This is a genomic window from Desulfobacterales bacterium (genome assembly GCA_029211065.1).
In the GTDB taxonomy this organism is placed as follows: domain Bacteria; phylum Desulfobacterota; class Desulfobacteria; order Desulfobacterales; family JARGFK01; genus JARGFK01.
The window spans coordinates 57,672-158,551 of the sequence record JARGFK010000001.1; the positions used below are offsets into that span (position 1 = coordinate 57,672).

The window sequence follows — 100,880 nt, forward strand, 5'->3', positions numbered from 1 at the left end:
ATACGCCAAACGGGTTGTGGGCCGAAAGATGTACGGGGGGCAGAGTACGCATCTGCCCTTGAAGATTAATACCTCGGGGGTTATACCGCCTATTTTTGCTTCGTCCATCATTATGTTTCCGGCCACATTGGCAAGCTTTATCACGATTCCCTGGATGCAGCGGATGGCTGCGGCGATTACACCCGGGAATGTGGTTTATGAGCTGCTGTATGTCGGATTCATTTTCTTTTTCTGTTATTTTTATACCGCCGTTACCTTTAACCCGGTGGATGTTGCCGACAACATGAAAAAACACGGCGGCTATATCCCCGGCATTCGACCGGGAAAACGCACAGCCGATTATATTGACAGGGTTTTGACCCGTATCACCCTCGGCGGCGCCATCTATGTGTCGGCGGTATGCGTGCTTCCCTCAATTTTAATATCAAGGTTTAATGTGCCTTTTTATTTCGGCGGCACCGCATTGCTGATCGTGGTTGGTGTGGCCATTGATACGATCTCACAGATCGAGTCTCACATGCTGACGCGTCATTACGAGGGATTTTTGAAAAAGGGCGGCGCCCGGGTAAAAGGCAGATCATAGCGCGCGAAATACCGGTGCCGGAAGAAACTTCGCCATCGGTAAAATTTTTGGTTGGTGTTATAAAGCGAGAAAGGGTCCCATATGCAAAAAGAAGAACCCATTATCGTTGAGGGCAAGGTTATTGAAACACTGCCCAACGCGATGTTTCGGGTGGAGTTGGAAAATAAACATAAGGTTCTGGCTCATATATCCGGAAAAATGCGGATGCATTTTATAAAAATTTTGCCCGGTGATACGGTAACGGTTGAACTTTCACCATATGATCTGACCCGCGGCAGAATCACCTATCGATCGAAATAGAGAAGAAATTGGTGTTAATCTTGAGAACACCCATAACTGACTGATGGACATATCATCCGCCAGACGGAGAGAATCAAATGAAAGTAAGGGCTTCAGCAAAAAAAATGTGCAGCAAATGCAAAATCGTCCGAAGAAAACGGGTGGTAAGGGTCATTTGCGTAAACAAGCGACATAAACAGAGACAGGGATAAAAGAGGAGGATGTGCCTTGGCCAGAATTGCGGGCGTCGATTTACCGAGAGGTAAGCGGGTAGAGGTTGGGCTGACATATATTTACGGTATCGGCAAGACCACTTCAAAACGGATACTTTCCAAGCTGAATATTGATCCTGGTACCAAAACGGATCAATTGTCGGAAACCGAGATCAACAATATCCGAAAAATAATCGACAGTGAAAACAAAGTGGAAGGTGAGCTTCGCACGGATATTTCGATGAACATAAAGCGATTGATGGATTTGGGCGCCTATCGCGGCTTGCGTCATCGCAAAGCACTCCCCGTGCGGGGACAACGGACCAAAACCAATGCACGGACTCGCAAAGGACCCAGGCGATCCGCGATAAAGAAGAAGAGCGCTGCGAAAAAGGCGTAACACGTTTGATCGGTTACCGCTTTTGGACTGCAGGCTGCTTCTGACAATCCATTCGGCGACAATGTGACGGGTAAAACCCGAAAGAATGTCGTAATGACAGTTTAGATTTAATACTGAAATGGAACGAGAATAAGAGGACAATATTCATGGCGACGAGAACCCGTACCAAGAAAAAAGAAAAGAAAAATATTTCAAATGGTGTGGTCCATATCCAATCCACATTCAACAATACCATCATCACCATCACCGATCCTGTGGGCAATGTGATTGCCTGGTCGAGTTCCGGTGTTCAGGGCTTTAAAGGTTCCAGAAAGAGCACCCCCTTTGCCGCCCAGCTTGCGGCTGATGACGCCGTAAAAAAGGCCATGGAACACGGCATGAAAAATGTGGAAGTGTATGTCAAAGGCCCCGGCGCCGGACGCGAATCGGCTTTAAGATCGCTTCAGGCCGCAGGGTTTAACGTGGTCATGATAAAGGATGTTACACCGATTCCCCATAACGGGTGTCGACCGCCAAAAAGACGAAGAGTTTAGATAGTTATCATATGTGATCGTTTTGCAGCAACAGGGTTTATAAGGAGGAAACTTGGCACGATATACAGGTTCTGTTTGCCGGCTATGCCGCCGCGAAAACTTAAAACTGTTTTTAAAAGGAGACCGTTGTTATTCGGATAAATGCGCATTTGACCGGCGCAGCTATCCGCCGGGTCAGCATGGACAAGGCCGCAGAGGAAAAATTTCGAACTACGGCATACAGCTTCGCGAAAAACAGAAATTAAAACGAATGTACGGTCTTTCCGAAAAGCAGTTTCACCTGTTCTTTGAAAGGGCCGAACGACAAAAGGGTATCACCGGAACCAATCTGCTGGTGTTGCTTGAACGCCGGATGGACAATGTTGTTTACCGGCTCGGCTTTGTGAATTCTCGTGCACAGGGAAGACAGCTTGCGAAGCATAATCATTTTACGGTAAATGGAAAAAAAGTGAACATTCCGTCCTTCCTTATTAAAATCGGTGACGTTGTCGAGGTTAAAGAGAAAAGCAGAAATTTAAATGCGATTGCTGGATCCCTTGAAGCTTCTGTGCGACGGGGTGTGCCACAGTGGTTGGAATTGGAAAAAGAAAACCTAAAGGGAGTGGTCAGGGCCCTGCCTGTTCGTGAAGATCTTACAATGCCGATTCAGGAGCAGCTGGTTGTGGAACTCTATTCCAAGTAAGCGGACGTGTCAGGTTTAGAAATGTGAGCCATGCCGCTCCCTATTTCATTGTTATAAACAGCGTTCTCCACGCAGACACCCTTTTATTTAATAAAATACAATCTGGAGACATAAAATGTCATCGAATGAAATTATGTACATGAACTGGCAGGAAATCATACGACCGGACAAGGTCGATGTAACCAGCAAATCAAATTACGGCAAGTTTGTCTGCGAACCTCTGGAAAGAGGGTTTGGCCTAACCATCGGCAATTCATTAAGACGCATCATATTGTCATCTTTGTATGGTGCGGCTATTGTTTCGTTAAGGCTTGAATCCGTCATGCATGAGTTTAGCGTGATTGAGGGCGTGCTGGAAGATGTGACCGAGGTGATTCTCAACCTCAAGGAAGTGCGGTTAAGGCTTTCCGATGCAAAACCGCGAACCATCCGTATTCAGGCCAAAGGGAAAGGGGTGGTTACCGCCGGTGACATTATCAGCGATGACGGTAAGTGTGAGGTGCTTAATCCCGATCAGTATATTGCAACACTTAATGGCGACGCTGACCTGAAGATGACGATGACCGTTAAAGTCGGCAAGGGATATGCCCTGGCCGAATCCAATAAAGATGAGGATGCCCCGGTCGGCACGATGCCCATTGATGCGGTTTTTTCGCCGATCAAACGGGTGAACTATGTTGTGGGCAACGCCCGGGTGGGTCAGCGAACCGACTATGACAAGTTGACGCTGGAGGTGTGGACGGATGGGAGCATCCGGCCGGAAGACGCTGTGGGCTATGCGGCCAAAATTATGAAAGAACAGATGACGATCTTCATTAATTTCGATGAACAGCTTGAACCCGAACCGGATAAAAAGCCCGACAAAACCCGCAAGCCCAAATTTAATGAAAATCTTTATCGCAATGTGGAAGAGCTTGAGCTATCCGTTCGCAGTGCCAATTGTCTGAAAAACGCGAATATCCTTAAAATTTATCAACTGGTGAACAAAACTGAAGCCGAGATGCTCAAGACCAAAAACTTCGGCCGAAAATCCCTCAACGAAATCAAAGAGGTTTTAAGCGAAATGGGGCTTTCGCTGGGGATGAAGCTTGACGGCTTCAACGCCCCTGAAGAAGAGATCGAGGAAGGAGAGGCAACCATTCAATGAAACATCGAAAAACGGGTGTAAAATTAGGTCGAACCACCAGTCATCGGACCGCCATGTTTCGAAACATGGTGACGTCGCTTTTAAAATACGATCGTATCCAGACCACGGATGTCAAAGCCAAGGAATTGAGGCGCTGGGCGGACAATATCATCACGCTTGCCAAGCGCGGAGATCTGCATGCCCGGCGTCAAGCCCTGGCAATTGTAATGGAAAAAGACGTGGTCAATAAACTTTTTGCCGAGGCAGCCGAACGCTTTGGTTCCAGGGCAGGGGGTTATACGCGTATTGTCAAGCTTGGCAGGCGTCCCGGAGATGCGGCGCCGGTTTCTATAATCGAACTGATTTCAGCAGAGACAACCAAAACCAAAGATAAAAAGCCGAAGAAGAAAAAGGGAGACAAGGCTGCCAAGCCCAAAACCCGAAAATCCAAAGACGTATCGCCTGAAAAGGAAGAAACCGCTTCAGCTGCGCAAGATATGAAGCCCGATGTCGCCACAGCCGAAAAACCAGAGAAAAAAAAGAAAACCAAAGCGGTTTCGGCAAAGGATACGGTCAAGAAGGTAAAAGCTAAAAAAGAAAAAACTTCCAAGGCATCAAAAAAGGCGGATGATTCCCCAAAGAAGGACTGAGCCTTCCGTTCCGTTTTTTAACACGGTTTTTTGTGTAAACTTAATAAAGCCCTGCTGGTTCGGTTCAGCAGGGCTTTTCTGATTATTTCATAAATTAGGCGCACCGGACGAGAACTTCAGACGGGTTTTTAAAAAAAATGCCGGAAACCAAACTATACCGCCTTTCAGATGCTATCGCCCGCTTTGTCACGGACGGCAGCGAGGTTGCCCTGGGCGTTTCCCAGGAGACGTTGATTCCTTTTGCCGCCGGGCATGAGATCATGCGGCAGCAGAAACGCAATTTGACGTTGATCGGTCCGATTTCCGACATCTTATTCGATCAGATGATCGGCGGCGGCTGTGTTCGCAGAATCCGCGCCGCATGGGTGGGAAACGTCATCACCGGATCCGGTTATAATTTCCGGCGGGCGGTGGAATCCGGCGCCATCGAGATGGAAGATCATTCCAATTTAACCCTGCTCACGGCGCTCCAGGCCGGCGCTTTAGGCGTTCCGTTTATGCCCACGCGTACTGCGCTGGGCAGCGATTTATTCAAAACCAATGCATCCATCATGCCGGCAACGTGCCCGTTTAGCGGGGAAAAGCTGGCAGCGGTCAAAGCCATCCATCCGGATGTCGCCATTGTGCATGTTCAGCGGGCGGACCGCTTTGGAAACGCACACATTTGGGGCAATCTGGGAATCACCCGGGAAGCCGCCATGGCCAGCCGGAAGATCATTCTGACGGCTGAGGAGATTGTGGCGCCGGAAAAAATAAACAGCGACCCCAATCGGGTTTTGATCCCCGGCTTTCGGGTCAGCGCAGTGGTCCATGCCCCCTGGGGCGCACACCCCTCGCCGGTGCCGGGCTACTATAACCGCGACCATCAGGCATTCATCGACTATAGCAGCGCCAGCAGGACGCCGCAGCGTTTTAAAACGTGGCGATCCCGCTGGGTGGACCCCATCTGCAGCCATGCGGACTATTTAGATCTGCTGGGGGCTGAACGCTTGGGAGCACTCGGCCTAACACATCATGTCTGGCCGGAACCGGTTGATTATGGATACTGAGAATCTCAATTATACGCCGGCCCAGATCATGGTAACGGCCGCAGCCCGTGAAATCGGCAACGCTGAAGTGGTCTTTGTGGGGATGCGGCTGCCGCTGCTCGGATTTTTGCTTGCCAAGAGCACCCATGCGCCGGATGCCGTGGGGGTGTATGAACTGGGGGTCGTTCGGGAGTCGCTTGCGCCGGAGCCGATCTTAACCATGGGGGACCTGCCCAACTTGTACCGGGCCCAGTGGCTTGCCGATAGCGCCGATGTGATGGGGTTGCTCCAGCAAGGTTTTGTAGACGTCAGTTTCATCGGCGGCGCTCAGATAGATCGATACGGCAATTTAAACACCAGTTATATCGGCGGAACGGAAACCGTCAAAACACGGCTTCCGGGCAGCGGCGGCGCCTGTGATCTGGCAAGCCTGGCAAAACGACATATAATTATGTTACCCCATGAAAAACGTCGTTTTGTTCCCCGGGTGGACTATATAACCTCCCCCGGCTACGGCAACGGCGGCAACTGGCGCAGCCAAATGGGATTGCCCCGGGGGGGGCCGATCCGGGTCATCACCACGCTGGGCATCTTATGTTTTGATCCGGAAACCCGGGAGATGATCCTGACCCATGTACATCCCGGCGTGAGCGTCGAGAAAGTGAAGCTTAACACCGGCTGGCCCCTGAGGGTTGCGTCGGAACTGAATCAGACTTCCGCACCTACAGCCGTCGAGATGGAAAAGCTCAGACAATTTGATCCCGAGGGCTATTGGACGGGCAATACCGGTTAAGGGAATGTCCCGGTGGAACGGCAATTTTCAGTGGCCAGTCGATTCTGGAAGGGACATTCCGGCGTCCGGGTTGGCCGGGGTTTAAAATACTAAAAATATTAACGAAACTATTTTTATTTATTTTTCATGATTGCGGAAACGGCTTGACAGAAACAAAAAAATTTGATCTTAATGGCATAATACGATTTAAGAGTTGTCTGGAAAAAGGTTTGTCCCCTAACATCGAAAGGAGGTACAGATGCTCTTTAGAAAAAGCGTTTTTCTAACAGTAGTTTGTGTGTTATGCCTCGGACATGTTATCGGTCCGGCTCTGGCCGGAGGGCCGTCACTGGACGCCTGGAAACCCAATTTCGATCCGGCCGGCGCCAAGTACAAATTCATCGTTTCAAATGTGTCCCATCCGGTGCTCAGGGGCGTATACACCGGCTTTGCGATCCGCGACGAGTTGTGGAAACGCACCAACGGACAGATGTATTTGGATTACAAGCCCTTTTCCATGCTTGGCGGCGAGGTGGAAGTGCTCAACCAGCTTCAAATGGGTGCCATCCAGGGAATGGGAACCAGCTCGGTGGCCGCTACCAACCTGGGTCCCCGGTTCGGTGTGGTCAACCTGCCGTTTCTGATCGACTCGTTTGACAAACTGGATAAATTTGTCGCCAATAAAGAGCTGTTTGACCATTTTATGATGGCGATGGACCACCAGGGGATTATCGGGCTCGACATTACCGGGTACGGAAACTATGGCTGGGCAACCACCACTCCGGTCAAAACCCTGGCGGACGCCAAGAAGGTCAAGTTCCGCATTGCCGAGGCGGCCGTCAACCAGCTTCTTTATAAGGAGTGGGGATTTAATCCGGTGGTGATGCCGTGGCCGGATGTGCCGGTGGCGCTCAAGCAAGGGGTCATTAACGGTCTGGATCATACCCCGATGGTATGCAATATCACCAAAAAATTTGAAGTCGCCAAGTATTTCACCCAGCTCAATTACGCCCAGGGCCTGTTTATCTGGATTTTCAACAAGGCCTGGTTTAACAGCCTGCCGGCTGACCTGCAGAAGATCTTTGTGGAAACCGTGCATGATGTCTGCGCCAAGATTCGAGAAGAAGTCAAACAGCAGGAAGTCGATGAAATCGCCAAGGCCAAGGCTGCCGGCATTGAGTTCTATCAGCTGTCGGATGCCGCCATGGACCTGCTGAAGCGCAAAGGCGATGTCGTCCATAATAAATATGCTGCTGAAATCAACAAGCTGTATAAAGGCGACAAGTACAAGTCAAAAAATTTTCTCAAAGAAGTCCAGGATTATATCGGCTATAAGCCGTAAGTTATTTTTTTCATAAACAAAGGGGGTTTTCAACAAGCCCCCTTTGTTTATGTCCGATGCCGTTGAGACAATTCATGTTCCGTAACACTCTGAACTTTTTAGACAAGGTCCTGACATTTTTTGAAGAGTGGACCCTGTTTATCGCCGTGATGATCGCCCTGATATCACTGTTTTTTAATGTGGTGCTGCGCTATGGGTTCAACTACTCGCTGGCATGGTCGGAGGAACTGGTCCGGGAAGTCATCATCTTCACCACGTTTATCGGATGCAGCGCCGCCGTTAAAAATCGCTCCATGATCAAAATTGACGCCCTGGTTCAGCTGGCCCCCGGATTAAAGGCTCCCCTCAGCTATTTCAGCAACTTTGTGACGATTATTTTTGCCGGTATGATGATATATTACGGCTGGCTGATGGCGCTGCTGCAGGTCCGAACATATCAGAAGACCATCATCATGCAGATCCCGCTGGTCTATCTCTATGCCATCCTGCCGGTTATGGGTGTGATGATGTTGATTCGGACCGTTCAGGTTATTTACGAGGATTTCACCAAAGCGCGTCTTGCAGACAACCGGAAATAGATCCCGTTGATGCCGCCGGGGTTTTAAAAAGAGATTCGGATTTTGGAAACAAGCCATATCATTATCATGCTGATTTTGCTGGGATGCATGGCGAGCTATATTCCCGTGTTCATGTGCCTGTTTTTTACGGCCGTACTGGGGTTTATCTTATTTACCGATCTGCCGCTGCTGCTGCTGGCTCAGAGTATCTTTCGCAGCATGGACAATTTTGCGCTGGTGGTGGTCCTCTTTTTTATTCTGTGCGGCAATATCATGACGGCCGGATCGATTGTTGAAAAGCTGATCAAAGTGGCCAACGCGCTGGTGAGCTGGCTGCCGGGGGGGCTCGGTATGGCCGGCGTATTGGCGTGCGGCCTGTTCGGCGCCATATCCGGATCCACCGTGGCAACGGTGGTGGCGCTGGGCGGCTTCATGATCCCGGCCCTGATCGAAAACGGTTATCCCCAGAAATACTCCATCGGTCTTATGACCACGTCGCCCAACCTCGGGGTGATTATCCCCCCCAGCATCGGCATGATCCTTTACAGCATGATCAGCAACGTCTCGCTGGAGGGCCTGTTTCTGACGGGATTTTTACCCGGCGTGATGATCATGTTCGGCACCTGTGTGTACACCTATTTTGTTTTCCGTACCAACACGGAACTCGTGCGGAAGCCGGTTCCGAAATTCATGGAAGTCCTGGCTGTTTTCAAGGAGGGCTTCTGGTCCCTGATGCTGCCCGTGATTATTTTCGGCGGGATTTTTTCCGGGGCTTTTACCGCCAACGAGGCTGCGGTGGTTGCCTGTGTGTATGCCTTTATCGTGGAGCTTTTTATTCACAAGTCCATGAAGCTGAGCCAGGTAAAGCAGATTACCGTGAGTTCAGCGGTTACCTCCGCGACGCTTCTCATCATCGTGGCGGGCGCCACCTGTTTCGGCCGGTTGTTGACCCTGGAAAGCATCCCCGGTAAAATTACCGAAGCGGTCTTGGCGACGGTACAGTCTCCGGTCATATTTCTGCTGGCCATTAACATCCTGCTCCTGATTGTGGGGATGTTCATGGACATTATTTCCGCCACTATGATACTGGGGCCGGTGTTTCTGCCGATGCTGGATGCCTTTGGTGTCAACTGGCTGCATTTCGGGTTGATCCTGACGGTAAATCTGGCTATCGGATACTGCACGCCGCCGATGGGGGTCAGTCTTTACATTACCGGCGCCATTGCCAATAAAGACATCATCTATGTCACAAAATCCGTAATTCCCTTTCTGATTATCCAACTGGCGGTTCTTTTCTTTCTTACCTATATGCCGGATATTGTGTTGTGGCTGCCGCGTGTCATGGGATTTGCGGCGAGATAATCAATCACTGCAATGTTTAATAAAGCTTAGAAAACCTGGTTCTCCCCCGCCAAATGGCGGAATTTTCAAAGGGATAGACGAAGAACCCGTAGCGCGCGGGTCAATTTTTTCTGGCTTTACCTCGGTTTTTAGTGTCAAAAAATTCAAACCCCAAAAATAAAAATACAAACAGTTTGGCGGGCTCACCGCCCTAAGCCAAGCTGAAGGGCAAATTTCAAATTCCAACAGGAGAAACGGCAGATGACGACGGCTGTCGGTCAGCTTGATAAGGCGCTGCGTTACCGCTGGCTTATTTTCTGGATACTGGCATTCGGATACGTCCTGGTTTATTTCCACCGGCTTTGTCCGGCAGTGGTGGCGGTGGACATGATGCAGGATCTGAAGGCCGGGGGCGCCCTGACCGGCTTTCTGGGAGCAGCCTATTTCTACCCTTACGCCATCATGCAGCTGCCGGCCGGGCTTCTCTCCGATTCATGGGGTCCGCGCAACACCATCACCCTTTTCTTCGGGGTGGCCTTTATCGGGTCAACGGTCCTGGGACTGGCGCCGACGGTGTTTTGGGCCATTGTCGGCCGCATACTGGTGGGAATTGGGGTAGCCATGCTCTTTGTTCCCACCATGAAAATATTGGCGGAATGGTTTCGCGTGCGCGAATTTGCCACTATGACCGGGATCCTCATCGCCATGGGCGGCATCGGTTCTTTATCGGCCGCAACCCCCCTGGCACTGCTGAGCGCAGCCATCGGCTGGCGAAAGTCTTTTCTGGCGGTGGGCGGCTTGACCTTATTGATGGTGATAATCGTCTGGTTGTTTGTGAGGGACCGACCGGCTGATTTCGGCTGGCTGTCGCCGGCCGCCGAAAAACAACAGACCGCGGCGCTACCCATCGGCCTCATCGAGGGCGTCCGCAGGGTAGTGACAACGCCTTCATTCTGGCCGGTGGCCTGCTGGTTTTTCTTTGACTGCGCCATCTTTTTCTCTTTCGGCGGGCTTTGGGGCGGGCCTTATCTGATGCATGTGTACGGCCTCAGTAAGGGGCAGGCCGGCCACATTCTGTCCATGCTGGCCATCGGCATGATCGTTGGAAGTCCAATCTTAAGCTACCTCTCAAACAATGTCTTTCATGCCAGAAAACCGGTTATTGTATTATCAGGTGTGATTACCCTCATGCTTTCGGCTGTGCTGGCATTTTATACCGACAAAATACCCCCGGCGGGCTTATACGGGTTGTGTCTGGGGATGGGGTGTTTTACCAGCGCCATTGTCGTGGTCGCATTCACCACCACCAAGGAACTATTTCCGGTGCAGATCGCCGGAACAGCCACTGGCCTGGTCAACCTGTTTCCGTTTGCCGGCGGCGCGGTGTTTCAACCGGTTCTGGGCTATGTGCTGGAAAGCCGGGGACGTATTGGCGAAGCCTTTACCCTGGCCGGCTACCAGCAGGCCTTTCTGGTGCTGTTTGTCTGCGGTGTCATCGCATTTCTGTCCACTCTGTTTATGAAAGAAACACTAGCGCACGACTAATTTTTCCTGGAATTAAATTATCATAATTTGGAACGGAAACCACAAACGGAACTTGAAAGGTATTCCACAGCCGATTCAAGGCAGTAATCTCGCATCTGGCCATCCTTGAGATATGTATCCCTTATCAGAACTACAGAGCCAAGATTCATCTATTTCTAATTTTGTAGTCGTCCTGATTTGGCCGGTAGAACAAGTCGTCGCCGATAGTAAAGAGAGGCAGAGAGCTGTGAAAGGGATGGTTCAGGTTGTCTGTCTCTCGATAAGCTGAAAACCGACATCAATAGTCCTCTGGAGGACCGGTTCGCTTTTTAATCTTGACAGCAAGGCTTCGGCCGCCTTATGGCCCATTAGTGCGCGGTCGAATTTGACCGTGGTCAGGGACGGCACGGTATGGGCGGCAAAGGGCTGATCACCGAATCCGACCATGGCGATCTGATCGGGGATTGTCAAACCGCGGGATTGTATCTCTGTCAGAGCTCCCTGGGCCAGGGTGTCTGAGCTGCAAAAAACCGCACCATCGATAAAACCGCCGTCAAGCAGACTGGCTATGCCAACGCGTCCGGCGAGAAAACTGGTCGGCACCGGCACCGTACTGATTGCCACTCCTGTCACCCCTTTCTCTTCAAGTGTTTTCAGAAACGCCTGTTGACGCAACTGGGCGCGATGATCAGTAGCTGAGAGGATGCCTATCCGCCCCTTGTTGCGGGAAAGGAGATAAACGGCGACCGCCCGACCGACGCGCTGATGGGAAAAGCCGACCACCACGTCGAGGGGGGTCGGGGTGATGTCCCAGGTTTCAACGACCGGAATATTTGCCGCCAGCAGAAGCCGTTTGGCCTGAGGCGAGTGGTTGGTTCCGGTCAGGAAAACACCCTCCGGGCGGCTCCGCAGAATAGTTGCGATCAGCGATCCCTCCTGTTCCTCGCTGTAGCCTGATTCGCCGAGGAGCACCTGGTAATTGGCCTCTCTCATCTTTTCACTGAAAAACTTGATGGTTTCCGCATAAACCGAATTGGCGATGGACGGCACAATCGCCGCAATCAGCCGGCTTCGTCGCGAGGCCAGGCCACCGGCCAGCAGGTTGGGGACATAGCCGGTCAGGGCTATCGCTTTCTGGACTTTCGCCAGAGTCTTAGGCGCCACTTTTTCGGGCTGGTTGAGGGCGCGGGACACAGTGATGGGTGAAACTCCGGCCAGTTTGGCCACGTCGCCAAGGGTGACACTGCCTGTGGCGCGCGGACTGCTGTTTTCTGATCGGAAAGCTTGCATGCGGCGAATCTCCTTTTCAACCAGTATAGCCTGATTTTGCTTTTAAGACAATATGATAGCGTTACCAATTAATGCGGCCAACAATAAAGTCGCTCTTTATAATCAAAACTATCCTATACAAAAATATTAAGAAAATAAATATTATAAGATAGTTATAACAATTTCTTATCTGCGCCACTTTTTTTATATCATTTTAATTTTCCTGTTGACAGATATTAATGATAGCGCTAACATAAACAACAATCAAACCCATCTGCCGCACGCTTCGCGTTAGGCCGGAAAAGGAGGCCGCCTTGAACGATTCTCTCTCCGGGACTGGGGGGACACCCGTTGTGACTGATTTTCAGGTCATCCCGGTTGCCGGCCATGACAGTATGCTGCTCAATTTAAGTGGTGCACATTCCCCCTTCTTTATCCGCAACATCTTGATCCTTACTGACAGTCATGGGCATGTCGGGGTCGGCGAGGTGCCGGGGGGTGAAGGGATCCGCAAGACCCTGGAAGATGCTCGGTCCATGGTGGTGGGGCAGTCAATCGGTCGCTATAACAATATCCTCAATCAGGTGCGGCAAACCTATGCCGACCGTGATGCAGCAGGACGCGGTCTGCAGACATTCGACCTGCGGATAATGATCCATGCGGTCACCGCGCTGGAAGCCGCGCTGCTTGATTTGCTCGGACAGTTTCTTGAGGTTCCGGTCGCCGCCCTCCTAGGCGAAGGACAGCAGCGATCTGCGGTCGAAGCCCTCGGCTATCTGTTCTACATCGGCGACCGGCACAAGACCAATCTACCCTATCTGTCCGATCCGGACAACCCTGACGACTGGCTACGCCTGCGCCATGAAGTCGCCATGACCCCGGAAGCGATCGTGCGCCTCGCTGAGGCGGCCCACGCCCGCTATGGCTTCAACGATTTCAAGCTCAAGGGTGGGGTGCTCTCCGGCGAGGAGGAGATCGCCGCAGTCACCGCGCTGGCTAAACGTTTTCCCAAAGCTCGGATTACCATCGATCCCAACGGGGCCTGGTCCTTAGATGAGGCCGTCCGTTTATGCCGCGACCAACATGATGTCCTCGCTTACGCCGAAGATCCCTGCGGCGCGGAAAAATGTTTTTCCGGGCGCGAGGTGATGGCAGAGTTCCGCCGCGCCACCGGCTTGCCCACCGCAACCAATATGATTGCTACTGACTGGCGACAGATGGGGCATGCCATTCAGCTGCACTCAGTGGATATCCCCCTGGCCGACCCGCATTTCTGGACCATGCAGGGCTCGGTCCGGGTGGCACGGATGTGCCACGAATGGGGGCTGACCTGGGGATCTCACTCCAATAACCATTTTGATATTTCCCTAGCGATGTTCACCCATGTGGCTGCTGCGGCACCCGGCAAGATCACTGCCATCGACACCCACTGGATCTGGCAGGACGGACAGCGCCTGACAAAAAATCCCTACAAAATCGTCGATGGTATGCTCAGCATCCCGGAGAAGCCGGGGCTGGGATTAGAAATTGACTTCATCGCCATCGAAAAAGCCAACGAGCTATGTCAGTCGATGGATTTCGACGGACGGGACGATGCTATTGCCATGCAGTACCTAATCCCCGGTTGGACTTTCGACAACAAGCGCCCCTGCTTGGTGCGCTGACAGACAACCAAAAAGGATCGATTATGGACACCAGTTTTATCAAGGGGGTCATCCCTCCGATCGTTACCCCCGTTGACAACCAGGAGCGGGTCAACGAAAGGCCTTTGCGGCAGATCGTCGATCACATCATCGCCGGCGGGGTACACGGCATCCTTTCCCTCGGCAGTAACGGCGAGTTTTACGGGCTGGCCCGTAAAGAGCAAGAGCGGGCTGCAGCCATCACCTTGGATCAGGCCGAAGGACGGGTGCCGGTTTATATCGGTATCGCTGAAATCACCACGCGCGAATGTGTAGGTTGGGCAAAATGGGCCGAACAGCATAAAGCTCAGGCGATTTCGGTGCTCCATCCCATGTTCCTCAGTCCCAGCGACGAGGAGCTTTACCAGCACTTTAAAACGGTGGCCGAAGCCACCTCCTTGCCCGTACTGCTCTATAACAACCCTGACCGGATGCGCTGCGGGATCTCCGCCAACCTGGTAGACCGGTTGGCTGACATCCCCAACATCGTCGGCATTAAGGAGAGTAGCGGCGACATGACACTGACCGCGGAATTTATTCGCCGCACCCGTGACCGCGATTTCAAGGTGATCGCCGGGCGCGACATTCTGATCCTCAGCACTCTGGTTTATGGCGGAGCGGGAACCGTGGCGTCTTCGGCCAACGTCGTGCCGAAGCTGGTGGTGGAGATTTACAACAAGTTTATGGCTGGCGACCTGGCTGGCGCGCTCGAAGCCCAGTATCGCCTGGCACCCATGCGCATGGCTTACAACCTTGGCAGCTTTCCAGTGGTGACCAAGGACTACATGCGACTGCTCGGTTTTGAGGTGGGCGAATCGATCCGCCCGAATACCCGCAGCTCCCCAGAGAACATGGCCAAGTTGAAGAACCTGTTAGATGACCTCGGAGCGGAACGCCTCGCGTGACCCACGCATTTGACAATCAGAAAAGGAGATACAAGGATGAAAATCGGATTTATCGGCCTGGGGATCATGGGTAAGCCGATGAGCAAGAACCTGCTCAAGGCCGGCTATCAGCTAGTGGTTATGGATAAGAATCAGATTCCGGTGGAAGAGGTTGTCGCTGTAGGTGCAGCAGCGGCAAACAGCCCCAGGGCGGTCGCTGAACAGACCGACATCATCATCACCATGCTGCCCAACTCCCCCCACGTCAAGGAGGTGGTGATAGGTGACGGGGGGATTATCGAGGCAGCCCGACCGGGCATGATCGTCATCGACATGAGTTCCATTGCCCCCCTAGTGAGCCGCGAGATCGCAGCGCAATTGGCGGAAAAAGGGGTGGAGCTGCTTGACGCACCGGTCAGCGGGGGCGAACCCAAGGCCATCGACGGCACCCTTTCGGTGATGGTCGGTGGGAAAAAGGCGGTGTTCGACAAGTGCTACGACATCATGAAGGCAATGTCAGGGTCGGTGGTGCTGACGGGCGATGTCGGCGCCGGCAACATCACTAAGTTGGCCAACCAGATCATCGTAGCCCTGAACATTGCCGCCATGTCCGAAGCTCTGGTACTGGCTACTAAGGCCGGTGTCGAACCGGAACTCGTTTACCAGGCTATCCGCGGCGGTTTGGCTGGTAGTATGGTGCTGGATGCCAAGGTGCCGCTGGTCCTCGACCGCAAGTTCGACCCCGGTTTCCGCATTAACCTGCACATCAAGGACCTCGGCAACGTGCTGGAAACGTCCCATGAGATCGGTGTCCCTTTGCCGTTGACCGCTGCCGTTATGGAAATGATGCAGGCGATGAAGGTGGATGGAATGGACCATCTAGACCATGGTGCGTTGGTGCGACACTATGAAAAACTTGCCCAGGTCGAAGTTAAGCGCTTAAGAAAGTCAGATGCCGCCCGGCCGATTGGCGTTATAGTAAGTGAATAATGGTAAAGCGATCTACGCTCGCTGCATTAATGTCAGCAGAATTCCGGGGGGTATTCACCGATTGTGTCACCGATCTGGCATTCGGGGGCACTGATTGCCGTGACCCGTACCTTGGCTGCGGTCATGAGCCTGGGAAACTGGTCAAAAACTGATTATACGACACGTCTCAGACTCTCTGTTCGGAGGGCGGAACGAAAATATGGCCCTGATTTCAGGGAACATCGAAAGTTATCACGGGGCTATCACCAACAACCCGACATCCGCAACAATGCTGATGTCAAAGGTTCACTGACCAAGAAAGGAGGAGATCAATGAAAAGAATTTTGCTGAGTACAGGAGTGGTGTTGCTTGCCCTGGCCCTGCTGTCGGTTACTCCTGGCATGGCCGCTGAAAAATTAATCAAGGGGAACCTGCGGATTGTCATCGGGTCCAAATCGACTGGTGGGGATACCTATCAAAACTCCAGCATCGTCGCGGCCGCGCTGGCCAAGAAACTGGATATCAACGTCAAAGTTGATGCCACTGGGGTGAGTGCCGCTTTTAAGGCTCTCGAACAGGCTGGCGCCAGAGGCAACACTATCATGATCTTCCACGACCAGTCCTACCTAGGCAACCTCTACGGCGTCAAGGGGTACGATGACATCTTCCAGAATTACATCATCGGGCCGACACTCGCCATCAACCCCGGCAATGCTTACCTGGTGCCGAAAAAGTCCCCTTACCAGACCATCAAAGACATCATCGCCGCCTGCGGTAAAGGGACCAAGGTGCGGGTGGCCATCCAGCCCGGTGGCGTCTCGGAGATAGGCTACTCTGCGCTGAAAAATGCCATTAAACTCAAGTATCCGGGGATGGAAGCCAATCTGGTGGCGGTGAACACAGGCTCGCAGTCGGCCAAGGACCAGCTCTTGTTTGACGGCCAGGCCGATCTGATCAACGGGTCGGTGCAGGCCAACGAGCAGTACACCCGGCTGCCAGCCGACGACCAGAAGGCGATGCGTTTTGTCTGGTTGACCGCCCGCCAGCAGACAATTCAGCAGGCCAACCCGCAAGGGATGGGGGGGACCAATCGCGAGCAACTACTGCAGTATGTGGAGCCCAATGCCTATGTGCCCTATGACGAGAAAAGCAATTTCACTTTCGACAAGGAATTTTTCATCCTCTACAACAAGAAACTGGACCCGAAAATTATCAGCTATCTGGACAAGGCTCTGAGCGAAATCTATGCCGAAGGCAAGATCCAGCAGACGCAAAAAAAATCCTTCTTTATCCCGGACTTCCTGCCTTCTGGTGAGGCCCAGGCGTACTTGAAAGAGAAAAATGAGAAGTATAGAAAAATCATCAACGCCATCAAGTAAGGCATCCTCAACCTCCCCCCGATCCCTGGTGCGGGGGGAGCAAGCTTAATTTCAGGACAAGAGGGTTTCACCGGATAAGCCGGGGCATTACCAGCTGATCAAAAGGTTCTTCCATGGATAATGGGTTGTCGTCATTGTTTAAGGTTTCTATCGATTTCAAGGAATCGCATACCTTTTTTCCGACCATTGTGATCTGGGTATTGCTGTTCCTCGTGCTGCTGATTTTCCTGATTTATGGCATCCCCTATGTGCGAGACCTGCGCAGCGGCAAACGCAAGATGGCATTCAGTCTGGCAAATATGGACAAGCTCAGATTCGGTGGGACTCTGGTGCTGACCGTCGCCTATTTTCTGCTGATGGACTATGTAGGCAGGTTTTTCCCGAACATGGGCTTCGGCTTCCTGTTCGTGTCGATCCCTTTCATTTTCCTGCTCTCTCTGCTCTACGTGCACGGGGTTGACCGCCGCAAGCTCCTGGCAATCAGCCTGAACGCCCTGATTGCTCCGAGTGTCGCCTGGTACGTGCTGGCGCAGCTGTTCAATATTTCCCTGCCCTGAAGACGTGGAGATTAGTTTGTTATGGAATATTTTGCGGACCTGTCGGTTACCTATTATCTGCTGATTCCCGTCGGAGTGATGATCGGAATCATCTTCGGGGCCATTCCGGGAATGACCGCGACCATGGCAGTGGCGGTCTGTCTGCCACTGACCTATGCCTTGAATCTCAACCAGGGGCTGGCATTGCTCCTCGGGCTATACGTAGGTGGAATTTCCGGAGGTCTGGTCCCGGCGATTCTCTTGAATATCCCCGGAACCCCATCCTCGATTACCACCACTTTTGATGGCTATCCCATGACGCTTAAGGGGGAGAGTGAAAAGGCACTCAAGATCGGTATCGTCTCTTCGTTGTTCGGAGGGCTTCTCAGTGCAGTGATCCTGTTTTGTTTCGCGCCGGTGCTGGCGGATGTTGCGATTAAGTTCTCTTACATCGAAAAGTTCCTGATCATCTTTCTCGCCCTGACGGTGATCGCATCCCTATCGAAAAACCTTCTGGCGGGGATCTTCAGCGGGGTGCTCGGCGTGCTGTTCAGTCTGATCGGAACTTACGACATCTCCTTGGGAGGGAACGGCGACATCCGGCTGATGTTTCCCTTCTTGGAATATTACCTTGAAGATGGGTTCTCGCTGATGCCGGTGTTGATCGGCCTGTTCGGCTTAGCCACCATCCTCGAAGAAGCGGAGAAGGGGTGCCGGGATGAACCCTTGGGCACAGATCTGTCGCTGTCAAAGCGCTCCAAGTTCTCCATTCACTATTTTAAAGGACAGGTCATCAACCTTTTCCGATCCGGCCTCCTTGGCACATTCATCGGCATGCTACCCGGGGTTGGCGGCAGTGCGGCTTCGGTGCTTTCCTACACTCAAGCCAAGAACTTCTCGAAGAACCCGGAAAAAATGGGTAAGGGGGCCCCGGAGGGGGTGATCGCTTCTGAAGCGGCCAACAATGGCCTGACTGGCGGTGCGCTGATCCCTCTACTCTCTCTGGGAATCCCTGGTGACAGTACCACCGCAGTGCTGATCGGCGCTTTCACCTTGCAGGGAATCCAGGTCGGCCCGCTGTTCATCGGCGAAAATCTGGGGACCTGGCATACCATGATGCTGGCCCTGCTGATAGCCAATCTTATTATGTTCCTTGTCATGTTTTATGCCATCAAGTACATTGTCAAGGTGATCACAGTCCCCAAGTATATTCTCTATCCGATCATCCTGATGATGTGTGTGGTCGGTTCCTACGCTATCAATTACGGCGTAATGTTCGATGTCTGGACCCTGCTGATCTTCGGCATCTTCGGCTACCTGGCGCAGAAAGTCGGCATCGAGATCGCCCCCTTCATTATCGGTTTCATTCTCGGCAAATCGGCGGAGGTCTATTTCGTCAAAAGCCTCGAATCCTTCGGTACCCTGACGATCTTTTTCACCAAGAGCCCGATCGCTATGTTTCTCTGGGTGCTGATCTTTATGTCGGTAGGCTACTCGATTTACACGACCATCAAGAGCTATCGGAAGAACAAACGCACTGGAAGCACCGCTTAAAGAGTGGTCGCTCTTCAGCAGAACTATTCAGACCAAGGAATCGCAGATGGGAATCACCAAGACTGGACATCAGACTATTCAAGTGGACGAGCACGATAACGTCGCTATTGTCGTTATTGCCGGTGGTCTCAAGAGCGGTGAATTGCTTGATAACGGCATCAAACTGATAGACGACGTTCCCCAGGGTCACAAGGTAGCACTTGCCGATCTAGCTGCAGGCGACCCCATCATGCGGTATGGTGAGGTTATTGGATATGCAGCCGATGCAATTGCCCGGGGCAGTTGGATCAGTGAAGTACGGGTTCGCCTGCCGGAGGTGTTACCTCTGGCGGAGATAGCCCGTGGCACTAGACCGGTGCCGGATCTGAAGCCGCTTGAAGGCTATACCTTTGAAGGGTTCCGCAACGCAGACGGCACAGTGGGGACAAAAAACATCATGGGAATTACCACCAGCGTCCAGTGTGTTGCCGCCGTTGCTGATTATGCTGTCCGGCGTATCAAGCAGGATCTACTGCCTCGCTATCCGTACGTCGATGACGTAATCGCCCTCAACCATGCCTATGGCTGCGGCGTGGCAATTGATGCTCCGGCTGCCGTTGTGCCGATTCGGACCCTTCAGAACTTGGTTGTCAATCCCAATTTAGGAGGCGAAGTTCTGGTCTTAGGACTTGGTTGTGAGAAGCTGATGCCGCAGCGATTGCTTCAGGATATAGAGCAGGCGGAAGCCAGCATCATTGAACTCCAGGATGAAGATCTTTATGGGTTTGATGCCATGGTTTCAGCAATCCTTGAGGCAGCGGAAAAGAAGCTGGTTCGTTTGAACCGGAGACGTCGTAAAACCTGCCCGATGTCCGACCTGAGGGTCGGCCTGCAATGTGGCGGTAGTGATGCCTTCTCCGGCATTACCGCCAACCCCGCAGTCGGTTTTGCAGCCGACCTGATGGTGCGCGCCGGGGGAACGGTGGTCTTCTCGGAGGTGACCGAAATACGGGATGCTGTTCACCTGCTGGTACCCCGCGCCAGCAATCAAACCATAGCAAAAGCGCTGCTTCGCGAGATGGCATGGTATGACCGCTACCTGCAAGCCGGTGGGGTCGACCGCAGTGCAAACCCCACGCCCGGCAACAAGGCGGGAGGCCTGGCCAATATCGTGGAAAAGGCGTTGGGTTCGATCGTCAAGTCCGGCACCAGCCCGCTGGTTGACGTGCTTGGCCCCGGAGAGCGCCTGCGCACCAAGGGTCTTGTGTTCGCGGCGACACCGGCCAGCGACTTCGTTTGTGGCACACTGCAGCTATCCGCCGGCATCACATTGCAGGTATTCACCACTGGACGCGGCACACCCTACGGTTTGGCGATGGCCCCTGTGATCAAGGTCTGCACCCGCTCAAACTTAAGCAGGCGCTGGCACGATCTAATCGATCTTGACGCCGGCCGGATCGCAACCGGAGACGCCAGTATAGCCGATGTCGGTTGGGAGTTGTTTCACCTAATTCTTGATGTTGCCAGCGGACGAAAAACAGCCGCCGCGGATCGTCTCGGGCTGCACAATGATTTAGTGCTGTTTAATCCCGCCCCTATAACTTGATCCGCCAGGCCGGCGCCAACTCACGTTAGAAGGAAAACCTATCAAAGGTAGACACTATGAGAAGCCAGTGTGAAGGAGATCACATCGCTCGTATCAAGCTTTCCAAGGTCCTGCTGCCCCTGGACCATGCCTTCAGCGATGCCAAAGTTTTTGTCGGCCGACAACGACCTCTACAGCATGTAAACTTGATGTTTGCAGAAATCGACAGCGCTCAGGGTTATGACGGCTTAGGCTTCAGCTATGCCCTTAGGTGCGGAGGTGCAGGACAGTTTGCGCATGCCTGCGAGATTGCGCCGCTGATAGTTGGTGAAGACCCGAATGATATTTCGAAAATCTGGAGCCAATTGCTTTGGGCTGGGGCGTCGGTTGGCCGCAGCGGCATTGCGGTCCAGGCGATGGCCGCCATCGATATCGCGCTCTGGGACATGAAAGCGAAGCGGGCCCGGCTTCCGCTTGCCAAACTCATCGGGGCATACCGGGATTCCGTGCCGTGTTATAACACATCCGGAGGTTATCTTCAGGCCCCGATTGAGGAAATCCTCGAAAAAGCCGATCGCTCACTTGAACGAGGCATCCAGGGGGTGAAGATTAAGGTCGGCCAGCCGGACATGGCGGCGGATCTCAAACGCGTCGAAGCCCTCCGTAAACACCTGGGGGATGAGGTGCCGATCATGGTCGATGCCAACCAGCAATGGGACCGAATGGCTGCCTTGCGCTTCGGCCGCCAGGTTGAAGCACTAAATTTGGCATGGATCGAAGAGCCTCTTGATGCATATGATGCCGAGGGCCACGCCGCCCTCGCTGCCGCGATAGATACCCCAGTCGCAACTGGAGAGATGCTGTCCAGCGTTGACGAACACCGTGGTCTGATAACCCATGGGTCGGTGGACATCATCCAGCCAGACGCCCCTCGGATCGGGGGCATCACCCCCTTTCTGCGCTTGGCCGACCTGGCAGACCAGGCGGGTTTGGGCATGGCGCCACACTTCGTAATGGAAATCCATATCCATCTGGCCGCCTGCTATCCGAGAGAACCGTGGCTTGAACACTTCGAATGGCTGGAACCGCTCTTCAATGAACGGTTGAAAATCAACAATGGGCAGATAGAAGTTCCCAATCAGCCTGGACTGGGCTTTTCACTAAGCACACAAATGCGACAATGGACGATGGAAGCCATTTCCATTGAATAAGCATTACCGTCAACCCGCTTTTCCGGTCATTTAATTGGCCATGTTCTAACTGAAAATTTCAACACTACCAAATTTCGATGTTTTATTTGCCCCGTAATACAATTTCGGCTATTAGTTTCCGTCTGGGCTTTTTTAATTTTAAAATAGGACTATCATGAGTATGCTGCTCCTTCATGATATGTAATCCCCATCGGGTATTTTTAATGCCTCTTAAAAGTGTAGATGCCTTGCCTTGACTGATACACCTCCCCAGGCTTTTATGTTGCTGATTTGGCTATCAAATCATATAATTGTTTGTATAGCGATTAGGCACTCAAGCCTATCGTTAATCCCAAAAGGAGGTGCAACATGAAAGTATCCCAGGCAACCGATTATTTTTTCGACTATCACAAGGCAGAAGCTTGGCACTTGCAATATTGTATTTTATAGGATACACTCAACTATGTTTGAAATCCGTCAGACTGAAATATTTTCTAAGTGGTTAAGTGGATTGCGAGACCGTGAGGCGCGAGCGCGAATTCAAACTCGGATTGACCGTTTACAGCTTGGCCTGGCTGGCGATGTTAAGCCGGTAGGCGAGGGAGTATCCGAATTGCGGATAGACTATGGACCTGGGTATCGAATATATTTTGTAAAGCGCGGACGGGCGTTGATCATTCTGCTTGCCGGCGGTGACAAGCGTACCCAAGGTGCAGATATCAAGACGGCGCTGAAGCTGGCGCATGATTTATAGGAGGCTATAATGGCAAAAACCAAAACTCGACCTTATGACGCTGCTGAATACCTGGAAACCCCAGAAGATATGGCTGCTTACCTTGAAGCCGCTTTGGAGGATGGCGAGCCGGCTATAGTGGTAAAAGCTTTGGGAGCCATTGCACGCGCTCGTGGTATGTCCCAGATCGCGCGTGAAACGGGGTTAGGGCGCGAAAGCCTTTATAAAGCTCTTTCTTCAGAAGGCAACCCGGAGTTTGCTACGGTACTGAAAGTGGTGCGCGCGTTAGGTCTTAAGCTTCACGCTGAGCCAGAGCATGCATAAGGTTTTTCTCAAAATTTAATAGTATCATCAATAACTTCAGCCTGCATGATTTCATTCGTCAATCATAAAATTTCGGGGGTTCTTCGAATGCAATATAGCTTGCCTCAGTCCATATTAATAAAATGAATTCATAGATGATTCGTCCCCAAAATCGCAATAAAGTTCGGCATAAGAACTGGAGTCTATTTCGAAAAAATTAGACTGTAGAACTTTTGGATGTGGTAGAACAGATCACCGATTCCGTTACGAGCGTGGTTTTCGCTTTTTTTTCTGCACGGAAAAACCGAAGCGGCCCAGGCTGCGGCCCAGCGCAAAATACTGCCCGTGGGCAAATGCCAGCAGGCCGCCTTTTTCTAAATGCAGGCGGCCTCTGCTATCGAGCAGCGACGCCGACACCTGCACGGCAACCACTTCGGCCACAAACATGGTGTGAGAACCCAGCTTTACTGACTGTTGAATGCGGCACTCTATGTTGAGTGGACACTCCTGAATGATCGGACACTGCAACTTCAGGGCCGGCGCGGCTGTCAGGCCGGTTTGGGCGAACTTGTCCACCTTGCGGCCGGAAACCATGCCGCACCAGTCGGTTGCCTTGGCCTGTCTGAGAGAAGGAACATTAACGACAAACTGTTTGGTGGCCTGGATGATTTCATAGGAATAGCGTTCCGGGCGGACGGAAATCGACAGCATGGGCGGCTCACTGCATACATTTCCGACCCAGGCAATCGTGATGATGTTCGGTTTCCACTGGGGGGTTCCGCCGCAGGTTACCAGCACAGCCGGCAGCGGCGAGAGGACGTTTCCGGGTTTCCATGATTTTTTTTCTACAACGGTTTCACGCTTTGCCATGTCATGAGGCCCTTTAATATCGATATGAATTAACCCCACAAACCTTATTGTGGACCTTTTTAGGGCCACCATTAAGATACCCCTTTTAGGGGTGGTCGTTAACTCATGCGTATTCAGGAATTTAGTGTATCCGTATCTTGCGGGTCGGTTGATAGAGGCCGGCTTCATTTGCACCCAGCAAACCCGCCTGCCAGGAACGTTTGTCTACCGGCGAGAGGTTCTTAATCATTTCTTCCGATAACAGCGATACCCTGCCGATACGATCCAGCCGTTGGGCGATCTGCTCAAGGGGCTTATCCTGCGTTATCCACAGGTGTTTGTCAAACGCTTTTAAATTTAAAGGCCGGGTGTAGCCTCGCAGTGTTTTTTCGCATGCCACATTATAAAACTGCTCGAAGTAGGACATGACCAATTCCCTTAAATTGCGATAAATCGGCTCGCGAAAACGCAGTCCCGCAAAATTGGAATTGGCCAGCGCGCCCCAATGGCCGTCCCTTTTGAACAATGCCAGCAGATGATCGTCATCCCGATCATTCGGCAGCATTTCCAGGATCAAAGGGGGATGTCCCAGACGGCTCAGCAGGGCTGCCGCAAACAAGGCGCCGTCAAAGCAATGGCCGGTTCGTTCGCGCAGGACGCGCAGCGGGCAGCGGTAAGTTCCATCGTTGCTGTAGGTGAGTTTGTCAAGGAAACCCTGGATACTGGGCGCAGTATCCAGCCGTGCGATAAAGCGGCGTTCGGAATTTGTTAATGATTGGTTCAGATCTTTAAGCGATACCATGGAGGCTCCAAGTAAGCAGTTGTTAGTAGAAATATGCATCCGTTTCGACCCGTCCGGAGGGATCAAAACGAACGCCTTCCATTTCGAGTAATGTCCGTTTCATGTTAAGGCCGCCCTGGTACCCGCCGAGGGTTCTGTCGGACCGGATGGCCCGGTGACAGGGGATAATGATGGGAAACGGGTTGCCGGCAAGGGCGGCGCCCACCGCCCGGGCGCCCTTAACATTTCCCACACGCCTGGCAATCCTTTGATAGGTGCTGACACTTCCCCGGGGTATGCCGTGCTCCGCGTATAACACCTTCTGTTGAAAAGATGAGCAAAAGTCCAGACGAATCGTATTCAGGGGAAAGTGGATATCGTCTCCGGCCAGAAATGCCGCGACCCGATCGGCAACCGTATCGATTTCAGGGCAGGAAGATGAGCTGCAATCAGGATACCCGGCGGCCACTATCAATCCGGCCGAAGAACCGGGTTTGGAGAGAATAACACGCTGGATCATGGGCCGGCCGTGAAAGCGTGACCAGACAAGTGCCACCGGTCCAAAGGGGGTTTCGCGCAGGCAGAAGGATAATGAGGTTGTCTTGATCTTATTTAAGCGTTTTATATTATGCATCTGCGACCCAATCGGTCGGAGCCCAGTGTTTTATTCTTTGCCGTTGTGCTTTTCAATCTGTCCGGCAGTGGCCCGGGGGTCCGCCAACATGATATCTGGTGGTATCACAATAGTGCGGGTTACGCAAAATAGCTTTGATACTCGGCTGGAATTTTTTCCCGGTTTACCTCAAAGAGTTCGATCAATACGCCATCCGGCGCCGGCACCATGATGTACCGCCACAGGCCCAGGTCGGTAATATTCTTTTTAAGGGGAATTTCCGCAAGCTTCAGCCGATCCACCATACCGGCGAGATCGTCGGTTTGAATACCAAAGTGGTGAATGCTGCCCCTTCCCGGGTTTTTTGGGGGCTGATCGTAGAGATGCAGCCTGCCGCTGCCAATTCGAATGAACACGTTTCTTGAACCGGCCATGACACTGTCGAGGATGATTTCACCACCGAAAAGATTCGTGTAAAATCGGATGCTTATGTCAATATCTGACGCAAAGATGTGGACATGGTGAAGGTGGGTGTTCATTTTTTGGTAATTTTGGGGCGGGGGATGATCGGTTCCGGTATTTTTTCGACAATCCTCCCATCGCTATCGATAAAATAGCTATCCTTCAGAGACATGGCCCAGTTAATGTCATAGTTGTCGACCAGTTTTAATTTGCTTAAGGTCTTGCCGAGTTTTCGATGCGCTCGGTTTAGCCCCCAGCGTATATCTTCCTCAGTGGAATACCCAAGTTCTTTCAGGATTTCTCCGATTCTGCGGTTTTTTTGTGTTTTTTGAAGCATTACGGCAAAGTCGCGCTGTTCGGGTGAAATGCGGCCGAATTCAACCAGGATCTCACCCAGTTTCATTTTTTGCAGGCGGAGCGCTTTTACAAGGTCGTCCCTGGAAACCAAGTCCAGAGACATCAGGATCTCACCGATTTTGGGTTCATGGGTTTTGCGGTAATGAAACAAGCCGAAGACGGCGTTAAAGATTTTAGTCAGCAGGTATGCAATTGTCAGTGAAACTGCTAAAAAGAAAATAAAATTAGCAGCCGGACTGTCGAACACTTCCAGCAGGCCTGTCAGGTCCGTGGATGGATATAGAAATGGCAGCAACAGGTAGGAAAACAGACAGATGGAAAAAATTGCGATAAATATGGAAAGCCTGAACATTGGGTTCATTTTTTTCACCATGCATGTCGGTGTATCAAGTGTACACTCATTGATTATTAAAGGAAAAGTCTTTAATAATCAACCTTCAATAAGTGTGCCAGACCCCTTCCGGGCGATCTATACCGCCTTTAAACCATTATAAGCACAAGAAATCATTTGGCAAATATTCAGCGGAGGTATCATGGAAAAGATTCGCCCGCCCCGCCGAACAGCCGGGATTTGCACATTAATATGTGCACGCTGCACAATAAAGTGTGCACATCCGGTGAAAGGGGGTTGGGTAATAGCGATGGCAGCGGCTATCTGTGAGGGGGTGGTGTCCCGGGGGCGGTTCCATAATTGGGATGTGCCGGTATTCGCAGCTCGACTGACATAAGTTCATCATAGTGAACAAAATTGAAAATATAAGCGCAAATAACGTTGTTTAAATTAAATAATTTAATACAGTATGTTGAATATTACTTATTAAAAATTTAAAAAAAATCTTGACGTATATCGAATTGATATTTATAGTGATTAAAAATTATGTTCTTTATTATGAACATTTCAAAACGGCAAAATTAATCATTGGAGACAGCTGAAAGATGCATTCTAAAACCCTGGTGATCTACCCTGAAAAATGTAACGGCTGTGGGGACTGTGAAGTCGCCTGCTCGAAAAGGCAAACCGGAATTAATAATCGCGACCGGTCATGTATACGGGTTATGAGAGAGTCCGACGACGACACCTTTTTCCTGCCGATGACCTGTCAGCAGTGTGATGATCCGCCCTGTCTGGCGGCATGCCCGAATGATGCGATTTTCCGGGATGAAGTGCTGAACCGCGTTTTGATCAACCATCAGAAGTGTGTCGGCTGCCGGATGTGTGTGTCGGCCTGTCCTTTCGGGGCTATGGGGTTTGACGAGGAGCGGGGCAAATCGTTCAAATGCGACCTGTGCGGCGGAGCACCGGAATGCGTGCGTATATGTACAACCGGGGCAGTGGCATACGATGCACCGCATATGCTCCAGAATCCGCAGATGGTCCAGTCTGCCGCCAAGATAGCCTGTGTGATGAGATCGATGGTCTTCTGAAGGATGACGGCTTCGTAAAAAGTCCCCAAAGCCGTCATTCCCGCGAAAGCGGGAATCCATACCAGCTGAAAATAATGGATTCCGGGTCAAGCCCGGAATGACAGACAAGGTGAATTTTGCCTTTTTACGAGTTCATCAAGGATAGAATAAATGTCATTTTTTAAAGTTAACGAAAAATGCAACGGTTGTCTGGCCTGTGTCCAGAACTGCCCGGCCAGTGCGCTGAATTACATGGACAAGGGGAACAACCGTAAGATTTGCCATAACCTGTCACTTTGCGCCCGCTGCGGCAACTGCTGGCGCATCTGCCCCCAGGCGGCGATCGAATTCAACCAGTTGTTACAGGGCGGCTGGAATGAAGTAGCAGAGATGGCGCTGGTGCATTGTATGGTTTGCGGTGAGCCGGTTTATACCGCCGGCATCGGGAAAACGCTTTCTGAGAAACTGAACAGGGAAGTGGAAGCCTTATGTCCCGAACATAAAAAATCCTTCCCCTTAAGCACCTGGAAACGAATTGCCATAGGGCGGGGCCTTCAGACGGGTAACGGAAAATGATTGTCGGCAGTCAAAAACCATTTCAGGAGATCGTTTTATCCCTTTCGGAATATCAAAAGGTTCTGGTCATGGGATGCGGCACCTGTGTAACCGTCTGCCTGACAGGGGGCGATAAGGAAGCGCGGCGGCTTGCGAGTGCGCTGGCCCAGGAATTCAGCCAAAAGGAGAACCCGCCGGCCTTTGAAGTTAATACCATTGAAAGACAATGTGAGCGGGACTGGATTGTCAATTTCCTTGAGATTCCCGACGGTGTCGATGCGATTTTATCGCTGGCCTGCGGTGCCGGTGTTCAAACCCTGGCAGCTGTTTTTGAGGATTTGCCCGTAATCCCGGCACTGAATACCACCTTTCTGGGGGCGCTGGATCGGCCCGGGGAATGGAATGAAAAATGCCTGGGGTGCGGGGATTGCATCCTGACCCATACCGGCGGCATCTGTCCGGTGGCGCGCTGCGCCAAGCGGCTCTTTAACGGACCGTGCGGCGGAACCCTTAACGGCAAATGCGAAATCAGCGCGGTGATCGGAAGGGAAGTGGACTGTGCCTGGCAACTCATCATCGAACGTCTTGCCAGGCTCGACAAGCTGGACGAGTACCACAAGATCCGGCAGCCCAAGGACTGGACCGCCGAAACCTCAACCGGCCCACGGACGCTGGTTCATACAAGCTGATACAGCGGAACCCATCTTAAAAAACACATCTAATGTCCGATGGCTGCGTTATCTGACGAGTCAGAAGGTATCTACCCATGGACGGAGGCCTCGCCCTCCCCATCTGCTTCCTTGAGATGGGTTTTATTTCAAAGTTAATCTAAACCTCTGCTCGGTGATCTTTCCACCCCACTGGTCCACCGGATGTTCCTCGACCAGTTTAAACCCCTCGGATTCGTAAAGCCCGCGGGCTGCATCCAGCCCCTGAAAGGTCCATAGGAAAATTTTGCGATGCCCGGTTTTTCTACAAAACGCGACGGCTTTTTCAAGCAGTAGTTTTCCGATGCCGATGCCCTGCCGCTCCGGTTCCACAATAAACCAGCGCAGGCGGGCGCCCTCTGTGTCGGCCAGTTGGCCGTCGACGGCAACCGCACCGGCAAATGCTCCGTCAGCGCGTATCGTCCAGAATCCATCCCGCTTTTTGCGGAAGTTAACAAAAAATGCGGAGAGTTCCCGGGCGACCTGGGCTTCAAAGGACATGTTAAAGTTCCAGTTCTTGTAATAATAGACTGCGTGAAGCGCCGTCACTTTGCCGATTACGCCGGGGTAATACCCGGCCCATTCCAGTTTTAAAAACTTGATTCGGCCGGCATCCATAATAAACTCCTCATGGGCATGGTATACCTTGTCATGTTTTTCATGCTAGATTAAGGTGTTACTGGTAATGATAACATGTTTTGTAAACAGATTGTCAATATGCATTCCGTGGACTTCTAAAATAATCTCTGAATCGGCGGTATCTGGGACCCTCCATATAGTTTGTTTCCAGGTATTGCTTTTTTTTTACAAAATGCCTAATTATTGATATGGATATTTAAAAAGGAGGCAAAACATGAAGACAGACCCGGCTGATGTGTTGAAGGAAGCGCTTTTGCTGGAGAAAAGAGGGTATGCGTTCTATAAAATGGTGTCCGTCAATATCCAGGACAAAGCGACCCGGCGTTTTTTTGAACTGATGGCGGATGAAGAGAAAAATCATATTCAGCTGTTGGTCGAAGAGTTGAAAATGTATCAGTCCCGGAAAAAATTTACTCGAAATAATTTTGACGACACGACCAGCAGCCAGATCTCCGACCTGGTCCTGTCAAGTCCTTTGCAGGATCGGATTTCCGCGGCTGAATTTGAAGCCGCCGCCATATCCGCCGCCATGCTGATGGAGGAGCGCGCCATCAAGTTGTATGCGGATAGGGCCAATGCCTCAACCGATACCGATGAAAAAAGACTATACAACTGGCTGGCCGACTGGGAGCGTTCGCATTTGAAATATCTGACCGGAATCGATCAGGCTCTCAAGGAAAAAATCTGGAACGACAATCAATTCTGGCCGTTCTAAGACTGCGTGCCCGGGTGTGTGCCGGTGGTTCTCGAACAAAACGGTCTCACATTTATTTCCGTATACAACCATCTATTGAAAAGGAGACACGACATGTTGCCCATTAAAAAAATATGTTGTCCGACTGATTTCAGCGAGCCATCCCATGAAGCGCTCAAGGTGGCTTGTGAATTGGCCACACATTTTAGGGCCGAACTGATTCTGGTCCATGTCGTAACGCCTATTCCGGTAATCCCGATCCATGATGATCCCACCAGCTTTAATCTGCCGTTATATGAAAAAGAGATGGAACAGTCCGCCGTAAAATCTCTGAAAAAGATGCAGCAGGAAAAAGTTTCGCAAAGTATCCAGTCCCGCACGGTGGTCATCCAGGGTGATCCGGCTACCCAGATTGTCAAACTGGCGGATACTGAAAATATGGACATGATCATCATTGCGACCCATGGCTTTACCGGCTGGCGGAAATTTATGTTCGGCTCCGTGACCGAGAAGGTGATCCGCTATGCAAACTGCCCGGTGCTGTCGATCCGGATGCCGTCGCAGCAGGAATAAACCCTGCAGCTGCAACAACAGGGTGGAATTCACTTTGAAATTCGCATCAAGCAATCGTCCGGAGCGGCCGGTGGATAGGAAGGGAGACGGTTTTTTCATATCCTTTTTGCTTGACGGATCGTCCGAGATTTACTATATTTTTTTCTCTTTGATGCACTTGTCACGACCCCTGCACATCATGCCAGGATGAAATTTTATTAAGATCGGTCAGAGCGGAGGCCTAATGAAATTAAAACAAATTACCATTTCAATTGAGAATTCACCGGGGCGCCTTTACGAAGTAACCAAAGCACTGGGCGATGCCGGTATTAACCTGCGAGCTTTAAACCTGGTGGATACCGGTGCGTTTGGCCAGCTGCGCCTTCTGGTTTCGGACATCACCACCAGTCGACGAATCCTGATGCAGATGCAAATGCCGGCGATGGTCACTGAAGTCATCGCGGCGGAGATCGAAGATAAACCCGGCAGCCTGGCGGCGATGCTGAAATCGCTGCTGGATGCCCATATCAATGTTCTTTATACCTATGCGTTTGTCGGATTTTCAGTCGGAAACGCCGTGATGATATTTCGATTCAGCGACAACGACGCGGCCATCAATGTCTTGCAAAAAAACGGCATCAAACTTCTGGACGCCAAAGCTTTCGGCATTTTAGAAACGAACGGCTGACAAAGCCTCAATGGTTGCCGGCTTGATCAGGCCATAAAAGAATTGAGACCTTAATGGGGCCAAAGTGGATGTTTTGAAAAGGTCTCGAACTACAGCTCTTCGGGTTCAGCGAATCATTTACGTATAGCAAAAAGGGGGTCTTGATGGAAAGTCAGTCGAAATTTCGTCCCCGAAAATTTGCGGTGGTGGGTGCGGGGCCGGTGGGATGTATCGTTGCAGCCTTTCTATCGAAAGGGGGTTATGAAGTTACCCTCTGTGATGTGATACCTGAATTGATAGCGCCGGCAGTGAATCCGGGAATTATTATTGAAGGCGCCGAAAATATCCGCCATCCGGTTGCAAAAACATGCCACACGGTGGACGAACTTGCCGACGACCCGCCGGATGTCATATTTCTGACGGTTAAGGCAAACGCGATTCCGCTGATCGCCTCAGCCATAGAGGGCTTCCATTGCGAGGGCATGTATGTCGTCAGTTGGCAGAATGGGATCGATACGGAGCTTGCCATTGCTGCGACTCTCGGCAAAAAACCGGTCCTGCGCGCCGTTGTCAATTATGGATGCGGACTTCTAAAGCCGGGGCACGTGCACATGCCGTTTCATCACCCCCCCCATCATATTCAGGAACTGGATCCGGATACTTCCGATGCTGCTGTTGCCATTGCCGCGGCGCTCACCCGGAGCGGCCTGCCGACAAACCACACCGATCGGATCGTAACAATGGTCTGGCGCAAGGCGATTCTGAATGCCTGCATGAATCCCGTTTGTGCGGTAACGGGTATGACGATGGCGCAGGCCATGGGCGACCCGATGGTCTTCCAGATTATCGATTCTCTGGTTAAAGAATGTGTCAAGGTGGCCCGGGCCAATGAAATCAGCTTGGGATGGGATTTTTATCCCTACTGCATGGAGTATATGAAAAGCGCGGGCAATCACAAACCCTCCATGCTGGTGGATATCGAAAATAAACGCCGCACCGAGATCGACTTTATCAACGGAAAATTTATTGAGTACGGTGAGCAGGCCGGTGTGACGACACCCTATAACGTGACCCTTCGTTCTCTGGTCAAGGGACTCGAATCAAGACTGTAGATGCCGGTCTCGATGGTTTCTGTTTCAAGGCTGTGATCGCTTGACGGCTGCATCTTTTTGATCCGTATTCTCTCGCATTCGTTGGAAAACGAACCAAATGAAAACACAAGAGGGCAAGCGCCTGTATATCGGCGTTGATGTGGGCGCTTCCAGAACCAAGGCGGTGGTGATGGATGCACACAAAAACCTGCTCGGTCGGGAAGTGCGGCCTTCCGGAACCGATTTCGGCGAAGCTTCCCGTCGCTGCCTGGCTAACGCCCTTCACATGGCCGGCGCCGACGAGAGCCATATTGCCCGAACCGTGTCCACCGGCTACGGTCGTAAAAACGTAGCTTACAGCGACGATACCCGTACCGAAATCGGTTGTCATGCCAAAGGATGTTATTTCTACTTTCCGAAGGCTATCACCATTATCGATATCGGCGGCCAGGACAACAAGATCATCAAACTGGACGAGGCCGGTCGACGTCTCGGTTTCAAGATGAATCGCAAATGTGCGGCCGGAACCGGCGCTTTTCTCGAAGAGATGTCTCCCCGCCTGGACATTCCGCTTGAAGACATGGATCGTCTGGCCAGGCAATCGGAAGACATGGTGAAACTGGGAAGTTTCTGTACGGTATTTTCCGCCACGGAAGTGCTGCAGAACATCCGCCAGGGCAGAAAAGTCGCGGATATCGTTAAAGGGCTCTTTTTCTCGGTGATCAAGCGGGTTTCGGAAATGGATTCATTGAGCGAGAATGTGGTTATGACCGGCGGCGTGGTGGCCCACAATCCCTTTCTGGTCCGGATGATGGAAGAGATCATCGGCCGCAGTATTCTGGTTCCCGACTATCCTCAACTGACGGGTGCGGTGGGGGCCGCTTTGTATGCCATTGAAAACAGCAGTTAAACTGTCAGCGACCATGGAGGAATATTATGTCTGAAGAAAAAAAAGTCATCATCCGGCGGCTTAATGCCGCGAAAGATCTTGGAAAATTCATGGCCGATTACTACTACGAACTGGATGCGGCCTCGAAATCCGGGAAACAGAAGATCGCCTGGTGCACCAGCGTGGGCCCGGCTGAAATTCTAAGGGGGATGGGATATCTGATTTATTTTCCGGAAACGCATTCCGCCATGCTCGGCAGCACCCGCATGGCCACGGACCTGATCCCCAAGGCCAATGCCATGGGGTATTCCCCGGAGATCTGTTCCTATCTTACTGCCGACATCGGAGCGTTTCTCGAAAACGTCACGCCGCTGGCAAATATTTTCAAGGGGATTGAAAGCATCCCTCGACCCGATGTGCTGGTATACAACACCAACCAGTGCCGCGACGTTCAGGACTGGTTCAACTGGTATGCCAAGCGATTTAACGTGCCGGTTGTGGGCATCGAAACCTACCGAAACGTTCCCGAGGTTACCCCGGTGCACATCACATCCATTTCACGGCAGATGGAGAATATCGTCCAGCCGCTGGAAGACGTCGCCGGCCGCAAGCTGGATATGGATGAATTTAAAAACGCGGTGGCCCTGTCGCGCGAATGCTCAAATCTGTGGGATAAGTGCCTGGCGGCCGCGGCCGCCCGCCCGTCCCCGCTGACGTTTTTCGACGGTACGACCCTGATGGGGCCCGCCGTGGTCGGCCGGGGAACCCAAAAGGCCATCGATGTCTACCAGCTGCTCCTCGAAGAACTTAATGAGCGAGTTGCGGCCGGCGAGGGCGCCATCGAAGATGAACGCTATCGGCTTTATTGGGACGGTATGCCCGTATGGGGCCGCTTGAGTATGCATTCCAAGCTGTTCGCCGGCCTGCAGGCCAATGTGATCGCGTCGACCTACTGCAGCAGTTGGATATTTAGTGCGCTCGATGCGGGCAATCCCTTCGAGAGCATGGCCCGTGCTTACACGGAACTTTTTATCGTGCGTTCCGACGCTTACAAGGAGAAATATATCCAGGACAAGCTGGCATTCTTTCAATGCGACGGCATCATCTACCACGATGCCAAAACCTGCCCCAACAACACCAATTGCCGTTACGGCATGGCGCAACGCCTGGAGAAAACAACCGGCATTCCCAGCCTGACCATACACGGGGACCTGAACGACCTGAGGCTTCTCTCCGATGAACAGACCAAAACCAATGTCGAAGCCTTTATCGAACAACTGGAAGAAAATGGAAAGGCGGCCTAACCCGGATATTTTATGAAATATTCGGGCGAACGATATTTTTCGTCACAAGGCAGGCTGTATGTTTGCCTGCGAGCATTCAGTCTCATTAAGGAGGAATCATATGATAGACGCACTGTTCGAACCGAAAGGGGTGGCGGTGATCGGCGCTTCTGCGAAAGAACTTCATATCGGGAACCGGATCATCAAAAACCTGGTCGATTTCGGATATACCGGGGACATCTATCCGATCAATCCCAATGCGGATGAAATCCGGGGCCTGAAGGCCTATAAATCCGTTCTGGATGTTCCGGGGCAGGTCGATGTGGCCCATATGGTCATACCGGCCCGGTTTACCCCCCAGGCCTTTGAAGACTGCGGCAAAAAAGGGGTCCGGCACATCATCATCAACTCCGGCGGTTTTTCGGAAACCGGACCCGAGGGCGAAGCCATCGAAAAGGCCTTCATGGACGTGGCGCGTCAATACGGCATGCGGGTCTTGGGCCCCAACTGCCAGGGCATCATCAACTCGGATCCCAAAATTCGGGCCTACTGCAACTTTACCTTCACGTTTCCGGAGCCCGGTTCCATTTCCATCGTGGCGCTAAGCGGCGGGGTTGCCGAACTGATCCACCAGGGATTTGTCGCCATGGGGGTGGGCACACGGATTTACGCCTCCAACGGAAACGCCTGCGACGTGAGCATCCCGGAGATTATCCGCTATCTGGGCGAAGACGAAAAAACCCGGGTCATCGTGACCTACGTGGAGGGGCTGAGAAATCCGTCCGAGTTCATAGCGGCGGTCACCCACGTGGCGGCCAGAAAACCGGTCCTGGCCATGAAAGCGGGCCGGACGGCCGCGGGCGCCAAGGCGGCGGCATCGCATACCGGCGGGCTTGCCAAAGAAGATCTGGCCACCGATCTGATCTTTAAAAAAGCCGGTGTTTTAAACTTCATGGATGAAGGTGAATTGATCGCCGCGGCCGCGGCCTTTGCGACCCAGCCGATTCCCAAGGGCAATCGGGTGGGCATTATCACCAATACCGGCGGGCCGGCGGTGATTGCCACCGATGTTTTTGTGGGCGCCGGTCTGGAATTGCCGTCACTTTCCGAAAAAACAGAGGCCTTTTTGAAAGAACGCCTGTTTCCGGATGCCTCGATCCGCAATCCAGTGGATGTGCTGGCCACTGCTCCGGCCGAGCATTTCCGGTTCTGCCTGGATGCCATGATGGCGGACGACAATTTCGACGCGGTGTTTGTCAACTTCGTTACGCCCTTTTTCGTGGAAACCGACAGCATCGTCAGAGAGATCGTGACGGTCAGCCAAAAACAGTTGAAACCGATTGTCTGCAACCTGATGACCGATCGGCGTCAGTGGACCGAGACCGTCAGGATTCTTCGCGAAGGCGGCGTTCCCTTTTTTGCGTTTCCCAGCGAGGCGGCCCGCGCCATGGCCGCTTTGGTGCGCTATCAACAGATTCGGCAGCAGGACGCCGGACGGGTCGTGATCTTTGACGATGTGGACAAGCCCCGGGCCGAAGCGATTCTGCAAAAGGCCGCGGCCGCCGGACGAAAGCGTCTGTCGGCGGCAGAGGTCTTTGAAATTCTGGCTGCCTATAAAATTCCGGTGGTCGACTGGGGCGCGGCCGATAGCGTTGAAGCAGCGGTTGCAACTGCGCAGCAAATCGGTTTCCCGGTGGCTGTCAAGGCGGATTCGGCCGCGGTCGTTCACAAGAGCGATATGGGCGCCGTGGCCCTCGACCTGAAAGACCCGGCTGCGGTCCGGGCTGCCGTTGAAAAGATGAAACAGAAAATCGAGGCCGACGATCTGTCCTTTTTCGTTCAGAAATATGTGCCCGGCGGCCTGGAGATCGCCCTGGGCGCCAAAGCCGAAGCGGGTCTCGGCCATCTGATCATGTTCGGCCTGGGCGGCATCTTTGTGGAAGTATTAAAAGACGTGGTGTTCAACCTGATGCCGGTGACCGACGCCGAGGCCGACCGGATGCTGTCCGACATAAAGGGCGCCGCACTGCTTGCCGGGGTCCGGGGCCGCCGGGGTGTCGATCGGGAGGCCGTCAAAGAGCTCATCTGCCGGCTATCGCAACTGGTCGGCGATTTGCCCGTCATTTCGGAAATGGATATCAATCCGGTGTTGGCTTTTGAAGACAGGGCCGTCGTCGTGGATGCCAGAATTTCGCTTGATTGACCCATTTTTTTGAATCGATTCTTTCAGGACTGGTTTAACCGACACTGAATTGAGTGAAAGGAGATCGTCATGGCATTATGGATGAACCTCGGACAGCAGTTGAAAGTCAATGCCAGAAAATTTCCGCAAACCGTTGCGCTGAAAGACAGCCGGCGGCAATTTACCTATCCGGAGCTCAACAGGCGGGTCAATCGCCTGGCCCACGGTCTTGGCGGGCTCGGTCTTGGAAAAGGGGACAAATTGGCGGTGCTGCTGGAAAACAGTATCGAGTTCATTGAGGTCTATCTGGCCGCGGCCAAGACCGGCATCGTGATCGTGCCCATTAATTTCAGGCTGCTGGGGCCGGACGTCGAATTCATTGTCAACAACTCCGATGCCCGCGCCATGATTGTCCACGATGAATTTACAGCGGTTGTCGGCGCCGTCAGGGACCGGCTGGAAAACGTGCGCCCGGAAAACTTTATCGCCGTCGGAAATACCTGTGAAGGCTACCGGAATTATGAAGACATCATGCAGGGGGCATCCGAACATGAGCCGGATGTCCGCGTAGCGCCCAAAGATGCCTGGATTCTGATCTATACCTCGGGCACCACCGGCAAACCCAAGGGGGTGGTCCGTTCCCACGAATCCCACATCGCCTTTTATCTGATCAACGCCGTCGATTTCGGCTTCAACGCGCACGACATCTGTTTGAACGTCATGCCGTTGTGTCATATCAACTCGACTTTTTTTACCTTCACCTTTACCTATGTCGGCGCCACCGTATATGTCCATCCGGCGCGATCATTCAGACCCGAAGAAATTCTTGAGATTATCGAACGCGAAAAGATCAGCTTTATTTCGCTGATTCCGACTCATTACAACACGATTCTCAACGTTTCCGAAGATGCGAAAAAGCGGGATGTCGGTTCCATCCGCAAACTGCTGTGCTCTTCCGCGCCGGTTCGGAAAAACATGAAGCTGGCCATCATGGAGTTCTTTCCCGGCGTTCAACTCTACGAAGGCTATGGCTCCACGGAAGCCGGGATTGTCACGGTGCTAAAACCCGAAGACCAGATGCGCAAGCTGGGCTCCATCGGCTATGAATCTTTGGGAACGGACTTTGTCAAAATCTGCGATGAAAGCGGACGCGAGGTGCCGGTGGGCGAGGTCGGCGAATTGTACTCCCGGGGGCCCATGCTGTTCGATGAATACTACAAGCTGCCGGATAAAACGGCTGCCGCTTTTCATGGCGAGTGGTTTTCAGCCGGCGATATGGCCCGCATGGACGCAGACGGCTTTTATCAGATTGTCGACCGCAAGGACAATATGATCATTACCGGCGGCGAGCATGTTTATCCCAGTGAGGTCGAAGACGTGATCGGCAGCATGCCCGAAGTGTTCGACGTGGCAGTCATCAGTTTGCCGGACGACAAATGGGGCGAGCGGGTGACGGCCGTGGTGATTCCAAAGACGGAAATCGATCAGGCAGCCATTATCGAGGTCTGCCGGGCCAAACTGCCCGGCTTCAAGGTCCCCAAGCAGGTGCTGATCATAGCAGACGACGAAATGCCCCGAACGGCCACCGGCAAGATTCTCCACCGCATTCTCAGGGAGCGCTATGGGGAAGGGGGAAAAGGGCCCTAGATGTTTAATCTGTAGGAAGGACGCCTGCGGTGCAGATTGAGGCGGGGAGAGCGATGCCTGTTGATTGACCATGTATTTGGAGCACCCGATAGGATAGTCTTACTTGACAGGCTTTGCCTTTTATTTTTGTTTGTAAAATACAAATTCCCAAAATGATTATCTTGTAAAAAGTCGAAAATGCGCCTCTTTCGTCATTCCCGCGAAGGCGGGAATCCAGGAATTTCAGACGGTTCTGGATGTCGGATCAAGTCCGGCATGACAATTGGAGTACTTTTTACGAGTTCATCAAATTTTGGTAATTGGAATTTGCCCTTCGACCCGGCTCAGGGCGGTGAGCCAGCCGAACCGTTTGATATTTGGGATTTGATACTTGGAATTTCAATAAGTAAATGAAATAACAACACAGGATAACCAAATTCTGGCCTCTGGGTCAGGATTCTTTTTTATTTGATTATTTATCGGAGAGGAGACCATCATGTTGACAAAAGCGTTCATACCGTACCAAGGCTATTACAGTACCCCCTTTTCCAGATGGCAGGGTACGATGGCCAATGAAAATTCAATCGTGCTGGCGGCGAATACCTCCAGCCGATGGTTTACCCGCAAGAACTGGGACCCCAAGATGTTCGATTATCTCTTTCTGGGAATCACGATACACCAGCTCCATGGATTTTACGGCGGTCCCTGGGCTGCGGCGCTCATGGGCGCACCGGGCATTCCCGGGGTGATATTGAGCCAGGCCTGTACCACATCCACCACCAGTATTTTTCAGGCTGCGACGGGCGTTGAGACCGGGCTTTATCAGAATGCCTACTGCCTGATGACCGATCGCTGTTCCAACGGCCCCCATGCGGTCTGGCCCAACCCCAATGGGCCGGGGGGCGAAGTCATTTCCGAGAACTGGCTGATGGACAACTTCAGTCAGGACCCCTGGGCCAAAAACGCCATGATTCAAACCGCTGAAAACGTTGCAAAGGAGACCGGCATCAAACGGGAGGAATGCGACGCCGTCACCCTCCGGCGCTACGAACAGTACATGGATGCCTTTGCCGACGACAAGGCCTTCAAAAAGCGCTACCTGTTTCCGGCCGAAGTCAGGATTTCCAAAAAAGAAGTCAAGCTGGTGGAGGATGACGAAGGCATTATGCCCACTACCGCCGAAGGCCTGGCCGGGCTCAGGCCCGTCGTACCGGACGGCGTCCATACGTTCGGCTCCCAGACCCATCCGGCCGACGGCAACTGCGGCCTGGCTATAACCACCCGTGAAAAGGCCAAAGAACTGAGCGCCGACCCCAAGATAGAGGTCCAGGTAATATCTTTCGGATACGCCCGCACCAAAAAAGGGTTTATGGCCATGGCAGTGGTGCCGGCAGCGCAGATGGCGCTGGACAAAGCCGGCATCACCGTAAAGGACGTCAAGACCATCAAAACCCACAACCCCTTTGCGGCCAATGACATTTACATGGCACGGCAGATGAACATCGATGTCAACAGCTTCAACAACTACGGCAGCTCGCTGATATTCGGGCATCCCCAGGCGCCCACAGCCGGACGCCTTCTCATTGAAGGGATTGAAGAAACGGCCATGGCCGGCGGCGGCTATCTGCTACTGGGCGGGTGTGCGGCCGGCGATACGGCCGCCGGGCTGGTGTTGAAAGTCGGATAGTAATACGAACAAAATCTCACCAGCAAAAAGCTCGCTGATTGCATGGTTTAATGCAGCAATCAGCGAGCCTTTTTGTTCCTTGGAATAATAGAAGTTTTGATTATGGAATTAGATATCTTAAAAAATTTATTTTATGAGAGTGGTTGATGGAGGCAAGGAAGTGCCTGTTTAAGGAGCGTCAAAATGTGAAGATAACTTGAACCCATCAAACAATTAAACAGTGCAGAATGGATCAGACGTTCTTTATTGATTTTTATAGAATTCTGTCGAGCACTGATAGCCGCTATATGCGTTTTGAGGTTCTCACCGTAAGCCGGGCACTAATGGTCGGAGTCCTCGCTCACCTGCTTGACGATTAGGACTTAAGGATCGTAGCCACAGACCTAACTTTCGGAAAGATTAAACATACATCTGATAGTGTGAAATTTTCAGGACCTCCGGACGTCATTATTTTCAGTGATTTTCTTCCAATCTGGGTGCCGCTGCTTCTGATCATCATGTGTAACACCCGCCATACTCAACCATACTCGCTGTATGCAAAAACTTTCAATAACGAAAAAAACTCAACCAAGCTGGATTCATACTAAAATAGTGACATTTTCAACCATACTGATGGTATTTGCTACAGATTAATTTCCAGCTCAGGATGAATGGGAGGCCAATTTGAAATGTAAATTTAAGATACCACGAAATGAATTGAACGCGCAATAATTATATGTGTTTCAGAGTCATGTACGATAGAGAACTGCCAGAGATAATCTCCAATATTCAAGACAATTCAAAAATGGGTAGAGGGACGGTCTTGTTTTAATGCATTAAGGTTCCAAGAAGGTTAGTAAGGGAATGGCGGATTTTCTATGAGTTGGCCACTACATACCGGTTGATTCAACTATTTCCACCTGAGATATCTTCTGGAGATCGCAGCCGCATCAAAACTACAGATATGAGAGTAGTATCTCAAGGCCAAGAAAAATTGTTATAAGAGAATAGTAGCCGAAATGGAGTATTGTTTTTATATTTTCAAACGACTTTGGTTGTTTTAAATTAAATCGTATGAATGTCAACGGACTATCCCCCACCGACTAAAATCATAAAAATCACCTTTTCCCCGTCTTTGAGGACCCGCTTTGAATATTGGTCGCGGTTTAGAATGCCTTCCTCATTCAGCATCACCTGAATGGTTAAATCCAGTTTGCCGTCATTATCCAGGAGGGCCTTTTGCATCTCCCGGCCGTGGCGCTTTGTAAGAAAAGCGACCAGATCCGCGACGGTTCCGGCGGGAAGATCGATTTCGGTTTTTTTCCCGATGAGTTTTGCCAACGCCGGCAAACCCAGCGATTCGATTTTGATTTTCACAGATTTTACTCCATTGCTAGATGATCTGTTGTTCCTCGAATTTGCGGCTGATGCTTTCCGCCGCTTCCCTGGTGGCCGTTACCAACGCCTTCATTTTATCATCGTCAAGGGTCATTTTAAATCCCACCACCCAGATCGCGGCGCTAAAATGCCGATTTAAACGGATCGGTGCGGCCACGGCCCGGACTCCGGGGATATATTCCTCATAATCAGCGGCATAACCCATCTTTCGAACCTGTTCAATATCGGAAAGATACTGCTGCGGATCGGTGGCGGTATTATCCGTATATCGGGGGATTCCTTTGGATTGAATGATTTGGGACGCCCGGGACGCATTCATTTCGGCCAGGAAAACTTTTCCGGCAGCGCCTGCCATCAGCGGAAGGGCTGTTCCCACCGGGGAAGTGATTTTAAGGTCGTTGCGGGATTCGACGATATCCAGGATGGTGATGTGCTCGCCGTTCAGCACCCCCAGGAAGACAGACTCCTGGGTTATTTCCATCAGGTTTTCCATCACCGGCCGGGCCAGGTCTTTTAAATCGAACTGGGAATAGGCTGCTTTGCCCAGCTCCAGAAGCGTCAGCCCCGAGCGATACCGTTTGGTGGCGGGGTCGCGCATGATGGCGCCAAGTTCTTCCAGGGCGGCGGTGATGCCGTGGACCGTACTTTTACCGATCCCCAGCTCTTTGGACAGGTCACTGATTTTAAGCCCCTGGGCGGATTTGGTGACCAGTCTCAAAATCTCAAACGCTTTTGTTACGGACGGTGCAAGATATTTCGGCGGCATTGTTCACCATAGTGAATATTTTGATTAGTATTACAATTATTTTATTTTTTTGTCAATATTATTTTTTTGAATGGTTATGCTTGTTTTTATATAATTCAAAAGGATTGATACGATCAGTTTTCTCTTGACAGGTCAGCAGAAACTGATATTATTCAAAAAAATATTGTTCATGATAATGAACTATGAAACAGCAGAGTGAACTGAAAGTCATTTCAGAAAGAACGGCAAATGCTGTCGGGCGTTATACCCAATGAGGATTCCAACCGTGAATCACAACGCAGTTCTTGTTATCGGCGGCGGAATTGCAGGGATGCAGGCCTCCATCGACCTGGCCAACATGGGGATTCAGGTGTATTTGGTGGAGAAGACCCCCAGCATCGGCGGTCGCATGGCCCAGTTGGACAAGACCTTTCCCACCAATGACTGCGCCATGTGTATTCTGGCGCCCAAGATGATCGAATGCGCCAATCATGAGAATATCAAACTGCTGACCTACTCGGAACTCGACAGCCTGACCGGCAGGACCGGAAAATACAAGGCCCGTATTATTCGCAAAGCCCGTTTCATTGATGAAGACAAGTGCGTGGGTTGCGGCGACTGTTTAGACGGGTGCCCGATAACGGTCAGCGACAATTTTAACGCAGGGCTGGGCCAACGCAAGGCCATCCACAAATACTTTCCCCAGGCCGTACCGTCTACCTTTACCATCACCCGCCGGGGAACAGCGCCCTGCAAGGCCGCCTGCCCGGCGCATATCAGTGTTCAGGGGTATATCGCACTGGCGGCCCAGGGCAGGTACGATGAAGCGTTGAAGTTGATCAAGGAACAAAATCCGCTCCCGGCTATTTGCGGCAGGGTGTGCCACCACCCCTGTGAATCGGTCTGCACGCGGGGACAGCTGGATGAGCCGGTGGCCATCGATTCCATCAAGCGCTTCGTCGCGGACAGGGAACTTGATGCTGAAAAAAGATACATTCCTGAAATAAAAAACACGAAAAATGAAAAGGTTGCCGTCATCGGTTCGGGCCCGGCCGGGCTTTCCTGCGCCTATTATCTGGCCCGGGAGGGATATGGGGTAACCGTTTTTGAAAAGCTGCCCATTCCCGGCGGAATGCTGTCGGTGGGCATACCGGACTATCGCCTCCCCAGAGATGTTATTGCTGCCGAGATTCAGATTATCCGGGACATGGGCGTCGACATCCGGACCGGGGTGGATGTCGGCAGGGACATCACCATCCAGCAGCTTCGCAAAGAAGGCTATTGCGCCATCTTCCTGGGAATCGGCGCCCAGGAATGCAAGCTCATCGGGATTGAAGGCGAAGACCTGGAGGGGGTGTTCTCCGGCGTTGATTTTTTAAGGGATTTCAATCTGGGCAGATCGATTTCCCTATCCGGCAAACGCATTGCGGTCATCGGCGGCGGGAACGTCGCCATGGATACGGTGAGGACAGCCCTGCGCCTGGGCGCTAAAAAGCCCTTTATCATCTACCGCCGCAGCATCGAAGAGATGCCGGCCAATGCAGAAGAGATCGAGGAATGCAGGGAAGAGGGGATTCAGCTCCTGACGCTGACGAGTCCGACGCGCATCATCGGAGAGGCCGGCAAGGTCATTGCCATCGAGTGCTTGAAAATGAAACTGGCTGAACCGGATGCCAGCGGGCGCAGACGCCCGGTTGCCCGGCAGGGAACGGAATTTATCATTAAAGTGGACGGGGTTATCCCCGCCATCGGCCAGGAATCCGACTGGTCCTGTCTGGGGCCGGAATGCGCCTGCACCCTTTCGGACTGGGGCACGATGAAAGTGGACCCGATCACCTTGCAGACCGATGATCCGGATATTTTTGCAGGCGGCGATGCTGTCACTGGACCGAAAACGGTCATCGAAGCCATTGAAGCCGGCAAACAGGCGGCTGTTTCCATCGATCGGTTTATCCGCAGTGTCGACCTTCGCGAAAATCGCGATGTCCAATGGCCTGCGGCACTGAACATTCCCACCGAGGGATACGATCGCATTCCCCGCAACCGCATGCCGCTGCAGAAGCCGGCCAAGCGGCGCAAAAACTTTTCCGAAGTTCAACTGGGTTTCACGGAAGCCCAAACCCTGGCGGAGGCCAAGCGGTGCATTTCCTGCGGGATTTGTTCGGAATGTTACCGGTGCGCACAGGCCTGCAAGGCGGAAGCCGTCAATTTCAGACAAACGGACAGACCGGTCGATCTGGATGTGGGCGCTGTGATTCTGGCCACCGGGCTTGACCTTTACGATGTCTCTGCTCTGGCCGAATATGGCTGGGGCCAAATAGCCAATGTTATTACGGCCATGCAGTTTGAACGAATGATCTGCGCGTCCGGACCGACCCAGGGGCACCTGAAACGTCCGTCGGACGCAAAGGAGCCGAAAAAACTGGCCTTTATCCAGTGTGTGGCGTCTCGCGATGTCCGCCATCAAAAATATTGCTCGTCTGTCTGCTGCATGCATGCAACCAAGGAGGCTGTTCTGGCCCGGGAACATTACCCGCAGCTGTCTTCAACCATCTTTTATATGGATATGCGGGCGGTGGGAAAGGGGTTTCAGGAGTATATCCAAAGAGCCAAAAGTCAGTACGGAGTGGAATACATCCGTGCCCGACCGGGCCGGGTGACTGAAAACAGCACCAACCACAACCCGGTCATCCATTTCGAGGATACCGTCAACCGGAAACTGGATGCCCGTGAGTTTGACATGGTCATTCTGGCCCAGGCGCTCATACCGAGTGTCGGCAACGCCGGGCTTGCCCAAAAACTGGGCATTGAAATCGACGATTACGGTTTCATCGTCAGCCCGCAGCAATTAAAGAACCCCTTTGGCACCTCCCGTGAAGGGATTTTCGGCTGCGGTTTCTGTCAGTCTCCCATGGACGTGCCCGATTCGGTTGTCCGGGCATCGGCTGCAGCCGCCAAGGCGGCGGAAGTACTGGCAATGGGCGGTGTATCGTTTCAGTCGCCTGATAATATAATTCCAGCGCATAAAACCAGGGCATCAGGAAAAGGCGGGGATTAACTGGATTCGTCTTTGAATTTTGGTTATTGGAATTTGTTTGATATTTAGAATTTGACATTTGGTATTTCAATAAGTGAGGGGGATTCCAATAAAGCAAATCTTCCAGGGGATAACCGAAGCCTGGCCTTCTGGATCAGAATTCATTAACCGGTTGGATTGTTATGTCTCTTAAAATCGGCGTATTTGTCTGCAATTGCGGAACCAATATCGGTGGTACGGTCAATGTGCCCGAGGTGGTAAGGTACGCCGAAACCTTGCCGGATGTCGTTTGCGCCCAGGGAAATCTTTACACCTGCTCGGAGGACGGTCTATCGGCCATTCGTAAAAAGATCGAAGAGCAGGACCTTAACCGGGTGGTGGTGGCCTCCTGCACACCGCGGACCCATGAGCCTCTTTTTAAAAAAAACTGCGAGCTGGCGGGCCTCAACAAATATCTTTTTGAATTTGTCAATCTCAGGGAGCATTGCTCCTGGGTTCACCTGGGTCGGCCGGTTGAAGCTACCGCCAAGGCCAAGGACCTGGTTCGAATGGGTGTGGCCAAGGTCAGCCTGCTCACTGCCCAGCAGGATCAGTCTACAGCGGTAACGCCGGCCACACTGATTATCGGCGGTGGTATTTCAGGGGTTTCAGCGGCATTGACACTAGCGAATCAGGGCTATCGGGTAGAAGTTGTTGAAAAGAAAAAAAGACTGGGGGGGCTTTTACAGGATGTCAACACCCTTTTTCCGGCTGATGAACCCGCTGCCGGCCTGTTAACGCCCCTGATCGATGCGGTCTGTCAGCATGACAACATCCACATTCACCTCCAGGCTGAGGTAAAGGCCGTAAAAGGATTTATCGGAAATTTCACTGCTGTGGTGCGGACCCATAAACAAACTGAAGAAATAAATATCGGCACCATCATTGTCGCTGTGGGTGCGGAAGAATTCAAGCCCAAAGGTTTCCTGGGATATGGCCGCTATGTAAATGTGGTCACCCAGCTTGAATTGGAGAGACGCCTTAATACTAAACATGACGGTTCTAAACAAGTCGTTATGATCAACTGTGTGGGCGCTCGAGACGAGAACCGTCCCTATTGCGGTCGATTCTGCTGCATCACGGCCATGAAGAACGCCAGCTTGATTAAGGCGGCGCATCCCGAAACCCGGGTGACTGTTTTGCAGCGGGACGTGATGGCATACGGAAAGATTTTTGAGGAATATTATCAGAAAGCGCTTTCCCTGGGGGTTCAATTCATCCGTTTCAGTAATGATAAGCCGCCCCGGATCACAGGTACGCAAAAGGCTGCCGACAAGGTAACGGTTTACCATGAACTGATGGGCAAAAAGCTGGTTCTGGAGACCGACCTGGTCGTTCTGACAACACCGCTGATCCCGGCAAAGGATAACCGGCAGCTGTCCCGGATGTTAAAGGTGCCCATCGGCAATGAAGGTTTTTTTATGGAAGCCCATCAAAAGCTCCGGCCGGTGGAGTTCCCGGCCGACGGCATTTTCATTGCGGGCTGTGCCCGGTTCCCTGCTGATATATCCGAATGTGTCGCCCAGGGGTTTGCAGCGGCGGCCAAAGCCGCGGTTCCCATGGCCCGCCGACAGGTGGTCACCGAAGCATTTACGTCTGAGGTCAACCCCCTGCGGTGTTCCGCCTGCGGCCGGTGTGTTGAGATTTGTCCCTTTAACGCGGTCGGCTGGGTTGAAGCCGGAAACGTTGAAGGCGATACGATTCAGATCGCCCGGGTGAATTCGGCCGAGTGCAAGGGCTGCGGATTATGCGTGGCGTCCTGTATCAGCGGCGCCCTTCAATTGAAAGGATTTACGGACGAGCAGCTTCTGGCCATGGTAAATGCCGTCATGGAGGGGCATCGGGAGTAGGGGCAAGTAATTGATGATTGCCGATTGACGATTGGAAAAATCTTTAAATCAACAATCAACAATCATAAATCAACAATCGGAAACCTATATATCTGAACACTTTATTTCAATGATTGAGGGTCGGTATCAGTGAAAGTGAAACACCCGGAACAAAAACCGGTTTTTGACCGGGACACCATCGCGAAGTTTACAAAAGACCACCGGCTGAACCTGTGTCTGGAGTGCGGCAAGTGCAATGCCCTCTGTCCCATGGTGAATCTTTACGGTCGATACGACTATGGCCGGTCCTCCCGGGCCATTGTGGAGCGGATTCTGTTTGAGCCGGACAAGATCGGCGATGAGGCCTTCTGGTTTTGCCTGACCTGCGAGGAATGCACCTTTTACTGCCCCAGCGGGGTCTTGTTCCAAAGCTTTATGACGGCCCTGAGAAACGATATGCTGCAGCAGGGGCATCACCGCTTCGCGGTCATGTGTCCGGACTGCGGCGAGTACCTGATGCCCAAGAATGAAATGGAATATCTGGTGAAACGGGGAAATCGCAAAGAGATAGAGGCGCTGCTGTCCACCTGTCCGCGCTGCAAGAAAAAGAAGTATATGGATACGCTTAAGCGGATGGCGCCCTAGACGGGGGTCAGGGATCGGGGGTCAGTGACGAGTAAAAAGTGACGAGTGACGAGGGACGATTGTTGATTGGAAAAAACCTTTAAATCAAAAATCAACAATCATATATCAACAATCGAATAACCCTTAAATCGAAAATCATCCATCGCAGAGCGTTAGGAAAGTAGACAGTAGGAAGTGGGAAAATGTGGCTAACGGCTAAGGACTTACGGCTCAAGGGAAGAGGGGATGCGCTTTTTCCTTACGCCGTGCGCCCTGTGCCTTTCGCCCAGTCTATAAATCATCCTGCTAAAGGCAGAAAGTCATTAAGACAATAAAATATTAATGTTCTGAATCAATATTGAAAGGAGATAACCATGGCAATCGAGAAAGATAAGATTTCGGCAGCGGAAAGCCTGCGAAATACACGGACCTACGGCAAGTTCAGATGCCATAACCCCAGCTGCATGGGGCGATTGGTGCCGACGGCCGGATCCCGACAGGTTAAATGTCCGGTTTGCGGCCTTGAATTCCGGGTGGCATGGATCCGGCCTGATTTTCCGCGGATCCGCGGGCCTGTCTGGGATGTCAATCGTAAGATCGCGCAAAAAGCAGCCGCAGAAAAGATACAGAAAAAGGAGGAAAGTTAAAATGGCATTAAATAGAAAGATTGCATATATCGATCTCAGCACCGGCAAGATTGAAACCAAACCGATCCCGGTGGAGGTTCGCAGGAAATTTCTCGGCGGCAGGGGGTTGGATGCCTATCTGCTGTATAACCATACCAAAAAGGGTGTGGATTCGCTGGGACCGAAAAACACACTGATCGTCAGCGGCGGCATTTTGACGGCAACCTGTGCGTCGGCAACCGCCCGGACGCACGTGATGGCAAAATCTCCCCTGACCAACCTGCTGGGCAGCTGCAATATGGGCGGCTTCTTTGCGCCGGAACTGGCCTGGGCCGGTTTTCATCACCTGGTCATCAAGGGAAAGGCCAAAAAGCCCGTATACCTCTGGATTCATAACGGCGAAATCGAAATCAGAGATGCCGCCAGCCTCTGGGGGCTCACCACCACGGAAACCCAGTGGGCCATTCGCAAGGAGCTGGATGACGAGGATATCAAAAGTATGGTGATCGGTCCGGCCGGTGAAAATCTGGTTCGTTTTGCCAACGTCATGACGGGGATCAAGAATTCCGGCGGCAGGACCGGGATGGGGGCTGTGATGGGGTCTAAAAACCTCAAAGCGATTGCCGCCAGGGGAACCATGGACATCAAGATTGCCCATCCCATTGACGCCCTGGAGTTCAACAAGCGCTTTATCGACCAGATCACCAGCGCCAAGGTCAATCAAACCCAGGGGACCCTGGGAACGCCTTTTATCTGGGGCGCCACCAATTCCTGGGGCGGCGTCAGAACCCGTAATTTCCAGTACAATCAGTGCGAGTATGCCGATGATATCGAACCCGAGCGGATAGATGAAATCTGTACCGAAACCATGGGGCCGCATCACATGACCGGCTGCTTCGGCTGTCAGGTGCACTGCCGCGCCAAGTATAAAATTCCCACAGGGCCGTATGCCGGAAAATATGATGAAGGTCCGGAATATACCTCCCAGGGTGCCTTCGGCGGCGAGCCCGATTGCAAAAGCGCCGAGACGGTCCTGACCGGCAACCATCTGGTGAACCAGTGGGGTGTGGACAACCTGGAAATCGGCAGCATCATTGCCTGGGCAATGGAGCTTTATGAACTGGGGATCCTCACGTCCAAGGACACGGATGGCCTGGAGTTGCGGTTCGGCAATGATGAGGCCCTGCTGGAGATGGTTCGCCGCATTTGCTTTCGGGAGGGCTGGCTGGGGGATACCCTGGCCGACGGCGGCATCCCGGCATCCGAGAAGATCGGGAAAAATTCGTTTGACTACCTCATCCAGGTCAAAGGGATGAACAACCTGCATTCGGACGAAAGAGCCACCCCGGGGCTGGCCCTGAATATCGCCACAGCTTCCCGGGGCTCCGATCATTTAAGAAGCAGGCCGGCCATTGACCTCTACCATCTGCCCGAAGCGGTCTTGCGAAAGATTTACAGCAATCCCGTTCCCTATGACGGTCCCTTAAGCTCGGAGCATACCGAATATATCGGCAAACCCTGGCAGGTTTTCTGGCAGGAGAATTGCTACATGGCGGTTGACTGTCTGGGAATATGCAAATATCACACGACCTTTTTAGGGGCGACCCTGCCGAATTTCGAAGATTGGCCCAAGGTGCTGTACTACAATACCGGCCTGGAGTTCACACCCAAGGATATATGGGACATCGCGGAGCGCTGCAATAATATAGAACGGCTGTTTAATCTGCGGGAGGGGCTGACCCGGGACGACTTGAAAAAGGGCGATACCCTCAACCATCGTTACTTTGATGAGCCCTGCCTGCGGGGGGCGCCGGATGTCATCGGCGCCAAAATCGACCGGAAAAAATTCAAGAAGATGGTTGATGAGTTTTACGTTCATCATGGTTGGGACAAAAACGGCGTACCCACGCCGGAAACATTGAAACGGCTGGGCCTGGACCAGGAACCGTCCCATCTATTATAAGTTTTTAAGGAGGAAGCCAATGGAAAAAGTCCTGAAGATAGATTATCAGAAATGTACCGGCTGCCGGCTGTGCGAGCTGGTTTGTTCGGTATCCCACCACGGGGTTTCAAACCCTGCCCGCAGCCGCATCAAGGTAGTGAAATGGGAGGCCGAAGGCCTGTATGTCCCCATGACCTGTCAGCAGTGCGAAGATGCCCCCTGCATCAGTGTCTGCCCGGTAAAAGCGACGTCCCGCGACGAGAACGATGGGTTTGTGGTGATTGACTATGAAAAATGCATCGGCTGCCGGTCCTGCGTGACGGTTTGCCCGTTCGGCGCCAGGAATTACAGTACCATTGACAAGGTGGTGTTGAAATGCGACCTGTGCGGCGGCGACCCGCAGTGCGCAAGATTCTGCGAGGTCAAGGCGGTTGATTTTATCAGTGCGGACCGACTGAGCCAGTCCAAGAAAAAGGATGCCGCCAAAAGGCTTTCAACCGCTCAGAAGGCGGCTGCCACCCTCTATCCGGAGTGATAATGGCGGGCGAAATACAGAGCGGGTTTGAAAAAATAAATAATTTACTTGCATTTTATCTAAAGATGTGAATAATGTTCAAAAATCAATCAAGTCCTACGTTAAATAAGGTGGGACAGTTTCCTTCTGAAGGAACCATTCGTTTGCCGATGCGGCATCCTCCAGTTTGAGACATTGAAAAACTTAGGAAAGGAGGATGCGATTATGGCGAATGGAACTGTAAAATGGTTTAACGATCGAAAAGGGTTCGGATTCATTGAGCAGGAAGATGGGCCGGATGTGTTTGTTCATCATTCCGGAATCAAGGCAGAAGGTTTTAAATCTCTCAATGAAGGCGACAAGGTTACCTTTGACATAGAGAAGGGACAAAAAGGTCCTTCCGCTGTGAATGTCACGGTGGTCTAATTACGATTTCTGAAAAAAAGAGGGCATTCCTTCGAAAAGGAAGGAGTGCCCTTTGTTTTTTCGATAAATCGGACGATGCATCGAGACGTTTGAAAAATGTTCTTTTGTTCAAGTTCAAGGACGGCGATTCCACCACGGCGGGAATGAAATAGCCCGCAGCAAGACTTATCGACGAGCTCAAGTCGAGTTGTTACGGGGCATCTGATGCCATGCCGGACTTGAGGAGCCTGCCCCGCACCTTGATGCGGGGGCATCCAGTTTGTGTTTCTGGATTCCGGCATTCGCCGGAATGACGACTTGCGGCAAGCCGCGGGGAATTGGACCCAAAAGAGAATTAATCCCGCGAAACGCGGGCTTGAGTCTGACGCTGAAATCGAACAAAAGAGGGTGTTTGGCGAAGGTCCCGCCGGCGCTGAAGGTTAATGGATTAACCAAAGTACAAGTGAAAGGATTTTAAATGAATATTTATGTGGGCAATTTATCCTACAACCTTAACGAGGACGGACTAAAAGCCATGTTCGATGAGTTTGGCGAAGTTGAAAGCGCCAAAATTATCATGGACCGGTTTTCCGGCAGATCAAAAGGTTTTGGTTTCGTGGAGATGCCGAGCAATTCCGAAGCGGACCAGGCAATAAAGGCGTTAAACGGGAGACTCATCGAAGGGAAAAATATAAAAGTAAACCCGGCGAACCCGGGCGGCAAACGTGCTAAAAAAACATTTAAACCGAGACGGTATTAAGGCCGCAAGCCGCAGTTCATATCAAAGCGAAGGGGTGCGAGGCTTCGGCCGTTGTCTGTTTTAAGGTTCAGATAGCGTTCGTGTTTGAGGTCTTTCTCTCAATGATTTGTGAGAAAGGGTTCAGGGTTCAAGGGCTCGCTGCTAGTCCTGAAACCCTTGAATCCACTTCGCTAAGAATTTATTCGCAAAATTATAAAAATCCTTTTTTCATCCATCTCAGCCACCTGTCTATTCCATTTCAATGGGCAACCCTATTTCCAAACCAAACCAAAAGATGGCGATCATCACCAGCTACTTTGCCGGGGAGACCTATGGGCTGCTGGGGCCCCAGTTGGCGGCAACGCTGATCGAGGCGCACACGCCTTATGAGTGTATTGTCATCGCGGTTGCGCGCGAAGATGATAAAACGCTGCTCAAAGCCGCCTTGTCCGATTATTTTGGGAAAGAACGTCCCCTCATCGGTTTTTCCAGCCTGAGCGGACGCGAGGACCTCTTTGATTTTGCTAAAGATCTTACGGAAGAAGGCTGCTTTACTATTCTGGCCGGGCCCCAGGCGGATGTCGACTTTAGCGGAGAAGTCGATTGCAGGGACTTTCCGCACCGTTTCCAGGGGCTTTCCGGGTATTTTTCCTGCGCGCTCCAGGGGCCGGCCGAAGCGTGTTTTCATCTGCTGGCAGGGATGGATAACGATTGGCAGCGGGATGTTCCCGGACTTCTCACCATCGGCGCAGACGGCGCCGTCATTCGGGCTGCCCGACAGCCCTGGAATGAGAAATATTTTCAGACCGTTCGGTGGGATAATATCTACAGGCTGGAAAAGTCACAGATAATACCCCATCACGTCAGCAGCGCCCAGGTATTGCAGCAGATCGGATGTCCGTATGCCGCCGCCCGAAGATGGGTGGAAATAGACCATCCCGCATTTTTTAATAACCAAAAGGGGTTCAAGGCCGATGTGCTTTTAAAAGGGTGCAGTTTTTGCGACATTGCCGTGGACAAGGGCTTCCAGGGATCCTTTGGTCTGGAAACCGTCTTAAACCAGATTCAAGCTCTCCCGGCTGCAAACGGCCGCAAAATACCGTTTGAGCTGATCAATGAAAATCCGCTTCCGGGACTCCTGCAGTTGCTCTATGAAGCTGAAAAGAATAAGATTCCGCTTTCGCGGATCAACCTGATCATGCGGGCGGACTGGTTTCTGAAGGGATCCGAAATTCTGCCGAAGGTCCTGCTGAGGGCAAGGGATATGGGTATCCGCATCGTTCTGGCTTCGGTGGGATTTGAATCCTTTGATGATACGATTTTACGGAATCTGAATAAAGGCCTGACAATCGAAACGATTCTGAAAGCGGTATCCCTGATGCGCGGCCTCAAAGATGAATTTCCGGACGTATGGGGCTATACCCGGTCCGATGGCGCCAACCACGGGTTTATCCACCCGACGCCCTGGGACAGCGAAAAAACTTCTCAAAATATACAGGGGGTCATCGATCGCTACGATTTGGCCCCCGACATACTGCCCGATCACAGCACCCCGCTGATCATCCACCATGCCTCGGGCCTGGCCGACTGGATTCGCGAAATTGAAAAAAAAGAAGTGGTTCAGTTCCGGCGCTATGGATCTATTATCGGATGGTGGCCTGAATCGCTTGATTAATACCTTTACAATGCGCATGAAAATTGTTACAAAATATAATATGTTAACATGTATCGGGGTGATCCTTTGGGAGACTTTCCGGAGGGGATTGGTCTGGTTCAGTCGGTAATATTGCTGAAATTCAAGGTTGAATTCAGCAGAAAGTCTAAAGGTAAAATTCGTGAAAAAAGAAAGCATTACAAAACGACTCGCTCGTCTGGTGCATCAGGAGCCGGCGCTGGAATCCATTTTCCTTTCAACTGAGACGATTGAAATCAAACGAAGAAAAGTCAAGCGGTTTTTGTCGGACATGCTGGTGGCGACATTTGATGACAACCCCAAGATTCCCCCGCTGGAATGGGTGCTGACCCGTGACGCCATCGGCGTATTCCGCAATATTTTGTCGGTCCGCAGTGAGCGCCTGGCCGGGTTCAGTTTCCTGAGATACGTGAACGCCATCTTAAAGGGGGAGGGACTTATGGATCAACCCGATCCGAGTCCCGGATTTTTTGCCGAATTTGAACACCTGCTTCGGGGGGTTGCAGGCAAAACCAAAATTTACCCCGATAAGTTTCCGGCATTCGCAAAACACGAAGGGCGCAAGGCCGCAAGATTAAGATCAGCCGATCTGTCGCGCATGGCCGCGTCTTCCGATGCGTTTATAGAACGGTATCCCCATGGACTGGACAAGGACGTGATTCGCAAAAGAATCAGCAACAAGGCCCGAATATTGAAACACTTCAATGCCACCGAGTTTGAATGGGATCAATGGAAGTGGCAGACCCGGCATATTGTCAGAGACGCCGAAACCTTAAACAGGCTCATCACCCTGTCGGATGAGGAGTATCAGGCTGTTAAACTGGCCCGGGAATATAAAATTCCCTTCGGCATTACGCCCTATTATCTGTCCTTGATGGATTTTCAATCAACCGATGGAAACGACAGCGCGCTGAGGGCCCAGGTGATTCCAACGCTGCATTACGTCCGGACGATGAAGCAACAGAGGGATGCTTCCGAATGCTCAATGGATTTCATGCTCGAGCAGGATACGTCTCCCATCGACGGCATTACCCGTCGCTATCCCAAGATCGTCATTTTAAAACCCATAATGACCTGCCCGCAAATCTGCGTATATTGCCAGCGCAACTGGGAAATTGAAGATGTGTATTCACCGGCCGCAGCCTTGTCAAAAGAAAAGCTGAAAAAGGCCATCGGATGGATTGCCGCTACGCCTGAAATCAGCGAGGTTCTTATCACCGGCGGCGACCCGTTTCTGATGTCCAGTGCCGGGATGGAAAACCTGCTCTACAGGCTGTCGCGCATCAAACATGTTGAACGAATCCGGATCGGCACCCGCACATTGGTGACGATGCCCCAGCGCATTACCGATTCGCTGGTGCGGGATATCAATCATTTCCATCATCCCGGCAAGCGTGAAATCATTATTGTGACCCATTTCGAGCATCCCTACGAAATTTCGCCCCAGGCAATGGAGGCGGTTCAAAAATTTCGCCGTTCCGGAATCGAAGTGAATAACCAGCTTGTATATACATTTTACAACTCCAGAAAATTCGAAGCCGCTGCCCTGCGCCACAAACTGCGTTTAGTGGGCGTGACGCCTTACTATACCTTTAACACGAAAGGCAAAGACGAAACAGACGATTACCGGGTGCCGATTGCACGGCTGCTGCAGGAGCAGCAGGAGGAAGCCCGCCTCCTGCCGGGGACCGACCGAACCGATGAAATAGTTTTCAATGTCCCCGGGCTGGGCAAAAACTACCTGCGGGCAACCCAGCACCATGATGTTATTTCCATCCTGCCCAATGGCCGCAGAGTCTATGAATTTCATCCCTGGGAAAAGCAATTGTCGCTGGCCGACACCTATGTATACACGGATGTATCGATTTGTGACTATCTTAAAAGGCTGAAGGGACGAGGCGAGAATCCGTCAGACTACCGGACGATCTGGTATTATTACTAAAGGCTGAAGGGGGCGAGGTATTGATGATTGGCGATTGGTGATTGACGATTGATGATTGGTGATTGGTGATTGGAAAAATCTTTAAATCAAAAATCATCAATCATATATCAACTGTCGGATAACCCTTGAGTCGTAAAGCATCAATATTTTTAAAACCATGACAAAAGCAGATCCTGAAATAAAAGCGGATGTAGTCATCATCGGAGCCGGCCTGGCCGGGATGACGGCGGCCTATAGTGCGCATGAGCAGGGCGCCGGGGTCGTACTGGTGGACAGGGGCGCCATCGGCACCGGCACCAATTCCGCCATGTCAAACGGGCGCTTTGCGGGACCGACGGCCGATTACAGCATCGCACGGTTCATTCAGGACATCCGCCAAACCGGCCGGGGTATCAATTCGGAAAAGATGGTGCATCAGGTGGCTGCTGAAGCGCCGTCGGCGTTTAGACACCTGCAATCCATCGGGCTTGAACTGGACGTTTTTTACGACCATTATTTTTACAAAAGCTCCCGTCCGGATGTGATGCGGGGTACAAGCCTTACCAGAAAAATGGCGCAAATACTCCGCTCCCTGGAACGGGTCCGGATGGTAACCGGGTTCTATGCCACGGATATTTTAAAATCTGAAAGCGGCGTTGCCGGGGTTCAAGGCTTTGACGCAAACGGTAGACCCCTGTCGCTTGCCGCTCCGGCCGTTGTTCTGGCAACCGGCGGCGGCGGGGCCGTCTATCTCCGCAATGACAACCAGAAAAGCATGATGGGGCAGGGCTATTATCTGGCGGCTAAAGCAGGCCTTGAATTGTGGGATATGGAGTTTGTTCAATTCTACCCCATTGTTCTGGCGGAACCGCGGGTTTCGTGCTGAAAAGAAAGGACTGAACCGCAAAGGCGCAAAGGACGCGAAGTTATTTGTCCGAACCGGGTGCCAGCCGGAAAAGAACGGTCGGCCACGGTTCGGACAAAGATGCCCGTTTTAGAGATACACTTAAGCGTAGTTCTGAGGAGAAACACCGGCGCAATGATCTGCCACCCAGGGCGTTGGCCTTATTGCTGATAGTTTCACCCGATCAGCAAAAAATCCAAAAACCTCTTTGCGTCCTTCGCGCCTTTGCGGTTCAAATTTTATGCTCTTCAGAAAATCGCGCAACGCTCTATTCTCCCGGTTTGATCCATTCTTCAGGCTTGCGATACGCCAGGGTGATTTCCTTTAGCTTTTCCTTTTGCTCCAGGTAACGGGCTTTCATCTGCAGCAGCCATTCTTTATGATGCAAGGCCTCTTCCTTGCTTAAAAAAAGTTCATGCCCGCTTTTGTGGATCTTGAAAACCGGTCCGCCCATCTCCAGGCGGATGGTCCCCGGATTGCTGCACAGCAGGCAATGAACCCGATCATCTCCCAGAAAGCGAAATGTATCGCCGCCGCACAAGGGGCAAAAGGGTCTTTCTTTGCCCGTCGCCGGTGCAAAGAGGGCCGTGGATAGAGCCTTGGCAGCTTCAATGTTCTCCCGGTTTAAAAAGACCTCGCCGGGCAGGGCACCATAACAGACTCGGGTTTGTTTGATTTCCGTTAAGGCCATCTTTAAAAAATTCTGGATCCCAAGAAGCGTATGCCCTTCTTTGCCGGGAATTCCGGCGATGGCGACACCCACAGCCGGTTTTCCCCACAACCTGTCGATATGGGCATAAAAGGCGAGACCCCTGTCAAGCAGCCGTTTTAAACTTGCGTTGGCGCCCAGAAAATATGTGGGGGCAGCCACAATCAAAGCGTCGGCTTCAACAATGGCGTCCAGTACCCGTTGAAAATCATCCTGCTGGACGCATTTTTCTTCCTTGAACAAGCAGGCGTAACATCCACGGCAGGGCAGCAGGTTGAATTCAGTGAGGCGCAGCAGGCGCAATTCATGGGGCACTGTTATTTGGCGGCCGATTTCCTTCACCATGATTTCGCAGTTACCCAGTTTTCGCGGCGATCCGATTATTCCCAGAATTTTTTTCATGCTGCCTCCGGTGATGGTGGGTTCAATTTGTATTTTCAGTGGTATTATCACAACAGGGTTTATTTTTCCAATTAATAGAAACATTTGAACCGCAAAGGCGCCAAGGACGCAAGTATTGCTCCACAGAACCGCACTTCAGCAGGTCTAAAAAATGGCATTTTTGCCCGAACCGAAGGTGGCCATTAATTCCCGATTGTTGATCTATGATTGATGATTTTCGATTTAAGGGCGTTTCCAATCGTCAATCATCAATCGCCAATCATCAATGACTTACCTCCGATCCCGATCTCCAGGCCATTGAACCTGCAACCCGCAACTCGTCACTGTTCTTTTTTCCTGAACCCCGCTCCCTGACATCCGACCCTATTCTATATTTTTTTATCGACGAAGCCGATGCAAGTATGCTAAGAGTGACATAATTACCAACCATAAATTTCCTGTGTTTTATTAATAATCGAAAGGAGAACAGCAAATGGAGTTTAATAGTATTCAAGACATTCTTGATTTTGCCATCAGCAAAGAAAAAGAAGCGGCTGCTTTTTATACTGAGGCCGGTAAAGAAGAGTCCATGTCCGGCGCGAAAGAAATGCTGAAGGAATTTGCCCAGGAAGAGCGGAAGCATCAAACCCTCCTCGAAGAATTCAAGAAAAAGGGGTTTGCCCCGGGCATTTCCGATTATAAATTCAAATGGATCACAGATATTAAACGCAGCAATTATATTGTAGATATGGAATACCGCAAAGGAATGCCTTACAATGAGCTTCTGATGCTGGCCATGAAGCGTGAAGAAAAAGCCCTGGCACTCTATAATGAGATGCAGCTCAAGGCCGAAACCCCTGAAGGCAAAAAACTTTTTAAGATGCTCTGCCAGGAAGAGGCCAAACACAAACTGTCCCTTGAAACGATGTATGACGACTACATGGCCCAGATGGGGGATTAGAACCGTCCGCTGTGGAATCACCGCAGTGTTTGTCTGTTTTATACCGCTTTCCATAATAAAGTTCCGAAACAATGAATTGCGGTATAAGCGGTTGTAGAAGCAACCTTTGGGATAATGGAACGTTTTTTTGACAACCGCTATAACCGACGGACCAGTATAAAAGAAAAATACTTAGAACAACGGGAATCGTCAGTCTCAACAGCTATCAAGCATAATAAAGGGAGGGAGACCATGAAAAGGATATTTTTCGTGTTGGCTGCCGTTTTTTTGGTGTTTGGTGCGACGGCCCAGTCAGAAGAACTCAAAGCGGATATGCAGGCTTCAAACTGGTCGTTTCCGGATGCGGACGGCAAGGCGTTTACCATGGATTCCTGGGCCGGCAAAGTTCTGGTGGTGAACTATGTGGATCCGGACGAATCGGATCTGAACGAACACTTTACCGACGCGCTGAAAAAAGCCAAAGACGACGGCCGGCTGAAAGAGGAAACCTACAAAGGCATCGGTATTGCCGACTGCGCTGCGACCTGGAAGCCGGACTTCGCTATTCGGGCCATTGCCGGCCGCAAGGCCAAAAAGTATAATACCGTCATCCTGTTTGACTACGATGCCAGCCTGCGCAAGGCCTGGGGACTGGCCGAGGATACGGCCAATGTGGTCATTCTGGACAAAAACCGGGTCGCCCGTGCCGTTATCAAAGCGCGGGTTCCGGACGATCTGGTGGATAAACTGGTAAAGCTGGTGATTGAGCTGCAGTAACTGATTAGGTGTTTAGGCTGAAGACTGAAGGCCGCAACCGACGGGAATAATGGTTTTCAGACTTATACTGTCAGTTGCCGGTTGTTTGTTGTCCATTGAAGATCCGGCCACGGAAGACGGACCACCGACGACGGACCTTTTCCGCCTTCATCTTCCTTCAGCCTTCGGTCTTCGGTCTTCAGCCTATTTCCCTGTTCTTCCCCTACAGGCTTTCATCCGCAACCACCGGATGCGCCTTGAGGTATTCGAGCCGGTTCAGACCGTTGATGTAGGCCTTGGCACTGGCGGTTATGATATCAGGGTCTGCGCCTTTGCCGAGTGCCAGCAGGCCATTCTCTCTCAGGCGCACCGTGACTTCTCCCATTGCATCGGTACCGCCGGTGAGGGCGCTGACCGAAAATCTCAACAATTCTGAGCCCGTATCGGTCAGTTTTGCGATGGTGTTGTAAACCGCGTCAATGGGGCCGTTGCCGTACCCGGCGCCTTTGACGGAGCGATCTTTGATTAAAAGTTTCACGCTGGCCATTGGCAGAACCGTCGTTCCGCTGATGACATGCAGGTATTCCAGCCGAAAGATATCGGCGGTTCGCAGAATCCCTTCTGCCACTATAACTTCCAGATCTTCATCCACCACATGTTTTTTCTTGTCCGCCAGTTCCTTGAATTTTACAAAAACCAGTTGAACCTCTTCGTCGGAAAGATCGTATCCCAGGTCTTTGAGGTGTTCGCGCAGGGCGTGGCGACCGGAATGTTTGCCGAGGATCATCTTGTTCTTGCTGAGTCCGATGGTTTCCGGCTTCATGATTTCGTAGGTCATGGGGTTTTTCAAGACGCCGTCCTGATGAATTCCGGCTTCATGGGCAAACGCATTGGCGCCGACAATCGCCTTGTTGGGCTGCACGATGATGCCGGTGATCATGCTCACCAGCCGGCTGGTGTGGTAAATCTGGTCTGTCCGGATGCCGGTGGTAACCGGAAGAAAATTCGGCCGGGTATGAAGGGCCATGACCACTTCTTCCAGAGAGGTATTGCCGGCCCTTTCGCCGATGCCGTTGATGGTGACTTCGGCCTGCCGGGCGCCGGCATTGATGGCCGCGATGGTATTGGCCGTAGCCAGGCCGAGATCGTTATGGCAGTGAACGCTTAAAACAGCCTTGTGGATGTTGGGCGTATGGGTCATGACATATTTAACAAGGCTTTCGAATTCCTGGGGAATGGCATACCCGACGGTATCCGGCAGGTTGACGGTTGTGGCGCCGGCTTCAATGGCCGCTTCGAATACCTTGCACAGAAAGTCCCGGTCGCTGCGGGAGCCGTCCTCGGCTGAAAATTCAATATTTTCTGTGAGGGATTTGGCGTACCTGACGGACTCCACCGCCTTTTTGACCACCTCATCCCTGGACATTTTCAACTTGTATGTCATGTGGATGTCCGAGGTGGCGATGAAGGTATGGATGCGTGGTTTGGCTGCGTTACGAATCGCTTGCCAGGCCCGGTCGATGTCTTCTCTGGAAGTGCGCGCCAGACCGGCTATTTCGATTCCTTTTATTTTATTTGCGATGGATGAGACCGCATCAAAATCACCTTCGGATGCAGCCGGAAAACCGGCTTCCAGCACATCCACCCCCAGTTTTTCCATCTGGGAGGCCAGTCGCAGTTTTTCAGCGGTGTTCATGCTGGCGCCGGGGGATTGCTCGCCGTCCCGCAGGGTCGTGTCGAAAATAATTACTTTGTCGCTCATGTTATTTGCTCCTTATGATGTCCGTTGCCTGTTGTCCCTTGTCAGTCGTCCGTTGTCCGTAGAGCTTTAACCGCCCGTTCGCTTGGCTCCCTCAAGACGCAAAGGACGCGAAGATTTTTGGCCGTATCGGGTAGCCGGCCGAAAGAGCCTGGCCGGCATACGATCCGGCCAAAGCTGTCCGTTTCAATCCAAATAAACCAGAGAAACCAAGAACAACGGACCGCGGACCTTGCTTCCCAATCGCCAATCAACAATCAAAAATAACCAATCCGACCCGCCACGGATCACGGACATCGGACAATAAACAATTGACCTTCAATCTTCAGCCTTCGGTCTTCAGCCTATTTGGCTGTTCTTTCCCGGCCGATAGTTTATAATGGAAGCTGTCTGCCAGCGCCTGCCAGCTTGCTTCGATGATATCTTCGGATACGCCGATGGTGCTCCAGATGTTATCCTGGTCCCGGGATGCGATAATCACCCGGACCTTGGCAGCGGTTCCATCCCTTCCGTCGATGACGCGAACCTTGAAATCGACCAGTTGCATGCTGTCGAGATGGGGGTAAAACTTATCCAGCGCCTTGCGCAGGGCGTTGTCCAGGGCGCTGACAGGTCCGCTGCCTTCGGCGGCGGTGATTTCCTCCTGGCCCTCAACTGAAATCTTGATGGTTGCATGGGCTGAACAGGGTTTGTCCTTGTCCTTTTCAATGGTGACCCTGAAGGACTCCAGTTCAAAAAGGGGTTGGAACTGTTTCGTAAACTTTTCTACCAGAATCTTAAACGACCCATCGGCCACATCAAACTGGAACCCCTGCTGTTCCAGTTTTTTAATTTCCGAGACAATGCGGCTGCTGTCAAATCCGTTGGCGCCGAGTTCAACCCCCAGTTCTTTGGCTTTATATTCGATATTGCTTTTACCGGAAAGGTCTGAAATCAGCACACGGCGCTCATTTCCGACGTCTTCAGGGGTCATGTGCTCGTATGCCATGGGGATTTTCATGATGGCATTCACATGAATGCCGCCTTTATGGGCAAACGCGCTGTTGCCGACAAACGGTCGCGTGGTCAGGGGGATCATGTTGGCGGTCTCGCTGACAAAACGGGATATTTTTTTCAGTTTTACCAGATTTTCCGGTGTAACGCAGGGCCGATTCATTTTTAAGGAAAGAATCGGAATGATCGACGTCAGGTCGGCATTGCCGCACCTTTCGCCGTAACCGTTGATGGTGCCTTGGACCATTACCGCGCCGGCCCGTACCGCAGTGATCGAATTGGCCACCGCCAACCCGCAGTCATTATGGGCGTGGATGCCGATTTTGATTGGCAGCGGCCTGTTCGGTTCTAAACGGAAATAATCACGCAAAGCGTTTTCGACTTCATTGATAGTCGCTTTTATTTCAAAAGGGAGCGTCCCGCCATTGGTGTCGCACAATACAACGGTGTCGGCGCCGCCCTTGAGCGCGGCAAAGACGGTTTCTACGGCGTAATCACGGTTGCCTTTAAACCCGTCGAAAAAATGCTCCGCATCGTAGATGACATCACGGTCCTGTTGCTTTAAATAACCGATCGTCTCTTTAATCATGGCCAGGTTTTCATCCAGCGAATTGTACATGACCTGTTCGACGTGCAGGTCCCAGCTTTTACCGAATATGGTGATGGCCGGGGTGTCGCTTTTGATCAGTTCCGTCAGGTTTTGATCGTCTTCCGGGTGAATGCCCGGTTTTCGGGTGGAACCGAAGGCCGTTAATTTGGCGTTTTTCAACTCGGCCTTTTTCGCCAGTTTAAAAAACTGCTTGTCCCGGGGATTGGAACCCGGCCAGCCACCTTCTATGTAATGAATCCCCAGGTCATCCAGCCGTTGAGCGATCCTGATTTTTTCTTCCGCGCTGAAATTGATGTTTTCACCCTGGGTGCCGTCTCTTAAGGTGGTGTCGTACAGCAGTATCGGTTCCATCTCGTTTATCTCTCCAAGTTGTTTGAGATTCATTTGCCGGTCTTGCGTTCCGGCGCGAAGCTAAAAAAGAAGCAAGCTGAACCGCGAAGACGCAAAGTGCGCAAAGGGTTTGTTTTATTTTTCTTCCTGACCGGGTGATACGATCAGGAAGAAGGCAATTGCCCTGCGGGGCAGACCGTTTGGCCAGTGTTACGCCACAGAACCGCGCGTAAGCATATCTTTAAAACGGTCATCTTTGCGCGAACCGATAGGCGGCCGTTTTCTTTCGGCCGGCTGCCCGATTCGCGCAAAAACCTTTGCGTTCTTTGCGCCTTTGCGGTTCAATCCATTAGTATTTCTTCCGATTTTCCGGCCGCAGGGCCCGCACGGCAGCACCGGCCCGCCACATTTCGGAATTTCTTAAGGTGGTCAGTTCCTTTTGCAGCTTTTCACGGTAATCGGCCGCGCTGTTTACTTCCAGTACCCGTTTGCATTCGGCGCCTGAAGCGACCCGATCATAGAGCGCATTGAACACCGGCGCCACCGCATCCCGGAATTTCGGCGCCCAGTCCAGCGCTCCCCGCTGGGCGGTGGCGCTGCAGTTTGCGTACATCCAGTCCATACCGTTTTCCGCTACCAGCAGGATCAGGCTCTGGGTCAGCTCTTCCACGGTTTCATTAAACGCTTCACTGGGGGTGTGGCCGTGTTTGCGCAGCAGCCCGTATTGGGCTTCCATCACACCCGCCAGACAGCCCATCAACACACCGCGTTCTCCGGTCAGGTCGCTGAAGACTTCTTTTTCAAATGTCGTTGGAAACAGATATCCCGACCCGATGGCGATCCCCAGGGCGATGGTGCGTTCCTTGGCCTTTCCGGTATAATCCTGGTGAATGGCAAAGCTGGAGTTAAGACCGCTGCCTTCCAAAAAGTTTGTGCGCAGGGTGGTTCCGGAACCTTTGGGGGCGACCAGGATGACATCGACAAAATCCGGCGGGATGATGCCGGTCTGGTCTTTGTACGTAATTGAAAACCCATGGGAAAAGTAAAGTGCATCCCCTTTATTCAGACATTTTTTTATCTGCGGCCAGGTGGCCTTCTGGCCGGCATCCGACAGCAGGTTTTGGATGACCGTTCCTTTTTTTGCGGCTTCTTCAATGGGAAAAAGTGTTTTGCCCGGCACAAAGCCGTCTGCCACGGCACGGTCCCAGGATTTGCTTTTTTCGCGCTGTCCCACAATAACGTTAATGCCGTTGTCCCTCAGGTTCTGAGACTGCCCGGGACCCTGGACGCCATATCCCAGCACCGCCACCGTTTCATTTTTCAATACCTCCCGGGCACGGTCCAGGGGGAATTCCTCTGCTGTGATGACTTCTTCCAATACGCCGCCAAAATCAATAGTTGCCATGTAAAATATCCTCCTCAGTTAATATGTTTGTAGTCCAAATCCGTTAATATAAAGATCAGGTTATTAGGCTGAAGGCTGAAGGATAATTTTAACTTCAGTTCCTACTGCCTACTGCCCAATCGTCTCTTGTCACTATTTACTTGTTACTCGTCGCAATCCTTTTAACCTTCAGCCTATCCACCTTCAGCCTTATTCTATTTGGGTTCGCGGTACAGTGCGATGATGCCTGTTTTTGCGATTTCCTTTATCCCGATGGGCTTGAGCAGGCTCATTATCGCCGCCAGTTTCCCTTCATCGCCGGTTATCTCAATGGTGTAATGCTCCAGCCCCACATCCACCACCTTGCATCGAAATATATCGACGATCCTTAAAATTTCAGCGCGATTCTCGGGTTTGGCTTTTACTTTAATCAGTGCCATTTCCCTTTCAACATACGCGGTGCCGGTGAGTTCGTGCACCTTAATGACATTGATCAGCTTATTGAGCTGCTTATTGATCTGCTCGATTCCCAGGGTGTTGGCTTTGGTGACTATCGTGATCCGGGACACCAAAGGCTCCGTGGTTTCGGCTACGCAGAGACTCTCTATATTGTAGCCTCGGCCGCTGAAGAGTCCTGCGATTCTGGAAAGCACGCCCGGTTGATTGTCCACAAGAATTGAAAGCACGTGTTTTTCTGCTGTCATTTTATAATCCTTTTCTTATTAGTCCTTCGTTACTCGTCCCTCATCTCTCTTCACACCAGCAGCATTTCCGTAATCGGCGCACCGGCGGGTACCATCGGATAGACGCACTCTTCTCTTTCAATGACAAAATCCATGATAACGGTTTTAGGTGAAAAAAGACCTTCCCTGAGAACCGCTTCAACCTCTTCCGGTTTTTGGGCCCTTAAGCCGACGGCGCCATAAGCCTCGGCCAGTTTCACAAAATCAGGGGCATGCTCCACAAGGGTGCAGGCGTAGCGTTTTTCGTAGAAAAATTCCTGCCACTGTCTCACCATGCCGAGAAATCCATTGTTTAGAATAACGATTTTAACCGGCAGGCAGTACTGAACGGCCGTTGCCATCTCCTGGATGTTCATCTGGATGCTGGCGTCTCCGGCAATATCGACCACCAGTTTGTCCGGAAAGGCGATTTGGGCGCCGATGGCGGCAGGGAGTCCGAAGCCCATGGCGCCGAGCCCGCCGGATGTGAGAAGGTGCTGGGGGTTGTCGAAATGATAGTATTGCGCGGCCCACATCTGGTTCTGGCCGACTTCGGTGGAAATAATCGCATCGCCCCGGGTCAGTTCATACAGTTTTTCAACCACGTATTGGGGTTTGATGACAGCGCCCTGCTGATAGGCAAAGGGCTGGGTCTTTTTCCAATCTTCAATCTGATCCAGCCAGATTTTTCGTTTTTTTTGAACATCACTCAGATCCGTTTCATCCAGGAGTTTGTTCAGATGGGTCAGGGTGATCTTACAGTCTCCCACAACCGGGACGGCAACCGGTATGTTTTTACGGATGGATGTCGGGTCGATGTCGATATGGACAATCTTGGCATGGGGCGTAAACGTATCGGTTTTGCCCGTAACGCGGTCGTCAAACCGGACGCCCACGGCAATCATCAGGTCACATTTGCCGGAGGAGGTGTTGGCCCGGTAGGTTCCATGCATGCCGATCATTCCCATGCACAAAGGATCCGAACCCGGGAAGGCGCCCATGCCCATCAGGGAGGTCGTCACCGGGATCTGGGTTTTTCGCGCCAGTTCCGTCAGCTCCCGGGCGGCCTTGGAGAGAAGGACGCCGCCGCCGGCAAAAATAATGGGCCGTTTGGCTTCCCGTATCAGCTCCACCACCTTATGCAGCTGTTTCATGTTGGGATTGTAGGTGGGGTTGTAGGAACGCAGCTTTACCGTTTTGGGCGCTTTATATTCAATGGTGTTCTGGACGACGTTTTTGGGAATATCGACTAAAACCGGTCCGGGTCGTCCGGAGCTGGCAATAAAAAAAGCTTCTTTGATGGTTTGCGCCAGCTCTTCGGTTGAATTGACCAGATAATTGTGCTTGGTGCAGGGACGAGTGATGCCGACGATGTCCACCTCCTGAAAGGCGTCGTTTCCGATAAGATGGGAAGGAACCTGACCGGTGATGATAACGACCGGAATGGAGTCCATGAAGGCGTTGGCGATACCGGTGATGGTATTGGTGGCGCCGGGGCCGGATGTCACCAGGCAGACACCGACCCGGCCGCTGGCGCGGGCGTATCCGTCGGCGGCATGAATGGCCCCCTGCTCATGGCGGACAAAAATGTGCCGCAAATCGCTTCTCAACAGTTCGTCGTAAATATCAATAACACAACCGCCGGGATAACCGAAGATGGTGTCAACCCCTTCGTCCTTCAGTGTTTTCAGTAAAATCTGTGCACCTGTTAATTTCATAATCTGTTCCTTATTGTTAATGTGACTCGTAAATTAAACGATCCATAACTCATGGTTGAGCTTCCAGGCATATCGGCTGACGGTCAAAAGTTGCTTGTCCTTGCCGACTGCCAACTGCTAACTGCCTACTGCCTACTGCTTACTGCCTACTTCTCTGACCCCCGGTTCCCGCTATTTCAACACCGCCCCCTTGCTGCCGGACGAAACCATCCGGGCATATCGGGCCATATATCCGTGGGTGATTTTGGGTTCCGGCGGCGACCAGGCGGCCAGTCGGTCCTTTATTTCCTGGTCGGATAGTTTCAGGGTTATTGTTTTTGCAGGAATGTCGATGGCTATCCGGTCCCCCTCTTGGACGATGGCGATGGGGCCGCCCTGCATGGCTTCCGGTGATATGTGGCCGATGGAAGCGCCGCGGGAGCCGCCGGAAAAACGACCGTCGGTAATCAGGGCCACATGGGCATCCATCCCCATGCCGGCAATGGCTGCCGTGGGGCTCAGCATTTCCTGCATTCCCGGCCCGCCCATCGGTCCTTCATACCGGACCACCAGTACATCTCCTTTTTTAATTTTACCGCCCATGATGGCCTGGCTGACCGCCTCCTCAGAATCAAACACACGCGCCGGGCCTTCATGCCGCAGCATTTCCGGCAATACCGCGGATTGCTTCACCACGCACCCCTGGGGCGCCAGGTTGCCGAAAAGAATCGCCAGGCCGCCTTCGGCATGGTAGGGATTGTCCAGCGAATGAATAACGTCGGCATCCAGCACTTTAACGTTTTGAATGTTTTCGGCAACACTGGCGCCGGTCACGGTCAAACAGTCCGTGTGGATCAGGCCGCTTTCGGAAAGCACCTTGATGACGGCGGGTACGCCGCCGGCCCGGTTTAAATCCTCCAGATGGTGCCGGCCGCCCGGGCTCATGGAACAGAGGTGCGGCGTTTCCCGGCTGACTTCATTGATCAGATTCAGGTCCATGCTGAAGTGCGCTTCATCGGCCAGCGCCGTCAGGTGCAAAACCGTATTGGTGGAGCACCCCAGGGCCATGTCCACACGCAGGGCGTTTTTAAAGGCCTTGTCCGTCAGAATTTTTGAGGGGGTGATCCCCCTGTTAAACAGGTCCAAAATCCGCATGCCGGCTTCTTTGGCCAAACGCAGCCGGGCGGACATGACCGCCGGGATGGTGCCGTTGCCGGGCAGGGCCAGGCCGATGGCTTCGGACAGGCAGTTCATGGAGTTGGCGGTAAACATTCCGGCGCAGGACCCGCAGGTGGGGCAGGCGGCGTCTTCGTAAGCAGCCAGCTCCGTTTCGGTCATTTTGCCGGAACGAACGGCGCCGACGCATTCAAACACCGTAATCAGATCGATTTTCTTGCCGTGGGGCTTCCCGGGTTCGGTTCCGGCCAGCATGGGGCCGCCGCTGATGACGATACTGGGCAGATCCAGCCGGGCGGCCGCCATCAACATCCCGGGAACGATCTTGTCGCAGTTGGGAACCAGTACCAGGGCGTCAAATGCGTGCGCCACTGCCATGACTTCGATGGAATCGGCAATCAATTCGCGGCTGCCGAGCACATATTTCATGCCGACATGATTCATGGCGATGCCGTCACAGATGCCGATGGTCCCGAACTCGATGGGTGTTCCGCCTGCCATGTAAATGCCGGCCTTGACGGCATCAACGATTTGATTCAGATGGGAATGGCCCGGTATGATCTGATTGGCTGAATTGGCGATGCCGATGAGCGGGCGCTCTATTTCAGCGTCGGTATAGCCGATCGCTTTGAAAAGGGAACGATGGGGAGCTCTTTCAACGCCTTTTTTGACACTGTCGCTTTTCATTTTTAAAACCTCCTGAAAAAAAAACCGTTATCAGTTTTGGGCTGATAACGGTTTTATTAAGTGATGATGAGATTTGGTTTTAGGCCATTATCAACCCTGTGCCTCGTAGTTGGGAAGTACACCGACTACGAGGAGAATAATTAGGCTAATAAGGTTGATAAGGGCCGGTCCGGTTCTCATTTTTATATCCAAAATTGTTTTAAGAATAAATTTTATTAAATGAATTTAATGCGTTTGTCAAGGTTTATTTAGCAGGCCGAAAAAAATCAGACATATGGGCTGAAAGGGGGAGTAAGGAATTGATGATTTGTGATTGTTGATTGGCGATTGGAAAACCTTATATCACAAATCAACAATCAACAATCAACAATCAACAATCAGAGCTTCCCAGCATTTGGCCATTACTCGTCACTTTTTTTCTGCTTATACCCGCAGCCTTCTTTCAGGCAGATGTAGTAGTCGCCCTGTTTTTTGCTGGATTTCTCAACCAGCATCCCGGCGCCGCACGTAAGGCATTGACGCGCAACCGGTTTATCCCAGATCGCAAAGGTGCAGTCGGGAAAACGGCTGCAGCCGTAAAAGATTTTGCCGCGTCTTGATTTCTTTTCCAGCAAGTGACCGTCGCAGCCCGCCTGGGGGCAAATGATGCCGGTATCCTGGCCGTTTCCATTGGCATTCAGGGATTGGGCGTTTTTACAATCCGGGTAGCCGCTGCAGGCCAAAAACCGGCCGAATTTGCCCTGTTTCACCACCATCGCTTTGCCGCATTTTTCACAGATCTTGTCCGTTGCTTCCGTTTCGGCAACTTCGACGGGTTGGATCATCCCTTTTTCATCCCGGGTGTAGTCGCTGGAATAGGTGCAATCCGGGTAGCCGCTGCAGGCCAGGAAATGTCCATTTTTTCCGACTTTGATATGAAGCGCCTTGCTGCATTGCGGACAGGCCAGTCCCGTGGAAAAACCAACGCCTTTGACGCTGAGCATATCCGTAGCGGCCGCATCGATTTTTTCTTTAAAAGGTTCGTAAAACCTTCCTATAAGCGCTGTTGCATCAGCTTTGGCAGACTCGACACGGTCGAGGTCTTCCTCCATTTTAGCCGTAAACTCCACGTCCAGCAGGTCGGGAAAACTTTCCACCAGCAGATCGTTGACAATAAAGCCGAGTTCCGTCGGCCTGAAATACCCTTTCAGCAGTTCCACGTAGCCCTTTTCCCGGATGGTGGATAAGATGGCGGCATAGGTGCTGGGGCGCCCGATTCCGTTTTCCTCAAGCTCCTTGACCAGGGAGGCCTCGGAAAATCTGGGGGGCGGGAGCGTGAAGTGCTGTTTGGGCTCAAGTTTATCTATCTTCAGAATCGTACCGGGCGTGAGGGGCGGCAGCGTTTCTTTTTTATTTTCATTTTCAATATCATCATCGGCGGAGCGGTACAGGGTCATGAATCCTTGAAATTTTACGGTTGAGCCGCTGGCATTAAAGCGGTAAGGGCCGGCTTTAATGGAAACGGAATTCTGATCGATGAGGGCTTCCTTCATCTGGGAGGCGACAAATCGCTGCCAGATCAGACGGTATAACGCCATCTGATCCTTGGAAAGAAAGGCGGAAACATCATCGGGGGTATGCAGAACCGATGTGGGCCGGATGGCTTCATGGGCGTCCTGGACTTTTTTGCGGTTTTTGAAAAATCTGGGTTTATCCATCACATATTCGGCCCCGAACCGCTTGCGGATCAGCTTGAGCGCTTCCTGGGCTGCTTCAGCCGCAATCCGGGTTGAATCGGTGCGCATATAGGTGATCAGCCCCACCGGCTCGCCCGGCCCCAGATCGATGCCTTCATAGAGCTGCTGGGCGATGACCATGGTTTTTTTGGCGGTAAATCCGAGCTTTCGAATGCTTTCCTGCTGAAGCTTGCTGGTGGTAAACGGCGGCAGGGGATTTCTCTTGACGGTTTTCTTCAAGACCCTGTCTACAATCAGCTGATGATCCGCCAGTTCTTTCAAGACCGCATCGGCCTCCTGTCCATTGCCGATGCGAATTTTTTTATCGCCTTTTTTGACCAGTTTGGCCGTAAAGGGGGGCGGCACGTCGCCCTCAAGGTGGGCGGTAATCGACCAGTACTCTTCCGGATTAAAGGCCTGAATGGCCCGCTCCCTGTCACAGATGATGCGTACGGACACCGACTGAACACGCCCGGCGCTGAGTCCGCCTTTAACTTTGCGCCACAGCAGGGGAGACAGTTGATATCCCACCAACCGGTCAAGAATCCGGCGGGCCTGCTGGGCCTCGTATTTGTGGGGGTGCAGCTCTTCGGGTGCGGCGATGGCGGCCTTGATGGCATTGGGGGTGAGTTCATGAAACAGAACCCGGTGGAACCGCCGGTCTTTCTTCTTCAGGATTTCAGCGGTATGCCAGGCAATGGCTTCTCCTTCCCGGTCCGGGTCCGCCGCCAGATAAATGTCGACAGCGTTTCCGGCCGCTTTCTTTAATGCGGAGATGACTTTTTGTTTGCCGGGAATGCTGACATATTTGGGTTTAAATCCGGCTTCGATATCTATACCCATCTCGTTGGACGGCAGATCCTTGATATGTCCGATGGTTGCGGCAATGTTATAGCCGCTGCCCAGATACTTTTTTATGGTTCTTACCTTTGTCGGTGATTCAACAACAACCAGTGGTTTTGTCACGATAGGTCCTCTTTTGAAAAATATTTTCCCGGAAATTGCTGGACGATGCCCATCAACTCGAGCTTCAGCAGAATACCGGCCGCTTTTCCGGGCTTCATGGAAAGCTTGCGCACCAGGTCGTCGATGTGAAGCGGGTACGGCTCCAGAGCGCTGAAAACCCCGTATTCTTCGGCTGACAGCTTCGGTAATTGCGGAGCGGCCGGTTCGGCGGACATCTTGGCGGAAGCTGCCGGCGGATTTGATAAATGCGGCAGCTCTTCAACGATGTCCTGGGCATGCTCCACCAGTTTCGCCCCCTGTTTGATCAATCCATGGGTGCCGGTGCTTTTAAAAGACTGGATGCTTCCCGGCACGGCAAAGACGTCTCTGCCCTGCTCAGCCGCCAGGCGCGCCGTTATCAGTGAACCGCTTCTCAGTGTCGCTTCCACGATAACCGTGCCGTAGGCGATACCGCTGATGATCCGGTTGCGCACGGGAAAGTGATGCGCATCCGGTCCCGCCAGTGGAGAAAATTCTGAAACAACCGCGCCGTTTTCGGCAATCCGACCGGCCAGTTTTCGATTCTCCGGCGGGTAGATATTTTCAAGACCGCTTCCCAAAACCGCAATGGTTCTGCCCGCACCCATCAGCGCGCCTTCATGGGCGGCCGTGTCAATCCCCTTGGCCATGCCGCTGACAATGGTAAATCCCAACGACGCCAGGTCGGCGCACAGTTTGCGGGTTGTGGATAGGCCGTAGCGGGTGGCATTTCTGGATCCGACAACGGCCAGGGGTTTGGGATCATCCTGCAGGCTGCCGGAGACGAACAGAAATGGGGGCGGGTCCGGAATTTCGCGCAGCAGGCGGGGGTAGCCGCTGTCCGCCATTGTGATTATGCCGAAACCTTTCGCCATCGCCAGATCAAAATCCCGCCGGGCCGAATCGGGTGTTTGATGCTGCCGGATCGACCGGACCAGACGGGGCGACATGCCGTCCACCTGCAGCAGCTCTTCCGAAGTTGCCTGGAATACCCGCTCGGGTGAATCAAGGCGGTCGATCAGCCGTTTAATCAGAAGATTTCCAATGCCCGCAACGCTCTTGAGTGCAAACCACGGCAGAATTTTTTCGGGATGATGCATCATGAAAAAATTATTCGCATAGAACAGAATTTTGGGCTATCGACTGATTATCTTTTCCGGGAGCGTTCCTGCCAGGCGATGAGTATGGGGCTGGCAACATATACCGAAGAGTAAGTCCCCACCACAATGCCGATTGTCATGGCAAATGCAAAATCATGAATAATACCGCCCCCCAAAATGAGCAGTGCGATCACGACAAACAGGGTGGTCAACGCCGTCAGGATGGTCCGGCTGAGCGTTTCATTGACGCTGCGGTTAATGATGACCGACATGGGACTCTTGCTGAGCTTTCTTAAATTTTCACGGATACGGTCAAACACAATAATGGTGTCATTTAAGGAATAGCCGATAATGGTGAGCAACGCCGCGATAATCGGCAGGGTAAACTCCTTGCCGGTGATGGAAAATATGCCCACGGTAATGATCACGTCATGAATCAGCGCCACAATGGCGCCCATGGCGTATTTTAAATTCAGCAGCCAGAAGAGAAGCAGCGTCACCCCCAGCGCCACCAGAATGAGAAACGGGATGCTGACCTTGAATAGAGACAGAAAATAAACAGCACCCATCAGGGCAACCGCCATCAGGCCGGTGAGTATCCATTTGAATTCAAAACGGCCGGAGATGTATATCGCAATAAACAACAGGGCGTAAAATATCGCAAAGAGCGCTTTCTGGCGCAGGTCTTTACCAACCTGGGGCCCTACCATTTCCATGCGGCGGATTTCAGCGGCGCCGCCGGTGGCGTCTGCCAGAGATTTCTGAATTTTATCGGAAAATCCTTCGGCGGCTGCCACCGACAGATCGGTGCGGATCAGATATTCATTGTCTTTTTTGTCCCCGAAATGCTGGACGGAAACGTTGTCGATGGCAAGGGTATCCAGGCCGGACTTGATGTTTTTGGTGCTGGCCGGCGCTTGAAATTTTACCTGAATGACCGTACCGCCGGCAAAATCAATGCCGTATTTGGGCCCGCCGTGCAGCAGCAGAGAGGCGATACTGATCAGTATCAGGGCCAGTGACAGGCCGTAGGCAAATTTTCTTTTGCCGACAAAGTCGATATTGATATCGGATTTAATAAACTGCATGAAATCAATCCTTAATGAATGTTCGCGCAAACATGAAAGCGCTTGGGAAATGTTTAGATGCTTAACTGCTTTATCTTTCGATTCATCAGTAAATGGTCAAATATCAGCCGGGACACGACCAGGGCCGTAAAGACGCTTGAAACCACACCCAAACTGAGGGTCACGGCAAATCCTTTGATCGGACCGGTGCCGAACTGAAACAGCACCAGGGCTGCGATCAGGGTGGTGATGTTGGCGTCCAGGATCGTCAAGGCAGCCCGGTTAAATCCCGCATCCACCGATGCCCGCGGCGTTTTACCGAGGGCGAGTTCTTCGCGGATGCGTTCAAATATGAGCACATTGGCATCCACGGCCATGCCGATGGTCAGGATGATGCCCGCAATGCCCGGCAGGGTCAGGGTCGCCTGAAAGGCGGCCAGGCCGCCGGCAACCAGGACGAGGTTGAGCAGCAGCGCGAAATCGGCGATCAGGCCGGCGCCCTTGTAGTAGATCGCCATGAAAAGGACGACGACCAGGCCGCCGATGAGCATGGCAATCAATCCTTTGCGGATGGAATCGGTTCCCAGTGACGGTCCCACGGTCCTCTCTTCAATGATGTTAACCGGGGCCGGCAATGCGCCCGCTCTCAAGACGATGGCCAGGTCACGGGCGGTTTCGGCCGTAAAGTTGCCGGTAATCCGGGCGGCGCCGCCGCTGATTTTTTCCTGAATGACCGGAGCGGAATATACCTTGTTGTCTAATATGATGGCCAAGCGCTTTTTCACATTTTCTTCGGTGATTCTCTCAAAAATCCGAGCGCCTTTTTTGTCGAAGTCTATGGAAACATAAGGTTCATTGAACTGGGAGTCGATCTGGACCTTGGCGTCGGTCAGATAGGCGCCGGTCAGGAGGGTTCGTTTTTTTATCAGGTAGGGCGTTTTAATCTCCCGCAGGGTTTCGGTGTCAATTGTAATTTGATAGAGCAGCTCGCTCCCCGCAGGAATATCCCCTTTTAGCGCGGCCTCGACATCGTGGCCTTCATCCAGCAGTTTGAATTCGAGCAGGGCGGTTTTCCCGATCAGCGCCTTGGCCCGCTGGGTGTCCGTGATGCCCGGGAGCTGGATCAGAATCCGATTTTCCCCCTGGTTGCGGATATCGGGTTCGTTAACGCCGAATTGATCGATGCGGTTGCGGATGGTCTCAAGGGCCTGTTCGGCCGCCAGGAGCCGGATCCCATCGCTTTCTTTTTCGGGCAGATCCATGGCGATGTCAAGGACGTCGTCCCGGACCATTTTTGAAAGAATGCGGAGGTCTTTAAAATCCTTGTCCAGCAGCTTCTCAAATTTTTCGATATTTTCCTGCCCGTTGATTTTGGCCGAGATAGTCGTGCCGCCGACACGGTCTATGGCTGTGTAGCGGATCCGCTCATCCCGCAGGCTGGTCCGCAGCTCCTGTGCGATACGCTCAACAGTGCTTTCCACCGCTTTGATGGTATCCACTTCTAAAACCAGGTGCATGCCGCCCTGCAGGTCCAGGCCCAGGTTGATTTTTTTATATGGCCACAGCGCCGGTTGGAATGTCGGCAGGATATAGACAATGGCAACGACGGTTATGATGAGAACAAATACCATTCTCCACGAGATCTTTTTCAATGATCAGTTCCTTTCTGATATATAAAAGCCCCGGAGAAAGCAACAGGCTGATGGTTAGAAACAATCAGACCGGTTCTATGGGGCTTCAGACGTTATTTCGCCTTTTCCGACTCGGCCTTGTCGTCTTTGGGGGCTGCCGGCGGCGCAGTCGTCTGGGTCAGTGCCATCACATTGGCGCGATTCACTTTTACGCGGACCTTTTCGGCTATTTCCACTGTCAAGGTCGTGTCGCTGCTTCCGGTGATGCGGCCATGGATGCCGCCGCTGGTAATAATACGGTCTCCCTTTTTAAGGCTGCTGATCATTTCGCGGTGCTGTTTGGTCTTTTTCTGCTGGGGTCGAATCAGCAGAAAATAAAATATGGCGAACATCAGAATCAGCGGTAAGAAAGCTGAAAATCCGCCGCCCTGACCACCGGCAGCACCTTGACCCAATGCATATGCGATACCTGTCAAAATATAACCTCCTGTCCTTTATTTAAATTAAATCGTTATAAAATTTGCCGCTATTTAATGTCGCGTTCCAAAAACGCGTTTGAAAATGGGGCTGATATACTTTAAATGACGGCGAACGTCAAATAATTCTTCAATTTATTTACTGGTTGGCCGGAATCCAGAGTGTATCCCCGTCGAATTGAATCCGGTTGACGCGATCGTAATCGATCCCGTCCAGCAGCGTGAACACCTGCCTCATTTTAAAAACAACGATTTTGCTCAGCGGATGGATCAGGTTTAAATTCGCATCAATTTTGCTTTCCCGGAGATTGTAAATATAAACCATGTTTTCAGAAAATTTCAGCAATTTTCCAACGCCGGAACTGATGCCTTTGCGGTCCGGCTCATCGGCCAGCGGCGACAAGGCGATCCCCCTGTGGTCGAAGTAGTCTTTTAAAAACTGAAAGTGAATGTTCCAGATATTGTCGCCCGGCAGAACAATATAAATTCCATAAAACTCTTGTGTTGCGGCGGACGCTTTCGCGCCCCCGGTCGGCCGGGGGGGGGCGATTTCTTTTTCAACGATTTTGCCCTGTTCAAGTTTGATCTTGTCTATAATTTCCTGCATGGAGACGGTTGATTCGCCGACCTTGATGGACTCCTCCGGCTTTGCAATCATATCCAGTCCTTTGTCGATGCCGTATACATCCTTGCGCTGCTGCATCAGCGCTTTGAGTTCGGCATCCTTATCGATCCGGGCATAATCCAGAACCGCGGGCGGCTGCGGCGCCACCACTGCCGGTGCGGCCGCCTTTCCGGCGACGGGGACTTCTTTGTTCTGGCGCCATAACCGGATGCCGATGATGAGTACCGCTATTAAGATGATGCCCACCACCACCACGCCGATAAGCTTGTCGAGCCGGTCGATGTTTTTCATGGCAGTCCCTCGCAGGTAATTTGGTTCTTCTCCCAATTATTTGGGAGAAAGGGGCCAAGGATTCAAGGGCTCAAGGGCTCAAGTGCTTATTTTCATTTCACTTGAATCCTATCAAGATCATCAACTAATTTGAAAATGATCTTTTATTTTTGACAGATGATTTCGCTGTTTCCCGGGATCAACGCGCTGTCGGCCTCTATGGTGATGCTTAAGTCCCGCCGGATTTCCAGGTCCAGTATTTCCTTCCTTTTCTTATTCAACAGGTAGCCGGCGACAGCCGTCGGTACAATTCCTTTGACGCTGGAAATATCATCCTTGAGTGTTTCCATGCGCAGTTTGCGCAAAAAGTTCAGGCTCAATGCTTCGATGGAAGGTGTCATCCCCTTGCCGAGACAGTATTGGCAGGATTCCAGGCTGCCGAATTCAATGGACGGCCGGATGCGCTGCCGGGACATCTCCAGAAGCCCGAATTTGGAGATCTTGCCGACCTTCGTGCGGGCCTTGTCGGCTTTTAAATGGTTTTTAAAAGTGCGCTCGACCTCCGCCTTGTGTTTGGAATCTCTCATGTCAATAAAGTCCAGTACGATCAGGCCGCCCCAGTCTCTTAACCGTAATTGCCGGGCGATTTCTTCGGCGGCTTCGAGATTTGTCTGATAAGCGGTCTGTTCGATGCTTTTTTGATGGGTGGATTTGCCGGAATTGACATCAACGGAAACCAGCGCTTCGGTTTGCTGAATGACGATGGAACCGCCCGATTTTAACTGAACCCGGCTTTCAAAAATAGATGCGATCTGATCTTCCAACTGGTGCTTGGTGAAAATCGGTTTGTCCCCTTTATACAGTTTGACGATCTGGGTGTGTTTGGGGGATATGAGTTTAACAAAGTCCCTGACCTCCTGATAAATAAAGGGATCGTCGATAAGAATTTCGGTGACGTCGGGGTGAAAGTAGTCCCGAATGGATCGCAGGGAAAGGTTTCTTTCTTTGTAGAGAAGCGCAGGCGCCTTCTCATCGATTCCTTTTTTTTTGATGTCCTTCCAAAGCCGCAGGAGATAGTTCAGATCCTTTGTCAAAAGCGATTTGGTGCAGTCCGACCCGGCCGTTCGGACGATAACACCGAATCCTTCCGGTACTTTTAAATTATCGATCATCTCCTTGATCCGGCTGCGTTCGGGTTCGTCTTCGATTTTACGGGAGATTCCCCGGGTTTTGCTGCCCGGCATCAAGACCACGAACCGGCCCGGCAGCGATATGAACGTGGTCAGCATCGCCCCTTTTTTCATGACCGGATCTTTTGTAACCTGTACCAGCAGTTCCTGGCCGCGTTTCACGATTTTTTGAATCGATCGATCACCGGACTGGATGTCCTGGAAATAATCACTGTGAATTTCGTGCAGCTGTAAAAAACCGTGCCGGTCGGTGCCATAGTCGACAAACGCGGCCTGGAGGCTGGGCTCCGCGCGGGATATGATTCCCTTATATATATTGCCGTGGATGATTTCTTTGGCAGCGCTTTCAATATGAAATTGATCCAGCTTGCTGTCTTTCACGCTGGCAATTCTGCATTCTTCAGGATCAACGGCATTGATCAGTATTTTATAGCTCATAAAGTTAGGTTTCCTATATTTAGTCCTGAAAAACCTGGTCCTCTGGGTCAGGATTCTTTACTATTATGTTTTACCTGCACCTTAAATATGAAATCGGTCTATACAAGTCAAATGATTTTTGCTGTAATATCTTGATATTTGCATGGTATTGTGACAAATAAATAAGTTCCGCTATAGAAGTGATTGGGGAACGATTCTGGAGGACATCAGGAATGGATCAAAAGTACGACCCGAAACGGGTTGAATCTAAATGGCAATCTCACTGGGAAAAAACCGGGCTGTTCCGGGTCACGGAAGATCCGGACCGGGAAAAATTTTATCTGCTTGAAATGTTTCCGTATCCATCCGGCAAGATTCACATGGGGCATGTGCGAAACTATACCATCGGGGATGTGGTGGCGCGCTACAAGCATATGCGGGGGTTTAATGTGCTGCACCCCATGGGCTGGGACGCTTTCGGGATGCCCGCGGAAAACGCGGCCATCGCCAACAATACCCATCCGGCCAGATGGACCTATGAAAATATTGATACCATGCGGGCGCAGCTCAAGCGGATGGGGTTCAGCTACGACTGGGACCGGGAAATCGCAACCTGCAAGCCCGCGTACTACCGCTGGGAGCAGTGGCTTTTCCTGAAGATGTTTGAAAAGGGAATGGCCTATCGCAAGGAGTCCTTTGTAAACTGGTGCGAACCCTGCCAGACAGTGCTTGCCAACGAGCAGGTCGAAGCGGGGATGTGCTGGCGCTGCGGCCGTGCGGTTCGTCAGAAAAAACTCTGGCAGTGGTTTTTCCGGATTACGGACTATGCCGATGATCTGCTGGTCTATTGCGACAAACTGCCCGGCTGGCCCGATAAAGTCATTGCCATGCAGAAAAACTGGATCGGAAAGAGCCATGGCGCCGAGATTCGTTTTTCCATTGAAAATCCCCCGGCGGACGCGGAGCGGACGATCTCTGTTTTTACCACCCGCCAGGATACGGTGTTCGGCGCGACCTTCATGTGTCTGGCGCCGGAGCACCCCCTGGTGACCCAGTTGGCCAAAGGGACTGCCCAGGAAGCGGCGGTCAACAGCTTTGTCGAACGGATGGCCCTGTCGGATCGGTCCAGCAAGGCGGTGGAAACCTACGAAAAGGAAGGCGTGTTTACCGGTGCTTACTGCATCAATCCCCTCAGCGGGCGCCGGATGCCGATTTATACCGCCAATTTCGCCCTGATGGAATACGGCACCGGCGCGGTCATGTCGGTGCCGGCCCACGATCAGCGCGACTTTGATTTTGCTAAAAAGTACGGCCTCGACATCATTGTCGTGGTAGCGCCGCCGGACAGTGATCTTGATCCGGCCGCCATGGCCGCAGCCTATGCCGGGGAGGGAACCATGGTGAATTCCGGCCGCTTTGACGGCATGAAAAACGTCCAGACACTTGATGAAATTGCAGCCCACCTTGAAGCCAACGGTCTGGGTAAGAAAACCGTCAGTTTCAGATTAAAAGACTGGGGGATTTCCCGGCAGCGCTATTGGGGCGCACCGATTCCCATCGTGCATTGCCGGGATTGCGGCATTGTGCCGGTTCCGGAGGACGAACTCCCGGTGGTCCTGCCTGAAACCGTCAGCCTGCTGGAAGGCGGGCGCTCGCCCCTGCCGGTTCTGGAACACTTTCAGAAAACGGCCTGCCCGAAATGCGGCCGCAGCGATGCGAAACGGGAAACCGACACCATGGATACGTTTGTGGAGTCATCCTGGTATTTTGAACGCTATTGCAGTCCGCACCATGAGCGGGGGATGTTTTCCAAAAGCGCGGTGGATTACTGGATGCCGGTGGATCAGTATATCGGGGGGGTTGAACATGCCATTCTGCACCTGCTTTATTCCCGCTACTATACCCGGGTGCTGCACGATTTCGGGTTGATAGGGGTCAAGGAACCGTTTACCCGGCTGTTGACCCAGGGGATGGTTTGCAAGGAAACCCTGTCCTGCCCGGAGCACGGTTTTCTCTTTTCCGGCGAGGTTTCCGGCAACGATAATGAGCGCCGCTGCAGCAAATGCGGCAAATCCGTTGTCGAGGGCCGTGTTGAAAAGATGTCCAAGTCCAAAAAAAATGTCATCGATCCCAACCAGCTGCTGGACAGATACGGTGCGGACACCACCCGGCTCTTCTGCCTCTTTGCCGCGCCCCCGGAAAGGGATCTGGAATGGAGCGAACAGGGAGTGGACGGCGGGTATCGATTTTTAAACCGGGTCTGGCGCCTGGCTTTCACCTGGATGGACAGCGTTAAGGATCGGACCGCGTTTAGCGGCAATCCGGATGAATTGGAAGAACCCGTGAAGGGGGTGTATAAAAAAACCCATGAAGCCATCCGCAGGGTCACCGGCGACATAGAAGACCGGTTTCATTTCAACACGGCCATCAGCGCTGTCATGGAGCTGGTCAATACCATGTACACCATCGACGAGGGGTGCAGTCTCCCGGAAAAAGAAAGCGTCATGCGGTTCGCCATGGAAGCGACCGTATTGTTGCTGTCACCGATTGTTCCCCATTTTAGCGAGGAAATCTGGGCGGCCCTGGGCCATACGACCAGTGTTTTTTCGGCGAGATGGCCGCTTTATCGGCAGGATGCGCTGGAAAAGGACGAGTTGATCATCGTGGTTCAGGTGAATGGAAAACTCCGCTCCCGTTTTCAGGTGAGCGCAGATACCGATGAAAAAATCATTCAAACCATGGCGCTGGCGGATGAGCGTGTTCAGAAGTTCATCGGGGACGCCCCTGTCAAAAAAGTGATTGTGGTGCAAAAGAAACTGGTGAATATTGTAATATAAGTAACGGCGAAAGGCTAAAGGCGCACGGCGCAAGGGCAGGGGGAAAGCGATTGATGATTGGCGATGGACGATTGAAAAAAACCCTTAGATCGAAAATCATCAATCATATATCAACGATCGGGAAAGCGTGGCCGGCTGCGGTTCAAAAGTTTTATCGTCCCGGCGCAACAGAGGGGATTTTGTCCGGAGAAATGACGAGTGATGAATGAAATGACGGAAAAGCAGGCGCAGGGACAATCGGTATTGCGCGGTCCGTACACGGCGGCAACCTTAACCTTCAGCCTTCGGTCTTCAGCCTTCGGTCTCCATCCTTTGGTCTTCAGTCTTCAGCCTTCAGCCTTCAGCCTAAGGAACTGGATATGGGGTGCTCTGGTGGCTGCCGTCGTGCTGCTTTCAGCCTGCGGCTATCGATTTTCGGGCAGCGGGAGCCTTCCTGCCGGAATTGGGCGGGTTTTCATCTCTGTCTTGGACAACCGGACGGCCGAGACCGGTTTGGGAAACACCCTTACCGGTGATCTCAGGTATGAATTTATCCGCTACAAGCGGAACGCGAACCTGGACGAGGCCGATGCCGTCCTTTCCGGAACGGTCAAGTCCTTACGGGTGGAAACCATATCCCGCAGCGGGCAGTACAGTTCGCCGGAAAGACGGGTAACCGTTTCCGTTGATTTAAAGCTGACCGATCGAAGCGGCAGGGTTGTGTGGGTTGTGGAAGGACTCGCCGATAGTGAAAGCTATCGCGTTGATTCCGACGACCAGATAACGAACGTCAACAAACGCACGGCCGTATCAGCGCTGTCCAAACGGCTGTCTGAAAACATTTATTATCGATTGACCGAGGATTTTTAACTGGTCGCTATGCGGTTGACGCGTCTGGCAAGACGGGAAATTTTACGGGCGGCCGTGTTTTTGTGAATAACCCCTTTTTTAGACGCTTTGTCAATCTTCGATTTTGCAGTGTTCAGTTCTTTGACGGCTTCTGCTTTAGGTCTTTCGGCAATGGACTGGCGTGTTGCCTTGATAATGTTCTTAACGCCGGTCTTGACCGCCTTGTTGCAATCGTGCTGCTTGGCATTCTGACGCGCACGTTTGATTTCGGATTTATGATTTGCCAATGGTGCTCTCCTTATGTGTTAATATGCGATTTTCCTCAAAGTTATTTTAAATAAATTATTACGGTTTTGATGTCAAGTAGTTTTTATGTCTGAAAATATCCGTGTAACCAAAGCAGCCGGTGTTGTCGGGGCCGCCACATTATTAAGCCGGATTTTCGGTTTTATCCGGGATGTGGTAATGGCCTGGTTTTTCGGCGCCGGATTTGCGTCCGATGCTTTTTTTGTGGCCTTCCGCATTCCCAATCTGCTCCGGCGCCTCCTGGCAGAGGGGTCTTTAAGCATCGCTTTCATTCCGGTTTTTACGGACCATCTCACCCGCAATGGAAAAGAAGATGCCTTTCTGATGGCGCGGGCGGCGCTGCGAATGATATCCGTATTGCTGGCCGTGGTTGCCGTTTTGGGCATACTGCTGTCCCCGCTGATCGTTCGCATCGTCGGTGTCGGGTTTGCGGATTCGCCTGAGAAGCTGGCCCTGACAGTGACCCTGACCCGGATCATGTTCCCTTATATTTTTTTCATCGGGCTGGTGGCGCTATGTATGGGGATTCTGAATGTACTGGGTCACTTTGCCGCGCCGGCGCTGGCGCCGGTTTTTTTAAACATCGCCATGATCGGGTCGGTCTTTCTGATTTCACCCCATCTGGATGAGCCGATCATCGGACTGGCCGTGGGGGTGCTCATCGGCGGCGCCCTGCAGCTGCTGCTGCAGATTCCATTTCTAATACGCAAAGGTCTCCGTTTCTGGCAGAAGGCCGGCATGTATCATCCCGGACTCAAACAGGTCGGTGTGTTGATGCTCCCCACCGTTTTCGGCGCTGCGGTCTACCAGATCAATATCCTGGTCGGCACCCTGCTGGCCTCACTACTGCCGGAGGGGAGCGTTTCCTATCTGTACTATGCCGACCGGCTGGTTGAATTTCCCCTGGGTATTTTTGCCATTGCCACAGCCACGGCTGTTTTACCCAGCCTTTCGCGCCAGGCGGCCGCCCGGGAATTCGAGGCGCTGCGAAACACCTTTGGTTATGCCGTGAACCTGGTCTCCTATATCACGATTCCCGCCATGGTCGGCCTGATCGTCTTGCGGGAGCCCATTGTTGCGTTGCTGTTCCAGCGCGGGGCGTTTGACGCGGAAACCGTCCGGTTGACGGCGGTCGCCCTTTTGTATTATGCGGTGGGCCTGTGGGCGTTTTCCGCCGTCAGAATTGTGGTTTCGACCTTTTATGCCCTCCAGGACACCAAAACGCCGGTTCGCATGGCGGCGATTTCCGTTGTTGCCAATATTGTCTTGAGTGTTATTTTAATGCAGTGGCTTCGGCATGGCGGCCTGGCCCTGGCGACATCCCTGGCTTCCATGGTAAATTTGGCGCTCTTGCTGAAAGCCTTGCGGGGTCGGCTGGGCAGCCTGGGGTGGCAAGGCGTCCGGCTTTCGATAATCAAGACCGCTGTTTGCTCTACCGCCATGGGCTTGACGGTCTGGGGGGTGGCCCTGGCTGCCATTCCGGCCGAGGGGGGCAGCACCACGCGTCTGTTGTTGGGCCTGCTGATCACCATCGGCGCCGGCCTGGTCAGTTACGGTGTTTTTTCTTATCTGACAAGAATCCCGGAGTTTGAAACGGTGTTGTCTATGATGGGAAAAAGGGCCGGCAAAAAGGGGTAGGGGGCAGGGGCAAGTCATTGGTGATTGGCGATTGATGATTGACGATTGACGATTGAAAAAAAACTTAAATCGAAAATCATCAATTCAAGAACCCTTTGCGTTTTTTGCGCCTTTGCGGTTCAAATGTTTCCACGCTTCGGCTTAGTAGATGTTGTATAAGAATAATGTTCTTTAGGCCCCGACGGTCAGATGAATACCCGAAATAAAATATTGTTGTCATTCGCCATACTGGCTCTCTTTTCAATGCTGCTCTTTATCGTATTTAATGAATACGGATTGGCGGATTTCCGTCTGCTCAAACAGGATCGGGACCGGCTGCTGCAAAAAAACGCGCAACTGGAACAGGAAAACCTTTCGCTGTACCGCCAGATCGACCGGCTGAAGAACGACCTTAAATTTATCGAGAGTGTTGCCCGTCAGGAGCTCGGAATGGTGGGAAAAGACGAGGTTGTTTTTAAACTTAAAAAGCCTGAAAAGGATAAAAAAGATGAATGATAGCGCCTTTTATACCGCTACCATGGCAAAGGTTTATGCCGACCAGGGGTATTTTGAGAAATCCGCGGAAATTTATCGGCATCTGCTGAAACTGGAACCCCACCGGCAGGAGCTCAAGGCGGCCCTGCTCGAAGTGGAGCAGAAAGTTAAAGCGGAAACGAAAATGCATTCCCGGGATCTTACACCTTTGTTCGAAAAGTGGATTGATCTTCTGCTGCGGCGCCGTAATCTGCAAAAACTAAAAAAACTCCAAAATACAACTTTCAATCAAACCCAAAAGCGTGTATGATATTTTTCATATGTTGTGTGTTACCAAGTAGTTGATTATGATTTCGAAGGTTAAGTCGTCGGGACGTATGTCAAGGGTCTCTCGAGAAGGAGGATGGGTTATGGAACGAACAGGGCAGAGAAGCTGGTGGTTGATAGGGGTTGGGGTGGCAATTGTTGTGCTGGTCATGGGCGGCTGCGCCGGTTCCAAGATCAAAGGGGGGGAATCCGCCCCTTCCGCCAAGAAAGACAAGGGGCCTGTACCGCTGTACTATGATTTCGGTGATGTTTTGGTGCCGAGTGAATTGAAGGTCGACAAGGATGCCTCCTTTGTGTTCCGGACGCCGGGATTTTCAGCCGGGGTGATGGCGTTGACGGGAAGGGTGGAGATCAACTCCCTCATCAATTTCTTTTACAACAACATGACCAAAGACAATTGGAAGCTCATCAGCTATTTCAAATCCCGTCGGACCCTCATGCTGTTCAACAAGGAAAACCGCTGGTGCGCGATCAATATTACGGAGGGAGATTTCACTACCTATACGGAAATATGGGTTTCTCCCACCACGATGGAAACCGGTTCCGGGGCGGCGCACGGCGCCGGCAGCGGCCTGTTGAAATAGGAGCAGACCGTGATTCAAAATAAAACGATTATTCTGGGTGTTTCCGGGGGGATTGCGGCTTATAAAAGCGTTGAACTGCTGCGACTGCTCACCGGGGCGGGCGCAACCGTGCGGGTGGTGATGACCCGGAACGCCCAATGGTTTGTGGGGCCGATGACATTTAAAGCCTTGTCCGGTCAACCCGTCTGCACCGGCCTTTTCGAAGACGACGGGGACGCTTCCATCCGGCATATCGACTGGGCCCGGGAGGCGGATGCCGTCATCATTGCGCCGGCAACCGCCAATATTATCGCCAAGCTTGCCAACGGCATCGCCGATGACGCCCTCAGCACCCTGCTGCTGGCGGTGACGGCGCCGGTCTTTGTCTGTCCAGCCATGAACACGCATATGTTCGATAGCAGGCCGGTTCAGCTGAATCTGGAACGGCTCAGAGAGATGGGATATACCGTTATGGCGCCGGCCAGCGGCCATCTGGCCTGCGGCACCACCGGTCCCGGACGCCTGCCGGACCCGGCACTGATTCTCGACCGGCTGATCAGCGGCCTGACGCCCAAGGATTTTCAGGGGAAGCGGGTCCTGGTAACCGCCGGGCCGACATACGAAGCCATGGACCCGGTAAGGTTTATCGGCAACCCGTCTTCGGGAAAAATGGGATACGCCATTGCCAGGGCCGCCGAACAGCGCGGGGCTGAAGTAACTCTTGTCAGCGGTCCGTCCCATTTGCCGGATCCGCTCAATATGGCGACGGTCCGGGTCCGTTCGGCCGGGGAAATGGCATCGGCCGTTTTTGAGTATGCGGACCGCATGGACGTCATCATCAAGGCGGCGGCTGTTTCCGACTACCGCCCCATTGAGATAGCGGCAAACAAGATTAAAAAAGACAAAGATGAACTGCGCCTGACCCTGACCAAAAACCAGGACATTCTCCGCGCCCTGGGTCGGATGAAAAAGAAGCAGGTCCTGGTCGGCTTTGCGGCTGAAACCGAAGACTTAAAAAAGAATGCCGAAAAAAAACTCATCGAAAAAAATTGTGATATCATCGTGGCCAATCTGGTGGGACATTCCCATTCCGGATTCGGGTCCGATACCAACCAGGTCACCCTGTTTTTTAAAGACGGCCGTGTTGAATCCCTTGACACCATGGAAAAGGAATCGGTTGCCCGGATTCTGCTGGACCGGGTCAAGGAGCGGTTTTCCTGATAATCCGGCAGGCACCGGCCAACTAAATCCTTTCACCGCCCGCTTCGCTCGAGACGCAGAGGCCGCAGAGAAAAGAATAATCTGTTGCTTTTCGACCTCTCAGCGAAAAGCAACAGAAAAATAACCTTTGCGAGCCTTGCGCCTTTGCGGTGAAATTAAAATAAAATTACCCTCTTTTGGAGGGCGTGTAGTATTTACTGTGGAACGATTACACGGGAAAAAATGACTGTAGAAATAGGACCGAACAGAGAAGATCTGAACACCGTTGTGACGGAAATCGGCCATACCCTGCGGTTTATGGCCCGGAGCGGTTGCCGCGGTTTTGACCCCTCCCCGCAATGCCTGGCCGCCATTGCTGCATGGGGAAATCCCTCCGCCGGGAGTGGGGAAACCCTCGCGGAGATCCGCACGGACCTGGGCGATTGCCGACGCTGCGGGCTGGCGGCCGGCCGCAGCCATATTGTGTTCGGTTCCGGACATCCCCAGGCAAGGCTGGTATTTGTCGGCGAAGGACCGGGCCATGAGGAGGATCAGCAGGGGGAGCCCTTTGTCGGCGCCGCCGGGCAACTCCTGACAAAGATCATCCAGGCCATGAAGCTCAGCCGTAAAGACGTTTATATCTGTAACATCGTCAAATGCCGACCGCCCGGCAACCGAAATCCGGCGCCGGATGAAATCGCAGCCTGCTCGCCTTTTTTGGAGCGTCAGATCGCTGCCATTAAACCCAAGCTTATCTGTGCCCTGGGGACATTTGCCGCGCAAACCCTGCTGGCGACAAATATTCCCATTTCCAAACTGCGTGGATCGTTTTATCCTTACCGCGGCGTCAGGGTGCTGCCGACCTACCACCCTGCCTTTTTGCTGCGGAACCCGGAACGGAAACGGGACGTCTGGGAGGATGTCCAGAAGCTGATGCGGGAACTGGAAGGGACGGGGGATTGACGATTGACAAGTAGGCGGTGGCAAGTCATTGATGATTGGCGATTGGTGATTGACGATTGGAAACGCCCTTAAATCGAAAATCATCAATCATAGATCAACAATCGGAAAATTATCAAACCCCTTTGCGTCCTTCGCGCCCCTGTCGAATCGTAGCTTTAGCGAAGCCTGACCTGTCGGGTCGTAGCTTTAGCGAAGACTGATTTGCGATTCAATAGTGCTGCTGTTTCAGCAAACCGGACTTCTGATTTCCGAAAATTGATTGTTAAAAATTCAAATAAGGTTTATATTAACCTCATGAAACCGATTAAACTTTTATATATGCTGTTTGCCGTCGCCCTGGTGCTGCTGGGCGGTCCGGAAACGGGTTTTACCCGACAACCGGAAGTTTATGTCATCCGTGTGTCCAGCGCCATCAGTCCGGGCACGGCCGATTATCTCAAAAAAGGGATTCTCCAGGCGGCCGAAGACCAGGCTGCGCTGATTATTATAGAGCTGGATACGCCCGGAGGGCTGGCGGAATCCATGCGCAACATTGAAATGGCCATACTCGGCAGCCTTGTACCGGTGGCGGTCTATGTGGCGCCGGCCGGGGCCAGGGCCGCTTCGGCCGGTGTCATGATCACCATGGCGGCCGATATTGCCGCCATGGCGCCGGGGACCAATATCGGTGCGGCCCATCCGGTGGGGATCGGCGGCAAAAAAATTGACAAGACCATGGCGGACAAAGTCGTCAACGACATGGTGGCGCACGCAAAAAGCGTGGCTGAAAAACGGGGCCGCAATGCCGCCTGGGTCGAAAAAGCCATCCGGGAAAGCGTATCGGTTACGGAAACCGAAGCGCTCAAGGAAAATATTATCGATGTGATCGCCACTGATATGGACGACCTCATCCGTCAGATTAACGGCCGTACGATTTCCGGCAAGGGTGTTTTAAAACTGGACGGCGCCAAAACAACCGTTCTGGAAGAAGGCCTGCGCACTAAGATCCTGAAAACCATCAGCGATCCCAATATCGCCTATATCCTGATGATGATCGGCATCGCCGGAATTTATTTCGAACTGTCGCATCCCGGCGCGATATTTCCGGGGGTGATCGGCGCGGTTTCTCTGGTGCTGGCTTTTTTTGCCTTCCAGACGCTTCCGGTCAACTATGCCGGGTTTCTCCTGATCCTGCTGGCGGTGGTGTTTTTCATCATGGAAATGAAGATCACCAGCTACGGGCTTCTCAGCGTGGCCGGTGTGTTGTCATTTCTGCTGGGCTCCATCATGCTGTTTGAAGGGGCCAGCCCTGAATTGCGGGTAGCCTGGCGCGTGATGCTGCCAACCCTGGCGCTGGTGTGCGGCTTTTTTGTCGTGGTGGCAGGTCTTGTTTTCAAGTCCCAGACATCCCGGCCGCGGACCGGCTCAGAGGGTCTGGTGGGTGAGACCGGTGTGGTCAAGGAAAGGCTTGAGCCCGAGGGCAAGGTTCAGGTGCATGGCGAGCTGTGGAAAGCGCGTTCGGCCGAACCGATAGGGATCGGTGTCAGCGTGCGGGTTGTGAAAGTGGAGAATCTGATCATAGAGGTTGAACCGCTGAAGGGCTGAAGCCTATGTCCGAAGCACGAAATCCGAAACAATATTTAATGGCCAAAATTCAAATGATCCAAACAATAGACGTATCTTAAAGGAGATTGCCATGTATACAACCATAGCCATTGTCATACTGGTTGCGCTGTTTTTATCGTCGGCCATACGGATTTTAAATGAATATGAACGCGGCGTCATATTCAGACTGGGCCGGGTGATCAAGGCCAAAGGCCCGGGGCTGATCATCCTGATCCCGGTGGTTGATAAAATCGTCAAGGTCAGTTTGCGTCTGGTGGCCATGGACGTGGATCCCCAGGACGTGATTACCCGCGACAATGTGTCCGTGAAGGTCAATGCCGTTATTTATTTTCGGGTCGTCGATCCGGTCAAGGCGGTGATAGAGGTTGAAAATTATCAATACGCCATGTCCCAGCTGGCACAGACGACCTTGCGAAGCGTGTGCGGCCAGGCGGAGTTGGATGAGCTGCTGGCAGCCAGGGAAAAAATAAATGCCGAACTCCAGGAGATCCTCGACACGCATACCGATCCGTGGGGGATCAAAGTCGCCACAGTGGAGCTCAAACACATCGACCTTCCCCAGGAGATGCAGCGGGCCATGGCCAAGCAGGCGGAAGCCGAAAGGGAACGGCGGGCCAAAGTGATCAATGCCGAAGGTGAATTTCAGGCGGCGGCAAAACTGGCGGAAGCCGCTGAAATTATCCAGGCGCATCCCATGGCCCTGCAGCTTCGGTATCTGCAGACCATGCGGGAAATGTCGGCCGAGAAAAATACCACCACGATTTTTCCCTTTCCGATGGATCTGTTTCGTCCCCTGTTGAAGCTGATGGATGAAAAGGCAAAATAAGGGTTCAGGGTAAAAAATAATGGGCGCATGGCTAAAGGCTTACGGCTCAGGGGTAAGAAATAATACACAGAAGGTTGCGTCTAAGGCTGAGGTTGAGAAGGTGACTGAATCTTAACCTCAACCGCAACTTGCCATGGGCCGTTCGCCTTGTGCCGTAGGCCCTGTTCTGCTATTGACAAGACATCCATTTAGTGGCATTCATTGGCGTACCCCAGACCGTTGTTTATGCGGTGCGTTTATAACAACAAGGCGGCGGCTTTATAGCTTCCGCTTGTGTTTTTTATCTAAGGATCATATCCGGAATAGCCGACGGTCCGATTCTGCTTCTTTATAATCGGTTACGTCACGTGGAAAGGAGACCAACTGAATATGGCTGGAAAGAAGAAAAAAGAGGTAAAAGAAAAACCGTTGGAGAAAATAACGGTTAAGGAATTGCGCGAAATTGCAAAAGAAATCCCTGAAATTACCGGCGTCCACGGGATGAACAAGACGGAGCTGTATGACGCCGTTCGAAAGGCAAGGGGATTTGCGGACAAGCCGGTTAAGATAAAGGCCGACACCTCGGTGCGCAGCATTAAAAAGAAGATTCGGGCGATGAAGACCGTGCGCCAGGAGGCCCTTGAAGCCGATGACAGAAAAAAGGCGGTGGTATATCGCCGGCGGATTTCCCGACTCAAGAAAAAAACCCGCAGGCCGGCATAAAAGGACAGGGTGTCAGGGATCGGGGTTCAGCAAAAAAAGCTGAAGGGTAATAATTGATGACTGATGATTGGCGATTGACGATTGGCGATTGGTGATTGACGATTGGAAACGCCCTTAAATCAACAATCATCAATCATAGATCAACAATCTGAAAAACCCCTTGGCGTCCTTTGCGCCCCTGTCGGGTCGTAGCTTTAGCGAAGCCTGATTTGCGGTTCAAATGATTCTATCTTTATGATTGTAGTGGCAGGCGTAATGTGATCGATCCATCCTCCATGGCCTTTGATATCGATGATGTCGTGGCCGACACCATGTCTTTGTTTCTGGAGATCGCCCGGCACGACTACCGGTTGGATCGGTACCGGCATGCGGACATCACCAGCTACATGGTGGAGGATTGCATCGATATCGACAAAGGGATTTTAGAGGCCATATTCAGCCGGATCGTCGAGGGTAATTTTTCGATCCCTTTATTGCCGCTGACAGGCGCGCCGGAAGTTCTTTCCCGGCTTTCCCGCTATCACCGGCCGCTTCTTTTTGTCACGGCCCGCCCCAGCCTGGACTCCATTTTAGATTGGATCGAAGGGATTCTGCCCCTCGACCGGACCTGTATCGATATTGTGGCCACCGGGGCATTCGACGCTAAAGCGGATGTGCTGGTAAACCGGAATATTTCCTTTTTTGTAGAGGATCGACTGGAAACCTGCTACACCCTTGAGGCCGCAGGGGTAACGCCGATCCTTTTCAAGCGGCCCTGGAATCGAAAGGCGCATCCCTTTACCGAGGTCGGCAGTTGGAGCGAGCTTGAAGAAATGATCGATTTTTATCCCATGGGACCCATATGAGTGCAGCCCTCCTGGAAACTTTGATCCGATCTTTTGTGGAGTCGCTTTCCACGGAGAAAGCCTATTCCCAAAACACCTGCCGTGCGTATCTGCATGACCTGCAGGAATTTTCGGCTTTTGTTGCCAAAAAACGGCTCCAGGGTGGGCATCCGAATGGGGCGGAGGCGAAGGTCAGCGCCTGCCGGGTGGACGGCTTGATGATCAGGGAATTCCTGGGCGTTTTGCACAAGAAAAATCAAAAAGCCACTGTGGCGCGCAAGCTGTCGGCGGTTCGGTCATTTTTCAGGTATATAGTGAAACACGGCGCTTTGCAGGAAAATCCGGTTGATTCGGTCTTGACGCCGAAGCAGGACAAGACCATACCGGTCTACCTGCCGGTGGACGACATGTTTCGCCTGCTCGATTCAATCACGACCGATACCCTCCTGGGTATGAGGAATCGTGCGATCTTTGAGACGCTCTATTCTTGCGGTTTGCGGGTTTCGGAAATTGCCGGTATGAATTTTTCGGATGTGGACTTCAATGCAGGTGTCGTTCGTGTTTTCGGCAAAGGCAACAAGGAGCGAATCGTCCCCATCGGGCAAAAAGCCGGTGAAGCCGTCCGGGCTTATCGGGACCGGCTCAAGGCGGAAAGCGGTGCAAAGACCGGCAGGGGTTGGCTGGACAAGGACGGCCCCCTGTTTTTGAATAAAAACTATGGCCGTCTGACGGCCCGGTCTATCGCGCGGATACTGGATAAAACAGCGCTGGCATGCGGCATCGCAACACCGGTTTCGCCGCACGCCCTGCGCCATTCCTTTGCGACCCATCTGCTGGATGCCGGCGCTGATTTGCGGGTGGTGCAGGAACTGCTGGGGCACAAAAGCCTGTCCACCACCCAGAAGTACACCCATGTCAGCATCGACCGCCTCATGGAAACATACGACAAAGCGCATCCGCGAAAGTGAGCAGTGACGGGCAACCGATTTAGTGATGAACCGCAAAGGCGCAAAGGGCGCGAAGGCTTTTGTCCGAACCGGGTGCCGGCCGGAAAAGCATGGCCGCCTGCGGTTCGGGCAAAGATGCCCGTTTTAGCGACATGTTTAAAAACGGTTCTGCGGCGTAAAACCGGCGGAATAAATTGCCCCGCAGGGCGTTAGACTTCTTCCGGATCGTTACACCCGATCCGGAAGAAAATTTAAACAAACCCTTTGCGTCTTTTGCGCCTTTGCGGTTCAATTATTTTTTTTCGTTCCATCGCTTCAGCGCGGGAAAGGACGACTTACAACAGGCCACAAAGGGTGAATACAAAGAAAACAAAAACCGTTTAACGGTAGCGAGGTTCAGAAGATGAACGGCGTTCAATCAACAAGCTTTCACGGCACCACGATCCTGGCGGTGCGGCACCGGGGCAAGGTCGTGGTTGCCGGCGACGGCCAGGTGACCCTTAACAACACCATCGTTAAACATCAGGCCCGCAAAGTTCGCCGGTTGTACAACGAGAAGATTATCGTGGGGTTTGCCGGAGCCACCGCCGACGCGCTCAACCTCTTTGACCGCCTGGAAACCAAACTGGAGCGGTACAACGGCAATTTAACCCGGAGCGCCGTTGAGTTGGCCAGGGACTGGCGAACGGATAAATACCTGCGCCGACTCGAAGCCATCATGATCGCCGTGGACCACTCCATCACTTTTTTGATTTCCGGAAACGGCGATGTGATTGAACCGGACGACAAGGTTATCGCCATCGGTTCGGGCGCAATGGCGGCCCGGGCCGCAGCAACCGCCTTGTTGAAATATGCCGACCTGGAGGCAGTCGAGATCGCACGGCAGGCCATGGAGATCGCGGCCTCTTTGTGCATCTACACGAACAATGTGATCACGGTGGAAGAACTGTAAGAAGCAGCAGGGATGAACCGCAAAGGCGCAAAGGGCGCGAAGGCTTTTGCCCGAACCGGGTGCCGACCGGAAAAGCATGGCCGGCTGCGGTTCGGGCAAAGAGGCCCGTTTTAGAGACATGTTTAAACACGGTTCTGTGGCGCAAAACCGGCGGAATGATCTGCCCCGCAGGGCGTTGGCCTTCTTCCGGATCGATACACCCGATCCGGAAGAAAATTTAAGCAACCCCTTGGCGTCCTTCGCGCCCCTGTCGGGTCGTAGCTTTAGCGAAGCCTGATTTGCGGTTTAATTGTTTTATTGTCCCAGCGCTCCGGCGCGGGAACGGACGACGGACAACCTCTCGGCTGTAAGCCCTTCGGTCATGAACCTCAGGGTCGAATGACCCAAAGCCGAATGGCAGGCAACCGACAATATGTTTTTAATATTCGGCAGAATCAAAAAACGAATACATAGAGATCAACGAACATCATGAGCGAACTGAAACCATTTGAAATCGTCATAGAACTGGATAAATACATCATCGGGCAGCATAAAGCCAAACGGTCGGTTGCCATTGCTCTGCGCAACCGCTGGCGGCGGCAGCAGGTCGATCCGGACCTGCGGGATGAAATTGCGCCCAAAAATATTATCCTGATCGGCCCCACCGGGGTCGGCAAAACCGAGATCTCCCGGCGCCTGTCGCGACTGGCGGACGCCCCCTTCATCAAGATCGAAGCCTCGAAGTTTACCGAAGTCGGCTATGTGGGGCGCGATGTGGAATCCATGATCCGGGACATCACCGAACTGTCGGTCAATATGGTTAAGTCCAGGGAGCAGGAAGCGGTCAGGGACAAGGCCCGGGCCATCGCGGAAGAAAGGGTGTTGGACCTGCTGCTACCCAAAACGCCGGCATCCGGGGCGGCGAGACCGGACGGGGCGGCCGCAATGCAGGCTGAAGCTGCGCTGCCGCCGCCGAACGACGGCCACGCCACCCGCGAAAAGCTGCGCGAAATGTTGCGGGCCGGCAAACTCGACAACCGCTACATCGATCTGGAGGTGTCTGAACGGGCCATGCCGGTAGTTGAAATATTTTCAAATGTCGGCATGGAGGAAATGGGAATAAACTTCAAGGATATGTTCAACAACCTGATGCCCAAAGCCACTAAAAAGCGCAAGGTCAAGGTGCCCGAAGCGCTGGAGATTATGGCCCAGGAGGAATCCCAGAACCTGGTGGACATGGACAAGGTCGTCAGCCAGGCCGTCGAAAAGGTGGAGCAGTCCGGGATCATATTTCTGGATGAAATCGATAAGATCGCCGGCAGCAACGGCGGGCACGGACCGGATGTTTCCCGCGAAGGGGTCCAGCGGGATCTGCTGCCCATCGTGGAAGGCTCTACGGTCACCACCAAGTACGGACCGGTCAGGACCGATCATATCCTGTTTATCGCCTCGGGCGCTTTTCACATTGCCAAGCCGTCGGACCTGATACCGGAGATGCAGGGCCGCTTTCCCATTCGGGTCGAGCTCGACTCCCTTGACCGCAGCGACTTCGTCAGGATTTTGACCGAACCCAAAAATGCCCTGCTGCTGCAGTACATTGCGCTCTTGCGGACCGAAGGCGTCGATGTGGGATTTGAAGACGCTGCCGTTGAAAGGATCGCAGCGATTGCCGAAGAGGTCAACAACGCCACCGAAAACATCGGCGCGCGGCGGCTGCATACCATCATGGAGTGCCTGCTGGAAGACATTCTGTTTGAAGCGCCGGATATGGCTGAAAAGAAAATCGTCATCGATGAAGCGTTTGTGAACAATAAATTAAAAGATATCAAGGACGATGAGGACCTGAGCCGGTATATATTGTAAATAAGGCTGAAGGTAGGTAGGCTGAAGGGGTTATCAATAGATGATTGGCGATTGGTGATGGATGATTGGAAACGCCCTTAAATCGAAAATCATCAATCAAAGATCAACAATCGGATAAGAATGGCCGAAGACAGAAGGTTGAGAAAAAGTAGGCAGCAGGGAGTAAGCATTAGGCAGAGAAAGGCCACGGCGCAAGGCTAAAGGCTTACGGCTAAGGGGAAGAAACAATGGGTTTGTTTTCCGTGCGCCCTGCGCCTTTTACCGTACGCCGGATTTTATGACTTCTGACCCCCGATCCCCGACCCCTTTGCGGTCTGGAAGGTTGAATACGGGAAGGTAATAAACATTTTTTCTAAATGACAATATGAAGCAGGTGAAACAATGACCCCCAATGTGGCCGACATACTCATCGAGGCGCTGCCGTATATCCGCCGCTTTTACGGAATGACCATTGTGATCAAATACGGCGGGCATGCCATGGTGGACGAGCAGTTGAAGGAGGACTTCGCCCGGGACATTACCCTGATGAAATTTATCGGTTTGAACCCCGTGGTGGTCCACGGCGGCGGCCCCCAGATCAACCAGGTGCTGGAGCAGATGGGCATCAGCCCCAAATTTGTGCGGGGCATGCGGCTCACGGATCAGGCCACCATGGATGTGGTGGAGATGGTCCTGGGCGGCAAGATCAATAAGGCCATCGTGGCCCAGATCAACCAGCAGGGCGGCAAGGCGGTGGGCCTGAGCGGCAAGGACGGCGGACTGATCCTGGCACAGAAGCTTCACATCATCCATCAGACCGAAGTGGACAAACCCCCGGAAATTATTGATCCCGGCCTGGTGGGTGAGGTGACCCAGATCAATCCGGCCATCATCAATACGCTGACCCAGCAGGGATTCATTCCCATCATTGCGCCGGTGGGCGTCGGCAGCGCCGGGGAAACCTTTAATATCAACGCCGATCTGGTGGCCAGCAAGGTCGCCATGTCGTTGAACGCCGGCCGGTTGATCTTTATGACGGATGTGGACGGTGTGCTGGACGTTAAAGGCGCGTTGATTTCATCCATTGATGCCGCCGGCGCCGAAGAGATGCTCCGGAAAACCATCATCACCGGCGGGATGATTCCAAAAATTGAGTGCGCCCTGGGGGCGGTAAAGTGCGGAGTCGAAAAAGTCCACATCATCAACGGCAAAAAGCGGCATGCGCTCCTGCTGGAGCTTTTTACCGACAAAGGCATCGGCACGGAAGTGAAGCAGTAGAAAGAGTAATTGATGATTGGCGATTGGTGATTGACGATTGGAAACGCCCTTAAATCGAAAATCATCAATCATATATCAACAATCGGAAAAGAAGATGCCTGCTATGAGACATGCTTAAGCGTGGCCCTGGGGAGTAAATCCGCGCAGCATACTGTCCCGCAGGGCGTTAGCCTTCTTCCGGATCGTTTTACCCGATCAGGAAGAAAATGAAACCCTTTGCGTCCTTTGCGACTTTGCGGTTAAGTTGCTTTTTCGGATCGAATAACCACGAACCGAAGCAGCGGTGAATCGACCCTAAAAATTGAGAGAAAGCGAAAGACCATGAACACCGAGACCATCAAGACAGCCGACACGGTAATGGCCAAAACCTATAAGCGGTTTCCCATTGCCGTCACCCGGGGCAAAGGATGCACCCTCTGGGATGAAACCGGCAAGGCCTATACCGATTTTGTATCCGGCATTGCCGTGTGCAACCTGGGCCATGCCCATCCGCGGGTGGCCGAGGCGCTCTGCCGGCAGGCCGACATGCTTTGGCATGTCTCCAACCTCTACTATACCCGGCCCCAGACGGATCTGGCCTCCTGGTTGACGGCGCACAGTTTTGCCGACCGGGCTTTTTTCTGCAACAGCGGTGCCGAAGCCAACGAGGCGGCCATCAAGCTGGCCCGCAAGTATTTCAGCGAAAAGGGCGACGCCGGCCGCTTTCGCATCATTTCCATGGAAAAATCGTTTCACGGACGCACCATGGCGACCCTGTCGGCTACGGGCCAGGATAAAATCAAGAAAGGGTTCGATCCGGTTCTGCCGGGGTTTGACTTTGTCCCGTATAACGATCCGGACGCCCTGCGGAACAGAATCGACGCTTCCACCTGCGCGGTGATCCTCGAACCGCTCCAGGGCGAAGGCGGTGTGTGTTGTCCGGACCAGCAGTATTTAAAGACTGTTCGTGAAATCTGTGATGAGGCCGGCGCACTTCTTATTTTTGACGAAATCCAGACCGGCATCGGGCGGACCGGCACACTCTTCGCCTATGAACATTTCGGGGTGGCGCCGGACATCATGACCCTGGCCAAGGCCCTGGCCAACGGCCTGCCCATCGGTGCCATGCTGGCCACGGAAAAGGTCGCTGCCGCGTTCGGTCCGGGCTCGCACGCTTCCACCTTCGGCGGCACGCCCATTGTAACGGCCGCCGCCCTGGCCGTGCTCAAAACCATTACGGAAGAGGCCGTGCTGGAGCATTGCAGCCGGATCGGCGTGTATTTTAGAGAAAAACTCAACACCCTCAGAGAGCGCCATGATGTCATTGTGGATGTCAGGGGGATGGGGCTGCTGCTGGGCATCAAGCTTAAAATCGACGGCGCCCCGGTGGTTGATAAATGCATGGAGAAGGGGTTCTTAATCAATTGCATTCAGGACACGATTTTACGGTTCATTCCGCCCTTGATCATCGAAAAAGACGCAGTCGACGCCCTGGTGGCGTGCCTGGATGAAATTTTCAGTGAAAAATAGCTGATAAGCTATTAAGCTGATAAGCTGATAATGGCTAAAAACAATGGGTTTGGATGATAAAAACATATTTACCTTTCAGGATTTGACCGTATGGCAAAAAGCGGTTCAGTTTGCTGAAAGGGTTATCCAATTTATTGACGAGTTTGATAGACCTCGTAAACATTATCGTTTAATAGAACAGCTTGAGTCGGCAAGTACCAGTGTGGCAATGAATATTGCCGAAGGCAAGGGACGTCAAACCACTAAAGAGTTTATCCAGTTTTTATATATAGCCAGAGGATCATTGTTTGAAGTGATCACTCTCCTTGAAATTATGAACAAGGCAGCGTGGATAGAAAAGAAAAAAGTGGTAGAATTTAACAAGATGGGTTTAGAGCTGACGAAAATGATTAATGCACTAATAAAATCCATGAAATAATATCAGCTCAACAGCTCAACAGCCAACAGCTTATCAGCTCAACAGCCAACAGCTCAACAGCTCAACAGCTAAATCTTTGGAGATTTATTTTGAAAAAAGACATCTTAACATTGTTGGATCTGGAAAAAAAAGACTTTGACCGGCTCTTTAAACGGGCAGCCGAACTGAAAAAGCGCCACCAGCAGGGGCGCCTGGATATGCCGTTGAAAGCCAAAACCCTCGGTCTTGTTTTCGACAAGCACTCCACCCGTACGCGCCTGTCCTTTGAGGCGGCCATGGCGCAGCTGGGGGGAAACTCTATTTTTATCAGCGCCCGGGACACCCAGATGGCCCGGTCCGAGCCGGTGCGGGACACCGCCCGGGTACTTTCCAGATACCTGGATTGCCTGGCGATCCGGACGTATTCCCAGGACCTGCTGCAGGAGTTTGCCGAATTTTCATCCATCCCGGTCATCAACGCGCTGACCGATATGTATCATCCCTGTCAGGTGTTGAGCGACCTGATGACCATAGTTGAATTTAAAAAGGGTTACGCCGGCGTCAACATCGTCTGGGTCGGGGACGGCAACAATGTGTCGCATTCATGGATCAACGCGGCGGCGGTATTGGATCTTAACCTGGTGCTGGCCTGCCCGGAAGGGTATTATCCGGACGAGCGGGTCTTGAAAAAAACGCTCCTCCTGAAAACCGGCCGGATCCAGGTTACCTCCGACCCGGTAAAGGCCGTCAGGGACGCCGACGTGATATATACGGATGTATGGGCCAGCATGGGCAAGGAAAGTGAATCCGCTTCCCGCAAGCGCGCGTTTGCCGCGTTTCAGGTCAACAGCACCCTTATGAAAAAAGCGCCCAAAGATGCCATTGTCATGCACTGCCTCCCGGCGCACCGCGGCGAAGAAATCAGCAACTCGGTTCTGGAAGGGCCGGCCTCGGTTGTCTGGGACCAGTCGGAAAACAAGATGCACATGCACAAGGCGATCCTGGAAACCCTGATGGGCGTATGGGGCAGGGGGAAAAGCGATTGATGATTGGCGATGGACGATGGACGATTGGAAACGCCCTTAAATCGAAAAGCATCAATCAAAGATCAACAATCGGAAAAGAAGATGCCCATTTTAGAGACATGCTTAAACGCGGTCCTGTGGAACAAAACTATCGCAATGCGCTGTCCTGTCGGGCATGGTTGTGTATCGAGCCCTGCATCTTTCCTGCAGGGTCGGTACAAATCAAAAACCCTTTGAGTCCTTCGCGTCTTTGCGGTTCAAATGTTCATCTTTTTTTCCTTCAGTCTTCAACCTTCAGCCTTATTTTTTCTTGACATAACTCCCTAATTATTCTAAATGTTCATGTCATGAACAATGATTACCAGCAGGAGATCCGATATCGGCTGCTCAAGATTCTGAACCGCAACCCCAATTTCACCCAGCGGGAAATGGCCAGAGAAATGGGAATCAGCCTGGGAAAGGTCAATTTCTGCCTGGCCGAGCTGGCCAAAAAGGGTTTCATCAGAATCAACCGCTTTAAGGACTCCGAAAATAAACTGCAATACCTTTACAAACTGACCCCCAGCGGTCTGGAGGCCAAAGCCGGCCTGACCGTAAGCTTTTTAAAGCGCAAAATATCTGAATACAATGAGATCAAAAACCAGATTCGCGAACTGGCCCGGGAAGCAAATGTAGCGGAGCCTTTGGATCTGGCCCAGGACGAAATGCCGGATGAAGCCGGCCGGGTTTTCTGAACCGCAACGAGCGCATTCCCCGTCCCGCCCTGGCGGGACTGCAGGGAATCTTCAATCTCGTTTTCACCATATATACAAATTATTAATAATTAAAATAAGTTAAACTGGTTTTGGCCGCTGAACCCAGAAGGCGGAGCTGTCTAAACATCCCGGTAAATGAAATAAAATGAGACGGAATAGTGGGTATGCACTTTACTCAACCGACCACATGGTGTAGTATGCGGTTATGGAGGAGCCAAGACACCCTGTTGCTGGCATCGATTATCCTAAAACATTCCAAGAATTTGATGAATGGTTTAGCAGCGACGATGCCTGCATTGATTATATCGCTAAACTTCGATGGCCGAGAGGCTTCTGTTGCCCCTGTGGGGACATTACGGAGAAACCATCTTTGACAGGACGTGGTCTCTTTCTTTGCAGAAAATGTAAACGACAAACCTCCATTACTTCTGGAACGTTGTTTCATAAAACGCACAAGCCACTTCGGACTTGGTTTTTTGCCATGTGGTTTGTGACAAGTCAAAAGCATGGAACCAGCGCTCTTGGTTTGCAAAGAGTTCTCGGGCTTGGAAGTTACAATACTGCGTGGACTTGGCTTCATAAATTGCGTCGTGCCATGGTACGTCCTGGACGGGACCAATTGACGAGATATTGTCAAGAGTTGTGTATGAAGGATCAGGCGGCGATCCGTGATTCTTCAATGCCATTGACAAATTGTACTCCTCTGATTACTTCCGCCAGGCGTTGAGGATGGTAGAGACGAATCCATCTTTTCTGCGCACACTGGCAGAGTTTAAATGCCATCGTGATAACCGTCTGGGCTGAAAAGCAGCCTCGGACTTTATCAGTTCGTAATCGGACCGTAGCAAATGTCGACTCGATCGGGTTGGTGGTACGAATATGCCTCCAATGCTCGGCTGGGAAGTCGTAAAAGGTCAGTAACTGCTCACGATCCTTTTCCAGACATTCGGCCGCTTTGG

Annotated in this window: 95 protein-coding genes (1 of these 95 only partly in view); 70 read left to right on the forward strand and 25 right to left on the reverse strand. The window is 52.3% G+C overall.

Annotation, left to right across the window (positions count from 1 at the left end; all coding sequences use genetic code 11):
* The 14 genes from secY to P1P89_00395 all read left to right on the forward strand — a co-directional run.
* Positions 1-583 carry the 3' end of a preprotein translocase subunit SecY gene (gene secY, locus P1P89_00330; GenBank protein MDF1589928.1) on the forward strand. Its footprint begins 734 nt before the window's first position, so only the last 583 of its 1,317 coding nucleotides appear in the window; its start codon lies beyond the left edge, outside the window; it ends in the stop codon at positions 581-583.
* An 81-nt stretch (positions 584-664) separates the two neighbouring features.
* The gene (infA, locus tag P1P89_00335) at positions 665-883 is read left to right on the forward strand and encodes a translation initiation factor IF-1 (protein MDF1589929.1); all 219 of its coding nucleotides are present in this window, start codon (positions 665-667) and stop codon (positions 881-883) included.
* A 77-nt stretch (positions 884-960) separates the two neighbouring features.
* Complete coding sequence (gene rpmJ, locus P1P89_00340) at positions 961-1,074, forward strand: 50S ribosomal protein L36 (GenBank protein MDF1589930.1); 114 nt, start codon at positions 961-963, stop codon at positions 1,072-1,074.
* A 16-nt stretch (positions 1,075-1,090) separates the two neighbouring features.
* Positions 1,091-1,474, forward strand: a complete 384-nt coding sequence (gene rpsM, locus P1P89_00345) for a 30S ribosomal protein S13 (GenBank protein ID MDF1589931.1) — start codon at positions 1,091-1,093, stop codon at positions 1,472-1,474.
* A gap of 146 nt (positions 1,475-1,620) precedes the next feature.
* The gene (rpsK, locus tag P1P89_00350) at positions 1,621-2,007 is read left to right on the forward strand and encodes a 30S ribosomal protein S11 (protein MDF1589932.1); all 387 of its coding nucleotides are present in this window, start codon (positions 1,621-1,623) and stop codon (positions 2,005-2,007) included.
* A 52-nt stretch (positions 2,008-2,059) separates the two neighbouring features.
* Positions 2,060-2,689, forward strand: coding sequence for a 30S ribosomal protein S4 (rpsD, locus tag P1P89_00355; protein MDF1589933.1), 630 nt, complete (start codon positions 2,060-2,062; stop codon positions 2,687-2,689).
* Between the two features lie 115 nt (positions 2,690-2,804).
* A complete protein-coding gene (locus P1P89_00360; protein ID MDF1589934.1) occupies positions 2,805-3,836 on the forward strand; it encodes a DNA-directed RNA polymerase subunit alpha in 1,032 nt (343 codons plus the stop codon).
* The gene (rplQ, locus tag P1P89_00365) at positions 3,833-4,465 is read left to right on the forward strand and encodes a 50S ribosomal protein L17 (protein MDF1589935.1); all 633 of its coding nucleotides are present in this window, start codon (positions 3,833-3,835) and stop codon (positions 4,463-4,465) included. The genes P1P89_00360 and rplQ overlap by 4 nt, the downstream gene beginning before the upstream one ends.
* Positions 4,466-4,602: 137 nt before the next feature.
* A complete protein-coding gene (locus P1P89_00370; GenBank protein MDF1589936.1) occupies positions 4,603-5,514 on the forward strand; it encodes a CoA transferase subunit A in 912 nt (303 codons plus the stop codon).
* The gene (locus P1P89_00375; GenBank protein ID MDF1589937.1) at positions 5,504-6,286 is read left to right on the forward strand and encodes a CoA-transferase; all 783 of its coding nucleotides are present in this window, start codon (positions 5,504-5,506) and stop codon (positions 6,284-6,286) included. Before P1P89_00370 ends, P1P89_00375 begins: the two co-directional genes overlap by 11 nt.
* A 238-nt stretch (positions 6,287-6,524) precedes the next feature.
* Positions 6,525-7,607 carry a TRAP transporter substrate-binding protein gene (locus P1P89_00380; GenBank protein MDF1589938.1) on the forward strand — a complete coding sequence of 361 codons (1,083 nt, stop codon included), beginning with the start codon at positions 6,525-6,527 and terminating at the stop codon, positions 7,605-7,607.
* 74 nt (positions 7,608-7,681) lie between these two features.
* Positions 7,682-8,185 (forward strand): TRAP transporter small permease, encoded by a 504-nt coding sequence (locus P1P89_00385; protein MDF1589939.1) that lies wholly within the window; start codon positions 7,682-7,684, stop codon positions 8,183-8,185.
* 42 nt (positions 8,186-8,227) lie between these two features.
* Positions 8,228-9,526 carry a TRAP transporter large permease gene (locus P1P89_00390; protein ID MDF1589940.1) on the forward strand — a complete coding sequence of 433 codons (1,299 nt, stop codon included), beginning with the start codon at positions 8,228-8,230 and terminating at the stop codon, positions 9,524-9,526.
* A 240-nt stretch (positions 9,527-9,766) separates the two neighbouring features.
* Entirely contained in the window at positions 9,767-11,050 is a 1,284-nt protein-coding gene (locus P1P89_00395) for an MFS transporter (protein MDF1589941.1), read from the forward strand.
* 240 nt (positions 11,051-11,290) lie between these two features.
* Here P1P89_00395 and P1P89_00400 read toward each other — a convergent pair whose 3' ends face one another.
* The gene (locus P1P89_00400; protein MDF1589942.1) at positions 11,291-12,319 is read right to left on the reverse strand and encodes a LacI family DNA-binding transcriptional regulator; all 1,029 of its coding nucleotides are present in this window, start codon (positions 12,317-12,319) and stop codon (positions 11,291-11,293) included.
* Positions 12,320-12,612: 293 nt separating this feature from the next.
* On the opposite strand from P1P89_00400, the gene gudD reads away from it, so the two are divergent.
* From gudD to P1P89_00450, 10 genes are all read left to right on the forward strand, one after another.
* The gene (gene gudD / locus P1P89_00405) at positions 12,613-13,962 is read left to right on the forward strand and encodes a glucarate dehydratase (GenBank protein MDF1589943.1); all 1,350 of its coding nucleotides are present in this window, start codon (positions 12,613-12,615) and stop codon (positions 13,960-13,962) included.
* A 23-nt stretch (positions 13,963-13,985) separates the two neighbouring features.
* Complete coding sequence (locus P1P89_00410) at positions 13,986-14,885, forward strand: dihydrodipicolinate synthase family protein (protein ID MDF1589944.1); 900 nt, start codon at positions 13,986-13,988, stop codon at positions 14,883-14,885.
* Positions 14,886-14,921: 36 nt separating this feature from the next.
* Entirely contained in the window at positions 14,922-15,854 is a 933-nt protein-coding gene (gene garR / locus P1P89_00415) for a 2-hydroxy-3-oxopropionate reductase (GenBank protein ID MDF1589945.1), read from the forward strand.
* A gap of 311 nt (positions 15,855-16,165) precedes the next feature.
* Complete coding sequence (locus P1P89_00420) at positions 16,166-17,212, forward strand: hypothetical protein (protein MDF1589946.1); 1,047 nt, start codon at positions 16,166-16,168, stop codon at positions 17,210-17,212.
* A 113-nt stretch (positions 17,213-17,325) separates the two neighbouring features.
* The gene (locus P1P89_00425; protein MDF1589947.1) at positions 17,326-17,769 is read left to right on the forward strand and encodes a tripartite tricarboxylate transporter TctB family protein; all 444 of its coding nucleotides are present in this window, start codon (positions 17,326-17,328) and stop codon (positions 17,767-17,769) included.
* A 21-nt stretch (positions 17,770-17,790) separates the two neighbouring features.
* Positions 17,791-19,302: a tripartite tricarboxylate transporter permease gene (locus P1P89_00430; GenBank protein MDF1589948.1), complete on the forward strand. Its 1,512-nt coding sequence runs from the start codon at positions 17,791-17,793 to the stop codon at positions 19,300-19,302.
* Positions 19,303-19,348: 46 nt separating this feature from the next.
* A complete protein-coding gene (gene garD, locus P1P89_00435) occupies positions 19,349-20,887 on the forward strand; it encodes a galactarate dehydratase (GenBank protein MDF1589949.1) in 1,539 nt (512 codons plus the stop codon).
* A gap of 188 nt (positions 20,888-21,075) precedes the next feature.
* On the forward strand, positions 21,076-22,077 hold the full coding sequence (locus P1P89_00440) for a mandelate racemase/muconate lactonizing enzyme family protein (GenBank protein ID MDF1589950.1): 1,002 nt from the start codon (positions 21,076-21,078) through the stop codon (positions 22,075-22,077).
* A 442-nt stretch (positions 22,078-22,519) separates the two neighbouring features.
* The gene (locus tag P1P89_00445; GenBank protein ID MDF1589951.1) at positions 22,520-22,810 is read left to right on the forward strand and encodes a type II toxin-antitoxin system RelE/ParE family toxin; all 291 of its coding nucleotides are present in this window, start codon (positions 22,520-22,522) and stop codon (positions 22,808-22,810) included.
* Positions 22,811-22,819: 9 nt separating this feature from the next.
* A complete protein-coding gene (locus P1P89_00450) occupies positions 22,820-23,113 on the forward strand; it encodes a putative addiction module antidote protein (protein MDF1589952.1) in 294 nt (97 codons plus the stop codon).
* A gap of 243 nt (positions 23,114-23,356) precedes the next feature.
* Here P1P89_00450 and P1P89_00455 read toward each other — a convergent pair whose 3' ends face one another.
* From P1P89_00455 to P1P89_00475, 5 genes are all read right to left on the reverse strand, one after another.
* Positions 23,357-23,962, reverse strand: coding sequence for a flavin reductase family protein (locus tag P1P89_00455; GenBank protein MDF1589953.1), 606 nt, complete (start codon positions 23,960-23,962; stop codon positions 23,357-23,359).
* A 121-nt stretch (positions 23,963-24,083) separates the two neighbouring features.
* The gene (locus P1P89_00460) at positions 24,084-24,743 is read right to left on the reverse strand and encodes a hypothetical protein (GenBank protein ID MDF1589954.1); all 660 of its coding nucleotides are present in this window, start codon (positions 24,741-24,743) and stop codon (positions 24,084-24,086) included.
* Between the two features lie 22 nt (positions 24,744-24,765).
* Positions 24,766-25,356, reverse strand: a complete 591-nt coding sequence (locus P1P89_00465) for a methylated-DNA--[protein]-cysteine S-methyltransferase (protein MDF1589955.1) — start codon at positions 25,354-25,356, stop codon at positions 24,766-24,768.
* Positions 25,357-25,475: 119 nt separating this feature from the next.
* A complete protein-coding gene (locus tag P1P89_00470) occupies positions 25,476-25,874 on the reverse strand; it encodes a VOC family protein (protein MDF1589956.1) in 399 nt (132 codons plus the stop codon).
* On the reverse strand, positions 25,871-26,515 hold the full coding sequence (locus P1P89_00475) for a hypothetical protein (protein MDF1589957.1): 645 nt from the start codon (positions 26,513-26,515) through the stop codon (positions 25,871-25,873). The genes P1P89_00470 and P1P89_00475 overlap by 4 nt, the downstream gene beginning before the upstream one ends.
* A 575-nt stretch (positions 26,516-27,090) precedes the next feature.
* Here P1P89_00475 and P1P89_00480 point away from each other — a divergent pair.
* From P1P89_00480 to P1P89_00490, 3 genes are all read left to right on the forward strand, one after another.
* Entirely contained in the window at positions 27,091-27,579 is a 489-nt protein-coding gene (locus tag P1P89_00480) for a 4Fe-4S dicluster domain-containing protein (GenBank protein ID MDF1589958.1), read from the forward strand.
* Between the two features lie 150 nt (positions 27,580-27,729).
* Complete coding sequence (locus P1P89_00485; GenBank protein MDF1589959.1) at positions 27,730-28,134, forward strand: 4Fe-4S dicluster domain-containing protein; 405 nt, start codon at positions 27,730-27,732, stop codon at positions 28,132-28,134.
* A complete protein-coding gene (locus P1P89_00490; protein ID MDF1589960.1) occupies positions 28,131-28,802 on the forward strand; it encodes a methylenetetrahydrofolate reductase C-terminal domain-containing protein in 672 nt (223 codons plus the stop codon). Before P1P89_00485 ends, P1P89_00490 begins: the two co-directional genes overlap by 4 nt.
* Before the next feature lie 123 nt (positions 28,803-28,925).
* Here the strand turns inward: P1P89_00490 and P1P89_00495 are convergent, their stop codons facing one another.
* The gene (locus P1P89_00495) at positions 28,926-29,438 is read right to left on the reverse strand and encodes a GNAT family N-acetyltransferase (GenBank protein ID MDF1589961.1); all 513 of its coding nucleotides are present in this window, start codon (positions 29,436-29,438) and stop codon (positions 28,926-28,928) included.
* Positions 29,439-29,673: 235 nt separating this feature from the next.
* Here P1P89_00495 and P1P89_00500 point away from each other — a divergent pair, with 235 nt between their 5' ends.
* The 9 genes from P1P89_00500 (at position 29,674) to P1P89_00540 (ending at position 40,130) form a co-directional block, all read left to right on the forward strand.
* Positions 29,674-30,174: a ferritin family protein gene (locus tag P1P89_00500; protein MDF1589962.1), complete on the forward strand. Its 501-nt coding sequence runs from the start codon at positions 29,674-29,676 to the stop codon at positions 30,172-30,174.
* Positions 30,175-30,267: 93 nt separating this feature from the next.
* Entirely contained in the window at positions 30,268-30,726 is a 459-nt protein-coding gene (locus P1P89_00505) for a universal stress protein (protein ID MDF1589963.1), read from the forward strand.
* A 223-nt stretch (positions 30,727-30,949) separates the two neighbouring features.
* The gene (locus tag P1P89_00510) at positions 30,950-31,393 is read left to right on the forward strand and encodes an amino acid-binding protein (GenBank protein MDF1589964.1); all 444 of its coding nucleotides are present in this window, start codon (positions 30,950-30,952) and stop codon (positions 31,391-31,393) included.
* Between the two features lie 143 nt (positions 31,394-31,536).
* Positions 31,537-32,484, forward strand: coding sequence for a 2-dehydropantoate 2-reductase (locus tag P1P89_00515; protein ID MDF1589965.1), 948 nt, complete (start codon positions 31,537-31,539; stop codon positions 32,482-32,484).
* A gap of 97 nt (positions 32,485-32,581) precedes the next feature.
* Complete coding sequence (locus P1P89_00520; protein ID MDF1589966.1) at positions 32,582-33,373, forward strand: acyl-CoA dehydratase activase; 792 nt, start codon at positions 32,582-32,584, stop codon at positions 33,371-33,373.
* Between the two features lie 26 nt (positions 33,374-33,399).
* Positions 33,400-34,656, forward strand: a complete 1,257-nt coding sequence (locus P1P89_00525) for a 2-hydroxyacyl-CoA dehydratase family protein (protein MDF1589967.1) — start codon at positions 33,400-33,402, stop codon at positions 34,654-34,656.
* A 100-nt stretch (positions 34,657-34,756) separates the two neighbouring features.
* Positions 34,757-36,838, forward strand: coding sequence for an acetate--CoA ligase family protein (locus tag P1P89_00530; GenBank protein MDF1589968.1), 2,082 nt, complete (start codon positions 34,757-34,759; stop codon positions 36,836-36,838).
* Positions 36,839-36,907: 69 nt separating this feature from the next.
* Positions 36,908-38,464, forward strand: a complete 1,557-nt coding sequence (locus P1P89_00535; protein ID MDF1589969.1) for an AMP-binding protein — start codon at positions 36,908-36,910, stop codon at positions 38,462-38,464.
* A 475-nt stretch (positions 38,465-38,939) separates the two neighbouring features.
* Positions 38,940-40,130, forward strand: a complete 1,191-nt coding sequence (locus P1P89_00540; GenBank protein MDF1589970.1) for a thiolase family protein — start codon at positions 38,940-38,942, stop codon at positions 40,128-40,130.
* Between the two features lie 1,068 nt (positions 40,131-41,198).
* Here the strand turns inward: P1P89_00540 and P1P89_00545 are convergent.
* Positions 41,199-41,486 (reverse strand): MoaD/ThiS family protein, encoded by a 288-nt coding sequence (locus tag P1P89_00545; GenBank protein ID MDF1589971.1) that lies wholly within the window; start codon positions 41,484-41,486, stop codon positions 41,199-41,201.
* A gap of 16 nt (positions 41,487-41,502) precedes the next feature.
* Positions 41,503-42,273 (reverse strand): IclR family transcriptional regulator, encoded by a 771-nt coding sequence (locus P1P89_00550; GenBank protein ID MDF1589972.1) that lies wholly within the window; start codon positions 42,271-42,273, stop codon positions 41,503-41,505.
* A 265-nt stretch (positions 42,274-42,538) separates the two neighbouring features.
* Between P1P89_00550 and P1P89_00555 the strand changes: the two genes are divergently transcribed.
* The 11 genes from P1P89_00555 (at position 42,539) to P1P89_00605 (ending at position 56,507) form a co-directional block, all read left to right on the forward strand.
* A complete protein-coding gene (locus P1P89_00555) occupies positions 42,539-45,310 on the forward strand; it encodes an NAD(P)-binding protein (protein ID MDF1589973.1) in 2,772 nt (923 codons plus the stop codon).
* 161 nt (positions 45,311-45,471) lie between these two features.
* Positions 45,472-47,178, forward strand: coding sequence for a CoB--CoM heterodisulfide reductase iron-sulfur subunit A family protein (locus tag P1P89_00560; GenBank protein MDF1589974.1), 1,707 nt, complete (start codon positions 45,472-45,474; stop codon positions 47,176-47,178).
* Positions 47,179-47,307: 129 nt separating this feature from the next.
* Positions 47,308-47,802 carry a 4Fe-4S dicluster domain-containing protein gene (locus P1P89_00565; protein MDF1589975.1) on the forward strand — a complete coding sequence of 165 codons (495 nt, stop codon included), beginning with the start codon at positions 47,308-47,310 and terminating at the stop codon, positions 47,800-47,802.
* Between the two features lie 353 nt (positions 47,803-48,155).
* Positions 48,156-48,428, forward strand: coding sequence for a hypothetical protein (locus tag P1P89_00570; protein ID MDF1589976.1), 273 nt, complete (start codon positions 48,156-48,158; stop codon positions 48,426-48,428).
* Between the two features lies 1 nt (position 48,429).
* Positions 48,430-50,370, forward strand: a complete 1,941-nt coding sequence (locus tag P1P89_00575; protein ID MDF1589977.1) for an aldehyde ferredoxin oxidoreductase family protein — start codon at positions 48,430-48,432, stop codon at positions 50,368-50,370.
* 19 nt (positions 50,371-50,389) lie between these two features.
* On the forward strand, positions 50,390-50,884 hold the full coding sequence (locus P1P89_00580) for a 4Fe-4S dicluster domain-containing protein (protein ID MDF1589978.1): 495 nt from the start codon (positions 50,390-50,392) through the stop codon (positions 50,882-50,884).
* Between the two features lie 204 nt (positions 50,885-51,088).
* Positions 51,089-51,289, forward strand: coding sequence for a cold-shock protein (locus P1P89_00585; GenBank protein ID MDF1589979.1), 201 nt, complete (start codon positions 51,089-51,091; stop codon positions 51,287-51,289).
* A gap of 457 nt (positions 51,290-51,746) precedes the next feature.
* Entirely contained in the window at positions 51,747-52,028 is a 282-nt protein-coding gene (locus P1P89_00590) for an RNA-binding protein (GenBank protein ID MDF1589980.1), read from the forward strand.
* Positions 52,029-52,302: 274 nt separating this feature from the next.
* Entirely contained in the window at positions 52,303-53,682 is a 1,380-nt protein-coding gene (locus P1P89_00595; protein ID MDF1589981.1) for a hypothetical protein, read from the forward strand.
* A gap of 160 nt (positions 53,683-53,842) precedes the next feature.
* Positions 53,843-55,642 (forward strand): KamA family radical SAM protein, encoded by a 1,800-nt coding sequence (locus P1P89_00600; GenBank protein ID MDF1589982.1) that lies wholly within the window; start codon positions 53,843-53,845, stop codon positions 55,640-55,642.
* Between the two features lie 157 nt (positions 55,643-55,799).
* Complete coding sequence (locus tag P1P89_00605; GenBank protein ID MDF1589983.1) at positions 55,800-56,507, forward strand: FAD-dependent oxidoreductase; 708 nt, start codon at positions 55,800-55,802, stop codon at positions 56,505-56,507.
* 286 nt (positions 56,508-56,793) lie between these two features.
* On the opposite strand, the gene P1P89_00610 is transcribed toward P1P89_00605, so the two are convergent.
* Entirely contained in the window at positions 56,794-57,636 is an 843-nt protein-coding gene (locus tag P1P89_00610; protein MDF1589984.1) for a flavodoxin family protein, read from the reverse strand.
* A 472-nt stretch (positions 57,637-58,108) separates the two neighbouring features.
* On the opposite strand from P1P89_00610, the gene P1P89_00615 reads away from it, so the two are divergent.
* A complete protein-coding gene (locus tag P1P89_00615; protein ID MDF1589985.1) occupies positions 58,109-58,576 on the forward strand; it encodes a ferritin family protein in 468 nt (155 codons plus the stop codon).
* 231 nt (positions 58,577-58,807) lie between these two features.
* Positions 58,808-59,332, forward strand: a complete 525-nt coding sequence (locus P1P89_00620) for a YtfJ family protein (protein ID MDF1589986.1) — start codon at positions 58,808-58,810, stop codon at positions 59,330-59,332.
* Positions 59,333-59,534: 202 nt separating this feature from the next.
* On the opposite strand, the gene P1P89_00625 is transcribed toward P1P89_00620, so the two are convergent.
* From P1P89_00625 to P1P89_00685, 13 genes are all read right to left on the reverse strand, one after another.
* Complete coding sequence (locus P1P89_00625; protein ID MDF1589987.1) at positions 59,535-61,073, reverse strand: 2-isopropylmalate synthase; 1,539 nt, start codon at positions 61,071-61,073, stop codon at positions 59,535-59,537.
* A 322-nt stretch (positions 61,074-61,395) separates the two neighbouring features.
* Entirely contained in the window at positions 61,396-63,024 is a 1,629-nt protein-coding gene (gene cimA / locus P1P89_00630; protein ID MDF1589988.1) for a citramalate synthase, read from the reverse strand.
* A 328-nt stretch (positions 63,025-63,352) separates the two neighbouring features.
* On the reverse strand, positions 63,353-64,408 hold the full coding sequence (ilvC, locus tag P1P89_00635) for a ketol-acid reductoisomerase (GenBank protein ID MDF1589989.1): 1,056 nt from the start codon (positions 64,406-64,408) through the stop codon (positions 63,353-63,355).
* Between the two features lie 194 nt (positions 64,409-64,602).
* Positions 64,603-65,091: an acetolactate synthase small subunit gene (gene ilvN, locus P1P89_00640; protein MDF1589990.1), complete on the reverse strand. Its 489-nt coding sequence runs from the start codon at positions 65,089-65,091 to the stop codon at positions 64,603-64,605.
* A gap of 50 nt (positions 65,092-65,141) precedes the next feature.
* The gene (gene ilvB / locus P1P89_00645; protein MDF1589991.1) at positions 65,142-66,827 is read right to left on the reverse strand and encodes a biosynthetic-type acetolactate synthase large subunit; all 1,686 of its coding nucleotides are present in this window, start codon (positions 66,825-66,827) and stop codon (positions 65,142-65,144) included.
* A 171-nt stretch (positions 66,828-66,998) separates the two neighbouring features.
* The gene (gene ilvD, locus P1P89_00650; protein MDF1589992.1) at positions 66,999-68,669 is read right to left on the reverse strand and encodes a dihydroxy-acid dehydratase; all 1,671 of its coding nucleotides are present in this window, start codon (positions 68,667-68,669) and stop codon (positions 66,999-67,001) included.
* A 401-nt stretch (positions 68,670-69,070) separates the two neighbouring features.
* Complete coding sequence (gene topA, locus P1P89_00655) at positions 69,071-71,350, reverse strand: type I DNA topoisomerase (protein ID MDF1589993.1); 2,280 nt, start codon at positions 71,348-71,350, stop codon at positions 69,071-69,073.
* Positions 71,347-72,471, reverse strand: coding sequence for a DNA-processing protein DprA (gene dprA / locus P1P89_00660; protein MDF1589994.1), 1,125 nt, complete (start codon positions 72,469-72,471; stop codon positions 71,347-71,349). The genes topA and dprA overlap by 4 nt, the downstream gene beginning before the upstream one ends.
* Before the next feature lie 44 nt (positions 72,472-72,515).
* Entirely contained in the window at positions 72,516-73,556 is a 1,041-nt protein-coding gene (gene secF, locus P1P89_00665; GenBank protein MDF1589995.1) for a protein translocase subunit SecF, read from the reverse strand.
* 53 nt (positions 73,557-73,609) lie between these two features.
* The gene (secD, locus tag P1P89_00670) at positions 73,610-75,187 is read right to left on the reverse strand and encodes a protein translocase subunit SecD (GenBank protein MDF1589996.1); all 1,578 of its coding nucleotides are present in this window, start codon (positions 75,185-75,187) and stop codon (positions 73,610-73,612) included.
* Positions 75,188-75,279: 92 nt separating this feature from the next.
* Complete coding sequence (gene yajC / locus P1P89_00675) at positions 75,280-75,642, reverse strand: preprotein translocase subunit YajC (GenBank protein ID MDF1589997.1); 363 nt, start codon at positions 75,640-75,642, stop codon at positions 75,280-75,282.
* Positions 75,643-75,781: 139 nt separating this feature from the next.
* Positions 75,782-76,558, reverse strand: coding sequence for a hypothetical protein (locus P1P89_00680; protein MDF1589998.1), 777 nt, complete (start codon positions 76,556-76,558; stop codon positions 75,782-75,784).
* A 143-nt stretch (positions 76,559-76,701) separates the two neighbouring features.
* Positions 76,702-78,165 (reverse strand): Rne/Rng family ribonuclease, encoded by a 1,464-nt coding sequence (locus tag P1P89_00685; protein MDF1589999.1) that lies wholly within the window; start codon positions 78,163-78,165, stop codon positions 76,702-76,704.
* Positions 78,166-78,377: 212 nt separating this feature from the next.
* Here P1P89_00685 and leuS point away from each other — a divergent pair, with 212 nt between their 5' ends.
* Both leuS and lptE read left to right on the forward strand, forming a co-directional pair.
* Positions 78,378-80,981 (forward strand): leucine--tRNA ligase, encoded by a 2,604-nt coding sequence (gene leuS, locus P1P89_00690; GenBank protein ID MDF1590000.1) that lies wholly within the window; start codon positions 78,378-78,380, stop codon positions 80,979-80,981.
* Between the two features lie 201 nt (positions 80,982-81,182).
* Positions 81,183-81,830, forward strand: coding sequence for an LPS assembly lipoprotein LptE (gene lptE, locus P1P89_00695; protein ID MDF1590001.1), 648 nt, complete (start codon positions 81,183-81,185; stop codon positions 81,828-81,830).
* Here the strand turns inward: lptE and rpsT are convergent.
* A complete protein-coding gene (rpsT, locus tag P1P89_00700) occupies positions 81,827-82,096 on the reverse strand; it encodes a 30S ribosomal protein S20 (protein MDF1590002.1) in 270 nt (89 codons plus the stop codon). The genes lptE and rpsT overlap by 4 nt on opposite strands.
* A gap of 85 nt (positions 82,097-82,181) precedes the next feature.
* On the opposite strand from rpsT, the gene murJ reads away from it, so the two are divergent.
* The 19 genes from murJ to P1P89_00795 all read left to right on the forward strand — a co-directional run bounded on the left by murJ (position 82,182) and on the right by P1P89_00795 (position 99,900).
* Positions 82,182-83,753, forward strand: a complete 1,572-nt coding sequence (gene murJ / locus P1P89_00705) for a murein biosynthesis integral membrane protein MurJ (GenBank protein ID MDF1590003.1) — start codon at positions 82,182-82,184, stop codon at positions 83,751-83,753.
* Between the two features lie 189 nt (positions 83,754-83,942).
* Entirely contained in the window at positions 83,943-84,248 is a 306-nt protein-coding gene (locus P1P89_00710; protein MDF1590004.1) for a septum formation initiator family protein, read from the forward strand.
* Positions 84,241-84,537 carry a hypothetical protein gene (locus P1P89_00715; protein ID MDF1590005.1) on the forward strand — a complete coding sequence of 99 codons (297 nt, stop codon included), beginning with the start codon at positions 84,241-84,243 and terminating at the stop codon, positions 84,535-84,537. The genes P1P89_00710 and P1P89_00715 overlap by 8 nt, the downstream gene beginning before the upstream one ends.
* A 100-nt stretch (positions 84,538-84,637) precedes the next feature.
* Positions 84,638-85,138 carry a hypothetical protein gene (locus P1P89_00720; protein ID MDF1590006.1) on the forward strand — a complete coding sequence of 167 codons (501 nt, stop codon included), beginning with the start codon at positions 84,638-84,640 and terminating at the stop codon, positions 85,136-85,138.
* 9 nt (positions 85,139-85,147) lie between these two features.
* Positions 85,148-86,338: a bifunctional phosphopantothenoylcysteine decarboxylase/phosphopantothenate--cysteine ligase CoaBC gene (gene coaBC, locus P1P89_00725; GenBank protein ID MDF1590007.1), complete on the forward strand. Its 1,191-nt coding sequence runs from the start codon at positions 85,148-85,150 to the stop codon at positions 86,336-86,338.
* A gap of 222 nt (positions 86,339-86,560) precedes the next feature.
* Complete coding sequence (locus tag P1P89_00730) at positions 86,561-87,280, forward strand: uracil-DNA glycosylase (protein ID MDF1590008.1); 720 nt, start codon at positions 86,561-86,563, stop codon at positions 87,278-87,280.
* 294 nt (positions 87,281-87,574) lie between these two features.
* Positions 87,575-88,864 (forward strand): nodulation protein NfeD, encoded by a 1,290-nt coding sequence (locus P1P89_00735; protein MDF1590009.1) that lies wholly within the window; start codon positions 87,575-87,577, stop codon positions 88,862-88,864.
* A gap of 91 nt (positions 88,865-88,955) precedes the next feature.
* Positions 88,956-89,711, forward strand: a complete 756-nt coding sequence (locus P1P89_00740) for a slipin family protein (GenBank protein MDF1590010.1) — start codon at positions 88,956-88,958, stop codon at positions 89,709-89,711.
* Positions 89,712-90,080: 369 nt separating this feature from the next.
* Entirely contained in the window at positions 90,081-90,413 is a 333-nt protein-coding gene (locus P1P89_00745; protein MDF1590011.1) for a transcription termination factor Rho, read from the forward strand.
* A 257-nt stretch (positions 90,414-90,670) separates the two neighbouring features.
* Positions 90,671-91,258, forward strand: coding sequence for a haloacid dehalogenase (locus P1P89_00750; GenBank protein MDF1590012.1), 588 nt, complete (start codon positions 90,671-90,673; stop codon positions 91,256-91,258).
* Positions 91,255-92,205 carry a tyrosine recombinase XerC gene (locus tag P1P89_00755; protein ID MDF1590013.1) on the forward strand — a complete coding sequence of 317 codons (951 nt, stop codon included), beginning with the start codon at positions 91,255-91,257 and terminating at the stop codon, positions 92,203-92,205. The genes P1P89_00750 and P1P89_00755 overlap by 4 nt, the downstream gene beginning before the upstream one ends.
* Before the next feature lie 382 nt (positions 92,206-92,587).
* Positions 92,588-93,136: an ATP-dependent protease subunit HslV gene (gene hslV, locus P1P89_00760; GenBank protein MDF1590014.1), complete on the forward strand. Its 549-nt coding sequence runs from the start codon at positions 92,588-92,590 to the stop codon at positions 93,134-93,136.
* 46 nt (positions 93,137-93,182) lie between these two features.
* Complete coding sequence (locus P1P89_00765; protein MDF1590015.1) at positions 93,183-93,413, forward strand: hypothetical protein; 231 nt, start codon at positions 93,183-93,185, stop codon at positions 93,411-93,413.
* A gap of 191 nt (positions 93,414-93,604) precedes the next feature.
* Positions 93,605-94,978: an ATP-dependent protease ATPase subunit HslU gene (hslU, locus tag P1P89_00770; protein ID MDF1590016.1), complete on the forward strand. Its 1,374-nt coding sequence runs from the start codon at positions 93,605-93,607 to the stop codon at positions 94,976-94,978.
* A gap of 381 nt (positions 94,979-95,359) precedes the next feature.
* Positions 95,360-96,235 (forward strand): acetylglutamate kinase, encoded by an 876-nt coding sequence (gene argB, locus P1P89_00775; GenBank protein MDF1590017.1) that lies wholly within the window; start codon positions 95,360-95,362, stop codon positions 96,233-96,235.
* Between the two features lie 321 nt (positions 96,236-96,556).
* A complete protein-coding gene (locus P1P89_00780; GenBank protein MDF1590018.1) occupies positions 96,557-97,744 on the forward strand; it encodes an acetylornithine transaminase in 1,188 nt (395 codons plus the stop codon).
* Positions 97,745-97,787: 43 nt separating this feature from the next.
* A complete protein-coding gene (locus tag P1P89_00785; protein MDF1590019.1) occupies positions 97,788-98,162 on the forward strand; it encodes a four helix bundle protein in 375 nt (124 codons plus the stop codon).
* A gap of 89 nt (positions 98,163-98,251) precedes the next feature.
* A complete protein-coding gene (gene argF, locus P1P89_00790; GenBank protein ID MDF1590020.1) occupies positions 98,252-99,187 on the forward strand; it encodes an ornithine carbamoyltransferase in 936 nt (311 codons plus the stop codon).
* 326 nt (positions 99,188-99,513) lie between these two features.
* On the forward strand, positions 99,514-99,900 hold the full coding sequence (locus P1P89_00795) for a MarR family EPS-associated transcriptional regulator (GenBank protein MDF1590021.1): 387 nt from the start codon (positions 99,514-99,516) through the stop codon (positions 99,898-99,900).
* A 675-nt stretch (positions 99,901-100,575) separates the two neighbouring features.
* Here the strand turns inward: P1P89_00795 and P1P89_00800 are convergent.
* The coding region (locus P1P89_00800; GenBank protein ID MDF1590022.1) for a transposase at positions 100,576-100,880 on the reverse strand (305 nt) is incomplete at its 5' end.

Excerpts from the sequence above, each read along its gene's own strand:
- infA (MDF1589929.1), top strand. The coding sequence starts at position 665 with ATGCAAAAAGAAGAACCCATTATCGTTGAGGGCAAGGTTATTGAAACA.
- rpmJ (MDF1589930.1), top strand. The coding sequence starts at position 961 with ATGAAAGTAAGGGCTTCAGCAAAAAAAATGTGCAGCAAATGCAAAATC.
- rpsK (MDF1589932.1), top strand. The coding sequence starts at position 1,621 with ATGGCGACGAGAACCCGTACCAAGAAAAAAGAAAAGAAAAATATTTCA.
- P1P89_00360 (MDF1589934.1), top strand. The coding sequence starts at position 2,805 with ATGTCATCGAATGAAATTATGTACATGAACTGGCAGGAAATCATACGA.
- rplQ (MDF1589935.1), top strand. The coding sequence starts at position 3,833 with ATGAAACATCGAAAAACGGGTGTAAAATTAGGTCGAACCACCAGTCAT.
- P1P89_00370 (MDF1589936.1), top strand. The coding sequence starts at position 4,603 with ATGCCGGAAACCAAACTATACCGCCTTTCAGATGCTATCGCCCGCTTT.
- P1P89_00375 (MDF1589937.1), top strand. The coding sequence starts at position 5,504 with ATGGATACTGAGAATCTCAATTATACGCCGGCCCAGATCATGGTAACG.
- P1P89_00380 (MDF1589938.1), top strand. The coding sequence starts at position 6,525 with ATGCTCTTTAGAAAAAGCGTTTTTCTAACAGTAGTTTGTGTGTTATGC.
- P1P89_00385 (MDF1589939.1), top strand. The coding sequence starts at position 7,682 with ATGTTCCGTAACACTCTGAACTTTTTAGACAAGGTCCTGACATTTTTT.
- P1P89_00395 (MDF1589941.1), top strand. The coding sequence starts at position 9,767 with ATGACGACGGCTGTCGGTCAGCTTGATAAGGCGCTGCGTTACCGCTGG.
- P1P89_00400 (MDF1589942.1), bottom strand. The coding sequence starts at position 12,319 with ATGCAAGCTTTCCGATCAGAAAACAGCAGTCCGCGCGCCACAGGCAGT.
- P1P89_00410 (MDF1589944.1), top strand. The coding sequence starts at position 13,986 with ATGGACACCAGTTTTATCAAGGGGGTCATCCCTCCGATCGTTACCCCC.
- garR (MDF1589945.1), top strand. The coding sequence starts at position 14,922 with ATGAAAATCGGATTTATCGGCCTGGGGATCATGGGTAAGCCGATGAGC.
- P1P89_00420 (MDF1589946.1), top strand. The coding sequence starts at position 16,166 with ATGAAAAGAATTTTGCTGAGTACAGGAGTGGTGTTGCTTGCCCTGGCC.
- P1P89_00425 (MDF1589947.1), top strand. The coding sequence starts at position 17,326 with ATGGATAATGGGTTGTCGTCATTGTTTAAGGTTTCTATCGATTTCAAG.
- P1P89_00430 (MDF1589948.1), top strand. The coding sequence starts at position 17,791 with ATGGAATATTTTGCGGACCTGTCGGTTACCTATTATCTGCTGATTCCC.
- garD (MDF1589949.1), top strand. The coding sequence starts at position 19,349 with ATGGGAATCACCAAGACTGGACATCAGACTATTCAAGTGGACGAGCAC.
- P1P89_00440 (MDF1589950.1), top strand. The coding sequence starts at position 21,076 with ATGTTTGCAGAAATCGACAGCGCTCAGGGTTATGACGGCTTAGGCTTC.
- P1P89_00445 (MDF1589951.1), top strand. The coding sequence starts at position 22,520 with ATGTTTGAAATCCGTCAGACTGAAATATTTTCTAAGTGGTTAAGTGGA.
- P1P89_00450 (MDF1589952.1), top strand. The coding sequence starts at position 22,820 with ATGGCAAAAACCAAAACTCGACCTTATGACGCTGCTGAATACCTGGAA.
- P1P89_00455 (MDF1589953.1), bottom strand. The coding sequence starts at position 23,962 with ATGGCAAAGCGTGAAACCGTTGTAGAAAAAAAATCATGGAAACCCGGA.
- P1P89_00460 (MDF1589954.1), bottom strand. The coding sequence starts at position 24,743 with ATGGTATCGCTTAAAGATCTGAACCAATCATTAACAAATTCCGAACGC.
- P1P89_00465 (MDF1589955.1), bottom strand. The coding sequence starts at position 25,356 with ATGCATAATATAAAACGCTTAAATAAGATCAAGACAACCTCATTATCC.
- P1P89_00470 (MDF1589956.1), bottom strand. The coding sequence starts at position 25,874 with ATGAACACCCACCTTCACCATGTCCACATCTTTGCGTCAGATATTGAC.
- P1P89_00475 (MDF1589957.1), bottom strand. The coding sequence starts at position 26,515 with ATGAACCCAATGTTCAGGCTTTCCATATTTATCGCAATTTTTTCCATC.
- P1P89_00480 (MDF1589958.1), top strand. The coding sequence starts at position 27,091 with ATGCATTCTAAAACCCTGGTGATCTACCCTGAAAAATGTAACGGCTGT.
- P1P89_00485 (MDF1589959.1), top strand. The coding sequence starts at position 27,730 with ATGTCATTTTTTAAAGTTAACGAAAAATGCAACGGTTGTCTGGCCTGT.
- P1P89_00490 (MDF1589960.1), top strand. The coding sequence starts at position 28,131 with ATGATTGTCGGCAGTCAAAAACCATTTCAGGAGATCGTTTTATCCCTT.
- P1P89_00495 (MDF1589961.1), bottom strand. The coding sequence starts at position 29,438 with ATGGATGCCGGCCGAATCAAGTTTTTAAAACTGGAATGGGCCGGGTAT.
- P1P89_00500 (MDF1589962.1), top strand. The coding sequence starts at position 29,674 with ATGAAGACAGACCCGGCTGATGTGTTGAAGGAAGCGCTTTTGCTGGAG.
- P1P89_00505 (MDF1589963.1), top strand. The coding sequence starts at position 30,268 with ATGTTGCCCATTAAAAAAATATGTTGTCCGACTGATTTCAGCGAGCCA.
- P1P89_00510 (MDF1589964.1), top strand. The coding sequence starts at position 30,950 with ATGAAATTAAAACAAATTACCATTTCAATTGAGAATTCACCGGGGCGC.
- P1P89_00515 (MDF1589965.1), top strand. The coding sequence starts at position 31,537 with ATGGAAAGTCAGTCGAAATTTCGTCCCCGAAAATTTGCGGTGGTGGGT.
- P1P89_00520 (MDF1589966.1), top strand. The coding sequence starts at position 32,582 with ATGAAAACACAAGAGGGCAAGCGCCTGTATATCGGCGTTGATGTGGGC.
- P1P89_00525 (MDF1589967.1), top strand. The coding sequence starts at position 33,400 with ATGTCTGAAGAAAAAAAAGTCATCATCCGGCGGCTTAATGCCGCGAAA.
- P1P89_00530 (MDF1589968.1), top strand. The coding sequence starts at position 34,757 with ATGATAGACGCACTGTTCGAACCGAAAGGGGTGGCGGTGATCGGCGCT.
- P1P89_00535 (MDF1589969.1), top strand. The coding sequence starts at position 36,908 with ATGGCATTATGGATGAACCTCGGACAGCAGTTGAAAGTCAATGCCAGA.
- P1P89_00540 (MDF1589970.1), top strand. The coding sequence starts at position 38,940 with ATGTTGACAAAAGCGTTCATACCGTACCAAGGCTATTACAGTACCCCC.
- P1P89_00550 (MDF1589972.1), bottom strand. The coding sequence starts at position 42,273 with ATGCCGCCGAAATATCTTGCACCGTCCGTAACAAAAGCGTTTGAGATT.
- P1P89_00560 (MDF1589974.1), top strand. The coding sequence starts at position 45,472 with ATGTCTCTTAAAATCGGCGTATTTGTCTGCAATTGCGGAACCAATATC.
- P1P89_00570 (MDF1589976.1), top strand. The coding sequence starts at position 48,156 with ATGGCAATCGAGAAAGATAAGATTTCGGCAGCGGAAAGCCTGCGAAAT.
- P1P89_00575 (MDF1589977.1), top strand. The coding sequence starts at position 48,430 with ATGGCATTAAATAGAAAGATTGCATATATCGATCTCAGCACCGGCAAG.
- P1P89_00580 (MDF1589978.1), top strand. The coding sequence starts at position 50,390 with ATGGAAAAAGTCCTGAAGATAGATTATCAGAAATGTACCGGCTGCCGG.
- P1P89_00585 (MDF1589979.1), top strand. The coding sequence starts at position 51,089 with ATGGCGAATGGAACTGTAAAATGGTTTAACGATCGAAAAGGGTTCGGA.
- P1P89_00590 (MDF1589980.1), top strand. The coding sequence starts at position 51,747 with ATGAATATTTATGTGGGCAATTTATCCTACAACCTTAACGAGGACGGA.
- P1P89_00595 (MDF1589981.1), top strand. The coding sequence starts at position 52,303 with ATGGCGATCATCACCAGCTACTTTGCCGGGGAGACCTATGGGCTGCTG.
- P1P89_00605 (MDF1589983.1), top strand. The coding sequence starts at position 55,800 with ATGACAAAAGCAGATCCTGAAATAAAAGCGGATGTAGTCATCATCGGA.
- P1P89_00610 (MDF1589984.1), bottom strand. The coding sequence starts at position 57,636 with ATGAAAAAAATTCTGGGAATAATCGGATCGCCGCGAAAACTGGGTAAC.
- P1P89_00615 (MDF1589985.1), top strand. The coding sequence starts at position 58,109 with ATGGAGTTTAATAGTATTCAAGACATTCTTGATTTTGCCATCAGCAAA.
- P1P89_00620 (MDF1589986.1), top strand. The coding sequence starts at position 58,808 with ATGAAAAGGATATTTTTCGTGTTGGCTGCCGTTTTTTTGGTGTTTGGT.
- P1P89_00625 (MDF1589987.1), bottom strand. The coding sequence starts at position 61,073 with ATGAGCGACAAAGTAATTATTTTCGACACGACCCTGCGGGACGGCGAG.
- cimA (MDF1589988.1), bottom strand. The coding sequence starts at position 63,024 with ATGGAACCGATACTGCTGTACGACACCACCTTAAGAGACGGCACCCAG.
- ilvC (MDF1589989.1), bottom strand. The coding sequence starts at position 64,408 with ATGGCAACTATTGATTTTGGCGGCGTATTGGAAGAAGTCATCACAGCA.
- ilvN (MDF1589990.1), bottom strand. The coding sequence starts at position 65,091 with ATGACAGCAGAAAAACACGTGCTTTCAATTCTTGTGGACAATCAACCG.
- ilvB (MDF1589991.1), bottom strand. The coding sequence starts at position 66,827 with ATGAAATTAACAGGTGCACAGATTTTACTGAAAACACTGAAGGACGAA.
- ilvD (MDF1589992.1), bottom strand. The coding sequence starts at position 68,669 with ATGAAAAGCGACAGTGTCAAAAAAGGCGTTGAAAGAGCTCCCCATCGT.
- dprA (MDF1589994.1), bottom strand. The coding sequence starts at position 72,471 with ATGATGCATCATCCCGAAAAAATTCTGCCGTGGTTTGCACTCAAGAGC.
- secF (MDF1589995.1), bottom strand. The coding sequence starts at position 73,556 with ATGCAGTTTATTAAATCCGATATCAATATCGACTTTGTCGGCAAAAGA.
- P1P89_00680 (MDF1589998.1), bottom strand. The coding sequence starts at position 76,558 with ATGAAAAACATCGACCGGCTCGACAAGCTTATCGGCGTGGTGGTGGTG.
- P1P89_00685 (MDF1589999.1), bottom strand. The coding sequence starts at position 78,165 with ATGAGCTATAAAATACTGATCAATGCCGTTGATCCTGAAGAATGCAGA.
- leuS (MDF1590000.1), top strand. The coding sequence starts at position 78,378 with ATGGATCAAAAGTACGACCCGAAACGGGTTGAATCTAAATGGCAATCT.
- lptE (MDF1590001.1), top strand. The coding sequence starts at position 81,183 with ATGAATGAAATGACGGAAAAGCAGGCGCAGGGACAATCGGTATTGCGC.
- murJ (MDF1590003.1), top strand. The coding sequence starts at position 82,182 with ATGTCTGAAAATATCCGTGTAACCAAAGCAGCCGGTGTTGTCGGGGCC.
- P1P89_00710 (MDF1590004.1), top strand. The coding sequence starts at position 83,943 with ATGAATACCCGAAATAAAATATTGTTGTCATTCGCCATACTGGCTCTC.
- P1P89_00715 (MDF1590005.1), top strand. The coding sequence starts at position 84,241 with ATGAATGATAGCGCCTTTTATACCGCTACCATGGCAAAGGTTTATGCC.
- P1P89_00720 (MDF1590006.1), top strand. The coding sequence starts at position 84,638 with ATGGAACGAACAGGGCAGAGAAGCTGGTGGTTGATAGGGGTTGGGGTG.
- P1P89_00730 (MDF1590008.1), top strand. The coding sequence starts at position 86,561 with ATGACTGTAGAAATAGGACCGAACAGAGAAGATCTGAACACCGTTGTG.
- P1P89_00735 (MDF1590009.1), top strand. The coding sequence starts at position 87,575 with ATGAAACCGATTAAACTTTTATATATGCTGTTTGCCGTCGCCCTGGTG.
- P1P89_00740 (MDF1590010.1), top strand. The coding sequence starts at position 88,956 with ATGTATACAACCATAGCCATTGTCATACTGGTTGCGCTGTTTTTATCG.
- P1P89_00745 (MDF1590011.1), top strand. The coding sequence starts at position 90,081 with ATGGCTGGAAAGAAGAAAAAAGAGGTAAAAGAAAAACCGTTGGAGAAA.
- P1P89_00755 (MDF1590013.1), top strand. The coding sequence starts at position 91,255 with ATGAGTGCAGCCCTCCTGGAAACTTTGATCCGATCTTTTGTGGAGTCG.
- hslV (MDF1590014.1), top strand. The coding sequence starts at position 92,588 with ATGAACGGCGTTCAATCAACAAGCTTTCACGGCACCACGATCCTGGCG.
- hslU (MDF1590016.1), top strand. The coding sequence starts at position 93,605 with ATGAGCGAACTGAAACCATTTGAAATCGTCATAGAACTGGATAAATAC.
- argB (MDF1590017.1), top strand. The coding sequence starts at position 95,360 with ATGACCCCCAATGTGGCCGACATACTCATCGAGGCGCTGCCGTATATC.
- P1P89_00780 (MDF1590018.1), top strand. The coding sequence starts at position 96,557 with ATGAACACCGAGACCATCAAGACAGCCGACACGGTAATGGCCAAAACC.
- P1P89_00785 (MDF1590019.1), top strand. The coding sequence starts at position 97,788 with ATGGGTTTGGATGATAAAAACATATTTACCTTTCAGGATTTGACCGTA.
- P1P89_00795 (MDF1590021.1), top strand. The coding sequence starts at position 99,514 with ATGAACAATGATTACCAGCAGGAGATCCGATATCGGCTGCTCAAGATT.